The organism is Phaeodactylibacter sp., from assembly GCF_040219495.1.
Taxonomy (GTDB): domain Bacteria; phylum Bacteroidota; class Bacteroidia; order Chitinophagales; family Saprospiraceae; genus Phaeodactylibacter.
Map to the genome: position 1 here is coordinate 1 of NZ_JAVJSK010000156.1, position 115,343 is coordinate 115,343.

Consider the following 115,343-nt stretch of genomic DNA (forward strand, 5'->3'; position numbering starts at 1 on the left):
TGTGCAAAAGCCTGTGGTAGGCCCAGGAAAGTCAACAGCGCGAACGCCAGTGTGCTCAGTAGCTGAGATGGAGAAACGAATGTAAATTTCGTTTTTTCCATAAGATCACGATTTGTTTAGAAAAAAATTAGGTTAAAAAAAGGTCGTTAATAAAATATCTCAACTTTTATTCCCTAAAAAAAGGAATGAAAGTATGATTTAGGTCGTCAGGAAAAGTGGCTCTTTCGCCAGAATTCTTCTATAAGGTTTCTACGATAACGCAAAATGCATTAATGGCAAGCACCAGACCATTGAGTGGTTGAGTGTTGCCCATTTTGTTACGCTATAATCTCATGAAAAGAAATACGGAAAACCGGAGATTGGCTTTTGTAAAAGCTGGTTCTAAATGATAATTAGAATAGGCTTTATTTACCATGTTGTTGCTTTCCGGTATAATGCAGTTGCTAAACTACTGTTTTTTTCTAGAAAAAGAAAGTAAATGACTTATTTACTTTTCAGTTAGTCTTAAATGCAAAAGTAGCAGCGAGAAGACAAAATCAAAAATTTATCTCCTGTTTTTTTAACAGAATTTTTTTTACCCACGTAGTCTACCTTGCCCTTCCTGTATCTTCCACCATAAAGCGTAGTGCACGAACTCCCCTAATCGAGTCTTGCCTCATGAACTGCTCAATGCCCAACTCATAGGATCCAAGCTGATTGAAGTAGGTATCCGATTGAAGAGGTACTCGTAGCACACAGTCTTTGCCATCACATTTTCCGTACCATACCCCTGCTTTGTTGGCCAGTTCGAGCGACACGGTCTCTTCCATGCGGTGCCCATCCGGAAACGCTGTAAGTATTTTAGTGTAGAGGTTTTGGGTTTTATAATCTGCCGCATGCTCTACTTCAAGCCAAAGATTATACACTTTGTTTGTATCCTGAACCTCAAAGGAGAAGGCCAGCGGATCATCATAAGCCCAACCGGTATCCGGTATTTCCCGGGTGGCGTCATAGATCATATCAGGGCCACAGGAAGAAAGGGCGAAGAGGCTGCCAAGTAAGAGGCTCATCCTACTATAGTGACCAATCAAACGGGCAAAGGGCATAAGGTGGTGTTCTATTTGAAGTAATCTTTCATTTTCTCAAAAAAGCCTTTGTCAGACTTGCCGGGCTGAGGATTGAAGTTGGGCATCTGCCGAATCTTTTCAAGGATTTCCCGGTCTTCGTCAGCAAGCTTTTTAGGCGTCCAGACATTCACATGGATCAGCTGATCTCCTTTCCCATAAGATTGAACGCTTGGCAATCCTTTCCCCTTAAGCCGGAAGATTTTCCCCGACTGCGTTCCAGCCGGCACCTTGATCTTCACCCAACCATCTATGGTAGGCACTTCCACGGAGGTCCCTAAGGCCGCATCCGCAAAATTAAGGTAGAGCTCATGGACCAGGTTCATGCCGTCGCGCTGCAAGTGATCGTGCGGCTTTTCCTCTATATTAATGAGCAAGTCTCCGGCAGGGCCACCTTTTGCACCAGCGTTGCCCTTACCGCGCAAAGACAATTGCATCCCTTCTTCCACACCGGCGGGGATTTCAATCTCCATCGTTTCCTCTCCCTGCATACGGCCATCTCCGGCACAAGTGGTACACTTTGCCGTTACTTGTTGGCCTGAGCCACTGCAGGTAGGGCAGGTGACAGTCGTCTGCATTTGCCCCAGAAACGTATTTTTCACTTGGCGAACGTAGCCTGCACCACGACAAGTTGTACAGGTTTTCACGCTACTGCTGTCCTTGGCACCACTGCCATTGCAGGAGGTACAATTCACTTGCTTCTTGACCTTGATTTTTTTGGTCACCCCGCTGGCAATTTCTTCCATCGTCAGCGCTACCTTTATCCGTAAGTTGCTGCCCCGTTGTCCGGCCCCCCGGCTGCGACCTCTGCCGGCGCCTCCGCCGAAGAAGGAATCAAAGGGGCTACCGCCATCACCGAAGATATCACCAAACTGCTGGAAAATGTCTTCCATGGTCATACCACCGCCGCTAAAGCCGCCGCCACCGCCATTACCACTAACTCCGGCATGCCCGTAGCGATCATAACGCGCCCGTTTCTGGGCATCGCTCAATACTTCATACGCTTCAGCTGCTTCCTTGAACCGCTCTTCCGCCTCTTTGTCATCCGGGTTGCGGTCAGGGTGGTACTTCAGTGCCAGTTTGCGATAAGCCTTCTTGATAGCGCCATCGTCTGCATCTTTATTGATCCCTAGTATCTCGTAATAATCTCTTTTTGCCATAATGTCTTGTTAGCCTGACGCTTTTCGTTTTTGGTACGCTGACCCATTCCGTGAACTATGCAAATAAGCCCGAAAAGAAATACTGCTTTTTTAGTGGTATTGCCTCCGCTTCGCTCATTTTCCACGAAATCCATCAGGACGGTTTATTTTCCAACGACCACTTTCGCGTGACGGATGATCTTGTCATTGAGCCAGTATCCTTTTTCAACGGTATCAATGATTTTACCTTTCTGCTCCTCAGAGGAAGCGGGTATTTCCGTCACAGCTTCGTGCAATTCCGGGTCGAAAGCTTCTCCGTTGGTCTCCATAGGCTTCAGCCCTTTTTGTTCTAAAGTGCTGTACAGTTTCTTATAGACCAGCCCCATGCCTTCTGCGAACAAATCGCCTTTATCATTATCATCGGCAGCCTTCCGGGCTCTGTCAAAATCGTCCAGAACTGGCAGGAGGGCTGTCATTGTGTCTTTTGCAGCGTTCTTCATCATGTCCATTTTCTCCCGTACCGAGCGCCGCTTGAAGTTTTCAAACTCCGCCATAAGGCGCAGATGCTTGTCTTTAAGTTCTTCCAATTGCTTGTCTTTAGCACTTAACTGATCGTCCAGGCTCAGGTCGCCTTCCGCTTCCTGAGTATGGGATTCCCCGGCTGCTGCCTCCTCCCGTGTTGCTTCCTGTGCAGCGGCAGCATCCTGGTCCTGTACTTCTTCTTGATGCTCTTTATGTTCACTCATGGTTTGAATTTTTGCGTTTGCAAAGGTATAACCTCTGGTAAATGCCCGCAATTATTTTGCCAGCTACATATCTGCGACAATATGTCAGTCTGCCAGCTGTGCTTCCAGGCGGTCCCGGACCTGTTCAACGGTTGGATCAACAGCGATAATCTGGCCCTCTGGGTTGAGCAGGTACTTGGTCGGGACTTGTTTGATGCCGAAGTCGTTGGCAATTTTTCCATCAAAAAACCGCAGGCTCGTCGCTTTGTCCATAATGTGATAGGGCCAGTTCAGCCCGTCTTGCGCAATAGCCCGCTCCCAGCGGTCCCGGTTTTCTTCCACACCAATACTTACAATTGCAAAGCCCTCTGCGCTCTCGAAAGCAGCCTGTGCAAAGGATGCATTCAGCTTAACCAACTCAGGGTTTTCAGCCCGGCAGGGACCGCACCAGCTCCCCCAAAAGTCCAGCAGCACGTATTGCCCTCTGAGGTCAGACAGGTTAAAAGTAGCTCCGTTTTTCAGCTCGGCCTCAATGGCAGGCACCCGTTCCCCATTGATAAACCGGGGCTTCATGTAAAAGTAGCGGCCGATGATCAGTAGCACCACCCCGATGATGAGTACATTCAGTACCTTTCCGAAGGTTATTTTTGGCATTTTTTAGATGAGAATTTTATGACCAGACGATATCGTCCATAACATATTATAAAAAACAAGCGTTTTCTGTACTTTGGGCTTTATTTACAGGTCGTCTTCCGAACCTGAGCAAGTTTCTAACCAAACCGCAAGCTGAACCATCTATGAAGGTTATCGATCCAAAATCAACATCTACTAAAGATTTACATCAGTACTTACTGGGCGCCATTGCCCCCCGCCCTATTGCCTTTGCCAGCACCGTGGATGAACATGGCAACCACAATCTGGCTCCTTACAGCTTTTTCAATTGCTTCAGCTCCAACCCGCCCATACTGGTCTTTTCTTCCAACCGCCGCGTCTCCGACAACACCACCAAAGATACCTTGCACAACATTATGCAGACCCGGGAAGTTGTCATCAACGTGGTGAACTACAACATCGTGCGGCAAATGGCCCTTACCAGCGTCGACTACCCCAGTGAAGTGAGCGAGTTCAAGAAAGCCGGCCTGACCCCGGTACCATCCGACCTCGTAAAGCCGATGCGCGTGGAGGAATCCCCTGCCCAAATGGAATGCAAGGTCAAAGAGATTATCCCGCTCGGTGAAGAAGGCGGTGCCGGACACCTTATTATATGTGAAGTCGTCAGAATGCACATTCAGGAAAGTGTACTGGATGAAGACGGTAAGATCAACCCCCACAAAATCGACCTGATGGGCCGTATGGGACGGGCTTTTTATGTACGTGCCAGCGGAGAATCTATCCACAAGATTTTCCAGCCTTTCAATGTGCCGGGCATCGGCTTTGATGCACTGCCCGAAGGGATACGCAACAGCCGTGTCCTTACCGGTAACAACCTGGGCATGTTGGCTTCCCTCCCCGAAGCGCCCGCTCAGGAAGCCATAGACGCGGTAAAGCAGGAGCCCGCTGTACAGGAAGCCCTGACCACTGACCACCCCAAACGTTCCCTACACCTGCTGGCCCAAAAAGAACTGGCCAAAGAGGAAAAAGGACGGGCGGCATCTATTGCCTGGCTGAGCGAACAGCTTTGACTTTTCCTGCATACCGGGCAAAATCCACTACTCGTTCGGGTTTCAGGCTTCAATGGAGTTTGAAACCCGAATCTTAGTATTCACAAATGTCGCCCAGTACATATAAACTTCCTGCCCAGTCTCTTTTCCCGAATCATAATTTGCTTAATTTAGCCTTTCTTAACTGACCTTGCCCCACTGCCAAATTCAACACACTCTAATTCTATCAATCATAACATTTGCAAAGTATGAAGAGGACTTTTACCCGGTTTAGTGCCGTACTGGCAGCGCTATTGATAGCTGCTACCGGCTGGGCACAACAGCAAACACCCCTGGACATCGCACTTCGCCATCTGGAGCAGGAACGCGAAGCCTGGGGCCTGTCCGATGGAGACACCAAAGACGTCGTACTCCGCGATCAGGTATACAGCCGCCACAACGGCACCACCCACTTTTACTTCAATCAGCGCCACGAGGGCATTGAAGTCTACAACGCCATCAACGGCGTGCACGTACAGGAAGGCAAAGTGGTATTCTCCACCAACCGTTTCACGCCCAATTTGGCAGAAAAAGTCAATACCACGGCTCCCAGCCTTACCGCCTATCAGGCGATTGAGGCTGCAGCGACCGACCTCGGGCTGATCATGGACGGACGGGAGCACCCAATTGCGCAGGATGGCCATGTCTACACCTTCTCCGGCGGCAGCATTTCCGATTCGGATATCAAAGTGGAGCTGGTCTATCAAATGATAGAGGACGGAAGCGCCCGCCTCGCCTGGGACCTGGCTATCGATATGCCTACTACCCATGACTACTGGAGCCTCCGCATGGATGCCATCACGGGTGAGGAACTGGACCGCATCAACTGGAATGTAAGCTGTAATTTTGATGCGCCCAATGGCACGCATGCCCACAGCCACAACTGCGAGCACACGCAAGCGGCTGACAAGCCAGGCTTGCCTATTCGTCAGGCGCTGGAGCAGCAAAACATGGTGCAAAGTGACAATGCCGTGTACAATGTATTCGCGCTACCCGCTGAGAGCCCCATCCACGGGCCACGTGTGCTGGTGGAAAACCCTGCTGACACCCTGGCTTCTCCCTATGGCTGGCATGACACCAACGGTGAGCCTGGCCCGGAATATACCATCACCCGCGGCAACAACGTCCACGCTTACCTCGACCTTGACAACTCCAATCAACCGCAAGGCGATGAGCCGGATGGTGGGGAAAATCTGATTTTCGATTTCCCAATCGACCTGGAGGCGGAACCCGAAACCTACCGGGAAGCGGCCGTGTCGCAGCTTTTCTACACCAACAACATGATCCACGATATTGTCTACGCCTACGGTTTTGATGAGCAGGCAGGCAATTTCCAACAAAACAACTACGGCCGGGGTGGACAAGGCGGCGATTATGTCAATGCGCACGCTCAGGACGGTGGTGGCACCAACAATGCCAATTTTGCCACTCCACCAGATGGAGGCAATGGCACCATGCAGATGTACCTCTGGCAGGGCGGAGGCAGTATCTTTAGTGTCAATAGCCCACAGCCGGTAGCGGGTTCCTATGAAGTGGCGGCGGCATCGTTCGGTGCTCCGATCACGGAAGACCCGGTGACCGGCGATGTAGTAGTCGCTGATGACGGCACAGCAGAGGGCAGCCTTGCCTGTAACCCGCTGGAAAATGTGGAGGCTATGGAAGGCAAGATCGCTATCATTGACCGGGGCGGTTGCGAATTTGGCCTTAAGTCATTGAATGCACAGACGGCCGGAGCGATCGGCGTCATCATCTGCAATTTTGAAGAGGCAACTGCAAATATGGGAGGTGGTGCGGTAGGCGTACAGGTGACTATACCTGTTGTTTCCCTTGGCAATTCAGACTGTCAAACTATCCGCGAATTTGCCGGGCAGGGTCTGAGTGTGACTTTCCAGATACCTGACGACAGCGGCCCTGAACTCGTAGATGGCGACCTGGACAATGGTATCGTGGCTCACGAGTACGGCCACGGCATTTCCAATCGCCTCACCGGTGGCCCTTCCGCAGCTGGCTGTCTGGGCAACGACGAGCAAATGGGTGAGGGCTGGAGCGATTACTTCGCCCTTATCTCTTCTGTACAGCCTGGCGAAACCGGCGATATGCCCAGAGGAATCGGCACCTTCGCCCTGAAACAGGAACCCGACGGCTCCGGTATCCGCCGGCAGCGCTACTCCACCGACTTTTCCGTGAACAACCAAACCTACGACGATGTCAAAGGCACTACAGCCCCTCACCCACTTGGTGAAGTTTGGGCAATGGTCACCTGGGACCTCTACTGGGCTTTCGTGGAAGAATACGGCTGGGACCCTGATCCCATGAACGGCACCGGTGGAAATAACATGGCCATCCAACTCGTCATGGACGGTATGAAGCTTCAGGCGTGCAGCCCGGGCTTTGAGGATGGGCGTGATGCGATCTTCGCAGCCGATATACTCAACTACGATGGCATTCACGAGTGCCTGATCTGGGAAGTCTTCGCCCGCCGGGGTATGGGCTACTTCATGACACAGGAAAGCTCGAATAACCGTAACGATAACGTAGAAGACTTCGAGCCCCTACCTACATGTATCCGGGAGCTGAAGATCACCAAGTCAGCCACTCCACTTATTGAAGCCGGCGAAGAAATTGAAGTGACCCTCGTGCTGACCAACCATAAAGGCGAAACCGTTACTGGCGTAATGGTGGAAGATGAAATTCCGAGCGGCTTATCCTTCATCCCCGGTTCTGCGCAAGGTGCTGATGCCACGGCTACTGGCAGTGCTGTTACGCTCGAAGTAGGCGATATGTCAAACGGTGAAGTCATAACGATCACTTACAAGTTGTCTTCTGACGAGGAAATTTTCTCCACCACGCAGTACTTCGACGGCATGGAGAACGACGATGAAAACTGGTTCTTCCTGAACCTCGACCCTGAAGGCTTCAACGTTTGGGAAATTTCTGAGCTTGATACCTACGAGGGAGAGAAAAGTTGGTTCATCGAAAACACGGAGTTTGTGAACGACCAGGTGATTTTCCTGCAGGAGCCGGTTACAGTGACCGGTGAAAACCCGGTTCTCCGCTTCTACCACAAGTTCAATACCGTTATTGGTTTCGACGGTGGCGTGGTTGAAATCTCTACCGACGGTGGCTTCACCTGGCTGCGTATCCCAGAACGCCTAATCCGCAACGGCTACAATTCCACACTGGATTATCAGACGCTGGTTATTCCATTCCTGGAAGCTTTCTCCGGTGAATCTAATGGCTGGATCGACACCTACATCGACCTCAGCGACTACGCCGGACAGGACATCAACTTCCGCTTCCGCTTTGGTTCTAATGAAGGTGGCGCGCCTACTGCTGGCACGAACCCCGGCTGGTTTGTGGACAATGTGGAGATCATGGACATGATCAACTACAACGGGGAGGCCTGCGTCATGTCAAACGAAGGTGACATGGCATGTACTATTGCCCCTGAAGAAGGCACTATTGTGGAATCCGCGCTATCAAGCAACGTGGAAGAAGCCTTGCCAGAGGGCGCCGTGAAAGTCTTCCCTAACCCTGCCAATGACTTGCTGAATGTAGCCATTGATGTGACGGGTGCAGAAGAAGCACTGATCACCCTCGTTGCGATGGACGGCCGCGTCATGCAGGAGCAGCAAGTGGAAATGGGCGGTTTTTATCAGCTCGTTCCCGTTAATGTTGCCCAGTTGCCTGCCGGTATGTACTTCGTAAAAGTGCAGGCGGGCGGTAAGATGACCACTCAAAAGGTCGTTATCCGATAGGATGCACTTGAAGGATCAATGAAGTTTAGCCCTGGCGTATGAATTTTGCGCCGGGGCTATTTTGTTTTACAAACACTGTCTTAGGGGTTCACACAGCGTACGCAGAGGTTCACGCGGAGCTCGCTAAGTACCAATACCACACTAACCTTTGCATACTCCGCGTACCCTCCTCCGCGGTCTTTGCGTGAAACCCCTCTGCGGTCTTTGCGTGAAACCCCTCCGCATTTTCTCCTCCATCCATATCTAACTCTCAACTCAAAGTGTACTTTTGCGTTTCATTCCCGAACGACAACGCACATGACACAAAAAGTACAACTCGAACTCTACTTCTGGATTTTTACCGTTCTCGTCACCTCAGCGGTGATGCTGCCTATTCTTACGTCCGTACCCGGCTACCCCTTCACTTTCGTAAATATTGTTTATGTGGTGGTGGCCATCACCCTGACGCGCTATATATTCCTGCTTAAACATACCTTTCTGGCCAGACGCCAAAACCTGAAAGTTGTGGTGGTATTTCTGTGCATCCCACTGGTCTTCTATCTGGTACAAAACCTCAACTACTTTCAGACTTTTCTGGATGAAGAAGGGCCTGAAGCCATCATTGGTAAACTCGCCTATACCGAACAGCAGAACCTGCTCACCTATATACGGAGTGAACTGTTGCTCTTTGGCGTAATGAGTATTATTAGCTCGGTGCTGCTGCCCCTTCGACTGATTCTTTCTGTTTGGCGTACCCGCAACCGGGGGACGGTATAATTGGATTGAAATTAGGCGGTTCTGGGACACGAGCGTAGCGACTGATGAAATAAAGACCCGCCTAATGCTTAAAACATATATTTAAGGCTCATACTGATGCCAATAATCAGCACCAGAAAGCCCGTCAGCAATGCAGCTTCCCAGCCCAGCAGGCGGCTCCAGTCCACCTTGAAATCAATCACGACCTCCTTTGCCCGACCGGGCAGCAAACGGCTTGTGCCATAGCCAACAGTCAGGGTAATGAAGGCACCAATGGCATTCCACCAAAACCAGAATATTCCCGGGACGTAGAGCCAGAGGTAGACATTCACCAATACACCGGTAGCCAGGCCGATATTGGCACCCAGTGCATGCGTACGGCGGGTCATAATGGCTAAAAGGAAGGTCGCTAAAATGGGACCGTAAAACACAGAGCCGATTTTATTGATGGCCTCAATAACCGTATCCGCAATTTCACCAGCGTATGCAGCCAGTACAATACACACCACCCCCCAGGCAAAAGCAGTGTAGCGGGAATAACGCATATAGTCGGCATCTTCCAGCGTCTTGCCACGAGCAATAAAGTCCTCCACTGTCACAGCCGAAAGGGAATTAATAGCGGAGCTAAGCGAAGACATGGCAGCTGACAAAATGGCCACAATGAGCAGCCCAATCACTCCATGCGGCAGGTAGTCCCGGATAAACACCGGAATCATCATATCCGGCTTATCGGCGGGCACCGCGGCCTGAAAAGCAGGGGTAGTGGCGACCAGCGTACCAATAATCAACCCCATAATGCAGTACGTCAGGGTAACCGGGAAACGGATGAGCCCGTTGAACAGTAACGTCTTCCGCACCACGCCCATATCACGGGCGGACAAGGTGCGCTGCGCCTGCGACTGATCGGTTCCGTAGTAAGAAACGTACAGGAAGAAGCCACCGAGCAGCATGGGCCAAAAGCCAAACTCCTCCCCTTTCTGAAAGCCCCAGCCAGAAAAATCTACCGCGTCGAGGCGGTCACGGTCCAGCTGCGCGGTAAAAGCTTCCCAGCCCCCGATTTCTGCCAGGGCAAAGCCCATGCACAGCAGAATGCCCAGAAACAGGATGATCATCTGAATCATATCACCGTAGACAACTGCTTTCATGCCGCCCTGAAGGGAGTAGATGAGGGTAATCACCCCGATGATGCCCAAAGTGGTAAAGAAGGAGACCTCCAGAACGCTTTCCAAAATGATAGAAACCGCATAGACCATCACCCCGGTTGCAAAAGCCCGGCTGATCAGAAAAACAGCACTCAGCAACAGGCGGGTGGACGCACTAAACCGGCGCTCCAGATACTCGTAAATGCTAACGATACCCGCGTTGTAGAGGGGTGGAATAAGCACAGCCATTAGGAACAGCATCGCCACAGGTACGCCAAACTCAAAGCTGAGCCACTCCAGCCCGCCACCCTCGCGTAAGCCTACAAAAGCCGGTGCCGAGATAAAACTGATGGCTGACAGCTGCGTAGCCATAATCGACAGCCCCAACGGCAGCCACCCGAAGCTCTTGCCGCCCAGGAAATAGTCTTTCCCGTCTTTCTGATCCTTGAAAAAATAGCCCAGCCCCAGAAAGGCCAAGGCATAAACTGCCACGATAATGTAGTCTAAGGTGTTCATAACCTGGTCTTCGTTTTTGCCTCTGCGATAAGGGCTCCTGTAGCCTCTATCCCGATTATTCCCCCCAAAATAAGAAGAATACGCAACCTATCCCTTAACTTCGTTGTTCAAACTTCAGTATCAAGACCGGGCGAGTATGAAAATAGAAGAAGCAATCAACCAGACCAAACCCTTTAGAAACGACCGCCATCGGGCGATGGTCAACCTTATCTATACCCACAATTGGATGGTTGACCAACTGCGGTCAAAGATCAAACCCCACGGCATTACCATGCAGCAATACAATGTGCTCCGGGTGCTGCGGGGTGCCGGTGAGCCTATCAGCACTTCGGTGATCCGTGAGCGGCTGCTCGACAAAATGGCAGATACTTCACGTATGGTACACCGCCTTGCGCAAAAGAACCTCGTGATACGCCAGGAGTGTGCCCATGATAAACGGCTGGTAGATGTTTCGCTTAGCGATGAAGGGTATGAGTTGCTGAAGCGCCTTGATGTGCTCAATCAGGAAATGGACCGCATCTGCGCCGAACTGACAGAAGAAGAAGCGGCCCAACTGAGCCATCTCCTCGACAAATTGCGGACTGATTAATTAAAAAGCCGTTTGGAAACGCATTCCCAAACGGCTTTTACTCAAACAGGCGCTTGCCTTACTGCGTACTCAGACCAGTGACTTTCTTGCGGTCGAAGTATTCCTTTGCCTGAGGGGAATACACTTCAATGGTCTCATATTCCACCATTACTTTTTTGCCTTTTAGGCTGCCTGGGTTTTCGATGAGTTGATCACTGCCCTTGAAGTAGCCCATCCAAAGTAACTTTTGAGACCGGCCGTTGGCTTCTTTGATGGTGATCGTTGCAATATCATCACCAGACACCCCTTCAAAGGTCCCGGATACTGCCCCTGCTGATTTTGCAGTAGGTGCAGCGTTCATGCTTTGAGGTGGCTGCTGACCCGCCAGTTTCATAATCACATTGGGGCACTTGAATGCCATTTTCATGCCGATTTGCTCCCCCAGTTTGGTCATTGCAGACTGATCACTGGGATTGAGCTCACCGTATTGTTTCTCAAAGGCAGCCTGATTGTCACCTACGGCCTCCATAAGACATATACTCAACTGCATCTGCAGATCATCTACAGACATGTTATCTATATCCTTTTTTGAAATGCAGTAACACGCATCGTCGGCAAGTACATCCAATAGTATATCATCCAGTAAAGCTTTCTGGGCATTTACAGCAGGAGCAAGCAGCATAAAAGCGCCAAATAGTGCAGTAGCGAGAATATTCTTCATGTTTCTGATTTTGAGGCAAAGGTAGGGAAAATGGTTTTTAAGACTGTTCTTTTCGCAGTGCTTCCTCCCTTTCCATGATGGCGGCCATACTATTGTCCTCCAACGTTTTCAGGGTCTGATCGCGAATGGTCAGAAAGACCGCCCGGATACCACAGGTCTTCTCATCTTTACACTCCTCACAGCGCTCGTAGTAGTTGAGCGAAACACAGGGCAGCATCGCAATAGGCCCGTCAAATAAGCGCATCACCCGCGCCAGGCTGATGTCTTCCGGGGGCACTTTCAGGAAGTAGCCGCCCTTCCGGCCCCGCTTACTGCGGAGAAAACCTGCGTTTTTGAGGTCCAGGAGAATCGCTTCTAAGAATTTATGTGGGATGTTTTCACCTTCCGCTATTTCCGATGCCAGGACCGGCCGTTCCTCGTTGCGGTGCCGGGAGACATACAACAAGGCGTTAATAGCGTATTTTGATTTCTTCGATAACATAGATAAAAGTCGTTCTTGTCCCCCAAGATAGTAGAATTAAAAATTGATTCCCTGTGATAGGTATCACAATCCACCATTGGTTTTGTTCGTCAGAGGGCGTTCATTTCTCATTTCCAGCCATTCATTGCTACAACCCTGCCATTCGTCTTTTTTGATCGTACGTTGCAACAAAAATCAATACCTTACTTGCCCACACAAGATTATTACAAACCATGAAACTCAGCATTATTCTTTTCCTACTACTTTTCAGCATTACGCCTGGCCAGGCACAAACCCCTCTTGATGCATACCTCAAAAAGGCTCTGGAGCAAAACATCGGGGTCCGGCAGCAGGAGCTTTCCCTGGAGCAATCCGAGGCAGACCTGAAAATCGCCCGCCAACAATTCTTACCCACGCTTTCTGTCAACGCCCGATATTCAGTCGCTGCGGGCGGTAGATCCTTCATCATTCCGGTGGGCGACCTTGTCAACCCGATTTACGCCAACCTCAATGCACTCAATGATGTTGCCGAGGCTGCCGCTCCGGACTACCCTACCCTCTCCGATTACCCTGCCATAAACAATGTGGAAGAGAACTTTCTCCGGCCTACGGAACAGGAAACCGTTGTACGGCTGCAGATGCCTGTATTCAATCAGGCGATCGTCCACAATCAGCGCATTCAGGAAAACATCTTGGCTGCCGGGCAGTTATCGGTAGAAGCCTACAAGCGCACGCTGGTCAAAGAAGTCAAAGTGGCGTACTATTCTTACCTGCAAGCCCGGAAAGGGGCACAGATTGTACAGAATGCCCGGGCGCTTCTCGAAGAAAACCTGCGCACCACCCAAAGCCTGGAAACCCACCATAAAGTCACCCGCGATGCCGTATACCGGGCACAAGCTGAGCTTAGCGCGGTAGCGCAGCAGCTTACCGAAGCCCGCAAACAAGAAAAAGTCGCCCGGGCCCTTTTCAACACCCTCCTCAACCGCCCGCTTGATGCAGCCATCGAAGCGCCCACCACAAGCGCACTGCTACCAGGCCCTGCATTCACCTTACAGGACGCTCAGGCTCAGGCCCTTCGACAACGAGAAGAATTTGATCAACTGTCCTGCTATGAAGCCGTCCGGAGTCAGGAACTAGCAATAGCTAAAGGCAACCGCCTCCCGACTGTCAACTTACAAGCCGACTACGGTATACAGGGTACCCGGTATGAAATCGATGATAACGCACGGTTTTTTCTTGGTTCCGTTGTAATGAACGTACCCATTTTTGATGCCAAAAACAATACCCGCACCCAAAAAGCCAGAATCGGCCAGCTCCAAATGGAACAACAACGAGCCGCTGCCAAACAACAGGTACAACTACAAGTCTTACAAGCCTACTATGAACTGGAAGCTGCAAAGGAGCAAATCGAGCAGTCTAAAGCAGCCTATGCTGCAGCAGAGCAGGGCTTCCGGCTCATCCGTAAAAAATACGAACAGGGACAGGCCAATTTGCTGGAATTTCAGCAATCCCGCAATCAGATGACTACCGCCGCCCTGCAGCAATCTATTGCTCAATTGCAATACCAGGTCCGGCACGCCAACCTGGAACAAGCCACCGCTACGTATCCTATTGGATCGTTTTAATCCTAAACGTTGAGGAAGAGCCCTTCAGGAAAGCCTGAAGCTTCTGTTGCTCCGAACCTGCAGAGCCCCTCGATTAGAAGCCCTCAACCCTAAAAAATTTGTAAAAAGCGTAGGATCATGAACCGATATTGCCTTCCATTTTTCGCATTATTCTCAGGCCTGTTGGCATTGCAAAGCTGTAGTACCTCACCCGCTACTACGGACGACAACACCACAGCGCCAAGAGTGGTAAAAACAGTGGCCGTTGTCCCACTGCAATACCGGGAGACCATCAAAGCATCCGGGCAACTTGCACTGGCAGAGGAAGCCCGGCTGAGCTTTAAAACCGGCGGTGTCATACGCAAGGTCTATGTGCGTGAAGGGCAGCAGGTTCAAGCCGGGCAACTGTTGGCAGAAATCGAACTGGACGAAATCAATGCCCGGGCCCAGCAGGCGAAGCTGGGCAAAGCCCAGGGGGAGATTACGGTTGAGAATGCCAACCTTGCCCTGCGGCTGGCAGCGCGCGACTACCGCAATACCCAAGGCTTGTATGCTGATAGCGTAGCGACGCTAGAGCAGTTGGAAAATGCAGAAGTACAATTGGACAATGCCCGCAATCAGCTCAAACTAGCGGAACGTGCCCAAGGTATTCAGGAACAGCAGCAGGAAGTAGCTGATTACAACCTCAGGCACGCCAAAATCTTTGCCCCTGCAGCAGGCACTATCCTCAAAAAGCTGGCAGAGCCCAACGAAATGGTAGGCCCCGGCATGCCAGTCCTCCTGTTTGGCTCCCGCGAGAAAGCCTTCGTCATCCGGGTGAGCGCTACCGATAAGGATATCGTGCACCTGAACCTAGGCGACCCCGCCACCATCACCTTTGACGCCTACCCTGAACGGGCTTTCCAGGGGACGGTGCGCGAACTCGCCGGCATGGCTGACCCGTACACCGGTACTTTTGAGGTAGAAGTGCAGGTAGAGGCCGAAGGTGCCCGCTTGCGCTCCGGTTTCATTGGCAGCGTCACCATTCAGTCCCGTCAGGCACGCCCGTTGCTTGCTATCCCGGTGGATGCCCTGAAGGTAGCCAACGGGGATCAGGGCGTAGTCTTCACCGCCGCCAATGGTAAGGCCAACCGCAGGACCGTTGATATTTATCGCTTGCAGGGCACTCAGTTGCTCCTAAAATCCGGCCTGGACAGTACCGACCGGGTAATCATCAACGGGCTCAGCTTCCTGCAAGATGGAACTCCGGTTTCCGTAAAGTAAAAACAGCATTTTCCCAATATCAATTCTCCGTGATGAATATCCCGAAGTTTTCTATAAAGAACTACCAGTTTACACTGACTACTTTTGTTTTTCTGTTGGTCATGGGCCTCACGTCCTTCCTCGATATGCCCCGGCGGGAAGACCCTGCGCTGGACATTCCGAAGATGCTCGTTCTTGCCGTATTCCCCGGCGCCAGCCCCACCGATATGGAACGGCAAGTGGTAGATATACTGGAAGAAACCATCAACGAACTCGACGACCTCAAGGAGATCCAAACCACTATCCGGGACGGCGTAGCTTCTGTTGAAGTGGAATTCAACTTCGGTGTAGACGCTGATGAGAAATTTGACGAGGTGCAGCGGCAGGTCAACCAATCCCGGGACGAGCTTCCGGAAGGGCTTTACCAACTTGATGTCCTGCAGTTTTCTACCAATACGGTCAATATCATGCAAGTTGCGCTCTATTCCGCCACCGCCACCTACGCCCAACTCAATGCCGATGCAGAACAGGTAAAAGCAACGATGGAGTCCATACCTGGCGTCAGAAAAGTAAAGATTGAAGCCTATCCCGAACAGGAGGTCCGTATTGCGCTGCAGCCCACGGTAATGAAAGCCATGGGCGTCAGCCTCGAGGATGTGGAGCATGCGATACAGAGCAGCAATGCCAGTATACCCGGTGGTGCGGTAAACGTTTCTCAAAAGCTGTTCAACGTAAAAACCTCTGGTGCTTACGAAGCGTTGGAGCAAATCCGCAACACGATTGTAGGCGTATACCGGGGCAGCGTGGTCTACCTAAAGGATGTGGCCCGTGTATTCATGGATTATGAGGATGAGCGCTGGACCGCCCGCTACAACGGAACGCCCTGTTTGTATGTCAATATGCAGCAAAAATCAGGGGTCAATATTTACGATGTGGCGAGGCCGGCAAAAGAACAACTAGCGGCACTAACCCTGAGTCCGGGCGTTGAACTGGCTTATGTCTTTGATCAGTCAGAAGGCGTCACACAGCGGGTATCTAGTTTCCTGCGCAATCTATTGCAGGGAGTGCTCCTGGTGGGCATTATTATCTTTTTGGTACTGGGCTTTCGTTCTTCGGCTCTGGTGATGGTCGCCATCCCCTTTTCCATTCTCATCGGGCTATGGGTTGCCGACTTGTCTGGTTTTGCTTTGCAGCAAATGTCTATCGCCGGGTTGGTGGTAGCGCTGGGCCTTTTGGTAGACAACTCCATTGCTATTGTTGAAAATATAGAGCGCCTCCTCAATCAGGGGCTTTCCCAGACGGATGCAGCTATCAAAGGTACACAACAACTGCTCGCACCTATTGGTAGTGCTACCCTGACTACGATCCTCGCATTCGTGCCAATTGTGATGATGCCAGAGACCACCGGGGCCTTCATCAAAGCTTTGCCGGTAACGGTGATTGCGACCCTGGCAGGCTCCTTCCTCATTGCCGTTACCCTCACGCCATTTCTGGCCAGCCGTTTCCTAAAAGCCAGGAGCCAGGCCAACCATAAGCCCACCTGGATGTTCCGTCAGCTGACCTGGATAGTGGAAACGCCCTACCGGCAAACGCTGGACTGGGCTATGCGCCATAAATGGGCAGTCATCGGGCTTTCTTTCACCGCCCTGATTGTTGCCGCCGCCCTCTTCCCCCTCGTAGGCGTTGCCTTCTTCCCCAAAGCAGAAAAGCCACAGTTCCGAATTACGGTACAACTCCCTAATGGCAGCAACCTGGAGGCTACCGACCGCGCAGTCCGTGATGTGGAAGCAGTGCTAGACACCATTCCCGAAGTAGCCTACTACGTATCCAATATTGGGCATGGCAATCCCCGGATTTACTACAATGTGGCACCCACTAGCTTTTCCAATGACTTTGGAGAGGTTTACGTAGTGCTTAAGTCTTACAACATAAAGTCCTTTTATGCTCTGATTGACGAACTCCGAACGGCTTTTGCCAATCACCCCACCGCCCGGATTGACGTGCGGGAGTTTGTGCAGGGGCCACCTACGGAAGCACCCGTAGCAATAAAAATCAATGGCAACAACCTGGAACAATTGCAGGAATATGCACAACGCGTAGAGCAGATTGTCCGAAGCACGCCCGGTGCAATCAATGTCGACAACCCTATCCGGAGCAATAGTACAGATCTTCATTTTGACATCAACCGTGATAAAGCCATGATGCTCGGGGTGCCTGTTTTTACCATCGACAATACCGTCCGTAGTTTTGTCAATGGCTCGAACGTGGGAACCTTCAGGGATGCCGAAGGCGAAGACTACGCTATGGTCCTGCGGTATGACTTCCAGGATCAGTTTCGCGTAGACGACTTTGAAGACATCAGTGTGCAGAGCCTGAGCGGAGCATTTGTACCGCTGCGGCAATTGGCCAGCCTGGAATTTGCCGAAGCGCCAAGCCGTATCACCCATTTAGACAGCAGACGAACGGCAACAATCCTGGCAGACCTCGGCAAGGAGTACACTCTGGATGAAGTTATTGCTGGTATTGATGCCCAATTACAGGAAATAGAGTGGGAAGATGGGTACAGCTACGTTTATAAAGGCGACCTGCAAAGCCGGAACGAATCATTTGGAGGCATGGGCACCGCCTCCCTTATGGCTACACTCCTCATTTTGGGCGTCCTCATCATACAATTCCGTTCCTTTGTACAGCCGCTGATCATCTTCTCCGCATTGCCTTTAGCGATGATTGGGTCTATCCTCGCGTTGCTGGCTACCGGCATCAATTTCTCCTTTACCGCCTTCATCGGACTGACCAGCCTGATTGGGATAGCCATCAACAACTCTATTGTGCTGGTCGACTTTGCCAATGAGGTACGGCGTGAAGGAGGCTCCGTAGCAGAAGCGGCAAGGCAAGCCGGGGAGGTGCGGTTCATCCCCATTGTAATGACTACGCTTACGACCATTCTGGGCCTGCTGCCACTGACTCTGACCGGTGGTTCTCTCTGGGCGCCGATGGGCTGGACCATCATTGGCGGGTTACTGACCTCAACGGGCTTTGTCTTGCTACTGGTTCCCGTATTATACGTTTTGATTACCCGGGCGTAACCGCGCCGTTGCGTGTATTTCATTAGGCTACGACAAATGGTGGGCTCTATATATCCGGTACTTAGAGGCAAGCTACTCATTTATTCCAGCGCAAAGAAAGCTTATTATCGCTATCTTTGGCGCATGAAAGCAGTTATTCCCGTAGCTGGGGCAGGTACCCGCCTGCGCCCGCTAACGTATACTCAACCCAAGCCGCTTATACCTGTAGCTGGAAAACCGATTATTTCCTTTATCATCGATCAGTTGATAGAACAGGGGATACGGGACTTCATTTTTGTTATCGGTTACCTTGGTGAAAAAATCAAAAACTACGTTGATAAGGCCTATCCTGATATCAACCGAGAGTACATAACGCAGGAAGTACGCCTGGGCTCCGGGCATGCGATCTGGACTGCCCGGGACATGATCCGGGCGGATAAGGAATTGGTGGTGTTTTTTGGAGATGTCATCCTCGATGTCGATTTCGAGAAGGTCATAAAGTGCCCTCATTCCTGCCTCTGTGTAAAGAAAGTAGATGATCCCCGGAAGTTTGGTGTCGTTGAGTACGGGCAAAACGGCCGGGTCAAACGGGTGGTAGAGAAGCCTAAAATCCCGAAGTCTGATATGGCAATGGTGGGCTTCTATAAAATCAAAGAAGCCGAGCAGCTCATTGATGCGCTGGAATTCAACATCAACCATAATATCCGCTCCAATGGGGAGTTTCCGCTTACGGATGCCTTTATGCGGATGATCGAGCAGGGCGTACACTTCTCTACCCAAGTCGTGGACAACTGGTTTGATTGCGGCAAAAAGGAGGTCTTGCTGGACACCAATGCGGCTTTTCTCGACCGTTCCGGTTATGCTTCCACAGATCTGCCGCCATTTGACAATTCTATCATCATTCACCCGGTGAGCATAGGGCAAAACTGCAAAATTTCCAACTCCATCATCGGCCCTCATGTCACTATTGGCAATAATGCCCGCATCAGCCATACGATTATCAAAGACAGCATCATCGGCAACTATGCGCATATCAAGGAGGTCATCCTGCAGCGCTCGGTAGTGGGCAACGATACCGCTATTACCGGCTTACGCCAAAGCCTGAACATCGGGGACAATACAGAGATTGACTTTAGCTTGCCAAGAAGCTAGTGGATTGTTTCGGAAGTGCCTAAACGTAAACATTCAGCAAACCCAAGGCTTCGAAGGGTGAAATACGCCCAACCAATTCGGACTAGCCGCACTAGTGCTTAAACTCAAAAGTTCATTTTTCCAATATGGCCAAACCACAACAAGACCTCAATATCCTCTATGGCCGGCACCCTGTTGTCGATGCCCTCAATAACGGCGTTCCCCTCGAAAAAGTCCTGCTACAAAAGGGCATACGGGGAGAAATGGAAAAGGAGTTGCGCCACCTTTGTAAGGCCGCCGAAGTCCCTATGCTTGTCATTCCCAAAGAACGGCTCAAGCGGTATACAAACGGCAATCATCAGGGTGTCGTGGCCCTGCAGGCTCTAATCCGCTACCAGAAAATTGAAGATATCCTGCCTATCGTCTTTGAGCGCTCAGAGACCCCGCTCTTCGTCTTGCTCGACGGCGTGACCGATGTGCGCAACTTTGGGGCGATTGCCCGCACGGCTGAGGTCTGCGGTGCGCACGCCCTGGTGATCACGCAGAAAAACAGCGCGCAGATCAACCCCGAAGCGATGAAAACGAGTGCAGGTGCACTCAATACGATTCCCGTTTGCCGGGAAAAGAGCCTGATCACAGTCATCGAGTACTTGCAGCAATCTGGCATTCAGGTTTTGGCGAGCGACTTACAGGCCACACACCCCATTTACGACTTGGACCTCACTGCGCCGGTCGCCTTTATTCTGGGCGCGGAAGGCGAGGGCATTAGCCCGGCAGTGGCCCGAAAAGCCAACCAAACGTTTATTATCCCTCAGAGCGGGCAGACGGATTCCCTCAATGTTTCTGTTGCAGGAGGTATGATGCTGTACGAGGCGATGCGGCAGCGGGGGCAGTAGAAAAGACTTGATAGTACTTTAGAGCCTGCCCAACGGAGGGGTTAAAAGCAAGCAGACCTGCCGGTTACTCACCTGACAGGTCTGCGCTTTTTTAGATTTGGACTTTACTAACCGGTCTGTAAACCAGAAGGGCAAGGCCTCAATTAATTCTGATCAATCTCGTAAGGCAGTGCGTAGAAGATCGCCCGCAGGCTGATCGGCTCGTCAATGTCCGGATTAAAAGTTTGAGTGGAGCGGTTGTAGATCACCGTATAGATATTCGCGATGAGCTCATTGATATCGTTAAAGCGCTCCTGCAGTTCGTTGGCGTCTTCTGCTTCCACAAAGAAATTTTCGCTGCTCGCCAGGCTTTTGAGGTAGTTGGTGTTGTACTCCAGGCCTTTCCCCTTCAGGCCAATCATATATCGGGGGAAGTCCGAAGCCTGAATCTGCTGCCGGTTGCCGGTTGGGTTATTGGAGCCATTATCATTGCCATCCGTAAAGGCCACCAGCACTTTGTCATCCACATCGAGGTCGGCCTCTCCAAGTGCATTCAGGCCACTAAGGATACCATCGCTCAGGCGGGTAAAGGTCTGTGCATTCAGGTCAGGGTAAGGGAAGTTGTTGATGGCTGTAGCCACATCGCTGAGCTGAGTAGTAAACGGATACGTAATGACGGTATCAGCAAACAGGGTCAGTCCGATGTAGCCGGAGCCCCCGTTGCTGGTCAAGATCTGTTCTGCAAAGTTCAGGGCATATTGCTTCACCTTATCGCGGTCCTCACCCAGGGAGCTACTGACATCCACCACCAGCTGCGTAGCCATACGGGTCTGAGCAAATTCTTCCTGGTTTTTAAACTCCGTTTGCTCGAACCACCGGTCGTTGGCGGGGCGGGTATCATCCCGTTCTTCAATCGTTACGCACTGCGCGGTATAGTTGAAGTCGTTATCACTTAGGCGGATATTGGGGATACGGATCACGACCTTGTTGTCCTCGACGGTTGGGAAAAACACGGTGGTATCATATTGTACCCGTTCATCAGTGCGCGTCCGTACGATTTCAACCTGCGGTTCTTCCCCCTGATAATAGGTGTAGTCAAAACGCAGTACAATCGCATCATCGGAGGTAACGCCAATACAACCTGGCTCCGGGATTTCATCCACGTTGGACGTAGGCGTGTCATTTTCCTCTTTCTTGCAGCTGGCGAATGCCAACACAGCGGCGAGGCTCAACAGGGCAGCAATTTTCAAGTTTTTCATAAGCTAGTCGGTTAATTAGGTACAGTTTCAGGAATAGCGCTGCACGAATGCAGCACAGTCAGTTACCCTAACTAGCTTTACGCCTGATTTATTCGATATATAATCTTAAAGTTTTTTTAAATCTTGAGCTAGCTAAAAAAAGGTGGCCCGGCGGGCCACCTTCCTGGTTATAACTTGAGCTCAGGGATAGCAAAGTACTTATGCAGGAACTGGTCAAACTCTTTGAGTAAGCCTTTGAAGTACTGCCGGAAATTCCGCACCTCCAGGAAAGCGGTTTCGAGGTTTTGTCTGGAGACTTCAACGGCTTCGCGCAACTGCTTGTAGAGCCGCTGCAGATTGAGGCGCTGCAGGAGGAATTGATTCTGGAAGTGTTCCACCCGTGCACGGTCTTCCGTGCTTTCTGTTTTCAGTAGCACCTCTTCGAGGCTCCACTCACAGTTACGGATTTCCTGCTCGTAGAACTGAATTTCTTTGAACCAACTTCTTAATGTATAATTATCCTGACGCTTGGAATAGGTTGCCATAGTCCGAACTTTTTTTGCAGCACTGCTGCAGATTTGATGATGAATAGGTGCGGTGCACCAAATTGACCCTTCAAAAGATCAAATCAACACCTGATCGTAAAAAAGTAAAGACTGATTGACAATATATAAAGGTAAGCTGTACGGGTTTGGAGATACGGGCTTGAGCCACGCTACCTGATGGGGCAGTGCTTCGGCAGAAAAGATCAGGTTTTCCGGTAAGCTACCGTTTCCCGGGCCGTCATCCGGCAAAACCGGCTCCCACTGCAGGGTATCCGAATGAGTGTCTAAGCCAAAGGAACCACTGAAGTACTTGATCACGCAACATCCGCCGGTATGAGTCGGAGCGAGTACTCCGCTGATCGGGCTGCTGGCAACTGCGGCTAGCGACAATAGGGAAATGATGTTGCGTAAGGTCTTCACCCAATGAATTTTATACTACTTCACCCGAACTTTTATGGGTTATTCGGGATGATGTTTTGCGAACCCACTATAATAACCCCTTTAGCTATGGACTAGTTGCCTCTCCCAAAAACATTAAGACTTGCCTTAACGCTTTCTTAACAGCCCTCTTCTTACCTTAATCAAGAGCTGCAAATAATTAATTCCAAATTAACGTCAGGTTGTAGCGTTTGCAGAAAAATAAGCCTACCTTTGCGCCTTCTTTGCCAGAACACTACAATTGGCAGTACTTTAACTTGAATAACATGGATATTAGAAATATCGCCATTATTGCACACGTTGACCACGGTAAGACTACCCTGGTAGACAAAATGATCGTCGCAGGTCACCTTTTTGCTGACCACGAGACACCGGGCGAGCTCATCATGGACAGCAATGACCTGGAGCGGGAGCGCGGCATCACTATTTTGTCTAAGAACGTGTCCATCACTTACAAAGGCACCAAGATCAACATCATTGACACCCCTGGTCACAGCGACTTTGGGGGTGAGGTGGAGCGCGTGCTCAATATGGCCGATGGTGTACTCCTCCTGGTTGATGCCTTTGAGGGGCCGATGCCACAGACACGGTTTGTCACTCAAAAAGCGATCGAACTGGGCCTGAAGCCAATCGTAGTGGTCAACAAAGTAGATAAAGAAAACTGCACGCCCGATGAGGCACAGGAAGCAGTTTTTGACCTGATGTTCAACCTCAATGCTACCGAAGAACAGCTGGACTTCCCCACCGTCTATGGCTCTGCCAAATTCGGATGGATGAGCCACGACTGGCGGGAGCAGACGGACAACATCACCCCCCTCCTTGATTCCATTCTGGAGCACATCCCACCACCCACTGTTTCAGAAGGTACGCCACAGCTGTTGATCACCTCACTGGACTTCAGCAAATACATTGGCCGTATTGCCGTTGGGCGACTGCAGCGGGGCAGCCTCAAATCCGGGCAGCCAGTATCAGTGGTCAAGAAGGACGGTAGCATACAAAAGAGCCGCATTAAAAACCTCTACTTGTTCAGTGGTTTTGAGCGCGCAGAAGTAGACCATGTGGAAGCAGGTGAGATCTGCGCTATCTTTGGCATAGAAGGTTTCGAAATTGGTGATACGATTGCCGACTTCGAAAACCCGGAGGGCCTTCCAACGATTGCGATTGATGAACCGACCATGAGCATGGTCTTCACCATCAATGATTCTCCGTTTTTTGGTAAAGAAGGCAAATATGTGACTTCCCGTCACATCAAGGACCGCCTTACCTCCGAGCTGGAGCGCAACTTGGCTATGCGGGTAGAAGAGACCGGCTCTGCCGACACCTTCCGGGTGTACGGCCGTGGGGTACTGCACCTCGCTGTCCTCATCGAAACCATGCGCCGCGAAGGCTATGAGCTACAAATCGGTCAGCCTCAGGTTATCACTAAGCGTATTGACAACGTAGCTCACGAGCCGGTGGAAGAACTGACCATTGACCTCCCGGAAGTACAATCGGGTACAGCTATCGATATGGTGACCCGCCGCAAAGGCATTATGCTCTCTATGGAGCCTAAAGGAGACCGGGTACAGCTCCGTTTCGAGATCCCCTCCCGGGGCATCATCGGGCTGCGGAGCCAAATGCTGACCGCAACCGCAGGTGAAGCGATCATGAATCACCGCTTTCTGGAATTCCAGCCTCACAAAGGTGAAATCCCGGGCCGCACCAACGGCTCTCTGATTTCCATGGAAACCGGCACGGCTATCCCTTACAGTATCAACAACCTACAGGACCGGGGCAAATTCTTCATCACTGCGGGTGATGAGATTTATGAAGGCCAGGTCGTTGGAGAAAACACCCGCCCGGGCGACCTTGTGGTCAACCTGACGAAGACCAAGAAGCTCACGAACATGCGCTCCTCCGGAGCAGATGACAAAATGAAGCTGGTCCCGCCAAAAGTGTTCACTCTCGAAGAGGCCCTGGAATACATTCAGGAAGACGAATACGTAGAAGTGACACCGGAATCTATCCGCTTGCGCAAAACCCGGCTCAAGGAGCATGAGCGGAAGCGTGCGAAGAACAAAGCACTGGCATAGCCAAAAACTAGTAAAGCAGAAATGGGAGATCGGAATCAATTCCGTTCTCCCATTTCTAATTTACCACTCCCCCTTCCTCCTTAGTCCACCACCAGATGGCGTTCCACGCGCTCGTAAAAGCGGGCAGCATCCTCCCCGTAGAGCCATCGGACCACATTATGTGACCAGATGTCAGTATGTTGCTTGCGGGTGATGATCTCCTCCTCTACCGCCAGGTCCAGTAGTTTGCCCGGATAAGAAGATTGATGCTCATTTTTCATTTCTCCGAGCGGATAGGGGTCATCGAGCCCCAGAATGATCTGGTCCGTTCCTCCCTGCCGCCGGATCATCAACTCCAAAGAGTAGACATCATGTACCAGCGTATCGAAATAGATATTGGGGTGCCCCAGCGCTTTACGTGGGCGCGATTTACCTTCAAATAAGTCCGGCCGGCCATCGAAGCCCTGTACCCGGCGCCCCAGATTGACGTGATTGAGCTGCCCGCCGTGCGCGAAACAGACTCTGATATCCGGGTACTTGTCGTATAAGCCATTGAGGGTATAAAAGTGATAGGCATCGGCGCACTGTGCCAGCATCCAGATCAGGTGGAAGCGCCAGGCGGTATTTTCGAGCAGGATGAACTTCTCTCCGTCGTAGGGATGGATTTCCAGTGCCAGTTTGTAATGATTAGCCAGCTCCAGTATGGGTTCTGTCTCTTCATTGAAAATCACATTCCAGCGGCCCGTAGAGTCCATGTAATGGGTAGGCAGGCACAGGACTTGCAGGCCAAGCTCTTCCACACAGCGCTCAATCTCCCAAAGCGCCCCCTGAGTGAACCCCGCATGCACTACAAAGCCACAGGTGAACTTTTTGGGATAATCTTGCTGAATCCTGGCATTGAAGTCATTTTGGAAGCGAAGCGCCCGCTTCATGTGCTCCCACTTCAGCCCATTACCGTACAGCTGCGATAAGCTGAGGATAACGGCGTGGTCGACATGGCTTTGCTCCATCCACTCCAGTTTCTCATTCAGGAAAAAACTAGGGTCCGTAACCGGGCGCTGCCAATTTTTTTGGCGCATAAATTTACGGTCCTCATCAATCCAGAAGATTTCTTTTTCCCGCATAAAAGCAGGTATCTCATTGGGGTAAGGCAACAGGTGCCCATGGCCATTTATCCTCATATCATTCGTCCTTTGGTGCGCCCTCTAAAGGTACGAATTTTGACCATCTTCTTGCACTGGGGCTACCGGTCTCCCCCTGCACGGTGCTCAATATAAGCCCTCAGGTCTTCCATTTGCTGATGCGATAGTTTCTCCAGTGTGTAATTGGGCATGTAGGGCTTACTGCCAGGCACAGGGGAAGTCCCATACCGGCCTACCTGATAAACCGAATACTCGGTATACTTCGGGAAGTGCTTTGCCAGGTGCTGAAAGGTCAGTTTGGAGTCATCCAGCCGGAAAAACGAGTAGCGTTCGTTCTCGTGGCAGTGCAGGCAACTCAGCTCATACACGAGGCGGCCGTTTTCGAGGTCGGTTTTATCTACCGGATAACCCGCTTTTCGGTCTTCAGGCGGTGCAACAAAGGTGGCGGGCGACCCTGCCAGGTACCTGGACTTGATCAACTGAATAGCGGCGGCCTTCTCCCCTTCTCCTGCCAGCGCCTGATTGATGGTTACCTTTTCTTTATCCGACAAGATCAGATCATCCATTCTGAGCCCGATGGTCCAGAGGTAAGCCAGTACAGACTCCATCTCCCAGGGTTCCAGTGCCCGGCCCTGCGAGCACTCGGTAGCACAAAGCTGAATGGCTTCCCGCAAATCGTGGCGGGCAGGTTCTACCAGGCTACCGTATTTCTGCTCGTAGTCACCGTTATAAAAACTCGTGCGGTTGACGGCACCATACAGGGCCGTACCCTGTAGAAAAGGCAAGCCGTTGTCCCTGACGTATTCAAGGCGGGCCTGAGGGTCGGACACGCTCAGGTCCGGGTCTTCCCGCTTTATATTATGACAGGCGGTGCAGACATAGTGCTTACTCTGTTTACTGGCTTTGCCACCATCCGGTGCCGTTGCGAAACCCGTTAGCATGATGCCCCTACCGGCCTCTACGGAAACACCCGCCAAAGTGGTGTCGGGATAATGTGCAGCCGGCTGATCGCCTAATCGCAGCAGCACATCTGCCACAGCGTCTTCGGGGCGCAGGTCATTGAGTGTAGGTGTATGCTGTACCGCCACAAAAAAACTGGTTGCCAATAAGGTCGTGAATAGTAGTTTATACATAGCGATAGCGAAAGTTATAAATTGAATAAGCGGGAGATGGTAAAACCAAAACGGAATTCCCCATCCAGCCAGTTGGAAGTGGTGTAGGGAATGAAGTCCGTTTCCATAATGCCCGTCGCATTCGTGAAATTGAGCTGAAAGAGGTGGCCTCCGGAGTCGATTTCCAGCCCCAGCCCCAGCGCAGGGTAAAAGCCATTTTCTGAGGTACGGTAATCCGAAAAAGGCAGGGTCACATCGGCAATGATACCAAATACCCGGCTCAACTGCAGCCGGGTGCCCAGGCCAAGGGAAAACAGACCGTTCTCATCCTGAAAAGCGACTACATTCCGGTGGGTATACCCAGGTGTGAGCTGCAGCGCAATGCGGTCTGACAGGCGGGAGGCAATCATCAACTGCCCGTGGTAGGCCATACGATGGGAGAAGGAAGAAAAATTACGGATGATGTCCGGGTTGTCCGCGATGCGCTCAGCGGTTGAAGCTGCCGCGACGCCCCAGAACGTTAGGCTCACCGGAGCGCCCCCTTTACTTTGCTGAAGCAGCGCGTACTTTACCGTTCCATTGAGCACTTGACGTAGCCCCGCCTGCCCATCAGGTAAAGCGCCAGCCCCTTTGGTCCGAAAAAAGCCAAGGGTCAGCTTGTCCGTAGCGCCGTACTCCGCACCGATCATGACATCAGTAGCCTGCTCCAGTCCATAAAAAGTAGACCACCCGCCATTATCGCCCAGCAGGTCACCAAAACGGTGCCCAATACGCACATCCAACCGGCGTTTGGACAGGGTTTCGACCGACTGAATATTGACCAGGCGGCTGTCTTTAAAGGTTTGAGTGCCTCCTTCCTGTGCCAGCGCCGGAATGGCACAACAAAACAGGAAAAGCACTACAAAAATCGGGATATTCTTCATTGGGTGTCAGTTTGCAATATTTTCTAATTTATTCCGGATAGCCACTATCAAGCCAGCACTCTATCAGGTCGAGCTGCTCCTGCGTAAGGTCTTTAGGCCGTCCCTCCGGTGCATAATCGGGTGGCATGCCCTGATTAGGATCATCCTTGAGTTGCAGGACGCGGGTACGTAAGGCCCCACTCTCAATATTCGGCAGCAACCCCTGATAGGAATCATAGACGCCCGGCGCGGTGCCATCTAAATGGCAGCCGGAGTAAGCACAGGTTTCTTCAATGATTTGGCGGATTTGCGGGTCATAGGCCGGGATCGTATCTGTACAAGTGCCTGCAATCATAGGTTCCGGCAACTTATCAGATGTACAGCCGCTGTAAAGTACCACGCTGCAACAAGCCATTATGGCCAGGGAGATATAAACTTTCATCATGTTATTCCGTGTAGGTGTTTGCACCGTTTCAACATCAAAACTGTAAAATTGATGTAGCCGGAGTGCTTTTCTCAGAGAAGTACGTAGATTTCCCTCTTCCAGTTGCTTTAGTCAGGAATTAAATTAGTCTTTTGAACTAACAAATACCCTTAATTGTATTTAGACTATGTTTGGATTCTGCCCTTTGGTCTGCCTCAGGGTGGGTCGCTACGGACAACAGTTCCACACAGGAATCTCGCGTCAGCCTTTTGCTACCCTCAGCGCCGCTACCGCACTTTTCGGCACGCGGTGCGAAGGTTAAAAACGGCTTTGTGAGCCCCTATGCGGTCCATTTCCGGCTTCAAAAGCAAAGTCCCAACACGCATTAAGGCTAATTTATTCAAAAACAAAAAATAAAAACAACAATATGTATCCTGCAGAACTTACAGCGCCGATGGCCAAAGACCTGACTGAATATGGCTTCGAAGGTCTTCAATCCGCAGAAGCCGTCAGTGAGGTGCTCAGCCAGAAAGAAGGCACCACACTGATTGTCGTCAATTCTGTATGTGGTTGTGCGGCTGCTAATGCCCGTCCGGGTGCCAAATTGGCCGCGCAGCACGAAAAGACGCCAAGTAAAATGGTTACCGTTTTTGCCGGCGTGGATAAAGAGGCGACTGCCAAGGCACGGGAGTTCATGGCTCCTTACCCGCCATCCTCTCCTTCCATCGCCTTGTTTAAAGATGGCAAACTCGTGCATTTCCTGGAACGCCACCATATTGAGGGTCGTTCTGCTGAAATCATTGCCGAGAACTTAAAGCTGGCATTCGACCGCTATTGCTAAATGTGACAAGGTACCGCGCCAAATAATTTTGACGCGAAAAAAGCCCCGAAGTGTAATGCTTCGGGGCTTTTCTGTTTCGCAACTTTTGTTGAGAGCGTATTGGGACTTTAGTAATCGGTTTGCTTATACTTCGTCCCGAAAATCCTAATTTAGCTAAGGCTAAACTCCGATTTTCGCGCTTCTGCCTGCCTGGCAAACCCGTTTGGCAGGCAAGTCGTCTAACCAAAAAATGGCTAGTTTCCGGCTAGAAGACCAAAATCCCAACACACTTTAAACCTAAGGCGCTAAGCGGGACAACGCCCAGTCGCCACCTTTTTCCAGGTTGTACAAAATGCGGTCGTGCAAACGGCTGCTCCGCCCCTGCCAAAACTCAATACGGTGCGGTACGACCCGATAGCCGCCCCAATGTTCAGGGCGGGGGAGGGCGTCTGCTTCTGCATATTCCTGCTCCAGTTGTTTCACCTTTTCTTCCAACAACTCCCGAGACTCAATCTGCGTGCTTTGGGGTGAAGCCCATGCCCCGATCTGACTACCCTTGGGCCGGGACTGAAAATACCGCGCCGATTCTTCTGCAGCCAATAGCTCTACGCTCCCTTCAATACGCACCTGACGCTGCAGCTCGTGCCAGAGAAAGGTAAGAGCGGCGTGTGGATTAGCTTGCAATTCCTGCCCTTTGCGGCTGTTGTAGTTGGTATAAAAAACGAAACCTCCATCTGTGACCCCCTTGAGCAATACGATTCGTGCGGAAGGCACGCCGCTAGCCGTAGCTGTGGATAGTGTCATGGCGTTAGGCTCAGGCACTTCAGCATTCAATGCCTCCTCAAACCACTGCTGAAACTGATGGACAGGGTTGGGGCTAACTTCTTCCATTTCTAGTGTATGCGCAGAGTAGTCTTTGCGAAGTTCTTCAATTTTGCTGTTGACCGGCATGTGTTTTTGAATAAAGAACAAAAGAAGGGTATAAGTGTTGAGGCTACTCATTTGAACTCGGGTGTTGCAAAAAAAAACCCTGTCATACAAGATGACAGGGGTCTAACGATAAACAAACACTATGAACAACACTAAGATCTTTAGAGTCAGGTGAGTGAGGTAAAAAAGCCCCCGAATACTCGGGGGATACGATTACAAAAACTATGAACAAACACTCACCCGACTCAGATATTTTTAACGCAGATTATGCGTAATCCTCTTTTTTAAAGTTTGTTAGGTCTTTCCCTAACGATTACAATACAAATATCAGGCATTTTACACAGGGTTCGAACGACTATAGCTCAAAAAATGTGACATAGCAACTAAACAACAACCGCGAGTAATCTACCACCCTTTTCTGCAAAACCCCTTGTTGTAAAGGCGTTGCTGAAGAAAGCCTATACAAAACACTAGCGTCACCTGACAAAAAGATAACAAATAGACAGGCTGAAAAAGAGTACAACTAGTGCGAATAGTCCGAAATATCACGACGTTTTTCACGCCTAAAAGCCTTGGATTTACTGAATTCTCATGCTCAGATACTTGCGAAATAATCCACAAGACGATAAATGTCTTTGCGCCTAATTTTTCTGCCCGGCATATCTTTGCTTACCTGTCTTAATACAACAGAGTTTATGAACGTAAATATTGTGTGCCCCTGAATCATCTTTTCCGCCAGCTCTGCATCACGTCTGCCTGTGTCTCGTCGCCTGTGGGCTCTGGCCACCGAAGACCGAAGTATTGACACGCAGGCAGGTTCTCACCTTCGTATACGCTCCTCGGGTACGATAAGTGATTTTTGACTTTTTCTTTTTGCGCCCTGCGGCGTTAATCGAGGTTCCGGGTGCTCTTGGATCTGACAAAAAAACCTTGATTCATAGTCTATACAAAACCTACTCTAACGTTCATCCGCAAGAAAAGTGCATACCATCCGGAATAAAGAGTAAAAGCCCGTTGCAGTGTACCACACTGCAACGGGCTTTAGTTGGCTTTAGCAAGCCACTTACTTTAGAGTATTTTTGGAGGAGCACTTCTGCTGATAACCAAAGGGTTGTGAACTATCGTTTGCTCCAAACACGCTCTAAACTGCGGATGGTGTAGTCTGCCTGCCAAAGGCTTTCATGACCCCCACTTTCAATCGGTAAGCCAGGTAATACATCGCCGGCACCACAATCAACGTAAGGAAAGTTGCAAATACCAGCCCGTAGATTACGGTCCAGGCCATAGGGCCCCATATAGCGGTATTGTCCCCTCCAATGAAAATCTGCGGATCCAAAGCCGTAATCAGCGTAAAGAAGTTGAAGTTGAACCCAACTGCCAGCGGCACCAGCCCCAATACGGTAGTAATCGCGGTGAGCAATACCGGCCGCAAACGGGTTGCCCCACCCAAGACGATGGCTTCCTTCATATCTTCCGGCGACAGGAACTCGTTTTTGGAATAGCCCAGCTCCTCCTGCTTCCGGTTCACCAGGATGTTCGTAAAGTCAATCAATACGATAGCGTTGTTAACAACAACCCCGGCCAGGGAGATAATCCCTACCCCCGTAAAAATCACGGATATATCGCGCCCGCCGAAAGCATAGCCCAGAAACACTCCGATCGTACTAAAGAGTACCGACAGAATGATAATAAAAGGCGAGGCCACGGAGTTAAACTGCGCAACGATGATCAGGAAGATAGAAAACAGTGCAACCCCAAATGCTGTATACAGGAAGTCCAAATCCTCTGCCTGCTGTTGCTGTTCCCCGGTAAACTCGTAGGTGAAGCCTTCCGGCAGATCGTAAGTGGCCATCCAACGGTCTATTTCAGGAATAATCTCGTTGGGGTAGTACCCTTCCAGCACGTTCGAATAAATGGTGATCACCCGGTCCAGGTTTTTCCGCTTAATCGAGCTGTAGGTCGAAGTGAACTTGATATTGGCCACTGCAGATATAGGCACCTCGGAGATCTGCCCGGTTGCCGGGCTTCGGAAAGTGATCCGCTGATTGAGCAAGTCATCAATATCATAGCGGTACGCTTCATCCAACCGGATAAAAATGGGGTATTCGTCTTCCCCCTCTTTGAACTTGGACACCTCTTTCCCAAAGACCGCCGTACGCATCGTATTTGCAATATCGAAAGTAGACACTCCGTAGCGGCGGGCTGCTTCCCGGTCCACATTCACAATCAGCTCCGGCTTACCGATCTTAATATCCGCCTGCAGCTCCTCAATCCCTGGAATGTTTTTGGAGTTGATGTAGTTAATGACATCCTCAGAGAGGATCGCCAGTTGATCAATATCCTCGCCCTGTATTTCCAGGTTAATCGGCTTACCGGCATTGGGGCCATCCGCATTTTTGTCAACGGTAATCTTCACGCCAGGCACGCCGCGTACGCCTTCCCGTATGTCTTCCATGGCATCAAAGGTGGATAATCCCCCTCGGTCTTTGGAGGGTACAAAGGAGACGGTCAGTCGTGCCTTTTGAGGAGAAGCACCGGGCTCCGGTGGTCCATTAGGGTCGGATGTATTCTCACCGATCTGCGTTAGTACAGCTTCCACTATTCCGCGATAGGGCTCGATTGCTGTGTTCACCCTTTGCTCTACCTGTTGCACCGCTTCGTAGGTGGCATTGATATCCGTGCCCAGTGGTAAGTCGACGAAAACGTTGACGTACAAGGGATCTGCCGAAGGGAAAAATTCGACCTTAGGCATATTGGTTGCCAGCAGCGCTATGGCCGCGAACAACAGCACGAAAGTTCCACCAAAAATGACGCCCGGTACATTCAGCGCACCACGGATGAACTTATCATACCCATGCTCCAGTACTGGCAGGAAGTTGTTTTGGAACGCAAACGCCGCAGGGCGGAGCAGGAACCAGTTGAGCAGCGTTACGATCAGTGCTATGCTCAACAGGTTGCGCCCTGGCTCAAAACCGGTGAAGTGGAAGACAACCGCCAGGATCAGCATGACACCGGCACCGATGAGCACGTTGGTCTGACGCCGCTTGCGCACCACCGGGTCATCAGCACGCTCATCTACCTTCATGAAGCGGCTGGTGAATACGGTATTGATCACCAGGGCCACAATCAGGGAGGAGGTCAGCACAATAATCAGGGTGATGGGCAGGTATTTCAGGAACTCGCCCATAATGCCCGGCCAAAACGCCAGAGGCAAAAATGCAGCCAGTGTTGTAGCCGTAGAGGCAATAATGGGCATGGCCACTTCGCCGGCTCCGTATTTGGCAGCGTCCCAACCATCGTACCCGCTCTGCATATAGCGATAGATGTTTTCCACCACCACAATCGCATTATCCACCAGAAGCCCCAGCGCCAAAATAAGCGCAAAGAGCACAACGATATTCATCGTCACACCGGTCAGCGACAGGAACAGAATACCCATCAGCATAGACAGTGGGATCGCCAGCCCTACAAAAAGGGCATTGCGCAAGCCCAGGAAGAACAACAGTACCACCACCACCAGAATCACACCGGAAATGATACTATTTTCCAGGTTGCTTACCTGATCACGGGTATTGACGGATTGATCATTGAACAGGCTGATTTTGAGGTCTTCGGGCAACTCCAGGCGGGCGTTGTCCACAATCACCTTAATCTTATCAGAAGCATCGAGCAGGTTTTCGCCCTGCCGCTTGATCACATCCAAAGAAATAACCGGCAACCCATCTGAACGGGCTATACTGGTCGGGTCCTTGTAGCCAAAAGTGACATTCGCAATTTCCCGTAAATAAATCGGGCGCTGATTTTCACTCTTGACGATCATCTCTTCCAGCTCGGATACACTTTCAAACTCCCCCTTCACACGGATGGCCCGGCGGAAGTTATTACTGAGCAGTTCACCTCCGGACATGGTAATGTTCTCGGAGGAAATCGCATTCTCAATATCACGGAAAGTCACCTGCATGGACTCCATCTTCGGCAGGTCTATATCTACCTTGACCTCCCGCTCACGGGCTCCTTTAAGTTGCACCTCAGAGATCTCATCGAGTGTTTCTATTTCATCCTGCAGGAATTCTCCATAGCTGCGAAGCTCATCGTTGGCATAATCACCTGCAATATTGACGGTAACAATAGGGATTTCCGAAAGATTGATATCCAGTACCGTTGGGTCCTGATCCAAGTCATTCGGTAATTCGCTCTTGGCTTTATCCACAGCGTCTTTCACCTTACGGACGGCATCGTCCAGGTCCATATCCGCCGAGAATTCAGCAGTAATCACGGAGTAATCCTGAATGGAAGTAGACTTGATGTCCTTGATACCGGTGATCGACTGCAGCTCCTTTTCGATGGGCCGGGTGACCAGGTTCTCGATATCAGCAGCAGAGTTACCAAAGTAAGGAGTGTTGATATATACTGTAGGCCAGTCGACCTCCGGGAACTGCTCTTTGGGCATATCCTGGTAGGACTGAATGCCGAAAATCAAGATCATTAGCGTGAGGATGAACACGCTTGTCCCGTTATCTACAGCAAGTGTAGACAAGCTAAACTGCCGTAATTTATCTTTTTGCTTTATTTCTTCAGCCATGTGGGTGTATTTTTTGTCAGCCTCCAGGGGTTCGGAAAACCAAACAACGGTGCTATCAATTTAGTGAGTGCTTAACCTTCTTGCTTAACTTCTACCGGCTCGTTGTTGGCCAGGCCACGGGCACCCTGCATAATAAGAGTTTCTCCGCCTTCCAGCCCTGAGTTGATGACAATACGGCCATCGTAGGCATCTCCGGTCTTTACGTACACCTTGCGGGCGAAGGTGCCGGCTTTCCCGTCTTCCAGAATATAGACATAGTCTTTGCCGCCCACTTCCTGCTGTACCATCTCCAATGGGATGGTCACCACATCTTTAGCTTCTTTATCCTTGATGTACATGGTAGCCAGCAGGTTGGGCTTAATCAGCCGGCTGGAAGCCACGATACGCGCCTCTACGTCGAAGGTCCGGTTGGAAGGGTCAATCGTCCGGCCAATCAGGGTAACCGTAGCCATCTGCTCTTCATCCAGCGCCGGGAAAGCGATTTTCACCCTTTCACCTTGCTTGACCGCGCGCAGGTAAGACTCCGGCACATCCGCTACTGCTTTCAGGCGATTGGGGTTGAGTAACTGCACAATCGGCATACCCGGAGAGGCCAGTTCTCCACTCTGTAGGTACACGTCTTCCACTACCCCACTCGCTGGTGCGTACACCTTAGACTTTGTCATTTGGAACTCCAGGGTCTCCATGGTTTTCTCCATTCGCTCTTTGCTGTTCTTAGCTTCCAGGTACTGGATTTCCGAGCCGATATTTTGGTCCCAGAGCCGTTTCTGGCGTTCGAAGACGGTATTGGTCAGCTCCAGCGACTTCTCCAGTTCAGCCATTTGCTTGTCCAACTGCTCCAGATCGAGCTCGGCAATGAGCTGCCCTTTGCGCACGTTGTCCCCTTCTTCTACCGTAAGGTTGAGGATACGCCCGGCCACTTCACTGGTCACGTTGAGGTAATCATCAGCGGCGACGGAAGCCTGTATCTCGACAAAGTGCATAAAATCAGTCCGTTCTACCGGAGCTGTAGTAACGAGTTTGCGGTTTTTCGCTACCATGTTCGGGTCCTGCTTTGCAACAGCTTTCTCCAGCTCTTCGACTTCCTGGGTCAGACGGCTGAGTGAGCTGCGCTTCTCTTTGAGCAGTGCGCGCTTTTCTTCTAAAGATTCGGGCAATTCACCTGCTTCATTGGCAGCAGACTGGCAACCTACAGCTACCGTCATTAGAAGGGCGACAATCGGGATGATGTATTTCATGATCTGATATTGGTGTTTTCGTAGATTAATTTATTGGCCGAGCGCCATCTCCAGGCGCGCCTTAGACTGCAGCACATCATAAAGGGCCTGCATGTAGTTACTTTGAGTGGTGTACAGGCTTTGTTCGGCCTGGGTGACTTCCAGGCTGGAGCCTATCCCTTCGCGGTATTTGATCTGGGCTGTTTCATAAATGCGTTCTGCCAGCTTAATGTTTTTTTCCTGGTTGCCGAGGCGGCTCGATGCATTACGGAAGTTAGTCCGCGCATTGGCGACTTCGAGCCCGATGCCACGGACCAGGTCTTCGCGTTGGTTCCGGGCTTTTTCAAGATCCAGCTGCGCCCGCTGTATTTTGGCTTTTTTGTTGAAGCCATCAAAAATAGGCACGCTCATGTTGAGCCCCACGTAGGCAGAAGGGGCCCAAAAGCCCGTTTCGAAATCGTCACCCTGGTATTGCTGCTGTGCTGCACCAAAGGCCCGGAGGCTGGGCAGATAGCCTGCTTTATTGAGTTTGACATTCAGCTCATTCATACGGATCGCCTGGTCAATCAGTGCGACCTCAGGGCGGGTGGCGGGGTTGGCTTCTTCACTCAGCAATACTTCTGCCTCCGTAGCCATCGCATCAAGGTCATCAGAAACCACGAGTGGCGCATCAACGGGGAAACCGATGGTATACTTCAGGTTGGTGAGTGAAACGTCCTTCTGCCGCACCAGGTTTTCCCGCTCAATGCGAAGATTGGAAAGAGACAGGTCCTGCCGGTCGATATCCAGCTGCTCCGCGAAGCCAGCTTTGTAGAGCTCCCGGGTTTCAAACAGCAACTGCTCCAGGTTTTTGATATTTTTTTCAAGTAGCTCAATGTTTTCCTGCACGAGCAATACCGGCAGGTAAGCCTCGATGACGGCGTTCTCCACCTCCCGTTGCGCAGTAGCGAAGTCCCGCAGAGTGTACTGCCGGTAAGCGCGGGCAGCTTTGAGGGCTACGAAGAAGGAGCCATCAAAGATCATGGCGCTGACATCAATCCCAGCGGTGAAGTTATTACGCAGGAAGAACGCGATCCCTTCATCACCGCCACCGGTGTTTCCGGAAAACGACTGGTCTACCGCCATTTGGGTCGGTTCGGACAGTTGATCGTAAAGGTCAACAGCCAGCGCCTGCCCGAAGAGCCCGAAAATATCAAATCCTTCAGGCAGTGGCTGACGGGGTACAGCCAGATAGTGCTGGTAATTTAATGAGCCATTGACTTGCGGCAGCCCGGTAGAACGCCGCTCAACGATCTGCTCCTCTGCATCAGCAATAGCAATCTGGGCATTCTTGATCTTGAGGCTGTTTTCCAGCGCGTAGTCAATAGCATCGTCTAATGACATTTGTACAGCTTGTTGCTGTGCCCATACGGGCAGCGTCAGCAGCAGCACCAAAAGGGTCGAGTGAATCCTTATTTTCATTACTTGTGCTATGGTTTTGGATGTTTATTATTGATCTTGTTGTTGAGCGGCCAGGTGTTTGGCCAGCAATTGCCGCCCCTTTTCGGAGGCGATACCATGAATATGATAGCGGATGTATTCCTGATGCAAGGTCGCCAGGTCGTAGTCGCCGATTTCGAAAACGTCTTCGTCAGCGACGAGTACCGACTTGCCTACGTACAAGCGGGCAATAATATCCGGGTCAAGCTCCGAACGATAAATGCCCTGCTGAATCCCCCTTCCGATATTATCACTGATCACTCCATACACATGCTGCTTCATCTGAGCTTCCATTTTCTTCCAAATGGAGCCATAATACTTTCGGAGATCATAGACGGTGGTTGGGGACATCGAACGGAGTTTTTCGACTACATAGCGCCCTATCCTGAGCATTTCCTCCAGCGCATCAGAGGAAGTCGAGCGGATTTCCTCGGTCATACACTTTTCTTCAGTGATATGTGCCTGAAAAATTTGCTCGATCAGGTCAGCTTTATTGGGTACGTATTGATAGAGTGTTTTTTTGGAAATCCCCATCTCCCGGGCGATATCATCCATCGTCACACTCTTGATCCCGTAACGCATAAACAACTCAAATGATGTTCTAATGATATCTTGCTTCAACTGCACCTTTGTTTTAATAACCTGCGCAAAATTACAGTCAAAAAACATAGGAAACCAATAGTAGTTTAAAAGTTTCCTGAGTTTTTTGAGTTTTATGCCAAATGGGGTTTCTCCTACGACAAACGGCAGAAAAGGCAGGATTTAGAGCTTTGGGGGGCTTTGAAAGGCTTCAAACATTTCAACCAGAGAGCGTATAAAGGAAGTTATCAAAATTTTATTTTGTGAGCAAAAAAGAGCAGGACATTTAACCCCGGAGTGCATTGCAAGTGCAGAATCTCCTATCCATGTTTCTTGTTTACGGTCTCCATTGATCGAGGAAGCGGGTCCAGTCTTCGGGATAGTCCAGGTCAAAATCACCCTTGGGGAAGGGAAGGCCAAGCAGTTCGGATTGATATTTGACCAGGAGCGGCTTAGCGCCCTTTTGCCCGCTGAGCGCCAAAAGCTCCGGAAATAAAGCCGGTCGAAAAAGGGCAGGCACACCGAGCCCTCTTTGATAACGGGCGGCAATGCCCGGTGCAGTGCTTTGTTGCAGCTGCCGGAGCATCTTTTGGAGTAAACTGGCGGTGAGAAAAGGCTGATCCGTAAGAATGAAGCCAGCCAGCTGCAAGTTGGGAAAGCACTGCAGTGCGTATGATAGGCCTGCACTGACGGAGCTGCCCATACCTGATTGCCAGTCGGGGTTGTGCACTGCCCGTACGAAATCCGGGAGTGCCGCCTCTACCGCTTCCTGCCTTGCTCCAGTCACTGTAAGGACAGCATCGAAACCCGCATCACGAGCAAGACAGCACATTCTGGCCACCATGGGCTGCCCTTGGAGCTCGAGCAATTGCTTGGCTTCACCCATACGGGAAGAAGCCCCTGCGGCAAGAACAATTCCTACGGTCAAAGTTTTCGGCATCACGGGGCAGTTATCTCCTTTTTGAACGACTCGAAAAAGAAAGGCACCGCATCCCCAACGGTTTGATTGGGAGCATTGGTAAGGATGACGATGCCGAGATCTTTCTCGGGTAAAAATGCAATTTCTGCCCGGAAGCCATTCACATAGCCACTATGCCCGATGATCCATTGGTTATCTATTTCGAACACCCGCCAGCCCATGGCATAGTAGGCCAGATCAAGCCCTTCCCAGTTCCGGTGCATGATGCGAGCGGCGGGAATGGGGACAGCGGGGCATAGCACGGAAGACAACAAGGGGGCGGACAGCACTTCGGGCCGGTACCCGCTTACTGCCAAAAGCCATTTGGCCATATCGTTGATGCTTGCATTAACACCTGCTGCTCCCGGCACTTCGTAAAAGTTTGGCTCTATTGCTGCAGGAGCATACCCCTCAACGACTCTGCGGTGTGGCATGGCTTTATTGGCATCCGCCATGAAGGGCTCAAACCCAACTGAAGCCCGGTACATACCAAGGGGCTGGAACAGCGATTGTTCCACCAGCAATTCGAAAGGCTGCCCCGATGCTGCTTCCAGCATATTCGCACCAAGATTGAACAAGACATTCTGGTAATTATGATAGGTGCCCGGGGCGTGTACGCGCTGTACCATAGGGAGCAGCCCCAGGATGTTATCGTAAGAGCGCCCCATATTCAGCAAATTGGAATAGGTATGCCGGGGCAGCCCAGTGGTGTGCGTAAGAAAATGCTGCAGTTCGAGCGTCTCCAGCCCCCCAATTTCAAACCCGGGCCCCGGTGGATGGAAGGCACAATAAGGTGTTGTCCAATCCAACAACCCGGCTTCTACCACCCGCCCTGCCAAAATCCCCGTCACCCCTTTGGAAAGAGAAGCAATCCTGAATAAGGTATTGGGCTGAATCGGATCCGTGCCCCCTACCGCCTTTACTCCATAAGTGCCAGTGGTGGCCACCACGCCGTTTTTGATGACGGCCCATGCTGCGCCGGGCACTTTTTCTTCCTGCAGCTTTTGTTTTAACTCTTTTTCGTAACCCGCCAAAAATACCTGCAGGGGCTCATCCATTACAGCTGCCCGTTTTTTAACGGCTTGTAGTGCACTGCCCTCCCCCACTGCGACCATGGGGTCTGAAGACATCAACAAACTGCCCGCTGCAACAAGCACTCCAAAAACTGACAACCGCTTTGTTAACATAGCCTCATGATTTTCCTGCTTTTGCTGCAATTTTAAGGGCAATCTCCGAGAATCCCAAGAAAGCTGAAACAATCCCGGTAACATTGTATTTTCAACGCTTTTCGGGGCTGCCAACGCTGTTTTTATTAACAAGCATTAAAAACTCCTTTTGTTATTGTAACCTTTTTTGTAGCTTTGACGTAAGATAAGTGTACGAGGAATCTTTATCTTTAAAATTAAAAGAACATTTTACCGCCGGTTTCCCGTACAAGAGAGCTAAAACATACCATATTATCGCCTAGGCTTAAAGCAAAAGGTAATCCCATCCGCCGATTTTACAAAAATGCTGATTTTACTTTGGCATGTACGTATTTTTAGAAATCCCCATGTGGAATTTCTAAAAATCTACTCTGATCAAACACTTTAGGCTAAGTAAAGCCAGAACAACATCACAGAAAACTGGTCAATATCTCTTTGATCGGTTGAGTCCGTAGCAAATTGTCTTGGAATTTTTGAGCGTGAAAGTTCAGCAAATCCAAGACTTCCGAGTGTGAAAAATGCCGCATTATTTCCGACTTTTCCGGACTGACTGGCGGTTTTCAGGTTTGGAGTTTTTGCCGGATGCTTTGAGCAAAAAAGAGTATAGAAGGTACGTTGGCTGTTAATTGCGGACCAAATTCCAGCCCTGCCACGAATAACTAATAATCATTTATTGTAGGACCATTATGAACAGGTCTTACCTAGAGGAAATTTTCCCCATGTTTAAAAACCAATCCCTCATTAAACCAATGCTATTATTGCTGTGCCTCACAGCAATGGTTAAGGGATATGCCCAAACATCAACCTTAAATCCATCAAAGCAGGATCACCACTCATTGGGGCTCATCATAGGTTCTTCAGCGCTGTTGGGCATTGAATATGCTCAGCCTTTGAATACCAAGACCTGGCTGCGTGCTAATCTTAGCTTCATGGACTTCAACATCAGAAAGTGGGAGACCAATTTCAACCGGTATGAGCAGTACGCGACTATCAATCTTGACATCAGGAACACCTCTCTGAGCCTGCTTGCAGATTACCTGGTCCATCCCAAGCTCAACCTGAGACTAGTCACAGGGTTAGGCTTTTTCCTAATGAATGAATTCAGCGGCTCCGTTAAATTAAGGGACCCGTTAAAGATAAATGACATTTACTTCCAGCCTGACGAGCTGGGGTATGTTTACGGAGGAGTACGGTACAACCTAAGGCTTAACCCCTACTTTGGGATAGCCTTGGGGCGCATCACTCACCCTAAACGCCGGCTTGCGGTAAGCCTTGATCTCGGCACCTATTATAAAGGAGCGCCGGAGGTATTCATCAACGGAACCGCCGTAATCCGCAACAATGAACATAATGCAGAAGTGCTGACCAACAATATGTCTGGCTACCGCTGGTACCCGGTTATTAATTTACGCTTAGGCTATTCCATTGATCCTAAAGATAATCCTTAATTAATCATGAAAAGATTACATCTACACAATTTGAGACTGAATGCTCTGCTGGCCGTTATGGTACTGGGTATTTTCTCCTGCACGAATCCGGAAGACCTGCTTAACGGTACTTCTGTAAACGTGCACAACGACTTTCTTATCAACCCAATGACCATTCAGGTACTTAACTACGATGGTGGTGAAGTACCCAAAGATATAAGCGTATCCGCTTATGGTCCCGACAAAGACCATATCTTTACGGTTCTGGGAGAGAAAGATTTGACCGTAAGCTACTCCGATGCGGACCAGAATGCGGCTTTCCTGTCGCTGGCAGTACGCCGGATTACAGCGTTTGATGAAGAAGACCCACTTGAGTTTACCCTTAAGTTTGAAGCAGAAGGCTATATGCCTGTGTTCCGCAACTTTAGTCTGACCGACGAAGACCGGACCATGCAGAACATCCGCATGTTCCCTGTCAGCGCTTCCAATATTGACGGCATGAATAAGGAAGAAGTTTCCATTGCTCAGAGCGGCAACGGAACACTCGAGCTGGTTTCTGCTCGTACTCCTGCCAGCCAAAACGGGCAGCGGATCAGCATTGAGGTCGCACCGAACACCCGTATGATGGACCAATCCGGCAAAAGCATCGCCGGCAACGTTGAAGCCCACGTCATCAGCTACGATTATACCAATCGGTTTATAAGCTCACTGGCGCCGGTCAGTTTGTTTGCCAACAACGCCCGTAGCCAGAGCGGTGAGGAACTTGGTTTCCTTAATTTTGCACCGGTAGCGGTCTACTCCATTGATATGTATGGCGCGGAAGGAGAAGTGAAGCAGTTCGACCAGCCGATCAAGGTGGAAGTGGAAATCCCTGCAGGTACTCCTCACCCCGAAACCGGCGCCCTGATAAAGGTCGGAGACGAACTGGAAGCCTGGAGCTTCAACGAAGGTTTTGGAGACTGGCAGGAAGAGGGCAGTGCAAAGATTGTCAGCGAAAACGGGGATAAGCTCATTGCTCACTTTGAGCAAACCCACTTGTCTACCTGGTTCCTCGGTGGGCGTATTTTCTGTCGCCCCTCTACCCGCTTTTTGATCCAAAACTCAAATCAGCCCAAAATCGGCCCTCAGACTTATTACTTTGTCGAGGTCGTCAATACGCTCAACAACAATATTGTTAATACCTTCAGCTTCACCCGGTTCTTTGATGGTGAAGTGATTACTGTGATCGTTCCTGCTCAATTCCAGAATGCTCCGGCAATCTTGCAATTCAATATCTATCAGTACCAGGAAGATGCAACACCACTATACACCTCCCCATTGTTTGCGCCTTGTGGAGATCAATTGATCATCAACCTGGACGATGTACTGGCACCTCCTCCAGGCTTGGGCACTAAATTTTTCGTTAACGTTTCGGGTACCTGCAGCGCTGGTTTCAGCAACTTTGTGGTTCGCCCTACCTTGCCTTTACAGTTCCGTCCTTCCGGAGCTACCGCATGGAACCCACTGGGTTGGCTGGATGCTGGAGAAGGCGCTAGCATGGCTCTTGAGAAGGGAAGATTCTATGATTTCCGGATTGCTTACCGGACGTTGGACCGCTGTGTCTTTAACCTGCAAGTGCCCACACAAGATTCTACGGTCATCATTGAAAGTTCTGTCTATCAATACGGGCCTTCAATGCCATTCTCAGAAACGATTGACGTGGATTACGTCGATACCGATAACGATGGCTTTGACGAAACCGTGTTTTTCAATTATACCAACATCAACGTACCTGATCAGGCGTGCCAGGAGTATATCGATTTCCTGAACGCTCCGATCAACTAAGTTTTTTCGACAGGTTTAAGTAGTATTATTCTTGGTAACGCTCCGGTTTCGGAGCGTTACTTTTTTTGTCCCCTTCCTACTCAGGTGGATAGAATATTGTGGCTTAGGCCGTGTACTTTACAAACTATTTCCGCATATCGGCCGTTTTAAAGTTTGTAAATCAGTAAATTGACAGTGACTATGATAAGAAGCGCTCCCGGGCGATTTCTTCCTGAAAACTGTACAAATCACTACGCCTATGTCTTGCCGACTCTACACGCTCCGTCTTTTGCTGCCGTTATTACTTTTGACTATCGGCACCTCTACGCTTTGGGCTACCCACAACCGTGCAGGTGAAATTACAGTCCGCCTTGTTAATGAAGACTGTGTAGGCCCAAGCGGGCTTACCATAGAAGCGACCATTACAACCTATACCAAAGCCAGTGCGATCCCCGCTGACCGCGATACCCTGACCATTTGCTGGGGGGATGGCACCTGTGAGCGGGTGGCACGCGAAAACGGGCCGGGCAGCCCTCCACAGGGCGACATTCTGGAGAATGACACCAAGCGTAATTTCTACATTGCCACCCATACCTATCCGGCGAGAGCAACTTATGTGATCTCTATGACCGACCCCAACCGGAACGGCGGTATCCTGAATGTCAATTTCCCCAATTCTGATCAGGTCCGCTTTCATATCCAAACCGAGTACACCTTTCTTAACCCCCAGTTTTCAGGTTGCAACAACTCCCCCGAACTGCTGCAACCGCCTATCGACATCGGCTGCGTAGGCCGGGTATTTACCCACAATCCTAATGCCTTTGATGCAGACAACGACAGCCTGACCTATGAATTCATTGACCCGATGCAGGATGTCAACTTGCCCGTACCCAATTACCAGCAAGTAACGCAAATCATGGCTGGTCCTAACAACCAAATCACCATAGACCGGTTTACCGGCGACATCGTTTGGGATGCCCCGCAACGAAGAGGCGAATACAACATCGCTATCCTCATCCGGGAGTACCGTAATGGGCAGCAGATTGGCTCCATTGTGCGCGACATGCAGATCCTGGTGCAGGATTGCGAAAACCTGCCTCCTGTAGTGGAAGTTCCCTTTGACGAGATTTGTATCATCGCCGGCAATATCCTGGAGTTTGATGTGCAGGCAACAGCTCCTCTCTCTGAAGCCACCCAACTGGTCCGGCTTACCGCCCTGGGCGGGCCCTTTGAAGTGCCCTATGGCCCGGCAACGTTCACGCCCAATACAGAAACCTTCGAAGAGGACCCTGTCGTCAAGACTTTCCGCTGGGATGTGCCCTGCGAGGCCATTAGTGCGCAGTACTATCAGGTCGTCTTCAAGGCGACTGACAATGGTTTTGGGGATACAAGCGGACTGGCTACGCTCAAGACCGTGCGTATAAAAGTAGTGGGGCCGCCACCGGAAGACGTACAAGCTGAGCCCGAATCCAATCAAGTCAATGTCTCCTGGCAGATGCCTTATGCCTGTGAAGCCACCGAAAACAATTACTTCCGGGGCTTTACCGTCTGGAGGCGGGAAGGCAGCTCTAACTTTATGCGGGACACCTGTACCCCTGGCTTAGATGGCAGTGGATATAACAGGCTCTTCAATACTCCCATTATGAATATGCAAGATGGCCGCTACGTCTACACAGACTCCGATGTGGAACGCGGCCGGACCTATTGCTACCGGATTCTGGCTGAATTTGCGTTGACCACGCCCACAGGAAGTACAACTTACAACCCGGTGGAGAGCCTTGCATCCGACTCTATTTGTGTACAGCTCAACCGGGATATCCCCCTGATCACTAACGTCAGCGTCCTGACGACGGATACCGGCAGCGGTGAGATGGAAGTTTGCTGGTCTAAGCCCGTTGCTGAAGACCTTGATACCTTGCTCAATCCGGGCCCTTATGTTTACGAAGTTTTACGCGCTGAGGGGCAAGATCCGCCTGAAGATGCCTTCCAGCCTATCGGTACCACTTTCAGCAGCCCCACTTTTGCAGGCGCCAATGATACCTGCTTCGTGGATACCGGACTGAATACCGCCGGCCAGGCTTACAGCTACAAAGTGGCCTTTTACGTCAACAACGAAAATGAACCACTCGGCCTGACCAACCCTGCTTCATCCGTATTCTTAAGTATTGAGCCTACCGACAATACCAATATTCTGTCCTGGTCTGAGAATGTGCCCTGGAATAATTTTGAGTACACCATATTCCGGGAAAACAACTTGGGAGGTTTTGACTCTCTAACCACGGTTCCGGAGCCCCCTTACCGGGACGAAGGCCTCATCAACGGTACAGAGTACTGCTACTACGTCCGTTCTGCTGGCACCTATGGCATTGATGGTATTGCCGGGCCATTATTGAACAACTCACAACAGGACTGCAGCATCCCAATTGACAATATTCCGCCCTGCCCTCCTACGCTTGAGGTTACCAATGGCTGTGATACCCAAACCGACTGCTCTGATGAGGAAGGCTTGTCCAACCAGCTTGACTGGGTCAACCCCATGGAGCTTTGTGAAGAAACGGACGACGTAGTGGGCTACCGGATTTACTACGCTCCGTTTGAAGGCAGCGACTTTGAGCTTATCGTCTCTATTGATGATTCACGGCTTACCGAATATGACGACAAGCCAGAAATAGGCATTGCGGGCTGCTACGCGGTCACTGCTGTAGATACCTTCCTAAACGAGAGTGATTTCAGCAATATCATCTGCGTTGACAACTGCCCGTTCTATCAGCTGCCCAATGCCTTTACGCCCAATGGGGACGGACAAAACGATGTTTTCCGCCCCTATCCTTACTGTTTTATCGACCGTGTAGACTTTACGGTGTTCAACCGCTGGGGGCAAGTGGTATTTACGACCAACAACCCCGATCTTGACTGGGACGGTACCAACCTGCAAGGGCAAATGCTTGAAGACGGGACCTATTACTACAGTTGCCGCTACTTTGAGCAACGGGTGACCGGTATTCAACCCGGCCCCGAAATACTGAAAGGCTACATTGAGCTCATTACCAATAACCGGTAAGTGGACGAAAAAAGCCCCGGGTTGCGATCGCAGCCCGGGGCTTTTTTTAACCTTGTATTGTTGTATGCTCCGTATTAGAGCGGAAAATCCTTCCCGCAAACTGCGGGACAGGCTATTTAGCTAAGCTAAACTCCGGTTTTCGTGCCTCGTCTAACCAAAAAATGGTCAGTTTTCGACTAGAAGACAAAAGTCCCAACACGTTCTTAACCGCCCAGCTGGCCGATCTCGTACTTTGCACGCTCTACATACTTGCTATCCTTAACCATTTTGTAGGCCTCGATGGCGCCGGCGCTATCGCCCTTAGCCTTCAGGATTTCTGCTTTCTGCATGATGTACTTATCCGCATCAGTGCTGGTCAGTTCTATAGCTTTGTCGACATGCATTAAAGCATCATCGCTGCTACCATCACTGAGGAGAGCGTCGCTCAGATAGTAATGTACATCCGCGCTTTTGCCCCCTTCCAGATAAGCCTCAGCCATATCCTTAACCAGAGCCCAGTCTTTGTCGCCCCAGGCAACAGCTACCATATTCTCAGCCTTGCTCTTCATTTTCTCGGCTTTATCAGCTTTGCCAGCCTTTTCGCAAACATCGCCGGCTTTCTGGTAAGCACCAACCGCCTTAGCCATCATTTCCAGGCCCTCGAGCGCCTGCGCCTTTCCAATATAATTTGCATAGAAGCCCGGGTTATACTCTACGCCCTGCTGATATACCTCCTGTGCTTTCTCAAAATCATCAGCCTTCCGTGCTTTAGAGCCGACGTAGTAAGCAGCGATCGCACCATTTTTCTTGGCCAGCTGCATCACCTTAATATCCGTCTCAGAGGAAGAATCCGCTGCCTCAAGTGCCTGTCCCATCAGCTCTAAAGCTGATTCGTAATCCTTAGCTTTCAGCTTTTCCAGGCCATCGTTGTAGAGGCTGGCTGCTGAAGCTTGTTGCTCCTCCTGTGCGTTAAGCGTATTGGTAAATAGTCCAAAAATTGAAAAAATACCCGCTAAAATGATTGTTCTTCTCACGATCACAAACACGTTTTATTAGTTAATGAATAATATCAATGGTAATCAAATTCAGCATTTATTTTGTCCTTCGGACACGTTGATGCCAAATTTGTAACGTCAAATTTAAGTTTCGGGTTTAGTTTTTTTGGTTTTAACGTTTTTATCTGCTCCGCTCCGGCCAAAATGTGGCCAGAAAAGCAAAGCCACCAAAGTAAATCAATGGCAACACACAGCCCCACCAGAAAAGCGGGACCTCCCGGGGCTCATACCAAAGCAGCCCTACCATTGACACCACAAATAGTACCGTTGCTGTCAGATTGCCGGCCCTCCATCGCTTCGTGCGGCTCGGATAGGCAAACTTAACAGGTACAAACTGTAATGTGGCAAGCATGATGATCACCGACAGGTTCACAGCCCCTGCCCACTCAAAAACAAAAAGTAAATAGAAAGCTGCCATATTCCACATCACCGGAAAGCCGACGAAGTAGTAGTCCTCCGAAATCATGCCATCCTTGCCATAGTAAATGGCAGCAGTGACCAAGATGAGGAAAGCTACCCATAAATCATAGGGGGAAGCGATGATCTCTGCCTGATAGATGAGAAAAGCCGGCACGATGGCGTACGCGGCAAAATCAATGACGAAGTCGATGCTCTTTCCGCTCATCTGCGGCAGTACTTCAGTCACTTTGAAATACCGGGCCAGGGTGCCATCCACACCATCAATAACCTGTGCGGCCAATAGCCACCACATAGCCTGTTTGAAATTGTGCTGTGTGCCTTCTACCAATGCCATGAACACCGTGATGATGCCACTTGCGGTAAAAAGATGAACGGCCCAAGCCTGAGCCCGCTGACCAGCGGTGTACGTTTTCCCCATAGATTGATCTTGCTGCACCGCTAAAATATGAGTAATTTTCGGCATTTCAGAATAACCTTGCTTATGGCACTTCAGACCTGGCGTTTGCTGCGCCCTGCTTTCCTGCTATTGATCATGCTGGGCCTGGGCGGCGCCTACCTCCACTTTTTCACGGATCAGCCGCTAAGTTGGCCGGCCTACTTGTCTATGATGTTTTTTTACACCCTCATCTTTGGGGTCGGTGCCTACGCTGCCAGTCTCCGCAAGGGCAATGATAGCGAGAGTATTATGCTGGCGGGGCGCCAACTGCCGCTCTTTCTCGCTATTTTCACCATGAGTGCCACCTGGGTAGGCGGAGGCTACATTAATGGCACCGCCGAGTACACCGCAAGTGCAGGGCTGGTGTGGGTACAAGCGCCCTGGGGCTACGCGCTGAGCCTTGTTGTCGGGGGGCTTGTATTCGCCCGCCGTATGCGGACGTACCGATTCCACACCTTGCTCGACCCGCTGGAGCAACGATTTGGCAAACGTACTGCTGCGCTGCTCTTCCTGCCTGCCTTGTCAGGAGAGCTCTTCTGGACTGCGGCTATCCTGACGGCACTGGGCACCACCTTCGGGGCAATTGCCGGTCTGGACACCCCAACCGCCCTCGTGGTTTCTGCGCTGATCACTATCGCCTACACGGCTTTGGGCGGGCTCTGGGCTGTTGCCCTGACCGATGTGGTACAACTCATCCTGCTCTTCGGTGGGCTTTGGCTCGTAACGCCCTACGCCCTGAGCCATGCCGGCGGATGGACCGTAGCCTGGGCAGACTATCAGGCTACCTACGGTGCTGCGGCCAGCCTGCTGCCCAGCCGGGAAGCACTAGGCAACTACTACTGGAATTGGTGGGACTATGCGCTTTTGCTTATTTTCGGGGGCGTTCCCTGGCAGGTTTACTTTCAGCGGGTGCTCTCTTCCAAAGACGCAGATACGGCAGTACGGCTTTCCCTGATTGCAGCAGTGGTTTGCTTACTCGCTGCGGTGCCGGCCGTTGTTATTGGTATTGCTGCCCACGCTACCGACTGGCAAGCGATAGGCTTATCCGCTCCTCCCGATGCCGCTTCCACCCTACCCTGGGTGGTGCGCTATCTTACCCCTACATGGGTGGGCATCATCGGGCTGGGGGCTATTGCTGCCGCAGTCATGTCCTCGGCAGACTCCTCTATCCTGTCGGCTTCCTCAATGGCTAGCTGGAATGTGTTCCGGCCCTTATTCAAGCCCAAGGCTTCTCCCGCCACACTAGGCAAAGTGGTACAGCGTATGATTTGGGTTACCGGCATCACCGCTACCCTCATCGCCCTCAATATTCAGAGTGTGTATGAGCTTTGGTTTCTGTGCAGCGACTTTGTGTATTGTCTTTTGTTCCCGGTACTGGTCTGTGCATTGTTTGATCCTAAAGCCAATGCGATAGGGGCGATTAGCGGGCTCACCGTGGCAGCTATTCTCCGGTTTGGCGGAGGGGATGCGACCCTGGGCATTCCCCTGATGCTGCCCTACCCTATGGTAGAGGACGGCATATCGCTCTTCCCGTTCCGTACCACGGCCATGTTATCGGGTTTGGTAACGATACTTGTGGCCTCCCGGCTTACGCAACGTTGGAGCCCTCCCAAAAAGTTACAGGAAAATGCCTGATGATTTTACCAGACTTCACGATGCGCTCCAAAACGGGGCAGTACCTTATCCTTCTCAGAGAGGATAAGCTCCTCCTGATCAATCTCCCAGTCAATAGCCAGCTTCGGATCGTCGAAGATAATGCCGCCTTCGTGCTCTTTAGAGTAGAAATTGTCGCACTTGTAGAAAAATTCGGCAGTAGGGCTTAAAACCAGATAGCCATGTGCAAAGCCCCGGGGCACAAAGAGCTGCCGTTTGTTTTCTGCGCTCAGGCGTATACTGAACCACTGCCCGTAGGTCGCTGAATCCGGGCGGATATCCACCACCATATCCAGTACTTCGCCTTCTATAACGCGGACCAGCTTTGCCTGAGCGTGCTCTCCAACCTGATAGTGCAACCCACGCAGCACACCCCGGGTAGAACGGGCCTGATTGTCTTGTACGAAGGGCACAGCAATACCCGCTTCTTTGAAACGCTGTTGGTTAAAAGCTTCGTAAAAGTACCCCCGGTCGTCTTTCCATACCTGAGGCTCAAATATTTTCAACCCCTTGATGGGCGTATTCAGAAATGGCATATTAGTTTGGCTTTACATCTGCAAGATAATTGCTGTCTGTGGCTTTTCCCAAAGCACAGCTGTAAATCCCTACTTTTTTCGGAAAAACACCCCGATAGGCACTCCCGAGAAATCAAAGTTCTTACGGAGCTGATTCTCCAAATAGTGCCGGTAGTTATCTTTCACATGCTTCGGGTTATTACAAAAGAATGCGAATGCCGGATAGTAAGTCGGCAGCTGCGTAATGTATTTGATTTTCACAAACCGGCCCCGGTGTGAAGGGGGCGGATAACGCTCTATGGCTTCCAGCATCACTTCATTGAGAACAGAGGTTTTGATTTTTCGGCTACGGTTTTCGTAAACCTTAAGCCCGGCTTCCACAGCCTGAAAAATCCGCTGCTTATCCAAAACAGAGATAAACAAAATTGGTACATCTGAAAAAGGAGAAATCCGCTCGCGCAGTTCTTTTTCGTAGTCCCGGGCGGTATTGGTTTCCTTATCCTTCAGGTCCCACTTATTGACCAGAAGCACAACGCCCTTGTTGCGGCGCTGGGCGAGACGGAAAATGCTCATATCCTGTGCTTCCATTCCGGTCTGTGCGTCAATCATCAGCATGCATACATCGGCTTCCTCGATCGCTTTGATGGCCCGCATGACCGAATAGAACTCCAAGTCTTCGTGCACCCTTGACTTCTTCCTGATGCCCGCCGTATCAATGAGCAGGAACTCTTTGTCAAATTTGGCATATTTAGAGTGGATGGAGTCGCGTGTGGTCCCTGCAATATCCGTTACGATATTGCGCTCTTCTCCCAGCAGTGCATTGGTCAGTGAGGATTTGCCCACGTTGGGCTGCCCGACAATTGCAAAACGGGGCAGTTTGCTCGGTTCTTCTTCCTTTTCTTCGATATGCTCCGATACTGCGTCCAGCAAATCGCCAGTACCACTTCCTGTCAGAGACGACAGGAAGAAGGTATTCTCGAAGCCCAGGCTCCAGAATTCGTTGGCTTCCATCATGCGGTTGTGGTTATCCACCTTATTGACCGCCAGGAACACGGGCTTTTCCGTACGGCGCAGCATACCGGCTACTTCCTCATCAAGGTCCGTAATGCCGGTGGTCACATCCACCATAAAAACGATCACTTTGGCTTCTTCAATTGCAATCTGGACCTGAGAGCGGATGGCCGCTTCGAAAATATCCTCAGAATGCTTCACAAAGCCGCCGGTATCGACTACCGTAAACGTTTTTCCATTCCAGTAGCTGCTGCCGTATTGCCGGTCACGCGTCACACCACTGATATCGTCAATGATAGCCTGACGCTCTCCGATCAATCGGTTGTATAATGTCGATTTACCCACATTGGGCCGGCCGACAACCGCTACAATATTATTATTCATTGCTTTGTATTCAAATTTGTACAGCCCACAAAGATAGGGGTTAATCTGACAACTTGGCTGTCTTGGCTACACATCTGCACCGGTAAGTGCAAACAGCCCTGCTTGTTCCCCTCCCAAATGTTAAAATCCAACTTTTTCAGCCCGCTGGTTATGGAATTTCCTGATTTCCGCGACCTATAAGTAGAAAACAACCCTAAAAAAACCATGTACACCCTAACAATTGTGCAGGCAATCAGTATTGCCCTGCTTTCGGTATGCCCTGTGGCACAGCCCGGACTAACCGCAACGTCTACAGATATCTTTGGTACCCATCAACTGCATACAGCATACGGGCTGATGAATGTGCAGGTAGGTACCGCCAACGAAGGCCAGGCCTCCAAACTCTCGGTTGGGCCACAGTACATTCTCATTAAAAATGCCCCGCTGATCCGGGTCATGCAGCTAATGGACCGGCCCATTGCCCCCTGTCCGCTCACGGCTTATGACTATGGGCCACCGCCGTCCGAAGCTGCTCATCCGGCTCAGGAAAAGAGTCGGGAGAATGCCCTCCTGGCAGAGCGGATCAACTTCAAGATTTCTTGTAGTGATTGCCATCTGGAGGATTTACAGGAAGTAGCCTTTACCTTTCTGCAGTCGAAGGTCAGGCCACAGGCGGAAACACCTGCTAACCTGCCTCTGCTTACCCAAAACACAGCTGATCAGACCAACCGCTGAACCTGGGTGGCATCTTCAAGTTCCAGCGTTTCGCTCAAATTAAGCAGGTTGAGCCCTGGTGTTTTGCCGGGCTCAATACTGCCCAAATGGTTTTCGTAGCCCAATGCCTGTGCACCGTTCAGCGTTGCCCATTGCAGCAAAGTGGCAAAAGGCACATAAGACTGATATTTGACAATGGTTTTGATTTCTTCCAGTACTGACAATCGCCAGTTGGAGGTCAGGCTGTCCGTGCCAATCGTCATTCGGGCTCCATTATCGATAAAAGCCTTATAGTTGGGCAAGCGGTTTTCGATGTAGAGGTTTGCGTTAGCGCAAGTCGCCCAGTACACCTTACTACTCCACTCATGAGCGGCCTGAATATCCTCGGCGGTGGTCATGGTATTGTGCACAAAGAGGGCACGGCAGTCTGGGTTCATATGCTTCATCGCATAGTATATAGAAGGTTTACCCGTAGCCTCCAACTGCTCAACGGAAAAGCCAAATGCTTCGTAAAAATCAACGAACCCACCCTCCTTGGATAAGAAAAACTGGTTTTCGTGGACGGTCTCCTGATTGTGGATACAGACGGTAACGCCGGCGTCCGGATTGAGCGCGTTGATCTTTTCAAAAAGGCTTGGAGAAACGGTGTAAGGAGCGTGGGGCACGGCTGTTTTCTGGTTGCCATTACTACCCGCCTGACCGTCAAAGACTTTTTTGTAATTGTCAAAGGTTTGCCCGGCCATATTGTCCTGCAGAAAGTCAAACATTTCCACAAACGTATAATAATGTATCGGGCTCTCCATTTTCCGGGCAGCAGTATCCGTCTTATTGGAAATATCCCCAACGGCGACGATCCCAGCATCGTACATCTCCTGATCAGCCCGGTCGATAGCCTCCAGGATTTCCTCCATGGGAATATCCCGAAACTTAACGACCTGCTGCAAAAAGGGCAATAATCCGGTTCCGGTATCGACTCGGCCCTTCATGTGAGAAAGCTCCAGGTGGCAGTGGGTGTTGACAAAGCCCGGCACAATCGCCCCTTTGTGGACCTCAAGCGTGGTCGGATCGTGGTTGCCGCGAGCATCCACCGATTGTACGGTGCCCTGCTCATTCACTACCACCACCCCTTCCTTAACCGGCTCTCCCACAACGGGCAATACATAATCTGCAGTTAGCTTTCGCATGTTCTGATATTTGCTTTAAAGTTATTTTGCGCTGACGCCCACCCGTTTGCCAATGCGTTTTACGAGGAGCCCGTTTTTCATCCGCGGTTCAAACCAGGTTGACTTTGGAGGTAGGACTTGTCCAATATCCGCGACTTTGATGACCTCCTCCATTTGAACCGGGTACAAGCAAAAAGCAACGCTATCTGACCCTTTTTCCACCTCTTTCATGACTCCTGCTATGCCCCTGGGGCCCTCAATATATTTTACGCGCCGGTCGTTCCTTACATCTTCAATGCCCAGCAGCTTGCTCATAACTTTGTGGTTCAGGAGCATGGCATCGAGCACAACTGCCTCGCTCGCATATTCCAGCAGGATACGCTCTTTCCACTGCAAGCGGTACCATTCGCCCCGCAGGCACATCGTCAGCTCAAATTTGCGGCGTGGTTTGGCAGGCTGATCGATAGGCTCCACTTCAAAAGTCTGGGACAACCGGGCCATAAACTGAGCCGGCGAGTGCCCATTCAGGCTATTGACAACCCGGTTGAAGTCCTGAATTTGGATATCATGGATCGGGAAGAAAGCGGCGAAAAGACTATCATAATCTTCCGTTCCATCTGTTGTTTGATCAAACAAACGGAGCGCGGTGGACGTCCGGTGGTGCCCATCTGCAATGTAAGTGATCGGGACTTTTTCCCGGAATAGCTCCTGGAGTTCCTCAATTTGGGCAGGCGCCGAAACGCACCAAATGGAATGGTGCTCTTTACCCCCGCGCAGCGTAAACTTCATGAGTGGCAACTCCGCTCTTTTGTAAGCTTCCAGCCAGTTTTTGATTACCGGCACCGGTTGGTGGGCTAAAAGAACCGGTTTCACGGCCGCTTTGCGACGTAGCAACAGCTGCAGTTGTTTTTCCTCTTTGTCGGCCAGCGTTTCTTCATGCTTAAGCACCCGGTCATTGAGGCAATCCTCCATGTGTACGCCAGAGATCACACCGGTGAAGCTTCGGCCATCCTTTGTGATCTGATAAATAAACATAGAAGGCTCTGCTATTTCGTTGAAGAAGCCTTCCTCGAAATATTTATGGTACTCCTGTTTAACTGTTCCAAAGAACTGTTCAGGAACCTGTATTTTTTCAAGCTTAGGGAAAGTTGCCCTGAATGGTAGCAGCTGCATAAATGGTTTTATATGGCTGTAATTCGGGCGGGAAATTACAAAAAAAAGAAAGTGTAGCAGCATTACGCTACTACACTCCTAAAAAACTAAACCCCAGTTATAATTCTTGACAGCGAATTTACGCTGTATTTATCTGTTTTGTGCTTTAGTAACGCCTTTGATTTCTGGTTTGTTGTCCCGTAAATGTTAAAATTTTGCGGTTGATATTTTACCTTTCTGGCATCAGGAGATAAGAAAACGGCAGCTAAAAGATCTTATTGCAAGCCTAAAGAAAAATTTCTGGTTAGTAATCCAACGATACCCGTTCCTTCGTACGTCACTACTGTAACATTTAGGATTTTCATCTGATTAAAAGAGCGGTTTGAATCCGGTAACTCTCAGGAGAGAAGCCAATCATTACCTTATAAAGGCACTGTACTCAAAAGTGAACTTTACAGGTAAACCACTTTCAAACCGAATTCTAGTTCATCACTCGTAGCCAAACAAAAACCCATGAATACTCTCGCTTTAAAAACAGAACTTACCCACCTGACGATGAACCGGCAGGCATTTGGCACCACCCCTGAAGAGGTGCTCAACCGCCTGCGGCGATCCATCAAAGCTAACGCTATGCCACTGGGGCCCTTCCTCAGGATGCGGTGCACGAATAAGCGTAAGATTGGCAGGGACATCCAAACCGCCCAATACGTTTTGCTCTACGATAAGCAGTCACTGCTGATCAAGCTCACCTACTTTCTGCCCCGCAACCGCTGGGAAATCAGCGCCTGCTCGTTTATCTAGAGCTTGTTGGGGTTTTGCTTTTGGAGCGAACGCAACGAAATTTCGTTCTGATCGAGGCACGAGGAGGGAGCATAGCATCTCTTAAACCTGATATTGGAACGCTCTGCCCGCTTTTCGGATTAAAGAATCAAATCTTATCTTCGCCGACAAAGCAGACTAAAGCATGAGCAAAAGATATATCGTTACTTCCGCATTGCCTTACGCCAACGGTGCGTTACACCTGGGCCACCTCGCCGGTGCCTACCTTCCTGCCGATATTTATGTCCGTTACCTCCGCCTGCTTGGCAAAGATGTGGTCTGGGTTTGCGGCTCCGACGAGCACGGTGCCGCCATCACCATCCGGGCAAAAAAAGAGGGCATCTCTCCGCAAGAGATTATTGACAAGTACCACACACTGAACAAGCAGACTTTTCAGCAACTGGGCGTCTCCTTCGATATCTACCACCGGACGAGCGCGCCTATACACCATGAGACGGCACAGGACTTCTTTACTACCCTGCATGCCAAAGGTGGTGAATTTGAGGAGCGCGAACAGGAACAATACTACGATGAAGCCTACGACCAATTCCTCGCAGACCGGTACATCACCGGGAATTGCCCGAAGTGTGGCCACGACGCGGCTTTCGGCGACCAATGTGAAAACTGCGGCTCCGACCTCTCCCCTACCGAACTGATCAACCCCAAGTCTACCCTTAGCGGAAACGCCCCGACACTCCGCAAGACCACCCACTGGTATTTCAAGCTCGACAAGCACGAAGACTGGCTCCGGGAATGGATCGACCAGGGAACGCTAAATGGCCAGCCCCATCACGACCCCAAAACCTGGAAGCGCCACGTAGTCGGGCAATGTCTGAGCTGGCTCGACAGTGGCCTGCAGCCCAGAGCCATCACCCGAGATTTGGACTGGGGCATACCTGTACCAGCCAAAAATGCAGAAGGCAAAGTGCTCTATGTTTGGTTTGACGCACCCATCGGGTACATTTCCGCAACCCGTGAATGGGCCAGACAGAATGGTAAAAACTGGGAAGATTACTGGAAGAGTGAAGACAGTGAGCTGGTCCACTTCATCGGAAAAGACAATATCGTTTTCCACTGTATTGTCTTCCCCGCGATGCTCAAAGCCTACGGTGGTTACAACCTGCCCGTCAACGTACCCGCCAATCAGTTCCTCAATTTTGAGGGCAAAAAGTTCTCCAAATCCCGGGGCTGGGGGCTGGAGCAACACCAATACCTGGAAGAGTTTAAGGACTTTCCGAACAAGGAAGATGCGCTGCGCTACGCACTGATCCGTAATATGCCGGAAAACCGGGACGCCGACTTCAAGTGGGACGAATTTGTGGAATTCCACGATAAGGAGCTGGCGGACAACCTCGGCAACTTTGTCAATCGGGTCATTGTGCTTTCTAATAAGTACTTCGAGGGTAAAGTCCCGGCGCCCAATGGCAATACCGCCGAAATGCTCGCCCCGGCACACAAGATTGCCACACAGGTCGTTCAGGAGCTGAACCGCTATAGCTTCCGTACGGCGGCACAGGGTGTCATGGAGCTATCCGACTGGGGCAATGCCTACTTACAGGAATCCGCACCCTGGGCCCTTTACAAAGCCAATCCGGAAGATCCAGCCATACGGGATATTATGTTCACCGGCTTGCAAGTCGTTGCGCTGCTTAGCATACTGACGGCCCCCTTCATCCCGTTCACCAGCCCGAAATTGCGCCGCCTGGTGGGATTGCCGGAACTGGAAAACGGTGACCTTGCAATAGCGCTGCAGCAACTGGAAAATGGCACGCCTTTACTCCCGGCAGGCCATGCTATTGGCCAGCCAGAGCTCCTTTTTGCCAAAATCCACGACCGCAAAGACGACAGCCGTTTACAAATTATAAACCGGCAAAAAGCCAAACTGGAAGCCATAGAAGAAGCTGATAAGGGATCGGAGCGCGAGCCCGTCAAGCCCAACATCGAATTTGACGACTTTACCAAACTGGATTTACGCACCGGCACCATCACCGCAGCGGAGCCGATGCCCAAAGCGAACAAGCTCCTGAAACTCACCGTTGATATAGGTAGTGAAACACGAACCGTCGTTTCCGGCATCGCTAAGTTTTTCAAGCCGGAGGACCTGCCCGGTCAAACCGTTGTACTGGTAGCCAATCTTGCGCCCCGTAAACTCAGGGGCGTAGAATCCCAGGGCATGGTGCTGATGGCAGAAAATAACGAAGGTCAGCTTGCCTTTGTCCAACCCCAGGAAGGTTTCGGGAACGGCTGGGTCGTACGCTAATTACCGTATCAGTGCGAGGCAGGGTAGCCACCCTGCCTCGCCCTTAAACCATTTGAATTTACATGACCGACCATTATGAGTTTATCCTTGCCGGAAAAAATATTGTGCTTAATGCGGAAGGCTTCCTCGACAACATTCGTATTGATGCCGAGCCCTCCGATAAATCGATGCTCTTAAAGGAAGCGTACTCCACACTATCTCAATCCGCAACGCCTAATTTTCTGTTGGCTACAGTTCATAATGGGCAGCCCATGCTCCTTAGAAAGGCCGGGCTGCATGACAAAGAAGACACCGACCAGGCGCTACAGGACTTCACCCGTACCTCCGGTACAGATGTACTCCGTTTTACCTTAGATGAACAATTTCAGCTTGCCCACTATTTCTACTACCGGGCCGGTAAACTGCTGAAGTCTTCTAAAGGATTGGGGTCCGGTACTGAAATACCTTATGAAAAAATGGGTCGTACTCCAGAACTTGTCCTCACGGCATTTTGCGACAGCTGGCTGGTAATACAGCAGCTGAAGTGGCGGTGTTACCGGCTTCAAGCCTCTCTGGAGGATGCCTGATATCCTTCAAATCCAATGCGTAACAATAAAACCTTCTTCGCCTTTGGGCTGCTCTTTTTGCTTACCGGTATCGCGGCAGTCTTTTTCAGCCAGATGATCATAGAAGATGTGCTACAGGTTGAACGTGAATTTGGGCAGGAACCCCTAAGCCTGAGCTTTGTAAGAGCAGGGCTGGCCGGTGCAATCCTGGGGGCAGGCTTACTGGTCTTCGGTGCCTGGCGCAACCGACGGCAAAAAAAATAGGCCCGCAAAGTCTTTGCGAGCCTAATTTGAAAGTAGGGGATGAGCTGCTGAAACAGCCCACCCGTAACCCAATAAATCACCCAACTGAAAATATTTTAGTGTGGCAGGTACTTCATAACCAGCCCGTAGGTAAAAGTACCCAGGGTAGCTCCTGCCAGTATCACTAGCATGATAGCATACCCACTGCCCAGCAGTACATACATTGGCCCGGGGCAGCAGCCTACCAATGCCCAGCCCAGCCCAAATATGGTGCCGGCCAGCAAGTGCCGCTTGATGTTCAAATTCATAGGATTATAACCCACCAGGGTGCCCCTGAGGGTCGTCATCCCGGTCTTTTTCATTAGCCACATGGAAGCAGCGCCCAGTACTACAGCAGTACCGATGATGCCGTACATGTGGAAACTCTCAAAGCGGAACATCTCATGAATACGGAACCAGGATACAGCTTCAGATTTTGCCATCACGATCCCAAAAAAGATGCCCACGGCTAAAAAGGATAAGTTTTTCATATCGTTGTGTTCTACGACTTTTTGCTTAAAAAATGTTAGGCTATGATTGGAGCAGATTCCTTCCATAGTTTTAGCCCACCAGAAGTGGAAAAATAAAATGGGTCATAGCCAGTCCACCAATAAAGAACCCAATCACAGTGATCAGAGAAGGTAGCTGAAAGTGGGCCAATCCGGAAATAGCGTGCCCGGAGGTACAACCATCGCCGTAGCGGGCTCCAAAGCCCACCAAAAAACCACCACCCACCGCCATAAGTATACCACTCAGGCTTTGGAAGTTGAACAGAGAGGTTGGCACAAAGCCAATCCCCTTCGCATCCGCTTCCGGATAGCTGATGCCCAGCGTTGCCAGGTAGTCCACTGTTTCCGGGCTGATCGCAACGGCCTCAGGGCTTTGCAAAAAGTGGGTCGCAATATACCCTCCAATAACGCCTCCGATTACAAAAGCGATCCGCCAGAACTCCTCCCGGACGTCCATCTTGAAGAAGTCAGAGAACCTCCCACCACCGGCAGCACTGCAAAAGGCTTTAAAGGTAGTAGAAACGCCAAAGCTACGGCCCATCCAGGTCATCAAAGCTAATACCAGTGCAATTGCAGCACCAGAGACCGCCCAATGCCAGGGCTGACTGATAAACTGAATAAGGGATGACGCATTTACTGCTAAATTCATAATAGTTCGGTTTGTTTAATATAATCCAAAGGAAGGCACACCAGGGCTATTGCACTCAAATATAAGGCTGCCAGCCGTGCAACGGCTTACTGATGCGGACTCGATTATTCAGATTAGTTAGAGAATTCCTCGATGACGTGCTTCAGCTGATGTGCAGACTGCATGCCAGACTGCCGCCACATCACTTCACCAGCTTTAAAAAGCACGAATGTAGGTACACCCTGAATCTGCATTTTGGTAGCCAGCTCCCGGTTGCGGTCTACATCTATTTTTACAATAGAGGCTTTTCCGTCGATCTGCCCGGCAACTTCCTTCAGGATAGGTGCCATCGCTTTACAAGGGCCGCACCACTCGGCAGAAAAGTCGATTAATACAGGCTTATCGCCGTTGATCAAGTCTTTGAATGACATTTTCTTGCTCATTTTCAATTGTCTTTTTTGTAGGTGACAGTGCAAAGATGCAACAGAGCACACCCCTATTCAGTGACGCCTATCACATTCTGAATAAATTAATTTACCCACTTAACCTGTAGGAATAAAATTAAATCTAAAAATGTTCTCTCTCCTCCATTTGTGACCCTCGTCACCAATACTTTATGCTGTTTTAACGATATTTAGGCGCCTTTAACGAAATAATTAAACGATGCAAAAAACGGTGAGCCACCCTTCCCCCCCCGCAAACAAGATTGGAGAACTACCCAAAGCGTTACAATATATCGCCCGGCAACTGGAAGCCAAACGGGCGCTCAGGCCTGCTGATATGCGTAAAATCGTATTAGAAGCCGCTGTACAATCCGGAGATTTGGAGCCGTGGGCCGATTTTGACCACCCTGCAGCCGACAGCTACGGCCGCAGGCTGATCTATCAGGGTGACCACTTCGAGATCATGGCCATGAGCTGGAAGCCTGGCGACTTTTCAGGTATCCACGATCATGGGCATACCGAATGGGGCGCTGTGCAGGTATTCGGCCAGGCAGAGCACGCCACTTTCCGCATTGAAGAAGACCGTATCACTACCCTTTCCCGCTTTGCGTTCGAGCCCGGTGATGTTGTGGGTGTGAGTCATACCCTGGTCCACCAAATGGGCAACCCCACGGATGAGCCCTTCCTCACCCTGCACGTCTACGGCCGCCCGGAAAACATCGAAAACGTTACCGGTGACGCCCGGGTCTTTGATCTTGAGCACCATACGATACAGCGGGTTGACGGCGGCGTTTTCTTCGCCTTGCCGGAAAGTGAAGTGAAGTGGACAGAGCCCGGCCCCAAAGCGGACTTCCCCACCCTGCTGCGCTATCAGGTAGAGCTCACCCGCCGCCTGAAGCAAATGGCAGATGCCAAACTGCCCGGCGCTGCTCAGAAACTTGAAGCCGCTGCCCGGCGCTTGTTCTCGGATGCCGGCCGCGCCCAGCTCCTGAGCGACCTGCGGGCACACACCAATGCTGAAGGCCATGCGGTCAACTCTGTCTTCTGGCGGATACTCAATCAGGAGCTACAAGCTGCCGCCCGCCTCCAAAGCACCCTCGCCGACGAGCAAACGCAGGGCGACCAATTCCACAAATACGCTGCGCTATACGATTCGTTGATTTGCCGCCCCTGCCTGGAAGGCTTCATTGCCGGTGGCTTACAGTTTTTCAAACAGCACTTTGTGCCTGACCTGTCTGATAAGCGCCTTTTGTCTATCGGAGCAGGTACCGGTTTAGTAGAGCGGTATATCATTGACGAGCTGGGGCTGCCCCATGCGCAGCTGCTCGGGATGGACCTCTCTGAGGCTATGGTACAGGAAGCGCGCCACCGCATCCGGGCAGAACAGGGGGATATCCTCGCCTTTGAAGCGGAGGGCAGCCAATGGGATATCGCCTTCACCGGGCTGAATGTATTCCACTACCTGCCGAGCAGCCACTTGCAGGAAGCGATTGAAAAGACCGCCGCCCTCATTAAACCCGGCGGCTATTTCCTGGGAGACTTCATCACGCCCGACCACATCCGCTGGTACCCCAACGTGATGTACTCCGAGGATCAGTCGATCATTTCCCTCCGCACGCCGAAGCTGATTGAAGAAGCTGGCCGGATGTACCAGGAAAGCGAAATCCTGAACCTTGAATTCCGGGCAGGTACAATGGACCTGAACTACGCAGGCAGGCACAAGCGCTTTTTGCCGCCTATGCACCGGGTACGGACTTACTTTGAACAGGCCTTCGGGGGCACTGTCCTGCTATACGATGCCTACAGCCTGGAGCTTATCCCTGAACTGGCCGACAGCTGCAAGAGTACCCGATATTTTGTCATAGCACAAAAGGCCTGATCCTCCCCAAAGTGGCTCTGCCCAAGCAATCAGGTAGCCCCGGCTTCCTACTCCAATAATAAGGTGAAAGGGACTTTATACCAGGGTGGTATCAATATGCCGATGTTCAGCTCAGGGAAAGGGGCAACCCGGGTTGACGAAGAGCACGCTCCCCTGTGCAGTGTGGACCTTTTCAGTACGATCGCGAACCTTGCCGGAGTAAGAGCGTGTTGGGAGCAATCCATAACGGGTGGGTCAAAAAAAGTAGGCAGGACATAGTGCCTGCCTACACTGGATGATCATTCCCGAAAGAATGACCTCCTTTGGTGGCGTTAATTTACAATTTTTCAAAGAGTTCCCCAGGGATTTCCGGAATATCTCTCAGTCCCGCCACAAAAAGGGGAACAGAACGAGAGCAATCCCAAGCAATAACAAATCGATTGAGACCAGAATAAAAACGTCTTTCTCAATACCGGTATCCCGCATCAGCCGCAGGGCGTTGGCAGACAACTTGATGAGGGTGAGCAGGATTGGTATAATGAGAGGAAAGCCCAGGATAGCCATCAGGGTGGAGCTGCTGTCTGCTTTGGAAGAAATAGCCGAGACAAAAGTAAAGGTGATGGAAAAGCCGGTTGCCCCCAGGAAGATGACCCCAAAGAACTGCGCGGTCTCCTTGACCGGATTGCCGGCCACAAAGCTAAAACCCAACCAGGTAAGCAAGCTTAAAAGGCTCAGCAACAAAATATTATAAAGAATCTTAGAAAGCAGTATGGAGGTTGGGTTAGCCAGGGTATAGTAGTACAGCTCCCGGGCGCCATGCTCCTGCACAAAGCTTTTCACTACTGCACTAATGGAAGCGAACAGGACAATGACCCAAAACAGTGCGTTCCAGACATCCGGCCGCACCCGCTGGAAAGAAGAGTAGACAATAAAAACGGTTGAAAACACGTATAACAAGATACCACTAATGGCATAGCTGGAACGCAGCTCCAAACGCAAGTCTTTACGCAACAGAAAAACCACTTCTTTCATCAATCCCATGGTGCGAAGGTAGGGAATTTGGGTTTTAAGGAACGATTCCTCTGTTTGGTTTATGATCTTTTTGCGACGCACCGACAAGCTCTTATCATGCTTTAGCACAAAATCTATATTTCCAAACCTTCTTTATTCGTTGGTAATGAGTATATTTTGCACCCCAAGTCAACCAAAATGAATGCGTAGCCATTGTATTATGGCCTACAAAGGGTATGCGATGATGCAGAAAATTCTATACCTGACAATACTGATAGCTTGTTTGTCGGCAGCATGGCCGGTGCAGGCTCAACTCCCAAAAGCTACAATATCGGAAAGCAACCGGTATTATACGGTCAGGGCCGTTTCCGGCGATGGGATCTATGCGCTGATGCGGCGGCACGGCCTGGATGGAAATTCCTGTAACTTCACTAAGTTTTACAGCCTCAACAACTTGCAGAAGAATGCCCACCTGATTGTGGGCCGTACCTACGAGCTCCCTATCCTAGTCTATGAATTCAATGGGCGGACCATCCGGTCAACTATAGGCATAGACGACTGGAACCTGGCCGTACGCATTCAGGACTATAACGAACGGATGCTGGCGGAAAAACAGCGGGAAAAGTCCTTTAAGGAAGACCAGGTACTTTGGGTACCTTACCACGAACTTTACTGCCCGGAGCCCGACCTGAAGATCCCTGAACCTGTAGTGGAGCGGCAGCCCGAGGAGTCTGCCGGCAAATCCGGTAGTGGGAACCGCCAATTCCCCATCTTTGGACCGAAACACGCCTACACCCCATTGGTGAGCAACCGGCTCAAGGGCAAAGTTTTCTACATCGTCAGCGGGCACGGCGGGCCCGACCCCGGCGCTATTGGGCGGCGCGGAACGTACAGCCTCTGTGAAGACGAGTACGCCTACGATGTTGCCCTGCGCCTTTGCCGCAACCTGGTCTCCCACGGCGCAACAGCCTACATGATAATTCGCGATAAAAATGATGGTATCCGAAGCGATAAGTTCCTAGACTGCGATTATGACGAAGTGGTCTGGAACGACCTGAAAATCATGCGGCAGCAAAAGCCCCGCCTGTTCCAGCGCTCCAATGCCATTAATGAGCTCTACGAAAAGCATAAGGCAGCAGGCGTAGCAGAACAAACAACGGTGATCGTCCATGTAGATTCCCGAAATAAAGGAGAGCGAAAAGATGTCTTTTTCTACTATCACCCTACCAGCTCCGAGAGCAAGGAAATTGCCCTGGACCTGCAGAAAGCGTTGCGCAAAAAATACCGCAAATACCGGGCTAACGGACAGTACCACGGCACCGTCACCCCACGCGACCTTCACATGCTCCGGGAAACGCTAACCCCTTCTGTTTACATCGAACTGGCCAACATCAGGAATAAATTCGACCAGCAAAGAGTCATTCTGGAAAGCAACCGGCAAGCACTGGCTGACTGGCTCCTGGAGGGTATTCTGGACTAAGAGCGTGTGTTTGAAACAGAACTCTACTGACCGCTCGCCGCCAGAGGCCGCTGCAGCTCAGGCCATTCAGGCTCGAAAGTCCCAAGCGCATCATAAATCACATTGTGGATCCGCTCCCGCACCTGCGCTGTGAAAAGCTTACGGTTGCTCCGGTCAGGATGGATGCGGTTCGACAGGAAGATATAGATAAGCCCTTCATCCGGGTCTACCCAGACGGAAGTGCCAGTGAAGCCGGTATGACCGTAAGTGCGCGGACTAATCGCCTTAGGGTATCCTCTCTCCTCGATGTCTTCCTCTTCGGGCTTATCGAAGCCCAGCCCGCGATGATTCCCGTGGTCTGCACTCGTGAAATACTCAATCGTCTCCGGCTTCAGAAATTGCTGCCCGCCGTAGGTGCCGCCATTTAGCAACATCTGGAACAATACTGCTAAATCCTGCGCATTGCTAAACAAGCCAGCATGGCCAGCTACCCCGCCCAGTAATGCGGCAGTTTCATCGTGTACAAATCCATGCACCAGCTGATGCCGCCACCGGTAGTCCAATTCTGTAGGGATGATCTGCTCAATCGAATGTTGGCGGAGCGGTGTAAACTGCGTGTGCCGCAACCCCAGTGGCTCGTAAAAGCTTTCAGTAGCGAGGGTATCTAAACGGTGCCCGCCCAAAGCCTCCACCACGTGCTGCGTCAGCACGAAGTTGGCATCACTGTAACGGTAGCGCGTCCGCCGCCCGCGCAGGTGCTGCATATCCTTCCAGATTTCGTCATGGTGGCGGGAGGAAAAATAGAAGGAATCCGCTACCGGCACGGCAAATTCCGGAGACCAGGCATTACAAAAGTAGTCGGTACAATTATCATTATCCGCTTCGCGGGCCAGCAAATAGGGGATCACCGGCAGGTGAGGTTGCAGCCCACTACGGTGGGTCATTAGCTTTTGCAGGGTCAGGTTGCGCAGGCGGCTGTTGGACGGTAACGGCAGGTGGTCTCTCAGCCGGTCTTTGGTTTTCAACTTCCCGGCTTCATACTGCTGCATGGCTACCAAGGTCGTAGCCGCAATTTTCGTAATAGAAGCCACATCGTACAAATCAGAAAGCTGGACTTTGTGCTCCTCATCGTAAGTGTGGTGCCCAAATGCTTTATGGTAAATCACTTTGCCTGCTTTGGCGACCAGCACCTGCGCACCGGGCGTTGCTCCTTCATCGATGGCAGACTGCACGATGGCATCAATACCGACCAGGCGCTGTGGCTGCATACCGGCTTGCTGTGGCAAACCATATTCCAGGCGGGTGGGTAGTGTTTTTGCCCCCTGCCCTATCAGAAAATCAGGGCTATAAGTCAGAGGCAGGCGCCCTTCAGCAGGGATGCCGCCAAAGAGTAACTGCGCGGTTAGTTCTTTTTCCAGATCGCCATTGCCAAAAGCCTGCACCACCACCTCCTGCCGGCTCAATTGCTGCAGGTTGACGGGGTGGCCCAAGTTTACAATAACGACCTCCGCCTGTTCCCGGATCCGGTCCAGCTGCCCGAAGTCAGGAGCCTGCAAACGGTAATTATCCAGTAAAACGACCAGGCGGTCTGCCGTAGCCGCTTCTGCCCAGGAACGCACCGAACGGTAATTGGCATAGTGCCCAAATATCTGCTCGAAGTGCCGGTCGTAAACCGTACCCGGCAAATGCAAAATCGCCCATTCTTCAGACCCGGATGGGAGGGGCACACGTTGCTCCGGATTGGAAGCCAGCACAATGGACGCAGCGTAAGCCCTGCGCTGCCAAACCGGCCAGCTCTCTGACTGGAAGTAATCGGCACGGGAAAGACTAACGGGTGGTTCTTTCACCGCAGCTCCGGCAACAGAGGCTTCGAGTGCCCGTTTTTTGGCAGGTGCTTTTTCGGGAGCAGCAGGCTTATCACCAGCCCAGGCTCTCGCCTTTAGTATCTTCGTCAGTTTCTGATCCAGCCGCTCGTCGCTGAGTACTCCTTTGCGGTAAGCCGACTTCAACGCCTGTAATGCAGCCATATACTGCCCGGCTTCAATCACCAGCAAATCAACATCCTCCTTCAGCCATGCGGATACCTGCGCTTCCGTTTTCACCTCTGCGATCAGGAGCCCCCCAAACTGAAGCTCATTCCGGAAAAGACCTGCAAGACGGCCGGTCTCCCCCGCAGCTGTTAACTGCTCCACCGGCAACCAAAAGCCCCCCAAGCCCGCTTCTATGAGGGTTTTATGGTAAGTAAAGGCCTGGCGGTAAACCTTGGTGGTATCGCTGCCCAGCAAATGGAAATCGGCAAAGGGTGCTGCAATCGGTACAAGATGGGCTTCATTCAACCGGTTGACCCACCTGGCCTGATTCTGAATTGCTGACGGCGGCAATAACGTAGCCCCACCTTCCATACCATAACCGGGAATACTCAGCCAGCTCAAGCCCAGCGCTTTGGCCTGATCCAGATAAGCCCGGTTCAACCGGGCGCGAAGGCTGTCATCACCGATAGCGGCCATAGCTTCCAGCGATGGCATCCATTGGTCCTTACCAAAGAGATGGCTGGGCAGGCGGTTGAGGCCGGTCAGTTTGAACGGTGGGAAAGGGCGCCGGGCTTCCCAAAGCTGATCAAACCGGTTCAGGTCAGCGGTGTCAGCGGAAGTGAGCCAGCAACCGGAGGCAGTACCAAGGGCAGCTGCACTGACCTCTGCCCCACCGGTCTTCAATACCAGTAAATGTTGAAGTTTTTCTTCGGTTGAGTGTTCGGCCAGCCATTCGGTTAGCCCGAGCGGCTCAGCCTGCAAAAAAGGCGATAAGCCCGGCAACTCGACTGCAGGCGCAGGGGCTTCACGCTGGCATGAAAACACCAACCCTAACAGTATAACCGTCAATATCGCCTCATTCCTCATATCACAAACTGCCTAATTCTATTCTAATATACGCAGATAACCCCTAATCGGTTACCCTATCCATTACTAAACACCAAATAAATCCCCGTGGCCGTTAATGATTCTTTAAAGTTGCCCTTTATGCCGGCAGCTACTCTTCCTCTTCGGCGGCACCGAGTGCTGGCGGAGACTCTTCCTGAATGAGCACACTCGCTAATTTCCGGGCCTGCAGCTCCGGATTGCGCCACCACTCGGGAGACCAAATCTGGTGCAGGTCGTAACCTTGTTCTTTCCAATATTGCCGCTGTTGTGCTTCCCAGGCAAAACTGGTATAGGGCGTATGTGCCTTGAAGCCATCTACTGTCAAACCAAATTTTCCGGAAAAGCCGGGTGCCGGGTCTACGGTCAGGGAAAGTTGGTCCTCTGACGGGCGTTCTGTCAGGTGCAGCCGGCCGGGGCTCAGATAGGGCCGTAAATACTGCTGAACCTGCCGCAGCAGCGTAAACGGAGGTGGAAAAGCCACTGATTGCTGGAAGTAAGTGGCAAACCGGGCAGACAATTGTTCTATTCCGGCTACATCACTGGAAGCACAGGCTTTCCAATAGGCTAAGCAGGCAGGCAGGCGTTGCCCAAACTCAAACAACTTCAGCCCTTCCTCCAACCAGCTTTCAGGCAGGGAGCTTACGACCCAGACTTTCTGCCGGGCGGCGCACATCAGTGCTTCAATCTGCTGTTGGGCCTCCGGGTTATCCAACCGGTGCACATGACCCGTAACCGGACCGTTGGGCCCTACCCGGCCGAAGGTGGAAGCAAGGATAAGGATATCAAATTTCTGGCCTTCAATTTCAGACAGGTCCATAAGCGTGAGGCCATTCCGGTCCAGCTGCTGAATGATTTCCACCCCGGTGCTGCGCCTTTGCTTAATGCCCAACAGATGGTCTGCCAGCAGGAGGCGTTGCCCGGTAGTCAGGCAAACGATCCCTACGGAAGGATAGGTACGCTGAGGGGTGCGTTCTATTTTAGTGAGCATGGCCAGTACGGTACGGGCTTCCGCATCATTTTGCTCCGATACTTCATCGTAGATACCATCCACCTGTATGAAGGAGACCTGCTCTTTTGTGGGTATTGCAGAGCCTGGGCGGACCGCATCCCGCAGGTGCAGGCTAGTTTTATAGGCGTGCCGCAATTGAAAAGCCGGCACGTCTTCCTTTATTTCTTCGGGCTGTAAGGCATCGTTATCCCAACCTCTCGGGCTAAGCATGAGTGTCCGGTCTCCCAGGGCAGACAAGCGCTCGAGCAGTGCAGCCGACAGGAGGTGGGCTTCTTCGACAATAACGAGGCCAAAGCGCTGCCTGCCTTCTGAGAACAGCTCCTCCGCCAGATGGGGCACTGTCAGTATGGCGGGGCTGACCGCCATGGGTACCTCACCCAGGGTGCGCAAATGACGTGCAAACTGTATGGGTGCCTCTATGGCCCCTCCCTGCATCAACCATTTGTGCGCAATTTTTCTTCGCCGCCGCAGGTCCTGAACAGCTTGCTCTTTCCTCGACTGCCAGAGCTGCAGGGTATGCGGGGCCAGGTCTTCCCTAAGGCGTTCAACCACCTTGGCATATTCATCAATTGCTTCCAGGTCAGGCAATAATACCGCTTCATAGGATTGACTGAGGGCATTATCCAGGAACCAGGTCCGGAAAGCGGCCATCCAGTTATTTGGCTTAACCTTCAGCAGCGCTTTGATCAACCGGCGGGCATATTCATCGAGCTGCAGCCAGTTGCGCTGCCAGGCGTAAAAATTCTTAAAGTCAGGCAAAGCGCCTTTGGTTTCCTCCAGTTGCTCGACCACTTCTTCCAGGAAGCGCTGCCGTTTAGGCAAGGTGAGGGTATTGTGGCTCAACGGCAGGTGGTAAAGCCCGGTCTCATTGATATCGTCGAGCAGGCGGTCGAGGCTTTCTTCCAATTCCTCCACCTGACTGGCAAACCCCAACCGGGGATTGACAGATTTCCGGCTGAGACGGGTGACCTCATCCTGCACCTGTTCGCGCAGGTTCATGCGCCAGTGCTGCAAGCGGGTTTCAAAAGCTTTCAGCCACTGATTCAGCCCGGGCATCTCGGCTTCTTCCCACTTAGGGAATTCTGCATCGAAGTAGGGCTGCCGCTGAAAATCGTCTTTCAGTGTTTCGTAATCCTCAAGGATGTTTTTCCGGGCCTGCCGAAGCGCTTTTGCCCGTTCTGAGAACACTTGCTTCAGCCGCAGAGTACCCGCTCCTGCACTGTAGAACGCTTCACCAAAGGCGGACTCCTGCTCGGCCATCTGATCTTTAAGCTGGCTGAGCTGACGGGCAAATTTTTGGTAATACTGCTCGTAGTGGGCCGAGAGCTGATCGGCGTAGGCGTCCAGGCGATTGATAAACCACAACTGAAGGCGCGTGGCTTTATCCTGTAACTGCTGTACCTGAGTAGCCGCGAAGGTTTTGGCTTCCTCTTCCTCCATTCTCAGAAACAAGCCCGGGCTGAGGCTGCCCAGCGGGCTCCGGGTGGTATGGGTCTGCTCAAGTAAGCGATGGCAGCGCTCTACCACTTCCGCAAGGGCTTCATAGGTGGCGGTATCGAAGGTATAGTCTTGGGTATTGAGTTGAGTACCAAGTAGTTCTTTCCCTTCGGTCCGGGCGCTTTCCAGGTACTGCCCGATGGTCTCTGCCCATGGCAAACCGGAGATGGTGGACCTCCGGTAAGCGCGGTAGCTTTCGGTGAGCTTGGTATGCAGGCGTTGCCCTTTATTGACTGCTTGCTTCCAACGGCGGTGGTCATAGCTGGTGCGCACCTCACGGTTAGCCACAGCAGCCCGCAGAATATCCAGCATCAGCATTTTGTCGGCAGCGGTGTCGCGGAGCAGAAAGGCGAGCTTCGAAAGCCCCAGCTGACCGATCGCCGTTTCGTACTCTTTCAGAATGCCCGTACGTGCAGAGACGACGAGACAGGGTTTGCCATTAGCCAGTTGGTTGACCAAAAGATGGACCCCAAGTGCGGACTTACCGGTGCCGCTGTGCCCATCGGCCCAAATGCGTCCAGATGCCTGAAGTTCTGCCGCTACCGTTGCCTGGAAAGGGTCAAGCACGTAAGGCCCGAAGATATACCCTGCCTCATCAGTTTCGGCCTTTGCTGGCTGGCTTGCACCGACAGTAAACGGCGGCTGATGAGGGAAGAAGCTCAGTATGGCGGACTCCACAAAGGCTTCGCCCCTTTCCGGAGCATCCGGCACCTGACTGGGAGGTATTCCGGGCGTACCGGTAAGGACAATCTGTTCAACGCTCAACTCCGCCCCCACATCTGTACAAAGCTGCTGTAAGTGCTTCAGGTCAAATGCCTGGCGGTCGAGAAAGCGATCGAAGATTCCGGAGAGGTCTTTTCCGTTTTGCGCTTTCCAGTAGGACAGCAAATACAAATTGGGGCGCAGGCGGTGGGTAGGGGTCCGGGACAACCGCCAGGGGCTGTTGTACTTATTGCCAGGCTCCAGGTGAACTTCCCAAATGAGCAGGGGCGCAAAGATAGGGCGCCCGGATTTGTCTTCCGCTTGAAAAAAAGGATAGCCAATGCCGACCGCAGTACCTCCACGTGACCGCTCCCAGGCTTTTCCTTCAAAGTAGACCTGCCTCACCCTGGGCTCCTGATCAACGCCAGTAGTGACAATATCCCGAAAGCCCCCCTGCATCAACTGCATCAGCAATGCCTTCCCCTGCTCATTTGGCAGGCTTGCCAAGTCGAGCGCAACTTCAAAATCGGGATGAGCATTGAGATGGGTGCCGCTCGCATTCCAGGCATACTGAATTAATTCTTGGGCACTCGCCTGCATCTTCATAGTGCGTTTTGCTATTAATAAGGGTCTTAATTTATCGCCATTTTCCGGAATACAATAACTTTTCGGGGAAGTCTTTCATCTCCCCCGTCTCTGTCACCGCAAAGTCATCTCATTTCCCGGGCTTCCCTTTGTGCTTTACTCTAAAAATATATGCTTCAAAAAAACTTGCGAAAGGCTTTTCAAACCCCTATATTGAGCTTATAAGCCTCTGGCTATCAAATGTTTAACCTTTTATCGATAAAGCATTGAAATGGTTAAACAAAACAGACAAAAAACAACATGGTTCCAAACATCGCCGTAATATTAACAAACGCTCAAAGGCGTATTCTTTGGGTCAATGATGATTTCACACACATCACCGGGTACACTTTGCCCGAAGTCATGGGCAAAAGCCCGGGAAAAATCCTGCAAGGTCCCAAGACGAAGCCGGAAATAGTTCATCAGATCCGGCAAGGCCTGGATAGCGAACTGCCATTTCAGGGTGAGGTCATCAATTACCGCAAAAACGGAGAGGAGTATCTCTGTAAGCTGGTCATTCATCCGGTATATAATGAAGCTCAGGCGCTCACCAATTTTATTGCTTTCGAAGTAGATGGTAATGTCGTAGATGGAGAAGTGCCTATATCCCTGCTTAATCTGGAGGACAAGTACAGTTCCAGCAGCCTTAAAGGAATTGATGAGATGCGGTTGTACCTGCGCATGAAACAAACCATAGAAGAGGAAAAGCTCTTCTTAGACGCAAACTTGTCGTTACGCGGCGTTGCCGACATCCTTAGCACCAATACGAAGTACCTGTCACAGGTGGTTAATCACAACGCGAAATGCAACTTCCAGCAATTCATCAATGTATACCGGGTAGCGGAAGCCAAAGAGAAAATAACCGATCCTGAATACAATAACCTTACCCTCTTCGGCATTGCCCGGCAATGTGGTTTTAAGAACAAGTCTACCTTTTACAAAGTCTTTAAAGAAGTAACAGGAGTCACTCCACGTAAATACCTTAAACAATAGCCCTGCGGCAGGGTGGTTGTTCCGTATTCTTGAATATGGACACCTCCCGGGCCTTTTAACTTGCCATACCGCTTAATAATCAGCACCTTGAGCGTAGCAAATTGCTAAGAGCTTGTTCAAGTGCAGGCTTCATCATTTAAAGTTTTAACTATGAGCGGTATCAGAGAAATGATCGGCTTCACCTTTTGGGTGAACAACACCAAAAGGAAGCCGATGGAAGCACTGCTCAACGGCCACAATGGTTATTCCAAAGAGCGGACCACTATTATGCATGACCTTGAGGAAGAATATATAAGGAATACCTTGAAAAGGACAGTACAAAAAATTGGAGATTCTCGACTAAATCACTACAATTGAGGTCTCTTAGTCTTTTTTAAGGCATTGGAGAATTATCATCATTTCATTAGCCGAAGCCCGCGGGCTTCGGCTTTTCTGTTTTACTCGGTCACACCGCCTTCTATTTTTTCACCATTGCGGTACTCGTACTCGAGCATAACCTTCCCGTCTTCATTATAAAACCGGTAAGCACCATGTTGCATACCGTCTTTATAGTTGACCTCTTTTTGCAGGTTGCCTGTCTTTTTATCGTACTCCAGATAGGTGCCATCCAACTCGCCGTTTTTGTAGTTGGCCTGTTTTTCTATCCTGCCAAAGCTATAGGCCGCCCAGGGGCCATCGAGCTTGTTGTTTTTGTAGGTCGCCCTAAGGGTGATATGCCCCCGGGTATTGAATTCCAGGTAAGTGCCATTGTATTGCCCATTGGCAAAGGTGGTCAGTTTGGCAGGAAAGTTGCCCTCGGGACCGTACTCGATCCAGGCACCCACCTTTTTGCCATCGTACAACATACCTTCCTCAATAATGGCTCCTACTGCATTGCGTTTCACTAGGCGTTGCGCCGGTGAGTCATCAATGAAAGCGACCTCGTATCCGTCCATAGCCGGCTTTTCATCGGTAGCGGGCGCGGGCGTGTCCTGCGGCGGCGGCGAGCCAGGCTGATCGCAAGCCACAAAAAATACCGACAAAGCAAGAACAAGCGTGAATCTGTACATATCAATATGATTTTTGATTCCAGAAATTTATTTCAATTCAACCTCCAAATAAACCGGCTGATGATCAGAAAAACGAAACTTCTGGTCGATTCCTTTCACTTCCCGGAGCCGCACATTTGGGCTCACCAGGAAGAAGTCGATCAAAGTAATGAAGGTTTCTCCCGGCCGGTAGGGGGTTTTCGTTTTCCGGTTGGTAGGCACCTTGGGGTCATAAGCCCACTGCCAGTCAGCGGGCAGGAATTCCGGATCGATATTGATCTGTGTATACCCCTGTGTCCGTCCGGGCATATACCCGTCAAAGCGAAAATAAGGCGGCACCTGATTCCAGTCTCCTCCCACCACAACATAATGACCGGCTTCGTATTCTTTTTGGAATAAGTCTTTGAGGAAAGCCATTTGCTGGCGTTTCAGGGAGCCGTCTGCATCATAAGCCGAGTTGTGGACATTCACCACCACGAGTTCTTTCCCGCCCTTTACGCGAAAACGGTGCAGAGCCACACAGCGGTCCAACTGGAACAGGCGTACCGGCCAGGAGAAGGCCCCGGGCAGTTGAATGCGGACAGATTCGTAGGGCTGGTATTTGCTATAGGTGCCCAGGCCGCTTTCCACTTCTCCGTACAGATGCCAGGGCTCAAACACCGGGATGGGCACGAGGGGCGAACGGTAATTGGTGGCAAAAAAGGCGCTGTAGCCCGGCTGTTGCGTTTTCACCAGCTCATGCTGATTGGCAAAATAGCTGCGCTTGGAGTGGAAGTCGACCTCCTGGAACAGGAAAAAGTCGGATGCGGTGGAGCCTGCAAACTGTGAAGCCCCCTGATTATTTTTTTCCACAGCAGCCTTAGGTGCGCGTACCATGCGCCCACTCGAAAAGTACATATTGCCGTGGTCGAAGAAGAACTCAGACTCCTCCCCCAGCCCACCGAAGCCCAGGTTCCAGGTCACAAAAGTCAGTAAGCTGTCTTCTATGACAGGTATAGCTTCTGCTCCGGTATTCTCGAGTGCGGTTTCCGATTCCGGCACCCAGTCATTGAGCGTACCGTAGAGCAGCACACCGCCGACATAAAGGACCAGGAGCAGAACGAAACCGATGGCAACCTTAGTGATGATCTTTTTCATAACTCATTTTTTTTGCTATTAAAGCCCCAGCATATCTGACATGCCAAACACCCCTTTTCTACCGATGAGCCAGTGCGCAGCCTGCAAGGCACCTTTAGCAAACCCCTCCCGGCTGTGCGCTTCATGACGAATGGTAATGGTGTCTACAGCAGACGCATACCGTATTTCGTGTGTGCCTTTGACCTCCTCTTCCCGGATCGCCTGAATGGGGATTTGCCCTTCAGCGGCATCGGTGCCTTCATGCCACCCTTCCACACGCTTCAGGCGTGCCGCAATATCTTCTGACAGGGTAATAGCCGTACCGCTGGGCGCGTCCAGCTTTTGGGTATGGTGGATTTCCGTCATGGAAGGCTGGTAAGCCGGCCAGTCGTTCATGAGTTCGGCCAGTTTCTGGTTGAGCGCAAAGAACAAGTTGACGCCGATGCTAAAGTTGGAGGCGTAAAAGAAAGCGCCTTTCTGCTGCAGGCAGTGTGTTTTGGCCTCTTCAAACCGGTCCAGCCAGCCCGTTGTGCCACTCACCACAGGTACGCCCGCCTTCAGGCAGGCTTCAACATGCTTAAACCCCGTCTGCGGATGGCTGAAGTCAATGGCTACATCTGCCTGCTGCAAATTGCGGGCAGTAAGCGCTGTTGCATTATCTGCATTCAACCGCAGCACGATTTCATCACCGGCATCGAGTGCGAGCTGTTCGATGGTCTTTCCCATCTTTCCGTAACCAAGCAGTGCGATCTTTGGCATGGCAGTATTTTTGATGCCGAAGGTAAATAATTTGTGACTTTTGCACCCCACTCCGTCTAAAGAGCGAACCTACAAATAAATACATCGATTTATAGCCAGACTAATCCCAAGAACGTTTGACGAAGGCCTTAGCTACAACACTAAGGCTTTTTTTATTCCTCCAGCAGCCCTTTGAGCTCGTTGAGTTTCATCATGCACTCAATAGGCGTCATATTGTTGATATTCAGGTCAGTAAGCGCCTCTTTGATCTTACCGGCGGTGGGGTCAACGGTTTCGAAGATGCTCAGCTGCAGGGTTTCTGTGGAAATCTGTCCGGTATTGGGCCGTGCGGCCTTGACCGTGCCCTGATCCCCTTCCTCATCGTTGATGGATTTCTGTTCCAGTTGCGTCAGGATGTGTGCGGCCCGTTCTACGATGGTGCGGGGCATGCCTGCCATCTTGGCCACGTGGATACCAAAGCTGTGCTGACTGCCCCCGGGCACTAGTTTGCGCAGGAAGATCACTTTCTGTCCCACTTCCCGGGTAGCAATGTTGAAGTTTTTGATGCGTTCAAACTTATTGGCGAGTTCGTTGAGCTCGTGGTAGTGGGTCGCAAACAGGGTTTTGGGCCGGGCGCTGCCGTTGTTGTGCAGAAATTCCGCGATCGACCAGGCAATGGAGATGCCATCATAGGTGCTTGTGCCCCGGCCGATCTCGTCCAGGAGGATGAGGCTGCGGTCTGAGACGTTGTTCATAATGGAGGCCGTTTCGTTCATCTCCACCATAAATGTAGACTCCCCGGACGAAATATTATCGGAAGCTCCAACGCGGGTAAACACCTTGTCAATGAGCCCCAATTCTGCTTGTTCGGCAGGGACGAAAGACCCCATTTGTGCCATGAGCCCGATCAGAGCGGTTTGCCGGAGCAAGGCCGACTTACCCGCCATGTTAGGGCCGGTGATCATCATGATTTGCTGGGACTCCGTGTCCAGGTATACATCGTTGGGCACGTAGGGCTCATCGATGGACAACTGCCGCTCAATAACCGGGTGGCGCCCCTGCTTGATGTCCACTGCAGTGCCCTCATTGATGACAGGCCGGCAGTAGTTCTGTTTGCGGGCCACTTTGGCAAAGCCCAGCAGGCAATCGATTCGGGCAATAAGGGCTGCATTGTGCTGAATCGGCTGAATATAGTCCGCCAGGGTCAGGACCAGCTCCGAAAAGAGCCTTTCTTCCAGGACCAGGATTTTCTCCTCCGCACCAAGGATTTTAGACTCCAGCTGCTTGAGCTCATCGGTGATATAGCGCTCGGCATTAGTCAGGGTTTGCTTACGCACCCATGCCTCCGGCACTTGATTCTTGTATTTATTGGTCACCTCCAGGTAATACCCAAAAACGTTGTTGAACCCAATCTTAAGGCTATTAATGCCTGTATTTTCCACTTCCCGCTGCTGAATGCCCAGGAGCAGGTCTTTGCTGTTATTCACAATACCGCGCAGCTCATCCAGGTCATCGTTGAAACCATCGGCCATGACCCCGCCCTTGGACAAGTTGACCGGCGGGTCGTCAATGAGCTGCTTTTCGATTTCATTCCGTAGCAAACTGCAGGGGTTGAGCCCCTCTCCTATTTTGGCTAGTTGGTCCTGCTTGCTGTCTTGCAGGGTTTCTTTGATAGGCTTTATGACCTCGAGGGCTTTTTGTACCTGCTTGATTTCCCGGGGGTTGATTTTCCCAAGTGGCACTTTGGAGATCAGGCGTTCCAGGTCACCAACCTGATGGATGTACTGTGTGAGTTTGCCTTCCAGCTCGGTATTATTGTAAAAATGGTCAACGATATTCAGCCGGTTTTCGATAGCCGAAGGGATGGTCAATGGGAGGACGACCCACTTTTTGAGCAACCGGGCGCCCATAGGCGATAGGGTCTGATCCAGGACATCAATCAGGGCCACGCCCGTCTCGTGGTTGCTGTAGACCAGTTCCAGGTTGCGGATGGTAAAGCGGTCGAGCCAGACGTAGCGGTCGGGCTGTAGCCGGCTGATGGCATTGATGTGCTTTAGGTTTTTATTTTCGGTGGTCGCCAGGTAATGCAGGGTAGCGCCGGCAGCAATCTGCCCCAGCTCCATCTCCTCCACGCCAAAGCCTTTGAGATTTTGGACTTCAAAATGCTCGAGCAGCCTTTCCCGGGCGTAGTCAAAGGTGTACACCCACTCGTCCAGCATAAAAGTGTAGAGCTTGTCTCCAAACTTCTTCAGGAATTCCTTTTGCCGGTCTTTTGGAAAAAGTACTTCAGAAGGTTTGAAGCTCTGCATGAGTTTGTCAGCGTAGGCAAGGCTGCCCTCACAAACCAGGAACTCGCCGGTGGAAACATCGAGGAAAGAAATCCCGACCTGATCTTTCTTACCAAAGAACAAGGAAGCCAGGAAGTTATTGGATTTGTGGTCGAGGAGCTTGTCATCCACAGCCACCCCGGGGGTGACGATTTCCGTTACGCCACGGCGGACGATCTTTTTCTGGGGGCTTGGTTTTTCGAGTTGCTCACAGATAGCCACCCTGTAGCCCGCCCGTACGAGGCGCGGCAGGTAAAGGTCCATAGAATGGTAAGGGAACCCGGCGAGCTCAATATCGCTTCCTCCGTTGTTCCGTTTGGTCTGCACGATACCAAGCACCTGTGATGCGGTGATGGCATCTTCGCCAAAGGTTTCGTAAAAGTCGCCTACCCGGAACAGCAGGATCGCATCCGGGTGCTTAGCTTTCACTTTGAAGTACTGCTGCATCAGAGGCGTCGCCTTGCCTCCGCCTTTTTTTTGGGTTGCCTTTGCCAATTTGGATTCTTTTCGTTAGCTCACAAATATAGTTGATCCGTTTGGGTTTGTCATACGCGCGGGCTGCTCAAAAGTACAACCGGAGCAGAACACCTGAAGAAGCCTTTGCAAATTCTAACATCCTGGCTTATTTTTGCCGCCACGGAAAACCAATGCGAACTGGCAGTGTTCGATTGGTAACAATAAGACTAAAAAGCAATCTAGATATGGCAATCATTATTACTGACGAATGTATTAACTGCGGCGCTTGTGAACCGGAATGCCCCAACAACGCAATCTACGAAGGCGGTGTGGAATGGGCAATTTCTGACGGTACTGGCGTAGAGGGTGCTTACGCCCTGGAGGGTGGCACTAAAGTCGATGCGGATGCTCAGCAAACGCCAATCTCTGATGATTTGTATTATATCGTTCCTGACAAATGTACCGAGTGCGTCGGCTTCCACGAGGAGCCTCAGTGCGCAGCGGTCTGTCCGGTGGATTGCTGTGTAGACGACCCTGACCGCAGAGAGTCGGAGGAGGTCCTTCTTCAGCGCAAAGAAAAGCTTCATCTTTAACGTATTCAGGTCTGCTGGAAACACCTTCAATTTCACAGCCTGATGATCTTATCTGCTTCTCTAAGGCCACTCAAATATGCTCCGTGGACTGTTGAGAAGTAGTCTCTTTCGGTATGTTCCCCGGCAAAAAACAGTTTATCGCCGATGGCCTCTGCCAAATCGTCGAAGTGCTGCATTTCTGTACGGACTGCGGGATAAGGATACGATCCGAAAGAAAACTATCCTCATCTGTATGGAAGGTATTCACACCTGATTTCCGAGCCAGAGCAGTAATTGGGTTCCTTTTAACCCCGTGGATCCAGCTTGCCCCTTCGTCAAAAGCAAGCCCTAAGCTTCTGTCGGTCTGCATGCGCCCACCTATCCGGTCCCGGGCTTCTATAGCACAATAAGTGATTTTTGACTTTTTCTTTTTGCGCCCTGCGGCGTTAATCCCGGTCAACCGGGATTAACGCCGACTTCAGAAAGGGGCCCCTTAATCCACTTTCTTCGTGTGGCTACGCCTGCGGTTCGCTTCGCGTCTACTTTGCTCTGCACAGCGAGTGCCATCGTGGTTTTGCCTTGCAGGCCACAAAAATAAAGTCGTCAAAATTTCACCTCTCGTGACCGAGGGGAGTATAATACAATAACATGCCTTAGAGCTTGTTGGGGTAAAGATTAAAAAACTGTTCGGTGTCCCTGATATTCTGAATTCCTAAAATCCAGCAAACTTCAGACAAGTCTGAGAAGTCCAATCCCCCTGCCGCAATCGCCTCATTATTGTAACGCCCCTCTTTCCCATTGTATCTATTGGATAAATCAATGGCAAGTTGCCAGATTTCCTTCAATTCAGGGTTGGTGATTTCATCATCCCAATTAGTGAATTCAGGGGAACGGAATCCAGGAGTTCCATTTCCGACACCATTCCCATCCGGGATTTTTGTATAGGCCGTATTTTGTTTAACGAAGGCTAACTTTTCAGGGGTGGTTACCTCTTCATTCCAATCGGCATGTTGAACCACATGTATTCTTTTTGAAGTTTTTATTTCAGGCAGGTCTTTTTGAACGGCTTGAACAAGTTCAGCCGAAAAGTCAGATTGTCCTGCATCGGCAATCCATACGTTGCCCTGATTGGAAAGTGTTTTTATAACCAATGGTTTTACCTTTTCAACAGCACTTTCCATGTTATTGTGAGCATCGGTCCAATGCTCTCCAAAAGCGAGTTGAAACAAATTATTAGGAGGAACATAAAGGCCTTCCTGTATGCCATAAGTGCCCGCAACCGCATGGTAGTTTATGTGAGTGAAATTGGAATCAGCTAATAAAGTGGCTAATGCAGCGGCAGTTTGAAGGTCATCCACATCTGTCTTGCAATCAAACTGCACCAATAAGAGGTCTTTCTCTTTATTGAAGGTTTTGACTTTTGAATCCCTGCCGATGCTTGTGGAACACGCGGAAATAGCCACTAGGATCGAAAAGAAGAGTGTTTTCAGGATCATATTTTTATCATTAAAATTATTCTTAGCGCTCCTCGATGACCTCCTTAGTAGAAAAGCGATAGCGCATGTTCCTGTAGACCGCTATATCTGTAATGTCCTCAGGAGTCCCATCTGGGATAGCTCTGGCATTTGCAGAGACGCTGTATTCCCCTTTGATGGGAAGCACCCGATGCCAGCAGTGTCCATGCAAGATCACCAGCGTTCCCTTTTTTGGGGAAAGAACGAGTTGATTTTCCAAGTCCTCCTGCGGTTTGCCTGCCGGTAACTCGCCCATTTTGTGAGAGCCAGGGTACACAATCGTTTGGCCGCCCGTTTTCTCATCGATGTCATGGGTATAAAAAAGGCGATTCAGGTTAAATTTGCTTGAATTTTCCGGCGGACTGTCCTGATGCCAAGCCTGACCTTGGGTCCCTTTTTTTGAAAACATAACCATCAGATAAAGCGATTCCCACCCTTTCCCCAAAATGCTTTGGGTGAGGTTTTTAAGTCTTTCGTCCTCTTCAATCGGTTGGAAGTTTGCATCGCCTTCCTGTAAAGGAAACCAGGGAATTACTTCTGTTGCTGATTTTTGAATGAAGTCATCCGAATGTTCCCACTCAGGATTTCTTCCAAAATGTGCCAGAATCACCTGATTCAAATGACCCATCAACTCCTCCGTGAAAAAGTTTTCTATCACAAGGTATCCTTGCTCCCAGAAGTCTCGGGCGTATTGTTGATCATTCATGGTTTGTCTTTTTTAGGTTCTATACCCCCCTCGGGCACAAGAAGAGCGTGTTGGGACTTTAGTAATTGACCTGCAAACTACACTTTTTTGCTTACACTTCGTCCCGAAAATCCTTCCCGCAAACTGCGGTACAGGCTATTTAACTCAGGCTAAACTCCGGTATTCGCGCCCCTGCCTGCCTGACAAACCCGTTTGGCAGGCAGGTCGTCTAACCAAAAAATGGTTAGTTTTCGACTAGAAGACAAAAGTCCCAACACGCTCTAAGTTACTTTTGACTTTTCCTTTTTGCGCCCTGCGGCGTTAATCCCGGTTAACCGGAACGCCGACTTCACCGTGGGGGATCCTATCCCACACTTCGTGTATTTCCCGCCTTGCCAGCCAAAAAAAATAGCGGCGTCATGATTTTCACAAAACTTAAGTGGTCAGACTATACAGTGTAAATTTGAGTAGTTTTTGGGGAGCTATGGCTGAGCATGACTTGTACATAGTATAGATTCACCCCCTGCCCCTACTGCAACAAATGGGTAGCGAAAGCATGCCTTAAGGCATACACGGTAGCCCAGGCATTGATATCCGCCAGCTTTTACAGCTTTGCAATACAGGAACTCAGCCGCCCCTTTCTCAAAGCTCATACAGGTACAGACTGCCTTCGTAATAGCAAAGGGCAAGCAACCGCCCCTGCTGTGACAGTATTGACGGCGGAGCATCAGCAGCCACCGGGAAGCCCGGCAGCACTTCGCCGTTCATGGAAAGGGCCCAAAGCCGGCGGGTAGCGGCACTAAAGCCCAGCAGCACGCCTTCCCCCTGCCGTGCACCGTAACGGACGCTGCTCAGGGGGGCGCCTACGGACCAGCTTTGCACTTCCTGGAAATCTGTGCCTTTGTAACCGAACAGGCGGAGCGTTGACGCATCCCACATCAGATAATCGCCCCGGGCATCTCCCACCATATCTTCAAACTGAAACTGCACCGCCCCCCGATGATTGGGCATCAGCGATAAGCGGAAAGTCTGCCCTTCCAAGTTAAAAACCTGAACGTAGCCATCAGCTTGCCCGACCGCAATACGCTGCTGTTCCGCACCGGCCAGCAAATAAGGCGGGGATATAGCAGCCGCCCGCAGAGGGAGCGTGTCCTGCCTCAACCGCCCAAGACGGTCGAAAAGATAAACCTTACGGTCATCAGAAAGGGCAACTACGTAGTCTTTGCCATGGTGTTGTGCATGTTGCACAGGAAAGGGTACTAGCGTATCCGGCATTTGATTGGGCCCCCAGCCTGGCAAAAACCGGCCCTCCTGATCATAACCATATAGGTGCTGATCTTCACAGCTGGCCCAGATGCCATAAACCACCTGCCCTTCCAGCGCACTCACGGTGAGGGGAGCAACAGCGGGGGCTGGCAAAGTCAAAGGATAAGGTGGGTGTGGATTCCCCTCCCAGTCTACAACGTGCACCCTGCGCCTGTCTGCAAAAGCCAACGCTGACCGCTGACCGCCCTCCAGGTAAAGCAACTGTGGCTCGCCTAGTAAAGTGTCTGCCAGCGGATAGATCCAACGGACTTTGCCTTCCAGGTCGCGGCAGACCAGCCCGGTGCCTTTTTCCTGTGCCAGTAGCCCTTCTTCGTACAGAAAAGGCCCGGCAGCCAGTGGCTGGTCCAAAGGCAGCTGCCAAACCAGGCTGGAAGCCACAGCCGCCGCCTCTGACTGCCGACGGCTCTCCAGGCTGACCGCCCCGTCTGTATAAAGAACAGCCAAGCTCGACTCCCATTCCAACCACTGTGCCCCTATACCCACTTTATCCATTAGCAAAAAGGCTTCCAGCAAACGGGCCGAACGCCGATGGTTGCCGTACCACCAGGCCGTCATCGATTGGGCAGGGACAGGAACGGAGCACCGGTTGAAAGCCTCATCCTGCAATAGCGAGAGGCCCAGTGCCCGGGCATTCATCACCTGCTCGACTGCACGCCGGGAAGTACTCAGGGCTACATAGTCGCCCAAAACAACGATGTAGGGGTTTTGAAAACCACCGGGCACAAAATGGCTGAAAAGCTGATCGCCCAGTAATTGCCGGACTTCAAACATCTGGTAGGTGTAGCTTTCCAAGACACCCAGCGCAGCACTCAGTTGCGCCATCGTTTTAGCAGGGTCTCCTTCCTCCACCGGTAGCAGAAGTAACTGCTGCCCTGCAGGGTCACCCGGCAAAGCCAGCTGTGCTGTGATTTGGTGCCCACCAAGCCATTCGCTGAAGTGAGCATATAAGGGATTTTCTTTCGGTAGGGGCTGAACGGGCGCTGCCGTGCACCAGGCTATAGCCCCGGGCAGGTATTCCGCGACAGCTGCCGGGGGAGGGACAGGGCTACCGGGGGATAGCCAGGGCTGCAGGTGCCCGCTGATTTTCAAATGAGGCCCGCCCACTTCCGTAAGTTCCAGTTGTGCCTCCGCTTTTCCTATTTGCTGCAGCCAGTCTTCTAAACCTCCGGTGACCAGCCCACTGAAAAAAGCCGGTAGATTGCTCAGTTGAATGGTTACCCCACTCCCAACTTTCCAGTCTCTGCGCTGATCTTTGAGCTCACCAATCATCGCTTCAACGAGCCGCGACTGTGTGCCACAGAGCCACAGATTGCGGTACCGGGCAGCCCATACGCCTTCCGCTAATGCGTAAATGGCAATGCCCCGGTAAACCGAAACGGGCTGTTGGCTTTCTGTCAGGGCAGCTACGGTTGGTATGGAGCCCGCATGGGCAACGGAATACCCATACACACCGGCACCCAGCTGATGGACCATCCAAACGCCTTCCAGCCAACTGGAATCTACCCCTGTAATAGCCGATTTGCCTGATACCAACTGGCCTGCCAATGCCGATTCCTCATTGCCAATGGTAGCAATTATAGAAAAAAAACTATCTTTATCGTTCGGGTGATTTAGCACAATTGCGGTTGCACTGGATATTGCTTCCTCGGCAGCGCAAGGATATAGCACCCAGCGATATACAATAATCGCTAATCCACAACACACACCAACAACTACACCTACCCATTTTTGACGAGATCGAACAGATTGACTTGTCACTTTTTTCACACGTTTTTTGTCTATCTAACATTTATCTATGAGAAAAACATTCCTCCGGCTCGGTGGTTTGATGGCCATGCTCGCCGTCGCATTTGGCGCTTTCGGCTCCCATGGCCTGAAGAGCGCTATTGCCCCAGACAGCCTCAGCACTTTTGAAATTGGCGTCCGCTATCAGTTTTACCATGCCATCGGGCTCATCGCCACAGGTTTGTTGCTTTACTGGCGCAAAAACAAATTGCTCGTCTTTACCGGATGGCTTTTCCTGACGGGGATTTTGCTCTTCTCCGGCTCGCTTTATTTGCTTTCCATGAGCGAGCTTTTCAGCTTGAATACCGCTGTACTGGGGCCCATAACACCGCTGGGAGGCGTCGCTTTCATTGCAGGATGGATTTGCTTCATCTTCGCCACTTTCCAGAAAAACGAAAAGTCGTACCGGCGCAAAAGCAGTGGTGAGGAATAAGGCAAAACAACCCGGGGGTAGCCTTTTTCATCGCACAACTGGCACCCCTCCCCTGTTGCTATACCGAAACCAAAAAACACTGCATTATGAAAAAGGTATTTGCAACAGTAGCCCTACTTGGGCTTTGCTTTCAGTTCTTAAGTGCTCAGGGAGTCTACATTGGTCCGCGTATCGGCGCTACTTTTGCCAACGCAAAGGTAGATGGCGAAAACGAACCCAATTTTGACAACCGGACTTCCGTCCTCTTTGGCGGGGCACTGGAACTCGGCCTGGGTGACAACTTCGCCATCCAACCGGAAGTCAGCTATATTAGCCGGGGATTCGACGGTGGGGATGATGGTATCTTTGGCGCCGCTCCCACCCTCAAGCTGAATTACCTCGATCTCGGCGGCCTGGTCAAGCTCAAAACAGGCAGCAGCGAGCAACTTAGCGCCTATGTCGGCATAGGCCCCTCTTACAGCTACCTGCTAAACGGAGAAATTGGCGATGTTGAAATCAACTTCGACGACGGAGATACTTTTAAAAGGGGCGACTGGACCGCTAATTTTGCCGCAGGTGTACAGCTACCGCTTGGCGAAAGTTACCTCTTTGTTGATATCCGCTATTTACTCGGCCTTACCGATGTGAATGAAAATGATGATATAGAAGTACGCAACCGCTCCTACGCAATTTCAGCCGGTCTGATGCTCCCGTTGTAAGAGTAATCTTTCCGGAGAATAAGAAAGCGGCTTGATGCCTTCGTGCACCAAGCCGCTTTTTTTCTGAAAGGGGCGTTTAAAACTTAGCGACGCGCGATTAATAAGTGTCGTGTTTGGCCAGGGTAGTGATTTTTTCTTTAGTCAAAGCCTGCCTCGCAGCATTGCGAGGGCGAAGAGCCTGTCCCGCAAAATTGCGGGATTCCTGCCCTCAGTGGGGCTAAGAGTAGCGGTTCTTCAACGCCGGATAAAGGAAAAAGCACTCCTGGAAAGCCCACAGTTATTTGTTGCGCGTCGCTTAATCCTGTGCAGGCTCCAGCTCTTCCTCCCCTTCCTTACGGCGATTGCGCCACCAAATGAAGCCAATCACGCCAATGAGCATGTAGGGCGTAGCGAGCATATAGAGAATGCCGTTGTTCAACCCTTTACCATCCGTACCCCCATTCTTGAGGTTACTCTCGGCTGACATCCGGCACATGGGGCACTGCGCAGCAACATCAGGCACAGACACTACGCTGAGCGTCATGGTTAGTGCAAGGATACTTAATAGTTTTGCGATCTTATTTTTCATAGTTCTTTTCCGGTTAACCTAACTTACTCAATATAACGCTTTCCAGTCTCCCAGCGTTTCCGCCTACGGATAATATGGCATTAGCATGAGATAAGCGACCGGGCCAGTCACCGCTACATAAAACCAAATCGGCCATACCCAACGTGCCATCTTCCGGTGCCGGTCGAACTGTCCGGTATAAGCACGGATAAACGTGAATAAAATAAAGGGCAGGCTGACGGCTGCTAACACAATATGGCTAAGCAAAATGACCAGATAAAGGGTGCGCGTACTACCAACCGCGGCGAGTTCTTCAGCGCTGAGCGCTCCATCACGATTGAGATCACCAAATATGGTCTCCGGCGTGGTGAAGTGATAAGCGACGTAGGAAAGCAAGAATAATACCGATAGCCCCAGCGCCACCATCATGGTCTTCCGGTGGGCTTCCACCTGCTTTTGCTTGATAAAGTACAGGGCAACCACCAACGTGACCGCTGTCAGTGCATTCACCCCGGCATGAAAGGGGGCCAGAAAGCCCAGATCAACGCCTTCCGGCAAAGGGATTTTTACCTGCCGCATCACTCCTACCAGTATCAGGACTGCTCCGGTCACCACCCAGGCGCCTATATTGAGTTTTTTCTCCAGTTGTAAGTCAGCCATTCTTGTGCTTATTTTTCGGTTTCCCGCTCAAAGATGATATCCGGCTCTTCAATTGGGTGTAAATTTAGGGTAATATGCTTAATCAGCAGCTTTAAATCTTCTGCATTGGTCATATCATAATGGCTTCGTACCATAGCGCTATCCGAGAAAAACAGCTGCGTGTTATCCACCAGGCTGCCGGACTGAGTGGCGGCGGTTAGCTTCATGGCATCCGCCAAAGCTGCTATCTGCGGGCCATCGCCGTGGAGGAAGAAAAACTGCTCCGGATCTTCAACCCCGTAGTCGAGCAAGAGCTGAGCCGATTCTGCCTGCGTCGCAATATCCGTACCTTCCCGAAAGGTCAGGAAATATACATCTCTACGCTCATCAAACTGCTCTTTCATCCGCTTCAGCAGGTCAAAGTACACCTTTTCGTTTGCTCCTGTGTAGAAATGCCCAACCACCAACTGATCCGCAAAACGCTCCTGCGCCACCAGAGAGTCGTTGTAGTTCAAAAGTTCAAAATCAGCAAGTGGGGCAATATCCTTTAGCTCATTGATCGCATTGATACGGTAGTTCAGCCCGGTCTGTAAATAGTACCAGGAGCCCAGCGGCAAAACAACCAGTAGCAGCAGTAAACCACCGATCTGTATCAAATTCATTCTCTTATTCTTCGACATATGTTTATTGTGCTATAGTTTCTGGAAAAACACCGGAATCCGGGGATTGTTGAAGCCGCCACCCTATAACAAAAGGGTGAGAAAAGTCATTTTCTCACCCTTTGGCAAACACCTGCTAATCAGGATTTTAAAACATCATTGATTTATCCCTTAAACTCGATGATTATGCCGTCATTGAGAAGACCCTGCAGGTCGTCTTTCTTCACTTCTTCTACCTGCTCCATGTTCTTATCCTCGATTTGCTGACGGCGCTGCTTCCAGGCTGTACCTTCCTGAAAAAAAGCGATGATCGCCCATACCAGCAGTACCGTAGGCAGGAGTACACTAAGCGCCAGGCCTTTCACCTCATATCGCATGTGCATGAACTCATAAATGATGAAGTAGGCTTTGTACAGCGACAGGACAATCAGGACTAAACCAATTACGTAGGCCAGCCAGCTCACATCTTCCAACCCGCTGATGACATGGCCTTTGCCCATCAGGGAGAAAAATACTTCTATCAGCGTCACGACCGCCAGGAGGGCTAAGCCTTTATAAACCAGTTTTATTGATTCTTCGTAAGAATGTGCCATTGTCTATTTATTTTTTAGATGATCAAGAGAGGTTTAGAGCAGATAGAATACCAGGAATACGAATACCCACACTAAGTCTACAAAGTGCCAGTACAAACCGATTTTCTCTACCATTTCATGCCCATTCTTGCGCGCCATGTACAGCCCACTACCGGCATTGATCATGATGATGATCAAAAAGATAACGCCAGAGAGTACGTGGAAACCGTGAAAACCAGTGATGAAAAAGAACAGAGCACCAAAGGCTTTAGGGCCAAACTGCTGCATTTTTACCTGTCCGGCGTCAGGGCCATCGGTAACGAGGTACTTACGCTGCAGGAAGTCATCCGAATTCACGTAGTAGCCAGGGTGATCGCCCTGAGAATAGTCGTGCTCAGCGTGGTCGCCTTCCGCATGATCTTCTGCTCCGTGACCTGCACCCGCCTTGTGGATCAGGTAGCTGTCACCTGCATCAAACACTTCGTCTGTTTCTTTGCCCTCAGCATCCAGATAAACACCAGGCTCGGTGTGTGACCCAAATGGGTTGACATTCACCGTCATGTGCTCTGTAGCCATAAGGTTGGTCCACTCCCAAGCCTGACAGCTCAGGAAACCGATACCGCCAAGAATGGTCAACAGCATCCAGAAAACAACACCGGTTTTATTCTCCCGGTGGCCTTCCTGTACGGCACGTACCATCGTTACCGAACTGATGATCAGCAGGAACGACATAACCGTCACGAAAATCAGTGGTGCGTGGTGAATGCCGAAAGGCGCTGTTGAGAAAACAAAGTCAGGAACAGGCCAGGATGGGCTGCTGAAACGCAGCGCACCGTATGCGATAAGAAAACCTGCAAACGTAAAAGCATCAGAAAGCAGGAAATACCACATCATCAACTTGCCGTAGCTCGTCTTGAATGGCGCTTCACCTCCATCCCAGGAGGAATTGCCCTGATTGTCCAAGTCTTGTTTTTCCATTACGGAATCTGTTGTCGCCATCGGTCTAGTCTATTTTGTTTGTTTCAGTTGTTGTTGAGTATTAAGACTGCTGCAAGGTTAAGAATACCAGCAGGTACACCCACAGGAAGTCTACAAAATGCCAATAGATTAATGTCATCTCAAAACGCAGCTTGCGGGCAGCAGTCACCTTATGCTGAAGTGCGAAAGCATGAATGATGGCCACTACTAAGGCTGCTATTCCTCCGAGAATGTGCGCGGCATGTACACCGGATATCACATACACGAAGGAGCCAGAAGGGTTCGTAGTCAGCTCAACGCCAATCGCTGTGAGCGCTAACCACCCCTGATACTGCAAAGCTAAGAAAGCCAGCCCCAAAATTAAAGTAATCACCAGCAATACTCGGTAGGCTTGTGTCTTACCCCGCTTGAATGCCAGGTAAGAACCATGTACCGTTGCACTGCTCAAAAGAATGACCAGCGTATTGATATAGAAAATGTTCGGCAAGCGGAACTCCAGCCAGTTACCTGCCGCCTGACGTACGATGTACGCACTTGTAAAGGCTGCAAACATCATTAGAATACTTGCACAGGCTACGCCTAATGCAAATTTCTTCGGATGGATTTTATTCCTTGTATATTCAGTTGCCACAGTTGCATTCATAATTGTAATTAAATTTTATCTGCAAAAAAGGCCAGCAGCGCAACCGGGATGTACAGGAAGGAGAAAAACATCAGCATTAGTGCGGACTTGCGATCTACCTTCCGGTAAAAATTCCAGCTAAACCCTGCGTAAACCAGGGATAAAACAACAACAATCCCAGCAGATATTGCGCCGGTTACGCCCATCCAGTATGGGAACATACCCACCGGGACCAGGCAAAGCGCGAAAATAAAAGACTGCAGCGCGATCGAACGATCAGGCTGCCCTCCGTTGTTCGGTACCAATTGGTAGCCTGCCTTCCTGTAGTCCTCAAAACCCAGCCAGCCAATCGACCAGAAATGCGGGAACTGCCACAAAAATTGCAGCGTAAAGAGGCTCAGTGCCAAAGGCGTAAGTGTACCCTGCGCAGCCACACAGCCAATCAGGGTCGGTAATGCACCAGGTATTGCGCCGACAAAAACCGCAACCGGAGAAATGCGCTTGAGTGGCGTGTACAAAAAAGCATACAGCACCAGGGAGAATGTCCCAAAGAATGCCGCCCAGGGGTTAAACAACGCCAGAAGGGTGATACCTACCAGGCTCTGAAGCCCCGCAAACATCACAGCCTCAGATACTGCCATCCGGCCTGCCGCCAACGGGCGGTCTGCCGTTCGCTTCATCAGGCGGTCGTAGTCTTTCTCCAGCACCTGATTTAGTGTGTTCGCCGCACCCGTTACCAGAAAACCGCCCGCCGCAAGAACCGCAACAGCGCCCCAGTGCAGCACATCCGCTGCAATAGCGAAAGCGACAACTGATGAGAAAACAACAGTAAGGGTCAGGCGGAACTTGACCAGCATGTGGTAGTCCTTTAACTTCTGAAGCACCAGGCTTCCCCAACTTAACTGTTCTGCTTTTGTAGACACGTTTACACCTATTGTATTACAGGAGGTAGCCCCATACTCAAGGGCTACCTCCTGCAAAATGATTTTATGGATTTAACACACTTGGTTATTAACCTTTTGTATTAATGATCTCCCTTCGACTCGTCGGCTCCTACCGGCTCAATCTGAGGAATGAAATCCTTACCGTCCTTACCATAGTCGTAAGCCCAGCGCTGTACCGTAGGAATCTTGCCCGGCCAGTTACCGTGGATGCCCTCAATCGGAGTCGTCCACTCCAGCGTAGAAGCTTTCCATGGGTTCCGGTCTGTCATCTTCTTACCTTTCCAAATGCTGTAGAAGAAGTTCACTACAAACAACAACTGGAAACCGAAGGTGATAATCGCCGCTATGGTGATGAACTGATTCATCAGGTCGAAAGAACCAAAGGCAGCGAAGCTGTCGAAACGATAGTAACGCCGTGGCACACCTGCCATACCAAGATAGTGCATAGGCCAGAAGACCGCATAGGCACCTACAATCGTACCCCAAAAGTGCAGCTTACCAAGCGTCTCGTTCATAAAGCGACCGTACATCTTAGGGAACCAGTTGTAAATACCCGCATACATACCGAAGAACGCTGCAACACCCATCACAATGTGGAAGTGAGCCACTACAAAGTACGTATCGTGCAACTGAATGTCGATAGCAGAGTTACCCAGGAAGATACCGGTCAAACCGCCGGAAATGAACATCGATACAAAACCAATACCGAAAAGGCTCGCTGAGTTAAAGCGGATGTTACCTCCATACAGCGTGGCAATCCAGTTGAACACCTTCACCGCTGATGGCACCGCGATGATCAATGTGAAAATCACAAAGAAGTTAGAGATAAATGGATTCACACCTGACATAAACATGTGGTGCGCCCATACGATAAAGGACAGGAATGCAATAGCCAGAATAGAGTAAACCATCGCTTTGTACCCAAAGATCGGCTTACGGGAGTGTACCGAAAGCACCTCTGATACGATGCCCATCGCTGGCAGGATGATAATATATACCTCAGGGTGGCCCAGGAACCAGAACAAGTGCTGGTACAGAATAGGGCTACCACCTACGTGGTCGAGTGCCTGACCTCCAATGAATATTTCGCTTAAGAAGAAGCTTGTTCCCAGACTACGGTCAAAAGTCACCAGTAGAAATGCAGAAACCAGTACCGGGAATGAAAGCAGACCAATAACGGCTGTGATAAAGAACGCCCAGATGGTCAGTGGCATACGCCACATGCTCATACCCTTAGTACGCATGTTCAGAACGGTGGTGATGTAGTTGATACCGCCCAACAGTACGGAAACCACAAAGAAAACAAGGCTCACAATCCAAAGCGTCATACCCGCTCCCGAACCACTCGAAGCCTGCGGTAGTGCGCTTAACGGCGGATAAGCCGTCCATCCCCCTGCAAAGGGGCCCGTATTCAGGAATAAAGAGAAGAACATAACCACTCCGGCCAGAAAGAAGAACCAGTAAGAAAGCATGTTCATGAACGGCGAAGCCATATCACGGGCTCCAATCTGCAATGGAATCAAAAGGTTAGAGAAAGTACCACTCAAACCAGCGGTCAATACAAAAAATACCAGAATGGTACCATGCATCGTCACCAGTGCGTAGTAGAATTCAGGAGCCAGTGAGCCAATCCCCGCATCATTGACGGTGATCCACTTGCCCAATACAGGCTTGAGCCATGCCATGTTTTCCTCTGGGAAACCCAGCTGAAGACGGAAAACAAGAGACATAAGACCACCTACAATCGCCCAGAACATACCTGTAATCAGGAACTGCTTGGCGATCATCTTGTGATCCTGGCTGAAAATATAAGTTGTAATAAAGTTGGACTGAAATTTATCGCCGTGGTGATGATCATGAAAATGATCATCATAGCCGTACTCTTCGATCAAAAGATCTTCTTCGTGTACTACCGGCTTGTCTGCAACATTAGCCATCTGCTGAAAAATTTTATTGTTATCCGTTCTAATCGTTCTTGTAATTGTCAAACACAAATGCCAGGGTCTTGTTCCGAATTACTCGGCAGAACCCTCACTTTCTGCTGCTTCCTCTCCTTCCAGGGATGAAGCATCTGTGAGTGCGGGCTCCTCTTCTGCTGCTTCCGTAGCAAAAGGATCGTCCTCTGTACCTTTAATGGTAGATTCATAGTAAGACTGCTGCTCTGAGAGCCAGTTCTTGTATTCAGCCTCCGAAACTATCCGTACTGTACGGCGCATCGCATAATGCCCTTTACCGCAAAGCTCTGCACAAGCCAACTCGTAGTTAAAATCCTCAAATTTTGTCGGACCTTCCGGATCTTCAGGATCAATAGGCTCGTACCACTCCGGATACTTCGGCTGCCCCTCATCGTTCAGCACTGAGAGCTTGGTACGGTACTCCTCCGTTGTCGTCGTTGGCGTGAATACGAAATAAGTCGGCATACCAGGTACTGCGTCCATTTTCACACGGAAGTGAGGCAAGTAAAAGTTGTGCAGTACATCGCGGGATGTAATCCGAACACGAACTTTCTTATTGACCGGAAGCACAATTTCGCTAGGGTGGAAATCGTCCATATTTTTCTCATCAGACCACACCTGTCCCAGCGGATTGGTAGCAGAAATCATCTTGTAGTCCCGGGTACCCAGTTTCCCGTCTGGACCAGGGTAACGCAGGTGCCAGGCAAACTGATAGCCCGTGGCCTCAATCTCAATATAGTCTTCATCTTCTCCTACGTCAGCCATCACATCATTCCAGGCATCCAGCCCCCCCACTACGAGGAAAGTCATCACAACAGCCGGAATAGCCGTCCAAATAACCTCCAGCCGGTTGTTGTGTGAAATATACTCCGCTTTGGTACCCCGGCGGGCGCGGTATTTGTATGCGAAGTAAAACAACAGGATTTGGGTAATGAAAAATACAATCCCGGTGAAGAACAGTGTAATATTGAAAATATAGTCAATGCTACCTCCGTGTGCAGAAGCAGACTCATTGGGGCCATACCATAACATGCTGTCTTTATAATAAACAGCAGATACCGTACAAGCGATCAGGAAGGCAGCCATAAAAAGGAGTGAGTAGCCTGCCTGAGTGCGGTTGCTCCGCTCCTGTGCCTCTTCTTCACCGCGGATTTTACCCGCCAGTTCCGTCACCTTGCCGATCTGAACGACAACGATGCCAATGAGTATGACGCAAAGTAATACGAATAGAGCAGTCATTATTCTTTATCTGGTTTTGTGTGTAATCAATTCTTGCTTGCTGTCGCTAAAATACACTCATTCAACAGCTTTACCCCCGTTTCTGATTTCATACCGCCCTTGTTTAGAATCAGTCCAAACAAAGGCGGTTTTTACGTTCTTACTGAACCTTCTAATGTGCCTCGTCCCCATGCAGCTCCACGTGGTGGTGCATTGCTTCTTCGAGATAAGGATCGTTTTTGGGTGTCAGTGGTGCTTTCGATAGCTGATTCAGGACGATATAGATAAACAGCGCCAGGAAACCAAGCATTGTTCCCAGTTCAAGGAGACCAGGAATAGTAAAGCCCATTTCGAAAGGCATGGCATGTGCAGCCGCTTCGGCATGACCAGCCATTTCTGCTCCGTGGTGCGCACCTTCGCCACCGTGGTGCTCCATAGCATGCATAGCCGTCAGGCGTGCGCCAGGCTTGATCATCTGGAAGAAGTCCCACCAATGCCCGAAGAACACAATAACAGATGCGAAAACCATCGTACCATACTTCCGCTTGGTGTCATTGCGCATCAGCACAAAGAAAGGCGCTATGAAGTTCAGCAGCAGGTTACCATAGAACAACACCGGATAGTTATCCATACGCTCCTGGAAATAAACCGTCTCTTCACCGATGTTACCGTACCAGATCAGCATGTACTGAGAGAACCACAGGTACGTCCAGAAAATACTGAAAGCAAAAAGGTACTTACCGAGGTCATGCAGGTGCTCCTGCGTAACGTTAGCCAGGTAGCCCTTGCCCTTGAGGTAAGCAACCAGCACGATTGTGGATGCCATCGCCGCCACAAACCAGCTCGCACCTGTGTACCAGGCAAAAAGCGTGGAATACCAGTGTGCATCAATAGACATGATCCACTGCCAGATGATGGCTGCGCTGGAAAAACCAGCAATAGGCAGAAAGGCCGCAGACCATACCCGCAGCTTATGATGATGCTTGAATGAAGTATCCCCGTTTTTGTCTTCGTCCAAAGATAACTGACGGATTTTCCAGGCAAAGAAAATCCAGATACCCATAATAATCACCGTACCTGCGGTGTACCAGGTCAGATTCAAAAAGCCGGCCTTACCGTTAAGAACGGGGTCATTCGCAACCTCGGTGGTATCTGTCCAGTGATAAATGTGGTGCATATGCCCCGCCGTACCAATCACTACAACAGCCATCAGAATCAGGCCGGGGATCAGGAACATGGAGTAAGCTTCCCAGATACGCTTAACTAAGGTATGCCATCCTGCAAGCGCAGTCGTAAAGGCTGCCAGAATGAACAACGCCATGAAAGCAATACCCGTAAAGAATACGGAATTGTGCAAGTAGTTCGTCCAGAAACGGGTATGGAACATATCGTCACTGAAAAAAGTGAGGATCATGCACAACAAACCCAGCCCCATGAACCCAAAGAGGACGTTCCGCTGCTTGCTTGTGATCGTGAATTGGTCCATTAGTTATTTTGTTTGAATAGTTTTTCGATTGCATTTCTTGTAGCCTCAACAAATGGGCTACTACTTCTTACCATGACCGCCATCGCTGTGGCTGTGCCCGCTTTGATCACCTTCTTCATGATCATGATCGCCTTCGCCGTGGTTTTCTGCCTCAGCTGGCATCTCAGCAGCATCCGTCATTTTCTGTGCCAGGGATGGGGCTTCGCTCGCAGGCACACCGAACGCAGGGTTCAGGGTATTGGCCTCCGGGCTGTACTCCATTTTCTTTTCCTTGGCCTGTAGAGCACGAATCCAGTGAACGACCTGCCAGCGCTCTTCGTATGAAATCTTATCAGCATAGCCGCCCATAACGTTCTTACCGTACATGATGGCATGGTAATAGCGCCCGTTGGAAGCTTCCAGAAACTGATCAAGCAGGAAATTGGCGGGTGCCGCAGGATAAACAGCGTTGGGGTTCTCTTCAGAGACCAGATACCCTACACCGTCGCCTTTTTCACCATGGCAAATACCGCAGAACTTATTGTAAAGGTCTTCGCCTTTAGCTAACCCTTCTGCCGTAATAGGAAATGGGTTGTCGAGCAGCTCAGCGGTAGCGCGCAAGCGCTCCTCCTCTGTATCCTCATAATAGTAAGGTGCCGAACCATTGACCGGCACAGAAATACCCTGCACCTGATCCTCACCACCAAGGTAGGCCATAACATCTTCAGCAGAAGCTCCGCCCTGCTGCTGAGCAGCAAGGTAAGATCCGGCGTATCCGCGTGGTATAGCGCCTTTGGCGGGCAGACCAGCAATAGGCAGGTCTTTCAGCTTCACCACACTGGCACTGTCCCAGGTATTGTAGTAGTAATCTGTATAGACATTCGCCTCCTGAGCAATTGAGTGGCCCATGTCAGGCATGTACTCACTCCCCGGGCTGTTGCTGTCTGCAGGAGCGCAGGCGTGCAACACCACTACCGCAACGAATACCCAAAGTATATACTTGATGTTTTTCATCACATCTCTTGTTTATAGTTCTTTCTTAAATGTTCTTGGTGTTCACTTCTGCCGCACCGGTCTGAGAGAAGAAGCCCTTCAGTTGATCTGTAAGGGTGGCTTCTGCGCCGGTCACATCAAAGGCAATGCAAAACTTATCATCCGTAATGCGGTCATCCAAAGTAGGAATCGTCACACCTGGCCCAAGGCCACAGATGATGTAAAAGGTGACCACCATACCTACCGCCGCAAACAGTACAGTCAGCTCGAAGGTAATTGGGATGAAGGCAGGAGCCGAAAAGTAAGGCTTACCTCCAAAAATGATCGGCCAGTCCCGGGTAAATACCCAGGTCATGAAAAGGAATGCCGTCAGTGTGCCCAACAAACCGTATACAAAACCGGCAATGTGCAGGCGGCTCTCCGCCAAGCCCAGCTTGGGGTCCAGTCCGTGAACCGGGAAAGGCGTGAACACTTCTGTAATTTCCAGCCCCTCGGCATTCGCATGGTCTACCGCTTTGAGCAGGTACTCCTCGTCGTTGTACAATCCGTACAGAATATCTTTATTTTGCTTGCTCATTATTCTAGCGTTACAGGATTCTTCAATTTGGATTAGTGGGTCGCTTCTTTGCTTTCCTGATGCGTCTTATTGGCGTTAGGGCCAATGTACTGATCGCCACCCGCCTTCAGGATACTCTTGATCTCCGCTACCGCAACCACCGGCGCTACGCGCACGAAGATCAGGTAAAGGGTGAAGAAAAGACCCAGCGAACCAATGAAAATGATGATTTCCACCCACGTTGGTACGTAGTAGCTCCAGCTCGAAGGCAGGTAGTCGCGTGCCAGCGTCGTCGCGATAATCACGAAGCGCTCAAACCACATACCGATATTCACAAAGATGGACATCACAAAGGTGACGAAGATGTTCCGGCGCAGGCTCTTCCACCAGAAAATCTGTGGGGAAAGCACGTTACAGGACATCATCCCGATGTATGACCAATAGTAAGGGCCGAGCACCCGGTTGTAAAAAGCAAACTGCTCGTAAATGTACCCGGAATACCAGGCAATGAAGAGCTCAGTAAGATAGGCTACACCAACGATGGTACCGGTGGTGAGGATTACCTTATTCATGCTCTCAATATGTTCAAGTGTAATATAGTCCTCCAGCTTGAGAATCTTCCGGGTCATGATCATCAGGGTCTGCACCATGGCAAAACCGGAGAAGATCGCACCCGCAACAAAGTAGGGCGGGAAGATCGTAGTGTGCCAGCCCGGGATCACAGAAGTGGCAAAGTCAAAAGATACGATGGTGTGTACCGAAAGGACCAGCGGCGTAGCCAAACCTGCAAGGACCAGTGAAAGGGCTTCCCAGCGCTGCCAGTGCTTAGCACTGCCCGTCCAGCCAAAGGACAGGAAGTTGTACAGCTTGCGGCGAATGCCCTTCGCCCGGTCACGTACCGTTGCAAAGTCGGGCACCAGGCCGGTATACCAGAACAACAGCGATACCGTAAAGTACGTGGAAATCGCAAATACGTCCCAGAGTAACGGCGAGTTGAAGTTTACCCAGAGTGGCCCACGGGTGTTCGGGTAAGGGAAAATGAAGAATGCCAGCCAGATACGCCCCATGTGAATGAGGGGGAACTGCCCGGCGCAAATAACCGCAAAGATGGTCATCGCCTCCGCTGCCCGGTTTACACCGGTCCGCCAACGTTGACGGAAAAGTAGAAGGATAGCCGAAATCAAAGTACCGGCGTGACCAATACCTACCCACCATACGAAGTTGGTAATGTCCCAACTCCATCCGATCGTCCGGTTGAGGTCCCAGGTACCAATACCCTGCCAGATGGTCCAGGCTACGCCAAAGACGAACAGAGCCAGCCCGGTAACGGCTACGATGAAAGCCAGCACCCAGGCAGCGCTCGGCGTACGCTCCGTTGGCGAGCAAATGTCTTCGGTAATCTGGTGGTACGTTTTACCGCCAGTTACCAAGGGTTCACGAATTGGAGATACTACTGCACTCATTATAATCGAGTCGTTAAATGTTATTTAATTATAGCAACAGCGGGGAGCAAGCCCCCCGCTGACTTTATGCATCGAGTTCTTCGTTCTTATTGTTGACACGTGCCTGATAACGCACTGCTGACTGGGTGTTGATTTCTTCAAGCACCAGGTAGTTCAGTGGGTGCTCCAGACGCTCCGCCAGGATACCTTCCTTGTTGTTGTCATCACCAAAGACGATCGCACCGGTTGGGCAGGAGGTCTGACAAGCCGTTTTCACGTCCTGATCGCGCAGCTTACGCTGCTCCCGCTTAGCCGTGAGCTTGCCTTCCTGAATCCGCTGTACGCAGAAGCTGCACTTCTCAATCACACCGCGTGAACGAACCGTCACGTCAGGGTTGAGCACCATACGGGTCAGGTTGTCTGCACCAAATGGAATAGCCTCCTCGCCGTTTAGGTCGTACTCGTTCGCACCAAACAGGTCAGCAGTGGTGTAGTCAAACCAGTTGAAGCGGCGTACTTTGTAGGGGCAGTTGTTTGCACAGTAACGGGTACCGATACAGCGGTTGTAGGTCATCTGGTTCAGGCCCTCTGAGCTGTGGTTGGTTGCAGCTACCGGGCAAACGTTCTCACACGGCGCGTTATCGCAGTGCTGGCACATCATCGGCTGATAAACCACATTCGGGTTTTCATAGTCACCGTAGAAGTAGCGGTCAATGCGCAGCCAGGTCATCTCGTGGTGGCGAGCCACCTCCGTCTTTCCGACTACCGGCACGTTGTTTTCTGCAATACAGGCTACCTGACAGGCACCACAGCCAATACAGGCGTTCAGGTCAATGTGCATTGACCAGTGGTGGCCCTGACTGTATACCTCCTCCTTGTACTCGTCGTAAGGATAAAGAGTGTGGCTGTTCAGCTTCTGAGCTTCTGCACGCTTCTCTTCAATATGATGAGATAGGTCCTCGAGCTCCGAGAGGTTGCCCTGATAGATAATGGAACGATTGGTCAGGCCACCTTGGTAACCTTCACCGATCGTCATTACTGTCTTTTCGTCAACGTTGATCTCTTCGCCGGTCTCCGGGTCTTCACCGGTCAGTCCCATAGAGTGATGGTACTGTACACAGGCGAAACGGCCTTCTTCTTCTACTTTTTCGGATACGCTCTCTACGGTTGCGTAATACTGTACGTTCCCGTTCTCATCCAGTGAGGTCCAGGGGTAAACGTCTACGCCAACATTATTGCCGATTGCCCGGCCCAGCATACCCGTCTCAGTACGGCCGTAGCCCAGCGCCAGCGCCAGGGTACCCTGCATCTGTCCAAACTGACGGACCACAGTACAGCGCTGCGTGCTGCCATTGACCACCACATCGACGATATCCGCTTTACCCTTGCTCTCATCGGGGTTCAGCCCCATGAAGGAAGTGAATTCGTTACCGCCGTCCCATCCAACGGGAATAGCAAGGTAGTTGCCCCAGGTACAACGGTTGACCGGGTCTGGCATTTCCAGGAGCCACGGGTTGTTGCTGTACACGCCACCGCCCATATTGACAGTCTCGAAGAATGAAATTTCGAGTTCGGCATTAGAAGGCTTGCGCACCATGCGGGCTGCAGCGTTCACATCGCCAGCGAAAACTGGCGCATCAGCGGTATTTTCAGCTACGAAGACGCCGTCGTGCAGTACGCTGTCCCAAAACATCTTGAAAGTGGCAAAGCCGCTCTGCTTGGGGAATAGGTTTTCCTGCCAGTGCTTCTTCATGTAGTTGAAGATGAAAGCACCAACGTCTTCCTTAGATTTTTCGTAGTAAGGACTGATTTTCGCCGTAGCAGCAGTACTGTCGGCTCCACCGCCCATTACGCTCATCATATCGTAATCTGCCCAGCGCAGGAGGCTTTCCTCCTTTTGACGGCTACCGGGGCGGCCAACTGAGTGGAAAATCGGTGCGATCGTTGGCTGAATGAGGCTGTAGTGCCCGCGCTTAGCCTCCACATCGCCCCAGCTTTCCAGGTAGTGGTGGGTTGGCGTGATATAGTCGCACAGAGTAACGGTTTCATTCGGCACCATAGAGAAGGAGACCTTTAGGCCTACTTTGGCAGCTGCTTCGCGGAACTGAGCCGCATTGGGCAGATCAAATGCAGGGTTGGCACCGTCCATAATGAACAGGGCATCTACCCGGCCGGCGCTCATCGCCTTAATAAGGTCCTGCACCGGCTTATCCATACCCTGCCGCTGCATAGAGGCTGCGTTGAAGTCCAGGGTGCTGCCGTAGTTACCAAGCATATCGTTGATCGCATTGATCAGGATTTGCTCTCCTTTATTATTAGAGCCGGACACCACCAGCGATTTGCCGCGGTTGCTGACCAGCTCATCAGCTATTTTTTGAAGTTTACCCGCCTTGTTAGTGTCCAGCTTGGGGCCACTGACGCTCGAACCACCAGTCTTGGCAGCAATAGCGTTATGCAGCGCAACGATAGCAGCGCCCTGTTCAGAAGGCTTTACCATAATGCGGTTGTCGGCATTAGAGCCCGTCAGGCTCATGTGGCTTTCCACCTGAATGTGGCGGGACATCTTCGCGCCCTTCACTTTATTGATACGCCGATTGGTCGCGTACTGATTCGCATATTCCGTTGGAGAAATCCAGGTGCCGAGGAAGTCAGCATCGAAGCTGACAATCACATCGGCTTTATCGAAGTGGTAAGACGGGACCACCGCCTGACCGAAAGAAGCTTCATTTGCCTCCAGGATAGCCGAGCTTGATACCGGGTCGTACATGACCACTTCGGTATTGGGATAAGCCGCTTTGAAATCCTCGAGGGCTTTCTTAGTCGTTGGGCTCATGATGGTATTCGCCACAATCCGGATACTGGAATTGGCGGACAGCTTGCCCATAATTTCGCTATCGATATCTTCCCAGGACGGGCCCCGCTCGTTGCGGTCAGCAGAACGCTGAATTTTGCCCTCTTTCACCCGGTAAGGACCATCGAGGCGGTTGGTATCGTAGAGGCTGAGTACGCTCGCTTGTGCACGGGCGCTCGTACCGCCTTTGGTAATAGCAGAAAGGGTATTGCCTTCTACCTTGATGGGACGGCCCTCGCGGGTCTTCACCAGCACCGGGCAGTAGTCGCCGCCCTGTACGAAGGAAGAAGCATAATAAGTAGCGACACCCGGTACGATCTCATCAGGTTTGACCACGTAAGGTACCGCGCGCTTTACAGGAATCTCACAGCTTGCAGCCAGAGTAGCTGCACCCAATCCGAAGCCAAGGTACTTAAGGAAGTCCCGGCGGGAAGCTTCAGTGTCCATCGCCCCCTCTTTGGAAAGGCTGTCAACAACAGGAAGTTCTGTGAATTCGTTTTTGTTTGTTTCCAGGTAGCTGGGATCGTTTTGCAGTTGCTCCACACCGATCCAAACACCATTGTTTTTATTCTTCATTACTACTTTTTTCAGATTCAATTTGGCTGATGAGATTAATAGTGGCACTTCTGGCACTCGAGGCCGCCAATGTCTTCAACGGTTACTTTTTCACGCTCGCCATTGGCGATTTCTTCATGGTAACGCGTATAGGACTTGTAGTACTCGTTGTCATCAAACTGTACCTCTGTCTGACGGTGGCAGTTGATGCACCAGCCCATAGAAAGCGGAGAATGCTGCTTGGCAACTTCCCATTCTTCCATTGGGCCGTGACAGGTCTGACATTCCAGCTGACCGACCGTTACGTGCTGTGCGTGGTTGAAGTACACGTGGTCCGGCAGGTTGTGAATGCGTACCCATTCAATAGGCCCCTGAATCTTATTTTTAGTTGGATTGGTCAGTGAGGAGACGAGCCCTTCCCACTGCTCTTCGATGAGCTCTTCGCCTTTGCTGTCAATAGAGCCATTCTCTTTGACATACGTATCGGCAATCCACTTTTTGTAGACTTTTTCGATATCGTCCTGATTCATCGCCTCGTAATTGTCGAGGTAAGTATCAGTGGATGGATCATAGCCAATAGAAGCGTATATCTTGGTAAGTTCGGCTGTTCCGTATTTGGAGCCGACTTTGATGGCGCGGTGGCAGTTCATACAGGTGTTTGCCGCAGGGATCACCGAGTGCTTGGAACGGCGGGCCCCATCGTGGCAGTACTGACAATCAATTTTCTGCAGCCCGGCGTGGGTCTGATGCGAGAACTTGATCGGCTGCTCCGGTGCATACCCCTGCTGACGGCCGAGCATGATAGCATTATTGACCGTAGTGTAGCCGCCCAGTACCACAAGGGCGAAGATGACAAATGCGATCAGGCCTTTACTCGTCAGGATTTCTACAAGAGACGTCCGGCGGGCATCGCTGTTGCCTTCGCGCACCTGCAACATGTAGTTCAGGTTGGAAACGATACGGGCTAAAACGATCGCCAGAATACCGAGGATGACAGCCAGAGCGATGAATAAAGGTGTATTGTTGGGCTTTTCGGCCACCACATTAACCGTTTCACCTACCCTGGTAGTTTCTTTCTTACCGGCGTCAGTGTAGACGGCATCAATGTAGGCAAGGATGTTATCAACCTCCTGATCACTCAGGTTCAGGAAGTTGTTCATGACGGTAGGCTTCCAGTCATTCCACAGCTCAACGGCGCGGGGGTGCCCCTCGTTAATCATCGCCTGAGACTGACGGATCCACTTGTAAAGGTCTTCCTTTGGATAATCCGCCCAGCGTTCTTCCACACCGCCCAGAGCAGGACCGGTGAGGTCATCCTTCATGTTTTTGTTGTGGCAGGTCGCGCAATAGTTACGGAAGAGCGTCTTGCCCTCGTCAATATTGGCGGTACCGCCACCTTCTCCTTCTCCCTGAGCCATTGATGGCAGCGCAAAAACCACCATTGCCAAGAATAAAAGAGCTCGGCTAATCAACTGCTTATATGTCATCTTTATGATGCTTGTAGTTTTATGGTAAATCGACAATTGCTTGTTCTGTCATTCTATTGTCAGCGCAAATATAGAATGCACTGCACTCATTTAACAATAAAAGCCCGAAACCTTCCGCTATTTAGATTGAATCTAAATAAGGAGCAGACTACCCGGAAACCTTGACTCCAAACAGACGTCTTCCCGCCTGTTCTGCGCAATATTGTTTGTCTGTTCAAAATATGAACAAAATTAAATTAATACATGCCTGCGGGCTATGATCTTATCCCTTACACTGCCACTTGCGCTCTTATGGCAGGAAAGGGGTCATAGCCCATCAATTCAAAGTCTGAAAAGGTAAACCCGAAGAGGTCTTTTACCGCCGGGTTGATCTTCATCATTGGCAGATTACGAGGGGTTCTCGTAAGTTGCAGCCGGGCTTGGTCTATGTGGTTGCTATACAAATGAACATCCCCAAAAGTATGGACAAATGTACCGGGTTTCAGTTCGCAGACTTGTGCCACCATCATCGTTAAAAGTGCGTAGGAGGCAATATTGAAAGGCACGCCAAGGAACACATCGGCGGAACGCTGATACAATTGGCAGGACAGTTTCCCTTCCGCCACATAAAACTGGAAGAGCACATGGCAGGGCGGTAAGCCCGATTGCGCCATAGCGGGAATATCCTGAGGGTTCCAGGCGGTAACGATGTGCCGGCGGGAATCCGGGTTACGCCTGACCTGCTCTACGATACCCGCTATTTGGTCTACACCTACAAAGTTGCGCCACTGCTGCCCGTACACCGGGCCCAGCTCGCCCCATTTTCCGGCGAAAGCCGCCTCTGCTTTTATCTTTTCCTCAAAAACCTTGAGTTCTGCCTTCCATTCCGGGCTGTACTTAGGGTACTGCTCTTCCAGGTTATTGGCTTTCAGGTAGAACTGAAAAGGCCACTCGTTCCAAATCCGCACTCCATTTTGTACCAGGTAGCGGATGTTGGTATCGCCCTGCAAAAACCACAACAACTCGTGGACGATAGATTTGTAGTGGACTTTCTTGGTGGTCAGGAGCGGGAAGCCTTCGGCGAGGTCAATGTGCATTTGGTACCCAAACACGCTGACGGTCCCGACGCCGGTCCGGTCGTTTTTGCGAATACCATTATCCAGAATGTGCTGCAACAGCTCGTGATACGCCTGCATGCGGAATGCTTTTTACTTGTATGATTTTTTTTGGGCTCGATGGGACTATGTTGCCGGGTGGAGCAAAAATTAATGGACAAAAATAAAAAGGTCCGGCAACCAGCCCAGAACTTAGACGTTAAAATAAAAATTAATTTTTGATGAAAAACAACACCTTCGCGCTTAAAATCCTATTTATCAGCTTATTATGTCATTTTTATGGCCCTGCCACTGCACAACAGGATGCGCAGTGGGAACTGAAGCGGCAATCTGACGGGCTAAAAGTCTACGTTCGTGACGCGGCCCATTCTGATGTGAAAGAAATTAAAATCGAGACCACCCTTGATGCCTCCCTGCATGGTGTGGTGGCCGTACTCAAAGATGTACCGGTCTACAAAGACTGGATTTATAAGTGCCTGGAAGCTAACCGGCTGCAGCCCGCAGAGCAAAAGTCCAGCCTCTACTACTGCAAGGTGGACTTCCCCTGGCCGATGAGCGACCGGGATTTCATTGCCCGCAGTCAGTTGCGTCAGGACCCCGATTCCCGTACCGTTTATATTGATGTCAAGGGGGAGCCCGACAATCAGGAGGACGTAGAGGACGTGGTGCGTATCCGCAATTTAGACATTCACTACGAACTCACCCCCCTGGCCGGCAATAAGACCCAAATGAGTTACCAACTGCACTCTGACCCCGGCGGTGCCATCCCCACATGGCTGGTCAACATGGTCGTGGACAACGGCCCTGTGAATACCATTAAAGGCATGCGGGAGATGCTTAAGTCAGAAAAATATCAGAATGCGCAGTTTGCCTTTTTGAAGTAGCCATTTGACCAACTTTCCGACTCAGCCGGTGTTCATCCCTTTTGAAAAAAGACCACATAAATTATGGCTTACCGTAGTATGATGGATGCGGTGCGCGACCTGGAGCGCCACGGCAAACTCATCCGTATCAAAGAAGAAGTAGACCCCAACCTGGAGATGGCCAGCATTCACCGGCGGGTGTTTGAGACAGCCGGGCCGGCTTTGCTCTTTGAGCGTGTCAAAGGCAGCCCCTTCCCTGCCCTGTCCAATATCTACGGCACCTTTGAGCGGACGGAGTTTTTATTTCGGCACACCATCAATCAGGTACAAAAAGTGATTGAGCTCAAAGCCGACCCAACCCACTTCTTCAAAAAGCCGACCCGGTACTTGTCCGCCCCTTTCACCGCTCTTTCCGCCCTGCCTATGCAGCAACGCACAGGCGCTCCCATCCTGCACGGGACCACCACGGTAAGCCAGCTCCCGCAAGTCAAGTCCTGGCCTATGGACGGCGGAGCGTTTGTGACCCTGCCACAGGTATTCACTTTGCCCCCGGGACAGCGCAACATGATGCAGTCCAACCTCGGGATGTACCGCATACAGCTATCCGGTAATGCGTACGTACCCGATAAAGAGGTAGGGATGCACTATCAGCTCCACCGCGGTATTGGAGTACACCATACGCAATACAATGAGCTGGAAGAACCTTTCCGGGCTTCCGTTTTTATAGGCGGACCACCATCCCACGCCTTTTCAGCCATTATGCCCCTACCGGAAGGGCTGTCCGAGCTAACCTTTGCGGGCATGCTGGGCGGGCGGCGTTTCCGCTATGTGCGCAAGAACGGGCACGTCCTTTCTGCCGATGCTGATTTTGTCATAACGGGCATTATCCGCAAAGGCGAGAAAAAACCCGAAGGGCCCTTTGGCGACCACCTCGGCTACTACAGCCTGCAGCACGACTTCCCGGTGATGGAAGTGGAGAACGTATACCACCGTAAAGATGCGGTATGGCACTTTTCTGTGGTAGGCCGCCCGCCACAGGAGGATTCCAGCTTTGGCTACCTGATTCATCAGTTGGTGAAGCTGCTGACCCCACAGGAATTTCCGGGCATTAAAGAAATCAATGCAGTGGATGCGGCAGGGGTACACCCGCTGCTGCTCGCTATTGGCAGTGAACGCTATATGCCCTTCCGCGAGCGCAAGCCGGAGGAAATCCTCACACAGGCGAACCGGATTATTGGCTCGGGTCAGACTTCCCTGGCCAAGTTCCTCTTCATCGCAGCGGATGGGGATGCTCCAAATCTCAGTACGCATGACATTCCTGGCTTTTTCCGGCATGTGCTGGAGCGCATTGACCTGACAAGGGATTTGCACTTTCAGACCAAAACGACCATTGATACCCTCGACTATTCCGGTAGCGGGTGGAATGCCGGTTCCAAGGTCATTGTGGCCTGCTGCGGAGACAAGCGCCGCGAGTTGAGTGCCGAACTGCCGGTTGATCTCAGCCTGCCCAGCGGATTTAGCAATCCAAAGTTTGTGCAACCGGGTATCTTGGCGGTACAGGGACCTGCATTTACCGGTGAGGCTTCCTATGAAGAAGCGGAAATCCTGGCTCATCACCTTCGCCCGTTTGACTGGTCGGGCATCCCAATGATTATCCTCTGCGATGACAGCGACTTCCTCAGCGGCCCAATCAACAACTTCCTGTGGGCGGCTTTTACCCGGGCCAATCCCTCTCACGACATTCACGGCGTGGATGCCTTTGTAGAGCACAAGCACTGGGGCTGCCGGGGTCCGGTGATTATTGATGCGCGGATCAAGCCGCACCATGCTCCGCCCCTGATTACGGATAAGGAAGCGGAAGCGAAGGCCGACCGTTTCTTCAAAAAAGGTGGATTACTGGAAAAGTGGGGGTGATATGCAACTACCTCTGCTCTATCGTCCCTTCCGGGTCCAGCAAATAGGCAATGCCGAGTAGGATAGCTAAAATAAAGACAAGCATAAGGATAGAAAGGACTGCATTTAACAATACCCGGTACCAGGCGCTGCCTTCGGGGCTAAACACTCGTGCACTCCAGAGGAATACTACACCAAAGAACCAGAAAGGCAAAGACCCCAGCTCCATGCCTAAGAGCAGGTAGAGCGTATCGTAAAGCAGTGTAAACAGGATGGCCCAAAGTGCAAAAAGATAGATAGCGGCAGTAAAATGCTCCGGGAAACTATGCTTATGCCGGTAGTAGACAGCGGCTGTAGAAAGGGCCAGCATCGGGATCATCAACAGGAACAAAAACAGTTGAGGCGAAAGGAACGACTTTAGGGAATCTGAAACCCCACTCACATTCACCGTGATACCCAGGATTTCCTGGTTGACCAAAGCCAGGTGAAGGCCGAAAATGAAGAGCATGTACACCACCAGCTGGCTGGGCGACAAATAGTACCCACGGAACCCGGACCAGTAGTTGTTGACAATGTAACGGGGATTGGCCAATAATTGCCGGAAGGTGCCCAGCAGGGAGCGCTCCGGCAGCAGCAGGCCCGACAGCCAGCCACCAATCACATCCCAGGTATTGACGCGCCTGCCAAGGTAGCGCTGCCCGCAGGAGGAGCAGTAATTACCTTGTAGCTTGGTTTGGCAGATGGTGCAGGTGGTTGAAGCAGACATATTCCAGCTTTGAGCTATGAAGTTAAGGCTTTTTTGGGCGTGGGATCCATTTTTGACTATTTTGATCGTAAAACTTTAGCGGCTGCAAATCCAACCCAAATCTCCAAAGGATCGTTATCTAAAAATAAAAGCAAACCCAAGATAAAACTTAAATCCATGTCTTCTATCCTCCAGCTCGTTGGCAATACTCCTCTGGTAGAAATCAAGAACATCATTGACAAACCAGGCGTGCGCGTCTTTGGGAAGCTCGAAGGGCAAAATCCGGGCGGCAGTGTGAAAGACCGGGCAGCTTACGGCATGATTAAGGGAGCCGTGGACCGCGGAGGCCTGAAGCCCGGCATGAAGCTGGTGGAAGCCACAAGTGGGAATACAGGCATTGCACTGGCGATGATTGCCCGGAGCTTTGGCATTGAAATCACGCTGCTCATGCCGGATACGGCTACTGCAGAGCGGGCACAAGCCATGCGGGCTTACGGGGCAGAGGTGATACTTACGCCGGGTGAGAAAGGTGGGATTGAGTATTCCAGGCAGGTGGCGGAAAAGATGGTAGCTGAAGGTGGTTATTTCATGCTCAACCAGTTTGCTAATCCTGACAACTGGGGCGCTCACTACCATACCACCGGGCCGGAAATTTGGCGGGATACCAAAGAACAGGTGACCCACTTTGTTTCCAGCATGGGAACGACTGGTACCATCATGGGCACCTCCCGCTTCCTGAAGGAGCAAAACCCGGAGATTCAGATCGTAGGTGTACAGCCAACCGATGGGTCGAGCATCCCTGGCATCCGGCGCTGGTCACCGGAATTTCTGCCCAAAATTTATGACCCGGAGTGGGTAGACCAGATCATTGATGTGTCTCAGGACGACGCGCAGGCTATGATGCGCAGGCTCGCTCAGGAGGAAGCCATCTTTGCAGGCATGAGCAGTGGCGGAGCGGTCACTGCTGCCGCCCGCCTGGCTGAAACCCTGGAAGAAGGCCTGATCGTTTGTATCATTTGCGACCGGGGCGACCGCTACCTTTCCTCCGGAATCTTCGAATAGTGATGCTGCAGATCGTGCCGGGCTTTGCGCACCACATGCAACAACTTGTAGCTGGCATCGCTTACCGCAGCCCAGTCCGGCTGATCTTCCTTTGTCAGGCGCTCAATTTGAGCACAGGCTTTCTCTTGTTGCTTCAAGCCTATCATCGCTAAGCTGGGCTTAAACTTGTGCACGACGCTATAGAGCTCGGGCGCAAGTTTTCCTTCAAGGTTGCCCTCCACTTGCTTTATCAGCTCAGGGATTTCCTCAAGAAAAGTACGGAGCATATCTTGTATGAAAACTTCGTCTCCTCCGCTCATCGCATGCAGATAAGTCAAATCAATTTTTTCCGCTGGTGATTCTTCGGTTGGCGGCGCATTGTCATCTTCCAACCTTGGGGCAGCATCAGCCAGCCATTTTAGCATGACGCGCCGAAGCAGATCAGGTGCAAATGGTTTGGTCACGAAATCATTCATTCCGGAGGCTAATCCATGATTGCGCTCCTCAAGCAGGGCAGCAGCAGTGAGCGCAACAATTGGAGTCTTGGTATTTTTGCCGGATACCCGGATGCGTTTTGAAGCCTCCAGCCCGTCCATTTTAGGCATATGGATATCCATGAGGATAAGGTCGTACTGGTTGTGGGCGCAGCTCCGAATGGCTTCCAAACCATTGGGGACGATTTCAGCTTCGCAACCAAACTTATCGAGAATACGGGAGACTAATTTCTGGTTCATCAGGTTGTCTTCCGCCACCAGAACTTTGATGCCTGAAAGCAGATTTTGCCCCGTTGATACCGGCATTGCTGATTTCACCTTGGCTTTTTCTTCAACGGGCAAAGTCAGCTCAATGGTAAAGGTAGAGCCCACGCCCTGTTCGCTTGCTACTGAGACCGTGCCATCCATCAGCGCCAGTAATTCCCGTACGATGGAAAGCCCCAGTCCGGTGCCGGCATGCCCCTGCCCTACCCTCTTGCGCCCTTGCTTAAACTGATCGAAAATCCGCGGCAAGTGTTCCGCTTCAATACCCTGGCCGGTATCGCTGACCATAATCCGAAGGTCTGCCTGATGTGTGGTGCGGTGCAGCAAATGCACTTTTAAAGAAATGGTACCAGATTCTGTGAATTTACTCGCGTTATTCAGCACATTATTGAGCACTTGCTGCAAGCGCATAGGATCTCCTACAAAGGCTATATCCCTGGGCAGGTCGTGCTCATAAACAAACTGTACGGGTTTGTCTTTGACCCTTAACTGCCAAGACTGATGCAGCCCGCTAAGCAGGCGGTGCAGGTCAAAGGGCCTGAGGTCAAGGGCGATCTCTCCCGCTTCGATCTTGGAAGCATCCAGGATGTTATTGAGGAGGTCCATCAAATTGTCAGAAGAAAACCGCATGACATCCAGGTATTCCTGCTGATGGCTGTCCAGGTTGGTATCCCGAAGCAGGTGTACCATGCCTAGCATGGCATTCATGGGCGTACGGATTTCGTGGCTGACGTTAGCCAGAAACTGCTGTTGGGCGCGGCGGGCCACCTCTGCCTCTTCCTGAGCGATTTTGCGTTGCCGTGTCTCTTCACGTAACTTTTCATGCGCCATGCAACCCTCAAGGGCTACTGCAAATTTTTTCAGCACCGGCCGCAGCTGTCGTAAAACACGGTCTGACAAAGCTACAGCGGAAGCGCCCTGCAGCAGCATGAACGCGCCTGGCCCAAGCAACAACAGGGCGACATAGCCTTTATTGATCTGATTGGCTTCCAGGAATGCAGGGAAGGGCACCTCACTTACCGGCCAGACTTGTACGGCCTTATTATCCAGCGCATGGAGGATGGGGTGATCAGCGGCCAAAGTAGCCTGCACAGCTTTGCAGGCCGGTCGGGCACAGAGCAATTGGTAGGCTTCAGGCCTACCCTGAATGTCATGATTAGCGACCCAGACTGCACCGTAAGCCAGGTTGCGGCGGGCCAATAGCACCGAAAGGAATTGCTCGCAATTGGCGTAGGTACCGAAACCCGCACCAATAGATAGCGATAATTCGTAAAGATCGGATATTTCGCGAACGATTTTATCCATGTCGATTTAGTGTTGTTTGTTCATCACATCTACAACGGGCAGTGGCAGAACCGCCGCAGCCATTGAGTTTGTTTTTTTATTAGTGTTCGTTTACCTATATTCGTTAATAAAGCGACCCTATAACGATCGTTTTATTGAAAAATTCCAGATAGCCCTCCCCGTAGGAAGAAATTTCACCTAAGCTTAGCATACCCTGCGGGCTAACTTCGCTGCGCACTGCTTTGATGCGCCTATTAATTTGCTCCAATTCTTCCTCATGCCGGTCTTCCAGAAAAAGGGCACGGGATACGCAATCCACAACCATCGTATGACGGACATACTCATTGCCCGGAGCGTTTTTCAGCGTCTCTTCCACCGCTTCTGCAGCTGCTGCTATCAGGTTATCAGCGGTTCCTTTCATGATATTCAATACCGCGTTCTCGGGCACCTCCCCTACACAGACGAGCCCGCCTTCTTCATTTACTGAAATAGGGTCACGGACGACTTCCTCTGCGTCAGATTTGGAAATCCCAAAGGGATAGCACTTTGCAACCTCAAAAAAGTTCTGAGCGTTGAAAGTGCATTCACAGTCTGCCTCAATGTAGCCCCTGTAAACGGTAAATGCTTCTTCCCAGTTAAGCTCATGAATCACGTTCTTAGAAGTACGGGTAGCAACGACCGGTCCGGCCAGCCGCTTCCAACCATGCTTCACGCCCAGGTGCGTATCGTAATCCAGCAGGGCAATCACTGCCGCATCCTGCACCAGCCCTTCGGGCGTAAGCAAACAAGGCTGCTGCTTTAAAGACAGCGACCCTGCCCCTCCTCCTATGAAATTTACCCGGTCGCCAAGGCGGTCATAAAGCCCGGAAAGAAAGTGGGCAATATTAGACATCAGCCCGTCGATCATAATCCATGCTGTAACAGGAGTGTTGACACCCTCAATAACGCCTTTCAAATCTGGCCATTCAAAGCCTGAAGTATTTAAACCCGTCATGATCACAGGTGGGCTGACTGCCCGGAGTTTTTTGACAATTACGCCTGCTCTATATAGCTTGCTGTTATGAATGACCCCGGGAAAAACACCCCCGATAAAGGGCACTTCAGCCTTATTCAATTGATCGATCAATGCTTTTAGGTCCAGTACTTCTGATTCAGCCACAAGCAGGATGATCAAGTCCTGAGGCCGGATATCCAGCTCCAAAATACGATCCGTTATGTCGTTATAGTCGTCTGACTGAATGTACATTTCCCTTTGGTTTTGCATTGCATACGAGGTACAATACCGATCAAAAGCGGTTGTAATTTGAGTAGGTAGCTAAGCAGACGGTTAGAGCTTGTTGGATTGGAAACTTACAGCGTATTGGGATTTTAGCCTTCCAGCCAGAACCTGGTCATTTTTTGCTTGTATTTTTTACCAAAAATCCTTGTTCAGCGAAGGCTAAACACCGGTTTCCCTGCCCCTGCCTGCTATGGCAAATCAGTTTGGCAGGCGGATCATCAAAGCAAAAAGCACCCTGTTCCAGGGAGCGGGACAGACCGTTTACTACAGTCCAAACACGCTCCCAATGACGCATCTTGTGAAAGATCACCTCAGAAAGGTACCCTTAGGTTAAGAAAGGTAATAGACTGCTATATCTCGGGGGAATAATAATATCTATGTTAAGCTATATAGCGTAAAGTTATAAAATCCTGCCTGTAATCAAAATTTTTTTTCCCATATGTGAATACAAAGGTATAAAAAACCGGTTGCTGCTCTAAGGGACTAAAAAAAGGCATCCCGGTAGAACCGGGATGGGAAGGGGCAGCGCCATCTCAACCCTGCAATGCCCGCCGACGCATCAAGGCTTATGGTCCACTATCCAATCAGTATGAGCATTACTTGTAAATCGCTACAGCAGGCGCTCCACCTTTTCTTACCCAGCCCCGGTACATTCCTTCGGAGTTAAAAGGGGCTGCAATATGACCGTACCGGTCTACAGCGATCAGCCCCCCATCGCCGCCCATGGCTGCTTGTTTGTGGTTAATGACCCGGTCTGCTGCTGCTTCCAGGGACAAACCCTGATACTCCATTAAGCAGGACACATCATAAGCGACTACCCCACGCAGGAAGTATTCCCCATAGCCCGTGCAGGAGATGGCGCAAGTGGCGTTATTGGCATAGGTGCCCGCGCCGATAACGGAGCTGTCCCCTACTCTGCCATAGCGTTTATTGGTCAGCCCCCCGGTGGAGGTCGCGGCGGCAAGATTGCCCTGCAGGTCCAGTGCTACTGCGCCAACGGTACCGAATTTATCGCTGTGGTCGAGCTGCACCCGGTTTTTGGCCCGTGCTTCCTCCAGTTGCTCGTAGCGGAATGCTGAAAAGAAGTAATCTGCGTCCAAAATAGGCACTTCCAAATCACGGGCAAATTCCTGGGCACCGGGCCCGCAAAGAAAGACATGGTCGCTGCGCTCCATGACCAGGCGGGAAAGGGAGACAGGATTTTTCACCCCTTCCACCATAGCTACAGCACCTGCATTCAGAGTGGCACCGCACATGATGGAAGCGTCCATTTCGTTGCGTCCGTCATGGGTAAATACCGCACCCCGGCCGGCATTGAAATACTCGCAGTCTTCCAGGCTTTTTACGGCTGCTTCCACAGCGGTAAGAGCACTCCCCCCAGCAGACAGCACCGATTCGCCGGCTGCAAGGGCCTGTTCCAGTGCTTTACGGTGGGCTTGCTCCTGAGCATTGGTCATTTCGGAGCGCAAGATCGTACCAGCCCCTCCGTGTATAGCGAGAGAATAAGTTGACATAGATTGGTTTTACTCGGCATCCCACCAGAACCGGTCTTGCAGATTCGGGTTCTCAGCGGGGAAGCTGTTATTGAATAGGCGTTCGTTCTGAGGGTATATAAACCGGCGCGGGATACCGCCACCGGGGTTCTGAGGGTTGCTCCCATCCGGATTGGGCTCCAGCTCAGGAAACCCGGTACGGCGGTAGTCCGTCCAGCCTTCCACCTGCGTGAAATGCACCAGGTACAACTGTTGCAATACCGTACGTAAATTGGCAGTACCGTCACCGTCCAGCGTCGCGTGCGCATCCAGGTAGGCATCCAGCTCCGTATCGGAAATGCCACCGGTGACTTCCTGAATGTGGGCACGCACTCCCTCCTGCAGGGCTGCTTCAGCGCCACCCTCGCCCGCCCGAAGCCGGGCCTCGGCTTCCAGGATTTTCAGCTCAGGATAGGTCATAATGGGTACAGACGCATCCTCGGCAGCGTAGAAATCACCCACTCTTTCCAACCCAAAGGAGCGGCGGATAAACCCGTCTTTACGGGGGTCGTCCAGCTCATCGAGCAGATCGGAGAAGTAGGCATCTATCTCTACGTAAGGCGTGTTTTTGAAATAGATGAACCAAGGGTTTTGTTCGGCTTCTGTAAAACCGTAAGCGTAGACCAGCCCTTCGCCGGGAGCCTGAAAAGCATTCGCCATAGCAGCCAGGGCTTTAGCTGGTGCCTCTGCATCCCGCTTAATGGTGTGCATATAATACCGGGCTTTCAGAGCATGGGCGGCTTTGGCCCATAGCGCCAGATCGCCCTGATAAATCACATCGTCATCGCCGGGAGATAACGTACTTTCAGATTGCAGGTCCTGAATAGCTTCGTCCAGAAGGGCCTGTACCGACCGGTACACATCCTCCTGCGAGTCATAATCCGGGCTGAAATCTCCCCCACCCTGAAAGGCCTGAGTGTACGGAATATCGCCCCACAATGACGCGGCAGTACCGAGGTTGAGCGCCATGAGCACTTTGGCTACACCTGCGTAGTGGGGGGCTTGGGCTGCTTCCGATTTTTCAATGATGATATTGAGGACATTAAGCGGCCCATTGTAAAAGTCCTGCCAAATCGGGTTCATATTGAAGGCCTCGTCGAGCAGGTAACTTTCAACGGTCAGCGCACGGTTGTCGACGCCCACAAAGTACTGACTGAAAATACCGGCAATGACGGCAGCTTCTTCCGAGAGGTTCTCTGCGGTCTCTTCCATCGCTGTAGGCAGAAGGACGGTCACCGGCACATCGGTGGGGTCATTGGGGTTGATGTTGGTCTCTTCCAGCTCACAGGCTGCCAGGATAATAGTGGCCAGCAGGAAAAGCGATATATTTCGAAGTAGCATAATTCTGATCTTTTGGTCTGATTAAAATCCTATTTTCAGGTTGACGCCAAGGCTCTGGGTATTGGGGGTATTGAAATAGTCCCGCCCAAAGCTGTTGCTCGCACCGGCGAGGTTGGTCTCAGGATCGATACCGCTGTAATCAGTAAGGAGCAGGAGGTTGCGCCCGCTGATGCCAAGCTCCAGGCTGCGTACCGGCAATTTACCTACAATCGTCTGCGGGAAGCGGTAGCTGACCGTCACCTCGCGCAGGCGCACCCAGGAGCCGTCTTCTATCGAAGCTTCTGACACTCCGGCAAAAGGATAACGGCCGTAGTAACGGGAATCCAGGCGTACAGGCGTGGTATTGGCCTGGCCGGAGACGTCCTCCCCCTCAATGATGGTGCCTTCCGCGTAGACACCTTCCACCACGACTTCTTCTTCACGGCTTTCGGTGCTCTTGTGGATGCCCAGGTTTTGCATAACGCCCACCGTGCCATTGAAGATATCACCACCCTGACGAACGTCGAGCAAAGCAGAGACATAAAACCCTTTGAAGGTAAAGCTGTTGCGTAGCCCCATGATCCAGTCCGGGTTGGGGTCGCCAACGATACCGGGGTCCTGCGGGTCGTAGATAGGATAACCTTCTGCGTCAATAAGCCGGTTACCGTTTTCATCGCGCGACCAGCGGGTACCGTAGAGCACTCCGAAAGGCTCCCCCTCAATGGCGCGGTTGTTGGTGGAAGCAACGCCCGCTGAGCCGAAACTGAGGTCAGGCACGCCTTCGCCCAGTTCTTCCACGGTATTCTCGTTGGCGGTGAAGTTGAGGTCGACATCCCAGCTGAAATCGCGGCCTTTGACCGGTGTACCGCGCAGTTGTATCTCCACGCCGGTGTTGCGTACCCGCCCGGCATTCGTAATGGCCGTTGCGAAACCGGTGGAGAACGTGATGGGCACGGCC

The 115,343-nt window shown here is 51.1% G+C and carries 93 protein-coding genes and 1 pseudogene (1 of these 94 running past the window's edge); 30 read left to right on the top strand and 64 right to left on the bottom strand.

The window, feature by feature from the left end:
- Nucleotides 1–587 precede the first annotated feature (587 nt).
- The 4 genes from RIC19_RS25190 to RIC19_RS25205 form a co-directional block, all read right to left on the bottom strand.
- Nucleotides 588–1,049, bottom strand: coding sequence for a gliding motility lipoprotein GldH (locus tag RIC19_RS25190; protein ID WP_350181161.1), 462 nt, complete (start codon nt 1,047–1,049; stop codon nt 588–590).
- 47 nt (nt 1,050–1,096) lie between these two features.
- Nucleotides 1,097–2,263: a molecular chaperone DnaJ gene (gene dnaJ, locus RIC19_RS25195; RefSeq protein ID WP_350181162.1), complete on the bottom strand. Its 1,167-nt coding sequence runs from the start codon at nt 2,261–2,263 to the stop codon at nt 1,097–1,099.
- 143 nt (nt 2,264–2,406) lie between these two features.
- The gene (locus RIC19_RS25200; RefSeq protein ID WP_350181163.1) at nt 2,407–2,988 is read right to left on the bottom strand and encodes a nucleotide exchange factor GrpE; all 582 of its coding nucleotides are present in this window, start codon (nt 2,986–2,988) and stop codon (nt 2,407–2,409) included.
- Nucleotides 2,989–3,072: 84 nt separating this feature from the next.
- Nucleotides 3,073–3,621, bottom strand: a complete 549-nt coding sequence (locus RIC19_RS25205) for a TlpA family protein disulfide reductase (protein WP_350181164.1) — start codon at nt 3,619–3,621, stop codon at nt 3,073–3,075.
- A 143-nt stretch (nt 3,622–3,764) separates the two neighbouring features.
- Between RIC19_RS25205 and RIC19_RS25210 the strand changes: the two genes are divergently transcribed.
- From RIC19_RS25210 to RIC19_RS25220, 3 genes are all read left to right on the top strand, one after another.
- The gene (locus RIC19_RS25210) at nt 3,765–4,649 is read left to right on the top strand and encodes a flavin reductase family protein (RefSeq protein ID WP_350181165.1); all 885 of its coding nucleotides are present in this window, start codon (nt 3,765–3,767) and stop codon (nt 4,647–4,649) included.
- 227 nt (nt 4,650–4,876) lie between these two features.
- A complete protein-coding gene (locus tag RIC19_RS25215; RefSeq protein ID WP_350181166.1) occupies nt 4,877–8,425 on the top strand; it encodes a T9SS-dependent M36 family metallopeptidase in 3,549 nt (1,182 codons plus the stop codon).
- Nucleotides 8,426–8,722: 297 nt separating this feature from the next.
- On the top strand, nt 8,723–9,181 hold the full coding sequence (locus RIC19_RS25220) for a hypothetical protein (RefSeq protein WP_350181167.1): 459 nt from the start codon (nt 8,723–8,725) through the stop codon (nt 9,179–9,181).
- 68 nt (nt 9,182–9,249) lie between these two features.
- Here RIC19_RS25220 and RIC19_RS25225 read toward each other — a convergent pair whose 3' ends face one another.
- Nucleotides 9,250–10,818 carry a sodium:solute symporter family protein gene (locus RIC19_RS25225; RefSeq protein ID WP_350181168.1) on the bottom strand — a complete coding sequence of 523 codons (1,569 nt, stop codon included), beginning with the start codon at nt 10,816–10,818 and terminating at the stop codon, nt 9,250–9,252.
- 136 nt (nt 10,819–10,954) lie between these two features.
- Between RIC19_RS25225 and RIC19_RS25230 the strand changes: the two genes are divergently transcribed.
- Nucleotides 10,955–11,407: a MarR family winged helix-turn-helix transcriptional regulator gene (locus tag RIC19_RS25230; protein WP_350181169.1), complete on the top strand. Its 453-nt coding sequence runs from the start codon at nt 10,955–10,957 to the stop codon at nt 11,405–11,407.
- A 58-nt stretch (nt 11,408–11,465) separates the two neighbouring features.
- Here RIC19_RS25230 and RIC19_RS25235 read toward each other — a convergent pair whose 3' ends face one another.
- Together RIC19_RS25235 and RIC19_RS25240 are read right to left on the bottom strand one after the other, a co-directional pair.
- Nucleotides 11,466–12,107: a hypothetical protein gene (locus tag RIC19_RS25235; protein ID WP_350181170.1), complete on the bottom strand. Its 642-nt coding sequence runs from the start codon at nt 12,105–12,107 to the stop codon at nt 11,466–11,468.
- A 37-nt stretch (nt 12,108–12,144) separates the two neighbouring features.
- The gene (locus RIC19_RS25240; RefSeq protein ID WP_350181171.1) at nt 12,145–12,588 is read right to left on the bottom strand and encodes an RrF2 family transcriptional regulator; all 444 of its coding nucleotides are present in this window, start codon (nt 12,586–12,588) and stop codon (nt 12,145–12,147) included.
- Between the two features lie 212 nt (nt 12,589–12,800).
- On the opposite strand from RIC19_RS25240, the gene RIC19_RS25245 reads away from it, so the two are divergent.
- The 5 genes from RIC19_RS25245 (at nt 12,801) to rlmB (ending at nt 20,505) form a co-directional block, all read left to right on the top strand.
- The gene (locus tag RIC19_RS25245; RefSeq protein ID WP_350181172.1) at nt 12,801–14,192 is read left to right on the top strand and encodes a TolC family protein; all 1,392 of its coding nucleotides are present in this window, start codon (nt 12,801–12,803) and stop codon (nt 14,190–14,192) included.
- Between the two features lie 117 nt (nt 14,193–14,309).
- Nucleotides 14,310–15,434, top strand: coding sequence for an efflux RND transporter periplasmic adaptor subunit (locus tag RIC19_RS25250; protein ID WP_350181173.1), 1,125 nt, complete (start codon nt 14,310–14,312; stop codon nt 15,432–15,434).
- Between the two features lie 32 nt (nt 15,435–15,466).
- Nucleotides 15,467–18,499: an efflux RND transporter permease subunit gene (locus RIC19_RS25255; protein ID WP_350181174.1), complete on the top strand. Its 3,033-nt coding sequence runs from the start codon at nt 15,467–15,469 to the stop codon at nt 18,497–18,499.
- Between the two features lie 123 nt (nt 18,500–18,622).
- Nucleotides 18,623–19,630 carry a sugar phosphate nucleotidyltransferase gene (locus RIC19_RS25260; RefSeq protein ID WP_350181175.1) on the top strand — a complete coding sequence of 336 codons (1,008 nt, stop codon included), beginning with the start codon at nt 18,623–18,625 and terminating at the stop codon, nt 19,628–19,630.
- 125 nt (nt 19,631–19,755) lie between these two features.
- Nucleotides 19,756–20,505 (top strand): 23S rRNA (guanosine(2251)-2'-O)-methyltransferase RlmB, encoded by a 750-nt coding sequence (rlmB, locus tag RIC19_RS25265; protein WP_350181176.1) that lies wholly within the window; start codon nt 19,756–19,758, stop codon nt 20,503–20,505.
- Between the two features lie 143 nt (nt 20,506–20,648).
- Here the strand turns inward: rlmB and RIC19_RS25270 are convergent, their stop codons facing one another.
- The 3 genes from RIC19_RS25270 to RIC19_RS25280 form a co-directional block, all read right to left on the bottom strand.
- Nucleotides 20,649–21,743 carry a vWA domain-containing protein gene (locus RIC19_RS25270; protein WP_350181177.1) on the bottom strand — a complete coding sequence of 365 codons (1,095 nt, stop codon included), beginning with the start codon at nt 21,741–21,743 and terminating at the stop codon, nt 20,649–20,651.
- Between the two features lie 167 nt (nt 21,744–21,910).
- Nucleotides 21,911–22,267, bottom strand: coding sequence for a hypothetical protein (locus tag RIC19_RS25275; RefSeq protein ID WP_350181178.1), 357 nt, complete (start codon nt 22,265–22,267; stop codon nt 21,911–21,913).
- Nucleotides 22,268–22,345: 78 nt separating this feature from the next.
- Nucleotides 22,346–22,687: a hypothetical protein gene (locus tag RIC19_RS25280; RefSeq protein WP_350181179.1), complete on the bottom strand. Its 342-nt coding sequence runs from the start codon at nt 22,685–22,687 to the stop codon at nt 22,346–22,348.
- Between the two features lie 284 nt (nt 22,688–22,971).
- On the opposite strand from RIC19_RS25280, the gene typA reads away from it, so the two are divergent.
- Entirely contained in the window at nt 22,972–24,777 is a 1,806-nt protein-coding gene (typA, locus tag RIC19_RS25285; protein WP_350181180.1) for a translational GTPase TypA, read from the top strand.
- A gap of 80 nt (nt 24,778–24,857) precedes the next feature.
- Here typA and RIC19_RS25290 read toward each other — a convergent pair whose 3' ends face one another.
- The 4 genes from RIC19_RS25290 to RIC19_RS25305 all read right to left on the bottom strand — a co-directional run bounded on the left by RIC19_RS25290 (nt 24,858) and on the right by RIC19_RS25305 (nt 28,357).
- Nucleotides 24,858–25,937: an amidohydrolase family protein gene (locus tag RIC19_RS25290; protein WP_350181181.1), complete on the bottom strand. Its 1,080-nt coding sequence runs from the start codon at nt 25,935–25,937 to the stop codon at nt 24,858–24,860.
- Between the two features lie 62 nt (nt 25,938–25,999).
- Nucleotides 26,000–27,031 (bottom strand): cytochrome c, encoded by a 1,032-nt coding sequence (locus RIC19_RS25295; protein WP_350181182.1) that lies wholly within the window; start codon nt 27,029–27,031, stop codon nt 26,000–26,002.
- Nucleotides 27,032–27,045: 14 nt separating this feature from the next.
- Nucleotides 27,046–27,933: a DUF5777 family beta-barrel protein gene (locus tag RIC19_RS25300; protein WP_350181183.1), complete on the bottom strand. Its 888-nt coding sequence runs from the start codon at nt 27,931–27,933 to the stop codon at nt 27,046–27,048.
- 28 nt (nt 27,934–27,961) lie between these two features.
- Nucleotides 27,962–28,357 carry a hypothetical protein gene (locus RIC19_RS25305; RefSeq protein WP_350181184.1) on the bottom strand — a complete coding sequence of 132 codons (396 nt, stop codon included), beginning with the start codon at nt 28,355–28,357 and terminating at the stop codon, nt 27,962–27,964.
- Nucleotides 28,358–28,763: 406 nt separating this feature from the next.
- Here RIC19_RS25305 and RIC19_RS25310 point away from each other — a divergent pair, with 406 nt between their 5' ends.
- The gene (locus RIC19_RS25310) at nt 28,764–29,177 is read left to right on the top strand and encodes a BrxA/BrxB family bacilliredoxin (RefSeq protein ID WP_350181185.1); all 414 of its coding nucleotides are present in this window, start codon (nt 28,764–28,766) and stop codon (nt 29,175–29,177) included.
- 276 nt (nt 29,178–29,453) lie between these two features.
- Here RIC19_RS25310 and pdxH read toward each other — a convergent pair whose 3' ends face one another.
- The 7 genes from pdxH to RIC19_RS25345 form a co-directional block, all read right to left on the bottom strand.
- Complete coding sequence (gene pdxH, locus RIC19_RS25315) at nt 29,454–30,107, bottom strand: pyridoxamine 5'-phosphate oxidase (protein ID WP_350181267.1); 654 nt, start codon at nt 30,105–30,107, stop codon at nt 29,454–29,456.
- A gap of 1,120 nt (nt 30,108–31,227) precedes the next feature.
- A complete protein-coding gene (locus tag RIC19_RS25320) occupies nt 31,228–34,668 on the bottom strand; it encodes an efflux RND transporter permease subunit (protein ID WP_350181186.1) in 3,441 nt (1,146 codons plus the stop codon).
- Nucleotides 34,669–34,739: 71 nt separating this feature from the next.
- Nucleotides 34,740–35,906, bottom strand: a complete 1,167-nt coding sequence (locus RIC19_RS25325) for an efflux RND transporter periplasmic adaptor subunit (protein WP_350181187.1) — start codon at nt 35,904–35,906, stop codon at nt 34,740–34,742.
- Nucleotides 35,907–35,936: 30 nt separating this feature from the next.
- A complete protein-coding gene (locus RIC19_RS25330) occupies nt 35,937–37,346 on the bottom strand; it encodes a TolC family protein (RefSeq protein WP_350181188.1) in 1,410 nt (469 codons plus the stop codon).
- 27 nt (nt 37,347–37,373) lie between these two features.
- The gene (locus RIC19_RS25335) at nt 37,374–37,985 is read right to left on the bottom strand and encodes a TetR/AcrR family transcriptional regulator (RefSeq protein WP_350181189.1); all 612 of its coding nucleotides are present in this window, start codon (nt 37,983–37,985) and stop codon (nt 37,374–37,376) included.
- Nucleotides 37,986–38,280: 295 nt separating this feature from the next.
- On the bottom strand, nt 38,281–38,883 hold the full coding sequence (locus RIC19_RS25340) for a nucleotidyltransferase family protein (protein ID WP_350181190.1): 603 nt from the start codon (nt 38,881–38,883) through the stop codon (nt 38,281–38,283).
- Nucleotides 38,883–40,088, bottom strand: coding sequence for a serine hydrolase domain-containing protein (locus tag RIC19_RS25345; protein WP_350181191.1), 1,206 nt, complete (start codon nt 40,086–40,088; stop codon nt 38,883–38,885). The genes RIC19_RS25340 and RIC19_RS25345 overlap by 1 nt, the downstream gene beginning before the upstream one ends.
- Before the next feature lie 854 nt (nt 40,089–40,942).
- Between RIC19_RS25345 and RIC19_RS25350 the strand changes: the two genes are divergently transcribed.
- From RIC19_RS25350 to RIC19_RS25360, 3 genes are all read left to right on the top strand, one after another.
- A complete protein-coding gene (locus RIC19_RS25350) occupies nt 40,943–41,554 on the top strand; it encodes a hypothetical protein (protein WP_350181192.1) in 612 nt (203 codons plus the stop codon).
- 6 nt (nt 41,555–41,560) lie between these two features.
- Nucleotides 41,561–43,357 (top strand): hypothetical protein, encoded by a 1,797-nt coding sequence (locus RIC19_RS25355; protein WP_350181193.1) that lies wholly within the window; start codon nt 41,561–41,563, stop codon nt 43,355–43,357.
- 238 nt (nt 43,358–43,595) lie between these two features.
- Nucleotides 43,596–46,397, top strand: coding sequence for a T9SS type B sorting domain-containing protein (locus RIC19_RS25360; RefSeq protein WP_350181194.1), 2,802 nt, complete (start codon nt 43,596–43,598; stop codon nt 46,395–46,397).
- A 203-nt stretch (nt 46,398–46,600) separates the two neighbouring features.
- Here RIC19_RS25360 and RIC19_RS25365 read toward each other — a convergent pair whose 3' ends face one another.
- Both RIC19_RS25365 and RIC19_RS25370 read right to left on the bottom strand, forming a co-directional pair.
- A complete protein-coding gene (locus RIC19_RS25365) occupies nt 46,601–47,410 on the bottom strand; it encodes a tetratricopeptide repeat protein (RefSeq protein ID WP_350181195.1) in 810 nt (269 codons plus the stop codon).
- A gap of 142 nt (nt 47,411–47,552) precedes the next feature.
- On the bottom strand, nt 47,553–48,314 hold the full coding sequence (locus tag RIC19_RS25370) for a CDP-alcohol phosphatidyltransferase family protein (protein WP_350181196.1): 762 nt from the start codon (nt 48,312–48,314) through the stop codon (nt 47,553–47,555).
- Nucleotides 48,315–48,332: 18 nt separating this feature from the next.
- Here RIC19_RS25370 and RIC19_RS25375 point away from each other — a divergent pair, with 18 nt between their 5' ends.
- Nucleotides 48,333–49,922 (top strand): high affinity choline transporter 1, encoded by a 1,590-nt coding sequence (locus tag RIC19_RS25375; protein WP_350181197.1) that lies wholly within the window; start codon nt 48,333–48,335, stop codon nt 49,920–49,922.
- Nucleotides 49,923–49,927: 5 nt separating this feature from the next.
- On the opposite strand, the gene rfbC is transcribed toward RIC19_RS25375, so the two are convergent.
- Both rfbC and der read right to left on the bottom strand, forming a co-directional pair.
- Entirely contained in the window at nt 49,928–50,476 is a 549-nt protein-coding gene (gene rfbC / locus RIC19_RS25380; RefSeq protein WP_350181198.1) for a dTDP-4-dehydrorhamnose 3,5-epimerase, read from the bottom strand.
- A 69-nt stretch (nt 50,477–50,545) separates the two neighbouring features.
- Nucleotides 50,546–51,850 (bottom strand): ribosome biogenesis GTPase Der, encoded by a 1,305-nt coding sequence (gene der, locus RIC19_RS25385; RefSeq protein WP_350181199.1) that lies wholly within the window; start codon nt 51,848–51,850, stop codon nt 50,546–50,548.
- Nucleotides 51,851–52,054: 204 nt separating this feature from the next.
- On the opposite strand from der, the gene RIC19_RS25390 reads away from it, so the two are divergent.
- Nucleotides 52,055–52,564: a hypothetical protein gene (locus RIC19_RS25390; RefSeq protein WP_350181200.1), complete on the top strand. Its 510-nt coding sequence runs from the start codon at nt 52,055–52,057 to the stop codon at nt 52,562–52,564.
- Here the strand turns inward: RIC19_RS25390 and RIC19_RS25395 are convergent.
- A complete protein-coding gene (locus RIC19_RS25395) occupies nt 52,549–53,727 on the bottom strand; it encodes an amidohydrolase family protein (protein WP_350181201.1) in 1,179 nt (392 codons plus the stop codon). The genes RIC19_RS25390 and RIC19_RS25395 overlap by 16 nt on opposite strands.
- Nucleotides 53,728–53,748: 21 nt before the next feature.
- A complete protein-coding gene (locus RIC19_RS25400; RefSeq protein ID WP_350181202.1) occupies nt 53,749–54,879 on the bottom strand; it encodes a DUF1015 family protein in 1,131 nt (376 codons plus the stop codon).
- Between the two features lie 492 nt (nt 54,880–55,371).
- Here RIC19_RS25400 and RIC19_RS25405 point away from each other — a divergent pair, with 492 nt between their 5' ends.
- The 4 genes from RIC19_RS25405 (at nt 55,372) to RIC19_RS25420 (ending at nt 58,746) form a co-directional block, all read left to right on the top strand.
- A complete protein-coding gene (locus tag RIC19_RS25405; RefSeq protein ID WP_350181203.1) occupies nt 55,372–55,659 on the top strand; it encodes a hypothetical protein in 288 nt (95 codons plus the stop codon).
- A 163-nt stretch (nt 55,660–55,822) separates the two neighbouring features.
- Nucleotides 55,823–57,937: a methionine--tRNA ligase gene (gene metG / locus RIC19_RS25410; RefSeq protein WP_350181204.1), complete on the top strand. Its 2,115-nt coding sequence runs from the start codon at nt 55,823–55,825 to the stop codon at nt 57,935–57,937.
- Between the two features lie 62 nt (nt 57,938–57,999).
- Nucleotides 58,000–58,503 (top strand): hypothetical protein, encoded by a 504-nt coding sequence (locus tag RIC19_RS25415; protein ID WP_350181205.1) that lies wholly within the window; start codon nt 58,000–58,002, stop codon nt 58,501–58,503.
- Nucleotides 58,504–58,518: 15 nt separating this feature from the next.
- Nucleotides 58,519–58,746, top strand: a complete 228-nt coding sequence (locus RIC19_RS25420; RefSeq protein WP_350181206.1) for a hypothetical protein — start codon at nt 58,519–58,521, stop codon at nt 58,744–58,746.
- Between the two features lie 95 nt (nt 58,747–58,841).
- On the opposite strand, the gene RIC19_RS25425 is transcribed toward RIC19_RS25420, so the two are convergent.
- The 3 genes from RIC19_RS25425 to trxA all read right to left on the bottom strand — a co-directional run bounded on the left by RIC19_RS25425 (nt 58,842) and on the right by trxA (nt 60,344).
- Nucleotides 58,842–59,255: a DUF6691 family protein gene (locus RIC19_RS25425; protein WP_350181207.1), complete on the bottom strand. Its 414-nt coding sequence runs from the start codon at nt 59,253–59,255 to the stop codon at nt 58,842–58,844.
- Between the two features lie 70 nt (nt 59,256–59,325).
- The gene (locus RIC19_RS25430) at nt 59,326–59,922 is read right to left on the bottom strand and encodes a YeeE/YedE family protein (RefSeq protein ID WP_350181208.1); all 597 of its coding nucleotides are present in this window, start codon (nt 59,920–59,922) and stop codon (nt 59,326–59,328) included.
- Nucleotides 59,923–60,035: 113 nt separating this feature from the next.
- On the bottom strand, nt 60,036–60,344 hold the full coding sequence (trxA, locus tag RIC19_RS25435; RefSeq protein WP_350181209.1) for a thioredoxin: 309 nt from the start codon (nt 60,342–60,344) through the stop codon (nt 60,036–60,038).
- 220 nt (nt 60,345–60,564) lie between these two features.
- On the opposite strand from trxA, the gene RIC19_RS25440 reads away from it, so the two are divergent.
- Nucleotides 60,565–62,223 carry a methyltransferase domain-containing protein gene (locus RIC19_RS25440; RefSeq protein ID WP_350181210.1) on the top strand — a complete coding sequence of 553 codons (1,659 nt, stop codon included), beginning with the start codon at nt 60,565–60,567 and terminating at the stop codon, nt 62,221–62,223.
- Nucleotides 62,224–62,583: 360 nt separating this feature from the next.
- On the opposite strand, the gene RIC19_RS25445 is transcribed toward RIC19_RS25440, so the two are convergent.
- Nucleotides 62,584–63,243: a heme exporter protein CcmB gene (locus RIC19_RS25445; protein ID WP_350181211.1), complete on the bottom strand. Its 660-nt coding sequence runs from the start codon at nt 63,241–63,243 to the stop codon at nt 62,584–62,586.
- A gap of 172 nt (nt 63,244–63,415) precedes the next feature.
- Between RIC19_RS25445 and RIC19_RS25450 the strand changes: the two genes are divergently transcribed.
- On the top strand, nt 63,416–64,693 hold the full coding sequence (locus tag RIC19_RS25450; protein WP_350181212.1) for an N-acetylmuramoyl-L-alanine amidase family protein: 1,278 nt from the start codon (nt 63,416–63,418) through the stop codon (nt 64,691–64,693).
- Nucleotides 64,694–64,716: 23 nt separating this feature from the next.
- Here the strand turns inward: RIC19_RS25450 and RIC19_RS25455 are convergent, their stop codons facing one another.
- Nucleotides 64,717–67,551 carry a serine hydrolase domain-containing protein gene (locus RIC19_RS25455; protein WP_350181213.1) on the bottom strand — a complete coding sequence of 945 codons (2,835 nt, stop codon included), beginning with the start codon at nt 67,549–67,551 and terminating at the stop codon, nt 64,717–64,719.
- A gap of 148 nt (nt 67,552–67,699) precedes the next feature.
- Nucleotides 67,700–71,404, bottom strand: coding sequence for a hypothetical protein (locus tag RIC19_RS25460; protein WP_350181214.1), 3,705 nt, complete (start codon nt 71,402–71,404; stop codon nt 67,700–67,702).
- 279 nt (nt 71,405–71,683) lie between these two features.
- Between RIC19_RS25460 and RIC19_RS25465 the strand changes: the two genes are divergently transcribed.
- Together RIC19_RS25465 and RIC19_RS25470 are read left to right on the top strand one after the other, a co-directional pair.
- The gene (locus RIC19_RS25465) at nt 71,684–72,415 is read left to right on the top strand and encodes a helix-turn-helix domain-containing protein (RefSeq protein ID WP_350181215.1); all 732 of its coding nucleotides are present in this window, start codon (nt 71,684–71,686) and stop codon (nt 72,413–72,415) included.
- A gap of 150 nt (nt 72,416–72,565) precedes the next feature.
- Complete coding sequence (locus RIC19_RS25470) at nt 72,566–72,772, top strand: hypothetical protein (RefSeq protein ID WP_350181216.1); 207 nt, start codon at nt 72,566–72,568, stop codon at nt 72,770–72,772.
- Nucleotides 72,773–72,852: 80 nt separating this feature from the next.
- On the opposite strand, the gene RIC19_RS25475 is transcribed toward RIC19_RS25470, so the two are convergent.
- The 4 genes from RIC19_RS25475 to mutS form a co-directional block, all read right to left on the bottom strand.
- Nucleotides 72,853–73,464, bottom strand: coding sequence for a toxin-antitoxin system YwqK family antitoxin (locus RIC19_RS25475; RefSeq protein WP_350181217.1), 612 nt, complete (start codon nt 73,462–73,464; stop codon nt 72,853–72,855).
- A 27-nt stretch (nt 73,465–73,491) separates the two neighbouring features.
- Nucleotides 73,492–74,580, bottom strand: coding sequence for an endonuclease/exonuclease/phosphatase family protein (locus RIC19_RS25480; RefSeq protein ID WP_350181218.1), 1,089 nt, complete (start codon nt 74,578–74,580; stop codon nt 73,492–73,494).
- Between the two features lie 18 nt (nt 74,581–74,598).
- Complete coding sequence (gene dapB, locus RIC19_RS25485) at nt 74,599–75,318, bottom strand: 4-hydroxy-tetrahydrodipicolinate reductase (protein WP_350181219.1); 720 nt, start codon at nt 75,316–75,318, stop codon at nt 74,599–74,601.
- A gap of 152 nt (nt 75,319–75,470) precedes the next feature.
- The gene (mutS, locus tag RIC19_RS25490; protein WP_350181268.1) at nt 75,471–78,071 is read right to left on the bottom strand and encodes a DNA mismatch repair protein MutS; all 2,601 of its coding nucleotides are present in this window, start codon (nt 78,069–78,071) and stop codon (nt 75,471–75,473) included.
- A 254-nt stretch (nt 78,072–78,325) separates the two neighbouring features.
- On the opposite strand from mutS, the gene RIC19_RS25495 reads away from it, so the two are divergent.
- Nucleotides 78,326–78,673: a 4Fe-4S binding protein gene (locus RIC19_RS25495; RefSeq protein ID WP_350181220.1), complete on the top strand. Its 348-nt coding sequence runs from the start codon at nt 78,326–78,328 to the stop codon at nt 78,671–78,673.
- A gap of 32 nt (nt 78,674–78,705) precedes the next feature.
- On the opposite strand, the gene RIC19_RS25500 is transcribed toward RIC19_RS25495, so the two are convergent.
- From RIC19_RS25500 to RIC19_RS25520, 5 genes and pseudogenes are all read right to left on the bottom strand, one after another.
- Nucleotides 78,706–78,849: an FAD-dependent oxidoreductase gene (locus RIC19_RS25500; RefSeq protein WP_350181221.1), complete on the bottom strand. Its 144-nt coding sequence runs from the start codon at nt 78,847–78,849 to the stop codon at nt 78,706–78,708.
- 5 nt (nt 78,850–78,854) lie between these two features.
- A pseudogene (locus RIC19_RS25505) lies at nt 78,855–79,112 on the bottom strand (FAD-dependent oxidoreductase); the annotation flags it as partial.
- Between the two features lie 193 nt (nt 79,113–79,305).
- A complete protein-coding gene (locus RIC19_RS25510; protein WP_350181222.1) occupies nt 79,306–80,148 on the bottom strand; it encodes a hypothetical protein in 843 nt (280 codons plus the stop codon).
- 22 nt (nt 80,149–80,170) lie between these two features.
- Entirely contained in the window at nt 80,171–80,872 is a 702-nt protein-coding gene (locus tag RIC19_RS25515; protein ID WP_350181223.1) for a phytanoyl-CoA dioxygenase family protein, read from the bottom strand.
- 621 nt (nt 80,873–81,493) lie between these two features.
- Nucleotides 81,494–83,794, bottom strand: a complete 2,301-nt coding sequence (locus tag RIC19_RS25520) for a WD40 repeat domain-containing protein (protein WP_350181224.1) — start codon at nt 83,792–83,794, stop codon at nt 81,494–81,496.
- 178 nt (nt 83,795–83,972) lie between these two features.
- Here RIC19_RS25520 and RIC19_RS25525 point away from each other — a divergent pair, with 178 nt between their 5' ends.
- Both RIC19_RS25525 and RIC19_RS25530 read left to right on the top strand, forming a co-directional pair.
- A complete protein-coding gene (locus tag RIC19_RS25525) occupies nt 83,973–84,395 on the top strand; it encodes a DUF423 domain-containing protein (RefSeq protein WP_350181225.1) in 423 nt (140 codons plus the stop codon).
- A gap of 86 nt (nt 84,396–84,481) precedes the next feature.
- Entirely contained in the window at nt 84,482–85,093 is a 612-nt protein-coding gene (locus tag RIC19_RS25530; protein WP_350181226.1) for a porin family protein, read from the top strand.
- A 295-nt stretch (nt 85,094–85,388) separates the two neighbouring features.
- On the opposite strand, the gene RIC19_RS25535 is transcribed toward RIC19_RS25530, so the two are convergent.
- From RIC19_RS25535 to thyA, 16 genes are all read right to left on the bottom strand, one after another.
- Nucleotides 85,389–85,661: a CAMCR motif-containing small membrane protein gene (locus tag RIC19_RS25535; protein ID WP_350181227.1), complete on the bottom strand. Its 273-nt coding sequence runs from the start codon at nt 85,659–85,661 to the stop codon at nt 85,389–85,391.
- Nucleotides 85,662–85,724: 63 nt separating this feature from the next.
- A complete protein-coding gene (locus RIC19_RS25540; protein ID WP_350181228.1) occupies nt 85,725–86,300 on the bottom strand; it encodes a DUF420 domain-containing protein in 576 nt (191 codons plus the stop codon).
- Between the two features lie 8 nt (nt 86,301–86,308).
- Entirely contained in the window at nt 86,309–86,941 is a 633-nt protein-coding gene (locus RIC19_RS25545) for a hypothetical protein (protein WP_350181229.1), read from the bottom strand.
- Between the two features lie 161 nt (nt 86,942–87,102).
- A complete protein-coding gene (locus RIC19_RS25550) occupies nt 87,103–87,531 on the bottom strand; it encodes a cytochrome C oxidase subunit IV family protein (protein WP_350181230.1) in 429 nt (142 codons plus the stop codon).
- 33 nt (nt 87,532–87,564) lie between these two features.
- The gene (locus RIC19_RS25555; protein ID WP_350181231.1) at nt 87,565–88,509 is read right to left on the bottom strand and encodes a cytochrome c oxidase subunit 3; all 945 of its coding nucleotides are present in this window, start codon (nt 88,507–88,509) and stop codon (nt 87,565–87,567) included.
- A gap of 40 nt (nt 88,510–88,549) precedes the next feature.
- A complete protein-coding gene (locus RIC19_RS25560) occupies nt 88,550–89,131 on the bottom strand; it encodes a cytochrome c oxidase subunit 3 (RefSeq protein WP_350181232.1) in 582 nt (193 codons plus the stop codon).
- An 8-nt stretch (nt 89,132–89,139) separates the two neighbouring features.
- Nucleotides 89,140–90,033 (bottom strand): heme o synthase, encoded by an 894-nt coding sequence (gene cyoE / locus RIC19_RS25565; protein ID WP_350181233.1) that lies wholly within the window; start codon nt 90,031–90,033, stop codon nt 89,140–89,142.
- A 101-nt stretch (nt 90,034–90,134) separates the two neighbouring features.
- Nucleotides 90,135–91,991 carry a cytochrome c oxidase subunit I gene (locus tag RIC19_RS25570; protein WP_350181234.1) on the bottom strand — a complete coding sequence of 619 codons (1,857 nt, stop codon included), beginning with the start codon at nt 91,989–91,991 and terminating at the stop codon, nt 90,135–90,137.
- A gap of 78 nt (nt 91,992–92,069) precedes the next feature.
- Entirely contained in the window at nt 92,070–93,248 is a 1,179-nt protein-coding gene (locus RIC19_RS25575) for a cytochrome c oxidase subunit II (protein ID WP_350181235.1), read from the bottom strand.
- Between the two features lie 151 nt (nt 93,249–93,399).
- Entirely contained in the window at nt 93,400–94,713 is a 1,314-nt protein-coding gene (locus RIC19_RS25580; protein ID WP_350181236.1) for a hypothetical protein, read from the bottom strand.
- Nucleotides 94,714–94,773: 60 nt separating this feature from the next.
- The gene (locus RIC19_RS25585) at nt 94,774–95,706 is read right to left on the bottom strand and encodes a c-type cytochrome (protein ID WP_350181237.1); all 933 of its coding nucleotides are present in this window, start codon (nt 95,704–95,706) and stop codon (nt 94,774–94,776) included.
- 25 nt (nt 95,707–95,731) lie between these two features.
- The gene (locus tag RIC19_RS25590) at nt 95,732–96,262 is read right to left on the bottom strand and encodes a DUF3341 domain-containing protein (RefSeq protein WP_350181238.1); all 531 of its coding nucleotides are present in this window, start codon (nt 96,260–96,262) and stop codon (nt 95,732–95,734) included.
- Between the two features lie 32 nt (nt 96,263–96,294).
- The gene (nrfD, locus tag RIC19_RS25595; protein ID WP_350181239.1) at nt 96,295–97,704 is read right to left on the bottom strand and encodes an NrfD/PsrC family molybdoenzyme membrane anchor subunit; all 1,410 of its coding nucleotides are present in this window, start codon (nt 97,702–97,704) and stop codon (nt 96,295–96,297) included.
- A 64-nt stretch (nt 97,705–97,768) separates the two neighbouring features.
- The gene (locus RIC19_RS25600) at nt 97,769–101,110 is read right to left on the bottom strand and encodes a TAT-variant-translocated molybdopterin oxidoreductase (RefSeq protein WP_350181240.1); all 3,342 of its coding nucleotides are present in this window, start codon (nt 101,108–101,110) and stop codon (nt 97,769–97,771) included.
- Nucleotides 101,111–101,145: 35 nt separating this feature from the next.
- On the bottom strand, nt 101,146–102,576 hold the full coding sequence (locus RIC19_RS25605) for a c-type cytochrome (protein ID WP_350181241.1): 1,431 nt from the start codon (nt 102,574–102,576) through the stop codon (nt 101,146–101,148).
- A 269-nt stretch (nt 102,577–102,845) separates the two neighbouring features.
- A complete protein-coding gene (gene thyA / locus RIC19_RS25610; protein WP_350181242.1) occupies nt 102,846–103,751 on the bottom strand; it encodes a thymidylate synthase in 906 nt (301 codons plus the stop codon).
- Nucleotides 103,752–103,891: 140 nt separating this feature from the next.
- On the opposite strand from thyA, the gene RIC19_RS25615 reads away from it, so the two are divergent.
- Entirely contained in the window at nt 103,892–104,554 is a 663-nt protein-coding gene (locus tag RIC19_RS25615) for an START domain-containing protein (RefSeq protein ID WP_350181243.1), read from the top strand.
- A 63-nt stretch (nt 104,555–104,617) separates the two neighbouring features.
- Nucleotides 104,618–106,447, top strand: a complete 1,830-nt coding sequence (locus RIC19_RS25620; protein WP_350181244.1) for a UbiD family decarboxylase — start codon at nt 104,618–104,620, stop codon at nt 106,445–106,447.
- 7 nt (nt 106,448–106,454) lie between these two features.
- Here RIC19_RS25620 and RIC19_RS25625 read toward each other — a convergent pair whose 3' ends face one another.
- Nucleotides 106,455–107,192 carry a hypothetical protein gene (locus RIC19_RS25625; RefSeq protein WP_350181245.1) on the bottom strand — a complete coding sequence of 246 codons (738 nt, stop codon included), beginning with the start codon at nt 107,190–107,192 and terminating at the stop codon, nt 106,455–106,457.
- 156 nt (nt 107,193–107,348) lie between these two features.
- Here RIC19_RS25625 and cysM point away from each other — a divergent pair, with 156 nt between their 5' ends.
- Nucleotides 107,349–108,233: a cysteine synthase CysM gene (gene cysM, locus RIC19_RS25630; protein ID WP_350181246.1), complete on the top strand. Its 885-nt coding sequence runs from the start codon at nt 107,349–107,351 to the stop codon at nt 108,231–108,233.
- On the opposite strand, the gene RIC19_RS25635 is transcribed toward cysM, so the two are convergent.
- The 5 genes from RIC19_RS25635 to RIC19_RS25655 form a co-directional block, all read right to left on the bottom strand.
- Nucleotides 108,206–110,275 (bottom strand): ATP-binding protein, encoded by a 2,070-nt coding sequence (locus RIC19_RS25635; RefSeq protein WP_350181247.1) that lies wholly within the window; start codon nt 110,273–110,275, stop codon nt 108,206–108,208. The two genes, cysM and RIC19_RS25635, sit on opposite strands and share 28 nt — an antisense overlap.
- A 103-nt stretch (nt 110,276–110,378) precedes the next feature.
- On the bottom strand, nt 110,379–111,500 hold the full coding sequence (locus RIC19_RS25640) for an FIST signal transduction protein (protein ID WP_350181248.1): 1,122 nt from the start codon (nt 111,498–111,500) through the stop codon (nt 110,379–110,381).
- 629 nt (nt 111,501–112,129) lie between these two features.
- The gene (locus RIC19_RS25645) at nt 112,130–113,047 is read right to left on the bottom strand and encodes an isoaspartyl peptidase/L-asparaginase family protein (protein ID WP_350181249.1); all 918 of its coding nucleotides are present in this window, start codon (nt 113,045–113,047) and stop codon (nt 112,130–112,132) included.
- A 9-nt stretch (nt 113,048–113,056) separates the two neighbouring features.
- On the bottom strand, nt 113,057–114,406 hold the full coding sequence (locus RIC19_RS25650; RefSeq protein WP_350181250.1) for a SusD/RagB family nutrient-binding outer membrane lipoprotein: 1,350 nt from the start codon (nt 114,404–114,406) through the stop codon (nt 113,057–113,059).
- Between the two features lie 21 nt (nt 114,407–114,427).
- Nucleotides 114,428–115,343 carry the end of a SusC/RagA family TonB-linked outer membrane protein gene (locus RIC19_RS25655; RefSeq protein WP_350181251.1) on the bottom strand. The gene runs 2,237 nt beyond the window's last position, so 916 of the gene's 3,153 nt are visible here — the last part of the coding sequence; its start codon lies beyond the right edge, outside the window; it ends in the stop codon at nt 114,428–114,430.

Excerpts from the sequence above, each read along its gene's own strand:
- RIC19_RS25515 (WP_350181223.1), bottom strand. The coding sequence starts at position 80,872 with ATGAATGATCAACAATACGCCCGAGACTTCTGGGAGCAAGGATACCTT.
- rfbC (WP_350181198.1), bottom strand. The coding sequence starts at position 50,476 with ATGCCATTTCTGAATACGCCCATCAAGGGGTTGAAAATATTTGAGCCT.
- RIC19_RS25465 (WP_350181215.1), top strand. The coding sequence starts at position 71,684 with ATGGTTCCAAACATCGCCGTAATATTAACAAACGCTCAAAGGCGTATT.
- typA (WP_350181180.1), top strand. The coding sequence starts at position 22,972 with ATGGATATTAGAAATATCGCCATTATTGCACACGTTGACCACGGTAAG.
- RIC19_RS25620 (WP_350181244.1), top strand. The coding sequence starts at position 104,618 with ATGGCTTACCGTAGTATGATGGATGCGGTGCGCGACCTGGAGCGCCAC.
- RIC19_RS25255 (WP_350181174.1), top strand. The coding sequence starts at position 15,467 with ATGAATATCCCGAAGTTTTCTATAAAGAACTACCAGTTTACACTGACT.
- RIC19_RS25220 (WP_350181167.1), top strand. The coding sequence starts at position 8,723 with ATGACACAAAAAGTACAACTCGAACTCTACTTCTGGATTTTTACCGTT.
- RIC19_RS25370 (WP_350181196.1), bottom strand. The coding sequence starts at position 48,314 with ATGCCGAAAATTACTCATATTTTAGCGGTGCAGCAAGATCAATCTATG.
- RIC19_RS25525 (WP_350181225.1), top strand. The coding sequence starts at position 83,973 with ATGAGAAAAACATTCCTCCGGCTCGGTGGTTTGATGGCCATGCTCGCC.
- RIC19_RS25205 (WP_350181164.1), bottom strand. The coding sequence starts at position 3,621 with ATGCCAAAAATAACCTTCGGAAAGGTACTGAATGTACTCATCATCGGG.
- RIC19_RS25560 (WP_350181232.1), bottom strand. The coding sequence starts at position 89,131 with ATGAATGCAACTGTGGCAACTGAATATACAAGGAATAAAATCCATCCG.
- RIC19_RS25555 (WP_350181231.1), bottom strand. The coding sequence starts at position 88,509 with ATGGCGACAACAGATTCCGTAATGGAAAAACAAGACTTGGACAATCAG.
- nrfD (WP_350181239.1), bottom strand. The coding sequence starts at position 97,704 with ATGAGTGCAGTAGTATCTCCAATTCGTGAACCCTTGGTAACTGGCGGT.
- RIC19_RS25420 (WP_350181206.1), top strand. The coding sequence starts at position 58,519 with ATGCGTAACAATAAAACCTTCTTCGCCTTTGGGCTGCTCTTTTTGCTT.
- RIC19_RS25230 (WP_350181169.1), top strand. The coding sequence starts at position 10,955 with ATGAAAATAGAAGAAGCAATCAACCAGACCAAACCCTTTAGAAACGAC.
- RIC19_RS25450 (WP_350181212.1), top strand. The coding sequence starts at position 63,416 with ATGCGTAGCCATTGTATTATGGCCTACAAAGGGTATGCGATGATGCAG.
- thyA (WP_350181242.1), bottom strand. The coding sequence starts at position 103,751 with ATGCAGGCGTATCACGAGCTGTTGCAGCACATTCTGGATAATGGTATT.
- RIC19_RS25475 (WP_350181217.1), bottom strand. The coding sequence starts at position 73,464 with ATGTACAGATTCACGCTTGTTCTTGCTTTGTCGGTATTTTTTGTGGCT.
- RIC19_RS25635 (WP_350181247.1), bottom strand. The coding sequence starts at position 110,275 with ATGGATAAAATCGTTCGCGAAATATCCGATCTTTACGAATTATCGCTA.
- cysM (WP_350181246.1), top strand. The coding sequence starts at position 107,349 with ATGTCTTCTATCCTCCAGCTCGTTGGCAATACTCCTCTGGTAGAAATC.
- RIC19_RS25210 (WP_350181165.1), top strand. The coding sequence starts at position 3,765 with ATGAAGGTTATCGATCCAAAATCAACATCTACTAAAGATTTACATCAG.
- RIC19_RS25600 (WP_350181240.1), bottom strand. The coding sequence starts at position 101,110 with ATGAAGAATAAAAACAATGGTGTTTGGATCGGTGTGGAGCAACTGCAA.
- RIC19_RS25260 (WP_350181175.1), top strand. The coding sequence starts at position 18,623 with ATGAAAGCAGTTATTCCCGTAGCTGGGGCAGGTACCCGCCTGCGCCCG.
- metG (WP_350181204.1), top strand. The coding sequence starts at position 55,823 with ATGAGCAAAAGATATATCGTTACTTCCGCATTGCCTTACGCCAACGGT.
- RIC19_RS25510 (WP_350181222.1), bottom strand. The coding sequence starts at position 80,148 with ATGATCCTGAAAACACTCTTCTTTTCGATCCTAGTGGCTATTTCCGCG.
- RIC19_RS25580 (WP_350181236.1), bottom strand. The coding sequence starts at position 94,713 with ATGGACCAATTCACGATCACAAGCAAGCAGCGGAACGTCCTCTTTGGG.
- RIC19_RS25325 (WP_350181187.1), bottom strand. The coding sequence starts at position 35,906 with ATGAAATACATCATCCCGATTGTCGCCCTTCTAATGACGGTAGCTGTA.
- RIC19_RS25400 (WP_350181202.1), bottom strand. The coding sequence starts at position 54,879 with ATGCAGCTGCTACCATTCAGGGCAACTTTCCCTAAGCTTGAAAAAATA.
- mutS (WP_350181268.1), bottom strand. The coding sequence starts at position 78,071 with ATGCAGCAGTACTTCAAAGTGAAAGCTAAGCACCCGGATGCGATCCTG.
- RIC19_RS25470 (WP_350181216.1), top strand. The coding sequence starts at position 72,566 with ATGAGCGGTATCAGAGAAATGATCGGCTTCACCTTTTGGGTGAACAAC.
- RIC19_RS25235 (WP_350181170.1), bottom strand. The coding sequence starts at position 12,107 with ATGAAGAATATTCTCGCTACTGCACTATTTGGCGCTTTTATGCTGCTT.
- RIC19_RS25270 (WP_350181177.1), bottom strand. The coding sequence starts at position 21,743 with ATGAAAAACTTGAAAATTGCTGCCCTGTTGAGCCTCGCCGCTGTGTTG.
- RIC19_RS25395 (WP_350181201.1), bottom strand. The coding sequence starts at position 53,727 with ATGCGAAAGCTAACTGCAGATTATGTATTGCCCGTTGTGGGAGAGCCG.
- dnaJ (WP_350181162.1), bottom strand. The coding sequence starts at position 2,263 with ATGGCAAAAAGAGATTATTACGAGATACTAGGGATCAATAAAGATGCA.
- RIC19_RS25425 (WP_350181207.1), bottom strand. The coding sequence starts at position 59,255 with ATGAAAAACTTATCCTTTTTAGCCGTGGGCATCTTTTTTGGGATCGTG.
- RIC19_RS25570 (WP_350181234.1), bottom strand. The coding sequence starts at position 91,991 with ATGGCTAATGTTGCAGACAAGCCGGTAGTACACGAAGAAGATCTTTTG.
- RIC19_RS25250 (WP_350181173.1), top strand. The coding sequence starts at position 14,310 with ATGAACCGATATTGCCTTCCATTTTTCGCATTATTCTCAGGCCTGTTG.
- RIC19_RS25295 (WP_350181182.1), bottom strand. The coding sequence starts at position 27,031 with ATGTATAAACTACTATTCACGACCTTATTGGCAACCAGTTTTTTTGTG.
- RIC19_RS25535 (WP_350181227.1), bottom strand. The coding sequence starts at position 85,661 with ATGAAAAATAAGATCGCAAAACTATTAAGTATCCTTGCACTAACCATG.
- RIC19_RS25200 (WP_350181163.1), bottom strand. The coding sequence starts at position 2,988 with ATGAGTGAACATAAAGAGCATCAAGAAGAAGTACAGGACCAGGATGCT.
- RIC19_RS25330 (WP_350181188.1), bottom strand. The coding sequence starts at position 37,346 with ATGAAAATAAGGATTCACTCGACCCTTTTGGTGCTGCTGCTGACGCTG.
- RIC19_RS25590 (WP_350181238.1), bottom strand. The coding sequence starts at position 96,262 with ATGAGCAAGCAAAATAAAGATATTCTGTACGGATTGTACAACGACGAG.
- pdxH (WP_350181267.1), bottom strand. The coding sequence starts at position 30,107 with ATGCCGGTCAACAGCAAAATTGAAGAACTTCGCAAAGACTACTCTGCG.
- RIC19_RS25405 (WP_350181203.1), top strand. The coding sequence starts at position 55,372 with ATGAATACTCTCGCTTTAAAAACAGAACTTACCCACCTGACGATGAAC.
- dapB (WP_350181219.1), bottom strand. The coding sequence starts at position 75,318 with ATGCCAAAGATCGCACTGCTTGGTTACGGAAAGATGGGAAAGACCATC.
- RIC19_RS25245 (WP_350181172.1), top strand. The coding sequence starts at position 12,801 with ATGAAACTCAGCATTATTCTTTTCCTACTACTTTTCAGCATTACGCCT.
- RIC19_RS25340 (WP_350181190.1), bottom strand. The coding sequence starts at position 38,883 with ATGCCGAAAACTTTGACCGTAGGAATTGTTCTTGCCGCAGGGGCTTCT.
- RIC19_RS25360 (WP_350181194.1), top strand. The coding sequence starts at position 43,596 with ATGTCTTGCCGACTCTACACGCTCCGTCTTTTGCTGCCGTTATTACTT.
- RIC19_RS25345 (WP_350181191.1), bottom strand. The coding sequence starts at position 40,088 with ATGTTAACAAAGCGGTTGTCAGTTTTTGGAGTGCTTGTTGCAGCGGGC.
- RIC19_RS25540 (WP_350181228.1), bottom strand. The coding sequence starts at position 86,300 with ATGGCTGACTTACAACTGGAGAAAAAACTCAATATAGGCGCCTGGGTG.
- RIC19_RS25500 (WP_350181221.1), bottom strand. The coding sequence starts at position 78,849 with ATGCAGCACTTCGACGATTTGGCAGAGGCCATCGGCGATAAACTGTTT.
- rlmB (WP_350181176.1), top strand. The coding sequence starts at position 19,756 with ATGGCCAAACCACAACAAGACCTCAATATCCTCTATGGCCGGCACCCT.
- RIC19_RS25640 (WP_350181248.1), bottom strand. The coding sequence starts at position 111,500 with ATGTACATTCAGTCAGACGACTATAACGACATAACGGATCGTATTTTG.
- RIC19_RS25300 (WP_350181183.1), bottom strand. The coding sequence starts at position 27,933 with ATGAAGAATATCCCGATTTTTGTAGTGCTTTTCCTGTTTTGTTGTGCC.
- RIC19_RS25650 (WP_350181250.1), bottom strand. The coding sequence starts at position 114,406 with ATGCTACTTCGAAATATATCGCTTTTCCTGCTGGCCACTATTATCCTG.
- RIC19_RS25290 (WP_350181181.1), bottom strand. The coding sequence starts at position 25,937 with ATGAGGATAAATGGCCATGGGCACCTGTTGCCTTACCCCAATGAGATA.
- RIC19_RS25605 (WP_350181241.1), bottom strand. The coding sequence starts at position 102,576 with ATGACATATAAGCAGTTGATTAGCCGAGCTCTTTTATTCTTGGCAATG.
- RIC19_RS25215 (WP_350181166.1), top strand. The coding sequence starts at position 4,877 with ATGAAGAGGACTTTTACCCGGTTTAGTGCCGTACTGGCAGCGCTATTG.
- RIC19_RS25275 (WP_350181178.1), bottom strand. The coding sequence starts at position 22,267 with ATGGCAACCTATTCCAAGCGTCAGGATAATTATACATTAAGAAGTTGG.
- RIC19_RS25390 (WP_350181200.1), top strand. The coding sequence starts at position 52,055 with ATGTACACCCTAACAATTGTGCAGGCAATCAGTATTGCCCTGCTTTCG.
- RIC19_RS25545 (WP_350181229.1), bottom strand. The coding sequence starts at position 86,941 with ATGAATTTGATACAGATCGGTGGTTTACTGCTGCTACTGGTTGTTTTG.
- RIC19_RS25440 (WP_350181210.1), top strand. The coding sequence starts at position 60,565 with ATGCAAAAAACGGTGAGCCACCCTTCCCCCCCCGCAAACAAGATTGGA.
- RIC19_RS25445 (WP_350181211.1), bottom strand. The coding sequence starts at position 63,243 with ATGGGATTGATGAAAGAAGTGGTTTTTCTGTTGCGTAAAGACTTGCGT.
- RIC19_RS25240 (WP_350181171.1), bottom strand. The coding sequence starts at position 12,588 with ATGTTATCGAAGAAATCAAAATACGCTATTAACGCCTTGTTGTATGTC.
- RIC19_RS25530 (WP_350181226.1), top strand. The coding sequence starts at position 84,482 with ATGAAAAAGGTATTTGCAACAGTAGCCCTACTTGGGCTTTGCTTTCAG.
- RIC19_RS25460 (WP_350181214.1), bottom strand. The coding sequence starts at position 71,404 with ATGAAGATGCAGGCGAGTGCCCAAGAATTAATTCAGTATGCCTGGAAT.
- RIC19_RS25320 (WP_350181186.1), bottom strand. The coding sequence starts at position 34,668 with ATGGCTGAAGAAATAAAGCAAAAAGATAAATTACGGCAGTTTAGCTTG.
- RIC19_RS25625 (WP_350181245.1), bottom strand. The coding sequence starts at position 107,192 with ATGTCTGCTTCAACCACCTGCACCATCTGCCAAACCAAGCTACAAGGT.
- RIC19_RS25190 (WP_350181161.1), bottom strand. The coding sequence starts at position 1,049 with ATGAGCCTCTTACTTGGCAGCCTCTTCGCCCTTTCTTCCTGTGGCCCT.
- RIC19_RS25645 (WP_350181249.1), bottom strand. The coding sequence starts at position 113,047 with ATGTCAACTTATTCTCTCGCTATACACGGAGGGGCTGGTACGATCTTG.
- RIC19_RS25225 (WP_350181168.1), bottom strand. The coding sequence starts at position 10,818 with ATGAACACCTTAGACTACATTATCGTGGCAGTTTATGCCTTGGCCTTT.
- RIC19_RS25615 (WP_350181243.1), top strand. The coding sequence starts at position 103,892 with ATGAAAAACAACACCTTCGCGCTTAAAATCCTATTTATCAGCTTATTA.
- RIC19_RS25430 (WP_350181208.1), bottom strand. The coding sequence starts at position 59,922 with ATGAATTTAGCAGTAAATGCGTCATCCCTTATTCAGTTTATCAGTCAG.
- RIC19_RS25375 (WP_350181197.1), top strand. The coding sequence starts at position 48,333 with ATGGCACTTCAGACCTGGCGTTTGCTGCGCCCTGCTTTCCTGCTATTG.
- RIC19_RS25415 (WP_350181205.1), top strand. The coding sequence starts at position 58,000 with ATGACCGACCATTATGAGTTTATCCTTGCCGGAAAAAATATTGTGCTT.
- RIC19_RS25495 (WP_350181220.1), top strand. The coding sequence starts at position 78,326 with ATGGCAATCATTATTACTGACGAATGTATTAACTGCGGCGCTTGTGAA.
- RIC19_RS25585 (WP_350181237.1), bottom strand. The coding sequence starts at position 95,706 with ATGAAAAACATCAAGTATATACTTTGGGTATTCGTTGCGGTAGTGGTG.
- der (WP_350181199.1), bottom strand. The coding sequence starts at position 51,850 with ATGAATAATAATATTGTAGCGGTTGTCGGCCGGCCCAATGTGGGTAAA.
- trxA (WP_350181209.1), bottom strand. The coding sequence starts at position 60,344 with ATGAGCAAGAAAATGTCATTCAAAGACTTGATCAACGGCGATAAGCCT.
- RIC19_RS25305 (WP_350181184.1), bottom strand. The coding sequence starts at position 28,357 with ATGATGAAAGTTTATATCTCCCTGGCCATAATGGCTTGTTGCAGCGTG.
- RIC19_RS25550 (WP_350181230.1), bottom strand. The coding sequence starts at position 87,531 with ATGGCACATTCTTACGAAGAATCAATAAAACTGGTTTATAAAGGCTTA.
- RIC19_RS25310 (WP_350181185.1), top strand. The coding sequence starts at position 28,764 with ATGTATCCTGCAGAACTTACAGCGCCGATGGCCAAAGACCTGACTGAA.
- RIC19_RS25355 (WP_350181193.1), top strand. The coding sequence starts at position 41,561 with ATGAAAAGATTACATCTACACAATTTGAGACTGAATGCTCTGCTGGCC.
- RIC19_RS25575 (WP_350181235.1), bottom strand. The coding sequence starts at position 93,248 with ATGACTGCTCTATTCGTATTACTTTGCGTCATACTCATTGGCATCGTT.
- RIC19_RS25480 (WP_350181218.1), bottom strand. The coding sequence starts at position 74,580 with ATGAAAAAGATCATCACTAAGGTTGCCATCGGTTTCGTTCTGCTCCTG.